This is a genomic window from Methylobacterium sp. J-043 (genome assembly GCF_022829505.1).
Taxonomy (GTDB): Bacteria; Pseudomonadota; Alphaproteobacteria; order Rhizobiales; family Beijerinckiaceae; genus Methylobacterium; species Methylobacterium extorquens_A.
Map to the genome: position 1 here is coordinate 55,280 of NZ_JAKSYB010000026.1, position 111,956 is coordinate 167,235.

At 69.4% G+C, this 111,956-nt stretch carries 102 protein-coding genes and 1 pseudogene (2 of these 103 running past the window's edge); 52 read left to right on the forward strand and 51 right to left on the reverse strand.

The window, feature by feature from the left end:
- Window positions 1-276, reverse strand: partial view of a cell cycle two-component system response regulator CpdR gene (gene cpdR, locus MKK50_RS02695; protein ID WP_003603128.1) — the 5' portion only. The gene continues 81 nt to the left of window position 1, outside the view; 276 of the gene's 357 nt are visible here — the first part of the coding sequence; the start codon lies at window positions 274-276; the stop codon falls past the left edge of the window.
- A gap of 309 nt (window positions 277-585) precedes the next feature.
- On the opposite strand from cpdR, the gene MKK50_RS02700 reads away from it, so the two are divergent.
- Complete coding sequence (locus MKK50_RS02700; protein WP_499020237.1) at window positions 586-1,482, forward strand: N-formylglutamate amidohydrolase; 897 nt, start codon at window positions 586-588, stop codon at window positions 1,480-1,482.
- A 240-nt stretch (window positions 1,483-1,722) separates the two neighbouring features.
- Here the strand turns inward: MKK50_RS02700 and galU are convergent, their stop codons facing one another.
- Window positions 1,723-2,589 (reverse strand): UTP--glucose-1-phosphate uridylyltransferase GalU, encoded by an 867-nt coding sequence (gene galU, locus MKK50_RS02705; protein WP_499020238.1) that lies wholly within the window; start codon window positions 2,587-2,589, stop codon window positions 1,723-1,725.
- 175 nt (window positions 2,590-2,764) lie between these two features.
- Between galU and galE the strand changes: the two genes are divergently transcribed.
- From galE to MKK50_RS02720, 3 genes are all read left to right on the forward strand, one after another.
- Window positions 2,765-3,757, forward strand: coding sequence for a UDP-glucose 4-epimerase GalE (galE, locus tag MKK50_RS02710; RefSeq protein WP_499020240.1), 993 nt, complete (start codon window positions 2,765-2,767; stop codon window positions 3,755-3,757).
- Window positions 3,754-4,935 (forward strand): lytic murein transglycosylase, encoded by a 1,182-nt coding sequence (locus MKK50_RS02715; protein ID WP_499020242.1) that lies wholly within the window; start codon window positions 3,754-3,756, stop codon window positions 4,933-4,935. The genes galE and MKK50_RS02715 overlap by 4 nt, the downstream gene beginning before the upstream one ends.
- An 80-nt stretch (window positions 4,936-5,015) precedes the next feature.
- On the forward strand, window positions 5,016-6,461 hold the full coding sequence (locus tag MKK50_RS02720; RefSeq protein WP_499020243.1) for an SGNH/GDSL hydrolase family protein: 1,446 nt from the start codon (window positions 5,016-5,018) through the stop codon (window positions 6,459-6,461).
- Window positions 6,462-6,484: 23 nt separating this feature from the next.
- Here MKK50_RS02720 and MKK50_RS02725 read toward each other — a convergent pair whose 3' ends face one another.
- Entirely contained in the window at window positions 6,485-7,144 is a 660-nt protein-coding gene (locus MKK50_RS02725) for a response regulator (protein WP_499020244.1), read from the reverse strand.
- 8 nt (window positions 7,145-7,152) lie between these two features.
- On the reverse strand, window positions 7,153-8,493 hold the full coding sequence (locus MKK50_RS02730) for a sensor histidine kinase (protein WP_499020245.1): 1,341 nt from the start codon (window positions 8,491-8,493) through the stop codon (window positions 7,153-7,155).
- A gap of 177 nt (window positions 8,494-8,670) precedes the next feature.
- On the opposite strand from MKK50_RS02730, the gene MKK50_RS02735 reads away from it, so the two are divergent.
- The gene (locus MKK50_RS02735) at window positions 8,671-9,621 is read left to right on the forward strand and encodes an MBL fold metallo-hydrolase (RefSeq protein WP_499020247.1); all 951 of its coding nucleotides are present in this window, start codon (window positions 8,671-8,673) and stop codon (window positions 9,619-9,621) included.
- A 78-nt stretch (window positions 9,622-9,699) separates the two neighbouring features.
- Here the strand turns inward: MKK50_RS02735 and MKK50_RS02740 are convergent, their stop codons facing one another.
- Together MKK50_RS02740 and gltB are read right to left on the reverse strand one after the other, a co-directional pair.
- Window positions 9,700-11,133 (reverse strand): glutamate synthase subunit beta, encoded by a 1,434-nt coding sequence (locus MKK50_RS02740; protein ID WP_253370931.1) that lies wholly within the window; start codon window positions 11,131-11,133, stop codon window positions 9,700-9,702.
- 123 nt (window positions 11,134-11,256) lie between these two features.
- Window positions 11,257-15,975, reverse strand: a complete 4,719-nt coding sequence (gene gltB / locus MKK50_RS02745; RefSeq protein WP_499020249.1) for a glutamate synthase large subunit — start codon at window positions 15,973-15,975, stop codon at window positions 11,257-11,259.
- Between the two features lie 636 nt (window positions 15,976-16,611).
- On the opposite strand from gltB, the gene MKK50_RS02750 reads away from it, so the two are divergent.
- A complete protein-coding gene (locus tag MKK50_RS02750) occupies window positions 16,612-17,628 on the forward strand; it encodes a hypothetical protein (RefSeq protein WP_499020251.1) in 1,017 nt (338 codons plus the stop codon).
- 25 nt (window positions 17,629-17,653) lie between these two features.
- Here the strand turns inward: MKK50_RS02750 and fdhD are convergent, their stop codons facing one another.
- On the reverse strand, window positions 17,654-18,529 hold the full coding sequence (gene fdhD, locus MKK50_RS02755) for a formate dehydrogenase accessory sulfurtransferase FdhD (RefSeq protein ID WP_499020469.1): 876 nt from the start codon (window positions 18,527-18,529) through the stop codon (window positions 17,654-17,656).
- Window positions 18,530-18,784: 255 nt separating this feature from the next.
- On the opposite strand from fdhD, the gene coxB reads away from it, so the two are divergent.
- From coxB to MKK50_RS02815, 12 genes are all read left to right on the forward strand, one after another.
- Window positions 18,785-19,624: a cytochrome c oxidase subunit II gene (gene coxB, locus MKK50_RS02760; protein WP_253370939.1), complete on the forward strand. Its 840-nt coding sequence runs from the start codon at window positions 18,785-18,787 to the stop codon at window positions 19,622-19,624.
- Window positions 19,625-19,701: 77 nt separating this feature from the next.
- Window positions 19,702-21,330, forward strand: a complete 1,629-nt coding sequence (gene ctaD, locus MKK50_RS02765) for a cytochrome c oxidase subunit I (RefSeq protein ID WP_253370941.1) — start codon at window positions 19,702-19,704, stop codon at window positions 21,328-21,330.
- 165 nt (window positions 21,331-21,495) lie between these two features.
- Complete coding sequence (locus tag MKK50_RS02770) at window positions 21,496-22,449, forward strand: heme o synthase (RefSeq protein ID WP_253370943.1); 954 nt, start codon at window positions 21,496-21,498, stop codon at window positions 22,447-22,449.
- A gap of 8 nt (window positions 22,450-22,457) precedes the next feature.
- A complete protein-coding gene (locus MKK50_RS02775) occupies window positions 22,458-22,622 on the forward strand; it encodes a cytochrome c oxidase system small membrane protein (protein ID WP_253370945.1) in 165 nt (54 codons plus the stop codon).
- Window positions 22,623-22,634: 12 nt separating this feature from the next.
- A complete protein-coding gene (locus MKK50_RS02780) occupies window positions 22,635-23,243 on the forward strand; it encodes a cytochrome c oxidase assembly protein (RefSeq protein ID WP_253370947.1) in 609 nt (202 codons plus the stop codon).
- A 145-nt stretch (window positions 23,244-23,388) separates the two neighbouring features.
- Window positions 23,389-24,246, forward strand: coding sequence for a cytochrome c oxidase subunit 3 (locus MKK50_RS02785; protein WP_253370949.1), 858 nt, complete (start codon window positions 23,389-23,391; stop codon window positions 24,244-24,246).
- 126 nt (window positions 24,247-24,372) lie between these two features.
- Window positions 24,373-24,747 (forward strand): DUF983 domain-containing protein, encoded by a 375-nt coding sequence (locus tag MKK50_RS02790; protein WP_499020256.1) that lies wholly within the window; start codon window positions 24,373-24,375, stop codon window positions 24,745-24,747.
- The gene (locus MKK50_RS02795; RefSeq protein ID WP_499020258.1) at window positions 24,748-25,518 is read left to right on the forward strand and encodes an SURF1 family protein; all 771 of its coding nucleotides are present in this window, start codon (window positions 24,748-24,750) and stop codon (window positions 25,516-25,518) included.
- Between the two features lie 83 nt (window positions 25,519-25,601).
- Window positions 25,602-26,030 carry a DUF4864 domain-containing protein gene (locus tag MKK50_RS02800; protein ID WP_499020259.1) on the forward strand — a complete coding sequence of 143 codons (429 nt, stop codon included), beginning with the start codon at window positions 25,602-25,604 and terminating at the stop codon, window positions 26,028-26,030.
- 85 nt (window positions 26,031-26,115) lie between these two features.
- On the forward strand, window positions 26,116-27,528 hold the full coding sequence (gene thrC, locus MKK50_RS02805) for a threonine synthase (protein WP_253370957.1): 1,413 nt from the start codon (window positions 26,116-26,118) through the stop codon (window positions 27,526-27,528).
- Between the two features lie 192 nt (window positions 27,529-27,720).
- Window positions 27,721-29,016, forward strand: a complete 1,296-nt coding sequence (locus MKK50_RS02810; protein ID WP_253370959.1) for a M16 family metallopeptidase — start codon at window positions 27,721-27,723, stop codon at window positions 29,014-29,016.
- A gap of 80 nt (window positions 29,017-29,096) precedes the next feature.
- Window positions 29,097-29,243 carry a hypothetical protein gene (locus MKK50_RS02815; RefSeq protein ID WP_499020261.1) on the forward strand — a complete coding sequence of 49 codons (147 nt, stop codon included), beginning with the start codon at window positions 29,097-29,099 and terminating at the stop codon, window positions 29,241-29,243.
- Between the two features lie 101 nt (window positions 29,244-29,344).
- On the opposite strand, the gene MKK50_RS02820 is transcribed toward MKK50_RS02815, so the two are convergent.
- From MKK50_RS02820 to MKK50_RS02830, 3 genes are read right to left on the reverse strand one after another with little or no spacing between them, the layout of a single operon-like run.
- The gene (locus tag MKK50_RS02820) at window positions 29,345-30,649 is read right to left on the reverse strand and encodes a Gfo/Idh/MocA family protein (protein ID WP_499020262.1); all 1,305 of its coding nucleotides are present in this window, start codon (window positions 30,647-30,649) and stop codon (window positions 29,345-29,347) included.
- Window positions 30,650-30,705: 56 nt separating this feature from the next.
- Entirely contained in the window at window positions 30,706-31,509 is an 804-nt protein-coding gene (locus MKK50_RS02825) for a phosphatase PAP2 family protein (RefSeq protein WP_253370965.1), read from the reverse strand.
- A complete protein-coding gene (locus MKK50_RS02830) occupies window positions 31,506-32,024 on the reverse strand; it encodes a 2'-5' RNA ligase family protein (protein ID WP_499020264.1) in 519 nt (172 codons plus the stop codon). Before MKK50_RS02830 ends, MKK50_RS02825 begins: the two co-directional genes overlap by 4 nt.
- A gap of 136 nt (window positions 32,025-32,160) precedes the next feature.
- Between MKK50_RS02830 and MKK50_RS02835 the strand changes: the two genes are divergently transcribed.
- Window positions 32,161-33,105, forward strand: coding sequence for an alginate O-acetyltransferase AlgX-related protein (locus tag MKK50_RS02835; protein WP_499020265.1), 945 nt, complete (start codon window positions 32,161-32,163; stop codon window positions 33,103-33,105).
- A 118-nt stretch (window positions 33,106-33,223) separates the two neighbouring features.
- On the opposite strand, the gene MKK50_RS02840 is transcribed toward MKK50_RS02835, so the two are convergent.
- Window positions 33,224-33,550 carry a hypothetical protein gene (locus tag MKK50_RS02840; RefSeq protein WP_253370970.1) on the reverse strand — a complete coding sequence of 109 codons (327 nt, stop codon included), beginning with the start codon at window positions 33,548-33,550 and terminating at the stop codon, window positions 33,224-33,226.
- Between the two features lie 554 nt (window positions 33,551-34,104).
- Window positions 34,105-37,443, reverse strand: a complete 3,339-nt coding sequence (locus tag MKK50_RS02845) for a hypothetical protein (RefSeq protein ID WP_499020267.1) — start codon at window positions 37,441-37,443, stop codon at window positions 34,105-34,107.
- A gap of 310 nt (window positions 37,444-37,753) precedes the next feature.
- Here MKK50_RS02845 and MKK50_RS02850 point away from each other — a divergent pair, with 310 nt between their 5' ends.
- From MKK50_RS02850 to MKK50_RS02860, 3 genes are all read left to right on the forward strand, one after another.
- The gene (locus MKK50_RS02850) at window positions 37,754-39,544 is read left to right on the forward strand and encodes an acyl-CoA dehydrogenase C-terminal domain-containing protein (protein ID WP_499020269.1); all 1,791 of its coding nucleotides are present in this window, start codon (window positions 37,754-37,756) and stop codon (window positions 39,542-39,544) included.
- Window positions 39,545-39,616: 72 nt separating this feature from the next.
- Complete coding sequence (locus MKK50_RS02855; RefSeq protein WP_499020270.1) at window positions 39,617-40,825, forward strand: acetyl-CoA C-acetyltransferase; 1,209 nt, start codon at window positions 39,617-39,619, stop codon at window positions 40,823-40,825.
- Window positions 40,826-40,952: 127 nt separating this feature from the next.
- Window positions 40,953-41,450, forward strand: coding sequence for a DUF2059 domain-containing protein (locus MKK50_RS02860; protein ID WP_253370979.1), 498 nt, complete (start codon window positions 40,953-40,955; stop codon window positions 41,448-41,450).
- 66 nt (window positions 41,451-41,516) lie between these two features.
- Here MKK50_RS02860 and MKK50_RS02865 read toward each other — a convergent pair whose 3' ends face one another.
- Window positions 41,517-42,314 (reverse strand): EAL domain-containing protein, encoded by a 798-nt coding sequence (locus tag MKK50_RS02865; RefSeq protein WP_499020272.1) that lies wholly within the window; start codon window positions 42,312-42,314, stop codon window positions 41,517-41,519.
- 121 nt (window positions 42,315-42,435) lie between these two features.
- Between MKK50_RS02865 and MKK50_RS02870 the strand changes: the two genes are divergently transcribed.
- Entirely contained in the window at window positions 42,436-44,637 is a 2,202-nt protein-coding gene (locus tag MKK50_RS02870; protein ID WP_499020274.1) for an FAD-dependent oxidoreductase, read from the forward strand.
- 102 nt (window positions 44,638-44,739) lie between these two features.
- The gene (locus MKK50_RS02875; protein WP_253370984.1) at window positions 44,740-44,904 is read left to right on the forward strand and encodes a YqaE/Pmp3 family membrane protein; all 165 of its coding nucleotides are present in this window, start codon (window positions 44,740-44,742) and stop codon (window positions 44,902-44,904) included.
- Here the strand turns inward: MKK50_RS02875 and MKK50_RS02880 are convergent.
- Window positions 44,880-45,806, reverse strand: a complete 927-nt coding sequence (locus MKK50_RS02880; RefSeq protein ID WP_499020276.1) for a LysR family transcriptional regulator — start codon at window positions 45,804-45,806, stop codon at window positions 44,880-44,882. The genes MKK50_RS02875 and MKK50_RS02880 overlap by 25 nt on opposite strands.
- A 121-nt stretch (window positions 45,807-45,927) precedes the next feature.
- On the opposite strand from MKK50_RS02880, the gene MKK50_RS02885 reads away from it, so the two are divergent.
- Complete coding sequence (locus MKK50_RS02885) at window positions 45,928-46,374, forward strand: DMT family transporter (protein WP_253370988.1); 447 nt, start codon at window positions 45,928-45,930, stop codon at window positions 46,372-46,374.
- Window positions 46,375-46,380: 6 nt separating this feature from the next.
- Here the strand turns inward: MKK50_RS02885 and MKK50_RS02890 are convergent, their stop codons facing one another.
- Genes MKK50_RS02890 through MKK50_RS02900 form a run of 3 tightly spaced genes read right to left on the reverse strand, consistent with a single transcriptional unit; the run spans window position 46,381 to window position 49,699 of the window.
- Window positions 46,381-46,863, reverse strand: coding sequence for a secondary thiamine-phosphate synthase enzyme YjbQ (locus MKK50_RS02890; protein WP_499020278.1), 483 nt, complete (start codon window positions 46,861-46,863; stop codon window positions 46,381-46,383).
- On the reverse strand, window positions 46,860-48,644 hold the full coding sequence (locus MKK50_RS02895) for a cisplatin damage response ATP-dependent DNA ligase (protein WP_499020279.1): 1,785 nt from the start codon (window positions 48,642-48,644) through the stop codon (window positions 46,860-46,862). The genes MKK50_RS02890 and MKK50_RS02895 overlap by 4 nt, the downstream gene beginning before the upstream one ends.
- Window positions 48,641-49,699 carry a ligase-associated DNA damage response exonuclease gene (locus MKK50_RS02900; RefSeq protein ID WP_499020280.1) on the reverse strand — a complete coding sequence of 353 codons (1,059 nt, stop codon included), beginning with the start codon at window positions 49,697-49,699 and terminating at the stop codon, window positions 48,641-48,643. Before MKK50_RS02900 ends, MKK50_RS02895 begins: the two co-directional genes overlap by 4 nt.
- Window positions 49,700-49,744: 45 nt before the next feature.
- Here MKK50_RS02900 and MKK50_RS02905 point away from each other — a divergent pair, with 45 nt between their 5' ends.
- Together MKK50_RS02905 and MKK50_RS02910 are read left to right on the forward strand one after the other, a co-directional pair.
- Window positions 49,745-50,740, forward strand: a complete 996-nt coding sequence (locus tag MKK50_RS02905) for a class I SAM-dependent DNA methyltransferase (RefSeq protein ID WP_499020282.1) — start codon at window positions 49,745-49,747, stop codon at window positions 50,738-50,740.
- Window positions 50,741-50,775: 35 nt separating this feature from the next.
- Entirely contained in the window at window positions 50,776-51,534 is a 759-nt protein-coding gene (locus MKK50_RS02910; RefSeq protein ID WP_253370996.1) for a YoaK family protein, read from the forward strand.
- A gap of 13 nt (window positions 51,535-51,547) precedes the next feature.
- Here MKK50_RS02910 and arfB read toward each other — a convergent pair whose 3' ends face one another.
- Together arfB and MKK50_RS02920 are read right to left on the reverse strand one after the other, a co-directional pair.
- Window positions 51,548-51,970 (reverse strand): alternative ribosome rescue aminoacyl-tRNA hydrolase ArfB, encoded by a 423-nt coding sequence (arfB, locus tag MKK50_RS02915; RefSeq protein ID WP_060770601.1) that lies wholly within the window; start codon window positions 51,968-51,970, stop codon window positions 51,548-51,550.
- A gap of 34 nt (window positions 51,971-52,004) precedes the next feature.
- Complete coding sequence (locus MKK50_RS02920) at window positions 52,005-52,283, reverse strand: BolA family protein (protein WP_499020283.1); 279 nt, start codon at window positions 52,281-52,283, stop codon at window positions 52,005-52,007.
- Between the two features lie 167 nt (window positions 52,284-52,450).
- On the opposite strand from MKK50_RS02920, the gene MKK50_RS02925 reads away from it, so the two are divergent.
- The 3 genes from MKK50_RS02925 to cobT all read left to right on the forward strand — a co-directional run bounded on the left by MKK50_RS02925 (window position 52,451) and on the right by cobT (window position 56,513).
- Window positions 52,451-53,158 (forward strand): J domain-containing protein, encoded by a 708-nt coding sequence (locus MKK50_RS02925; protein WP_499020284.1) that lies wholly within the window; start codon window positions 52,451-52,453, stop codon window positions 53,156-53,158.
- 343 nt (window positions 53,159-53,501) lie between these two features.
- Entirely contained in the window at window positions 53,502-54,485 is a 984-nt protein-coding gene (gene cobS, locus MKK50_RS02930) for a cobaltochelatase subunit CobS (protein WP_253371002.1), read from the forward strand.
- A gap of 120 nt (window positions 54,486-54,605) precedes the next feature.
- On the forward strand, window positions 54,606-56,513 hold the full coding sequence (gene cobT / locus MKK50_RS02935) for a cobaltochelatase subunit CobT (RefSeq protein WP_499020286.1): 1,908 nt from the start codon (window positions 54,606-54,608) through the stop codon (window positions 56,511-56,513).
- A 110-nt stretch (window positions 56,514-56,623) separates the two neighbouring features.
- On the opposite strand, the gene MKK50_RS02940 is transcribed toward cobT, so the two are convergent.
- Window positions 56,624-56,836 carry a hypothetical protein gene (locus MKK50_RS02940; RefSeq protein WP_499020288.1) on the reverse strand — a complete coding sequence of 71 codons (213 nt, stop codon included), beginning with the start codon at window positions 56,834-56,836 and terminating at the stop codon, window positions 56,624-56,626.
- Between the two features lie 95 nt (window positions 56,837-56,931).
- Window positions 56,932-57,861 (reverse strand): transporter substrate-binding domain-containing protein, encoded by a 930-nt coding sequence (locus tag MKK50_RS02945; RefSeq protein ID WP_499020289.1) that lies wholly within the window; start codon window positions 57,859-57,861, stop codon window positions 56,932-56,934.
- A gap of 170 nt (window positions 57,862-58,031) precedes the next feature.
- Between MKK50_RS02945 and MKK50_RS02950 the strand changes: the two genes are divergently transcribed.
- Complete coding sequence (locus tag MKK50_RS02950) at window positions 58,032-59,858, forward strand: glycosyltransferase family 2 protein (RefSeq protein ID WP_499020471.1); 1,827 nt, start codon at window positions 58,032-58,034, stop codon at window positions 59,856-59,858.
- On the opposite strand, the gene MKK50_RS02955 is transcribed toward MKK50_RS02950, so the two are convergent.
- The 3 genes from MKK50_RS02955 to MKK50_RS02965 all read right to left on the reverse strand — a co-directional run bounded on the left by MKK50_RS02955 (window position 59,809) and on the right by MKK50_RS02965 (window position 64,864).
- Complete coding sequence (locus MKK50_RS02955) at window positions 59,809-60,399, reverse strand: SCO family protein (protein WP_499020291.1); 591 nt, start codon at window positions 60,397-60,399, stop codon at window positions 59,809-59,811. The two genes, MKK50_RS02950 and MKK50_RS02955, sit on opposite strands and share 50 nt — an antisense overlap.
- A gap of 202 nt (window positions 60,400-60,601) precedes the next feature.
- Window positions 60,602-62,059 (reverse strand): siroheme synthase CysG, encoded by a 1,458-nt coding sequence (gene cysG, locus MKK50_RS02960; protein ID WP_499020293.1) that lies wholly within the window; start codon window positions 62,057-62,059, stop codon window positions 60,602-60,604.
- A 117-nt stretch (window positions 62,060-62,176) separates the two neighbouring features.
- Window positions 62,177-64,864 (reverse strand): nitrate reductase, encoded by a 2,688-nt coding sequence (locus tag MKK50_RS02965; protein ID WP_499020295.1) that lies wholly within the window; start codon window positions 64,862-64,864, stop codon window positions 62,177-62,179.
- A 223-nt stretch (window positions 64,865-65,087) separates the two neighbouring features.
- Here MKK50_RS02965 and MKK50_RS02970 point away from each other — a divergent pair, with 223 nt between their 5' ends.
- Window positions 65,088-65,528, forward strand: coding sequence for a DUF779 domain-containing protein (locus tag MKK50_RS02970; RefSeq protein WP_253371016.1), 441 nt, complete (start codon window positions 65,088-65,090; stop codon window positions 65,526-65,528).
- Window positions 65,529-65,538: 10 nt separating this feature from the next.
- Here the strand turns inward: MKK50_RS02970 and MKK50_RS02975 are convergent, their stop codons facing one another.
- From MKK50_RS02975 to egtB, 3 genes are all read right to left on the reverse strand, one after another.
- Complete coding sequence (locus MKK50_RS02975) at window positions 65,539-65,940, reverse strand: DUF992 domain-containing protein (protein WP_499020297.1); 402 nt, start codon at window positions 65,938-65,940, stop codon at window positions 65,539-65,541.
- 139 nt (window positions 65,941-66,079) lie between these two features.
- The gene (gene egtD / locus MKK50_RS02980) at window positions 66,080-67,057 is read right to left on the reverse strand and encodes an L-histidine N(alpha)-methyltransferase (RefSeq protein WP_499020298.1); all 978 of its coding nucleotides are present in this window, start codon (window positions 67,055-67,057) and stop codon (window positions 66,080-66,082) included.
- Window positions 67,058-67,102: 45 nt separating this feature from the next.
- On the reverse strand, window positions 67,103-68,365 hold the full coding sequence (gene egtB, locus MKK50_RS02985; protein ID WP_499020299.1) for an ergothioneine biosynthesis protein EgtB: 1,263 nt from the start codon (window positions 68,363-68,365) through the stop codon (window positions 67,103-67,105).
- Between the two features lie 221 nt (window positions 68,366-68,586).
- On the opposite strand from egtB, the gene murI reads away from it, so the two are divergent.
- Complete coding sequence (murI, locus tag MKK50_RS02990; protein ID WP_499020301.1) at window positions 68,587-69,462, forward strand: glutamate racemase; 876 nt, start codon at window positions 68,587-68,589, stop codon at window positions 69,460-69,462.
- A gap of 9 nt (window positions 69,463-69,471) precedes the next feature.
- Here the strand turns inward: murI and MKK50_RS02995 are convergent, their stop codons facing one another.
- Window positions 69,472-70,029, reverse strand: coding sequence for a metallophosphoesterase family protein (locus MKK50_RS02995; protein WP_499020303.1), 558 nt, complete (start codon window positions 70,027-70,029; stop codon window positions 69,472-69,474).
- A gap of 274 nt (window positions 70,030-70,303) precedes the next feature.
- Between MKK50_RS02995 and MKK50_RS03000 the strand changes: the two genes are divergently transcribed.
- Window positions 70,304-70,504: a hypothetical protein gene (locus MKK50_RS03000; protein WP_253371026.1), complete on the forward strand. Its 201-nt coding sequence runs from the start codon at window positions 70,304-70,306 to the stop codon at window positions 70,502-70,504.
- Window positions 70,501-70,698, forward strand: a complete 198-nt coding sequence (locus tag MKK50_RS03005; protein ID WP_499020304.1) for a hypothetical protein — start codon at window positions 70,501-70,503, stop codon at window positions 70,696-70,698. The genes MKK50_RS03000 and MKK50_RS03005 overlap by 4 nt, the downstream gene beginning before the upstream one ends.
- An 86-nt stretch (window positions 70,699-70,784) precedes the next feature.
- On the opposite strand, the gene MKK50_RS03010 is transcribed toward MKK50_RS03005, so the two are convergent.
- The 3 genes from MKK50_RS03010 to MKK50_RS03020 all read right to left on the reverse strand — a co-directional run bounded on the left by MKK50_RS03010 (window position 70,785) and on the right by MKK50_RS03020 (window position 73,273).
- Window positions 70,785-71,129 carry a diacylglycerol kinase gene (locus MKK50_RS03010; protein WP_499020305.1) on the reverse strand — a complete coding sequence of 115 codons (345 nt, stop codon included), beginning with the start codon at window positions 71,127-71,129 and terminating at the stop codon, window positions 70,785-70,787.
- Window positions 71,126-72,181, reverse strand: coding sequence for an AbrB family transcriptional regulator (locus MKK50_RS03015; protein WP_499020307.1), 1,056 nt, complete (start codon window positions 72,179-72,181; stop codon window positions 71,126-71,128). Before MKK50_RS03015 ends, MKK50_RS03010 begins: the two co-directional genes overlap by 4 nt.
- Window positions 72,182-72,301: 120 nt before the next feature.
- Window positions 72,302-73,273, reverse strand: a complete 972-nt coding sequence (locus MKK50_RS03020) for a LysR substrate-binding domain-containing protein (protein WP_499020309.1) — start codon at window positions 73,271-73,273, stop codon at window positions 72,302-72,304.
- A gap of 155 nt (window positions 73,274-73,428) precedes the next feature.
- Here MKK50_RS03020 and MKK50_RS03025 point away from each other — a divergent pair, with 155 nt between their 5' ends.
- The gene (locus tag MKK50_RS03025; RefSeq protein ID WP_499020310.1) at window positions 73,429-75,021 is read left to right on the forward strand and encodes a catalase; all 1,593 of its coding nucleotides are present in this window, start codon (window positions 73,429-73,431) and stop codon (window positions 75,019-75,021) included.
- Between the two features lie 105 nt (window positions 75,022-75,126).
- Here the strand turns inward: MKK50_RS03025 and MKK50_RS03030 are convergent, their stop codons facing one another.
- From MKK50_RS03030 to miaB, 6 genes are all read right to left on the reverse strand, one after another.
- Entirely contained in the window at window positions 75,127-75,810 is a 684-nt protein-coding gene (locus MKK50_RS03030; RefSeq protein ID WP_499020312.1) for a BA14K family protein, read from the reverse strand.
- 182 nt (window positions 75,811-75,992) lie between these two features.
- Window positions 75,993-77,696 carry an apolipoprotein N-acyltransferase gene (lnt, locus tag MKK50_RS03035; RefSeq protein WP_499020313.1) on the reverse strand — a complete coding sequence of 568 codons (1,704 nt, stop codon included), beginning with the start codon at window positions 77,694-77,696 and terminating at the stop codon, window positions 75,993-75,995.
- Window positions 77,697-77,827: 131 nt separating this feature from the next.
- Window positions 77,828-78,970 (reverse strand): hemolysin family protein, encoded by a 1,143-nt coding sequence (locus MKK50_RS03040; RefSeq protein WP_253371041.1) that lies wholly within the window; start codon window positions 78,968-78,970, stop codon window positions 77,828-77,830.
- A 36-nt stretch (window positions 78,971-79,006) separates the two neighbouring features.
- Window positions 79,007-79,492 carry an rRNA maturation RNase YbeY gene (gene ybeY / locus MKK50_RS03045; protein WP_499020314.1) on the reverse strand — a complete coding sequence of 162 codons (486 nt, stop codon included), beginning with the start codon at window positions 79,490-79,492 and terminating at the stop codon, window positions 79,007-79,009.
- A 16-nt stretch (window positions 79,493-79,508) separates the two neighbouring features.
- Window positions 79,509-80,615, reverse strand: coding sequence for a PhoH family protein (locus tag MKK50_RS03050; protein ID WP_499020316.1), 1,107 nt, complete (start codon window positions 80,613-80,615; stop codon window positions 79,509-79,511).
- A 36-nt stretch (window positions 80,616-80,651) separates the two neighbouring features.
- Window positions 80,652-81,992 (reverse strand): tRNA (N6-isopentenyl adenosine(37)-C2)-methylthiotransferase MiaB, encoded by a 1,341-nt coding sequence (miaB, locus tag MKK50_RS03055; RefSeq protein WP_499020318.1) that lies wholly within the window; start codon window positions 81,990-81,992, stop codon window positions 80,652-80,654.
- 116 nt (window positions 81,993-82,108) lie between these two features.
- On the opposite strand from miaB, the gene MKK50_RS03060 reads away from it, so the two are divergent.
- On the forward strand, window positions 82,109-82,549 hold the full coding sequence (locus tag MKK50_RS03060; RefSeq protein ID WP_499020320.1) for an MEKHLA domain-containing protein: 441 nt from the start codon (window positions 82,109-82,111) through the stop codon (window positions 82,547-82,549).
- A 4-nt stretch (window positions 82,550-82,553) separates the two neighbouring features.
- Here MKK50_RS03060 and MKK50_RS03065 read toward each other — a convergent pair whose 3' ends face one another.
- The 4 genes from MKK50_RS03065 to MKK50_RS03080 all read right to left on the reverse strand — a co-directional run bounded on the left by MKK50_RS03065 (window position 82,554) and on the right by MKK50_RS03080 (window position 85,382).
- Window positions 82,554-83,432, reverse strand: coding sequence for a lysophospholipid acyltransferase family protein (locus MKK50_RS03065; protein ID WP_499020322.1), 879 nt, complete (start codon window positions 83,430-83,432; stop codon window positions 82,554-82,556).
- 25 nt (window positions 83,433-83,457) lie between these two features.
- Complete coding sequence (locus tag MKK50_RS03070; RefSeq protein WP_499020323.1) at window positions 83,458-83,979, reverse strand: GNAT family N-acetyltransferase; 522 nt, start codon at window positions 83,977-83,979, stop codon at window positions 83,458-83,460.
- Window positions 83,976-84,656, reverse strand: a complete 681-nt coding sequence (gene tsaB, locus MKK50_RS03075; protein WP_253371053.1) for a tRNA (adenosine(37)-N6)-threonylcarbamoyltransferase complex dimerization subunit type 1 TsaB — start codon at window positions 84,654-84,656, stop codon at window positions 83,976-83,978. Before tsaB ends, MKK50_RS03070 begins: the two co-directional genes overlap by 4 nt.
- Window positions 84,657-84,815: 159 nt before the next feature.
- On the reverse strand, window positions 84,816-85,382 hold the full coding sequence (locus MKK50_RS03080; protein WP_499020324.1) for a NifU family protein: 567 nt from the start codon (window positions 85,380-85,382) through the stop codon (window positions 84,816-84,818).
- Between the two features lie 203 nt (window positions 85,383-85,585).
- Here MKK50_RS03080 and rpoZ point away from each other — a divergent pair, with 203 nt between their 5' ends.
- From rpoZ to MKK50_RS03105, 5 genes are all read left to right on the forward strand, one after another.
- A complete protein-coding gene (rpoZ, locus tag MKK50_RS03085; protein ID WP_003602879.1) occupies window positions 85,586-85,996 on the forward strand; it encodes a DNA-directed RNA polymerase subunit omega in 411 nt (136 codons plus the stop codon).
- 362 nt (window positions 85,997-86,358) lie between these two features.
- A complete protein-coding gene (locus MKK50_RS03090) occupies window positions 86,359-88,590 on the forward strand; it encodes a RelA/SpoT family protein (protein ID WP_499020325.1) in 2,232 nt (743 codons plus the stop codon).
- 113 nt (window positions 88,591-88,703) lie between these two features.
- Window positions 88,704-89,054 carry a hypothetical protein gene (locus MKK50_RS03095; protein ID WP_499020326.1) on the forward strand — a complete coding sequence of 117 codons (351 nt, stop codon included), beginning with the start codon at window positions 88,704-88,706 and terminating at the stop codon, window positions 89,052-89,054.
- A gap of 151 nt (window positions 89,055-89,205) precedes the next feature.
- Window positions 89,206-89,796: an orotate phosphoribosyltransferase gene (gene pyrE, locus MKK50_RS03100; protein WP_499020327.1), complete on the forward strand. Its 591-nt coding sequence runs from the start codon at window positions 89,206-89,208 to the stop codon at window positions 89,794-89,796.
- A 514-nt stretch (window positions 89,797-90,310) separates the two neighbouring features.
- Window positions 90,311-90,967: a LabA-like NYN domain-containing protein gene (locus MKK50_RS03105; RefSeq protein ID WP_253371064.1), complete on the forward strand. Its 657-nt coding sequence runs from the start codon at window positions 90,311-90,313 to the stop codon at window positions 90,965-90,967.
- Between the two features lie 151 nt (window positions 90,968-91,118).
- On the opposite strand, the gene smpB is transcribed toward MKK50_RS03105, so the two are convergent.
- Window positions 91,119-91,592: an SsrA-binding protein SmpB gene (smpB, locus tag MKK50_RS03110; protein ID WP_003602874.1), complete on the reverse strand. Its 474-nt coding sequence runs from the start codon at window positions 91,590-91,592 to the stop codon at window positions 91,119-91,121.
- Between the two features lie 102 nt (window positions 91,593-91,694).
- Window positions 91,695-92,585: a 4-hydroxy-tetrahydrodipicolinate synthase gene (gene dapA / locus MKK50_RS03115; protein ID WP_499020328.1), complete on the reverse strand. Its 891-nt coding sequence runs from the start codon at window positions 92,583-92,585 to the stop codon at window positions 91,695-91,697.
- A gap of 197 nt (window positions 92,586-92,782) precedes the next feature.
- Between dapA and MKK50_RS03120 the strand changes: the two genes are divergently transcribed.
- The gene (locus MKK50_RS03120; protein WP_499020329.1) at window positions 92,783-95,107 is read left to right on the forward strand and encodes a lytic transglycosylase domain-containing protein; all 2,325 of its coding nucleotides are present in this window, start codon (window positions 92,783-92,785) and stop codon (window positions 95,105-95,107) included.
- Here the strand turns inward: MKK50_RS03120 and MKK50_RS03125 are convergent.
- Window positions 95,097-95,690, reverse strand: coding sequence for an HD domain-containing protein (locus MKK50_RS03125; protein WP_499020331.1), 594 nt, complete (start codon window positions 95,688-95,690; stop codon window positions 95,097-95,099). The genes MKK50_RS03120 and MKK50_RS03125 overlap by 11 nt on opposite strands.
- Before the next feature lie 139 nt (window positions 95,691-95,829).
- Between MKK50_RS03125 and MKK50_RS03130 the strand changes: the two are divergent.
- A pseudogene (locus tag MKK50_RS03130) lies at window positions 95,830-97,062 on the forward strand (adenylate/guanylate cyclase domain-containing protein); the annotation flags it as partial.
- Window positions 97,063-97,325: 263 nt separating this feature from the next.
- On the opposite strand, the gene MKK50_RS03135 reads toward MKK50_RS03130, so the two are convergent.
- The 6 genes from MKK50_RS03135 to MKK50_RS03160 form a co-directional block, all read right to left on the reverse strand.
- Entirely contained in the window at window positions 97,326-99,326 is a 2,001-nt protein-coding gene (locus MKK50_RS03135; protein WP_499020332.1) for an OmpA family protein, read from the reverse strand.
- Window positions 99,327-99,540: 214 nt separating this feature from the next.
- The gene (locus MKK50_RS03140; protein ID WP_253371074.1) at window positions 99,541-101,202 is read right to left on the reverse strand and encodes a porin; all 1,662 of its coding nucleotides are present in this window, start codon (window positions 101,200-101,202) and stop codon (window positions 99,541-99,543) included.
- A gap of 330 nt (window positions 101,203-101,532) precedes the next feature.
- Entirely contained in the window at window positions 101,533-103,356 is a 1,824-nt protein-coding gene (locus MKK50_RS03145) for an ABC-F family ATP-binding cassette domain-containing protein (RefSeq protein ID WP_499020333.1), read from the reverse strand.
- 155 nt (window positions 103,357-103,511) lie between these two features.
- Complete coding sequence (locus MKK50_RS03150; RefSeq protein WP_253371078.1) at window positions 103,512-103,733, reverse strand: hypothetical protein; 222 nt, start codon at window positions 103,731-103,733, stop codon at window positions 103,512-103,514.
- Between the two features lie 107 nt (window positions 103,734-103,840).
- Window positions 103,841-104,158 carry a polyhydroxyalkanoic acid system family protein gene (locus MKK50_RS03155; RefSeq protein WP_253371080.1) on the reverse strand — a complete coding sequence of 106 codons (318 nt, stop codon included), beginning with the start codon at window positions 104,156-104,158 and terminating at the stop codon, window positions 103,841-103,843.
- A 127-nt stretch (window positions 104,159-104,285) separates the two neighbouring features.
- Window positions 104,286-104,633, reverse strand: coding sequence for a septal ring lytic transglycosylase RlpA family protein (locus MKK50_RS03160; protein WP_499020335.1), 348 nt, complete (start codon window positions 104,631-104,633; stop codon window positions 104,286-104,288).
- A 429-nt stretch (window positions 104,634-105,062) separates the two neighbouring features.
- On the opposite strand from MKK50_RS03160, the gene MKK50_RS03165 reads away from it, so the two are divergent.
- A complete protein-coding gene (locus MKK50_RS03165) occupies window positions 105,063-106,259 on the forward strand; it encodes a site-specific DNA-methyltransferase (protein ID WP_499020337.1) in 1,197 nt (398 codons plus the stop codon).
- Between the two features lie 58 nt (window positions 106,260-106,317).
- On the opposite strand, the gene mutY is transcribed toward MKK50_RS03165, so the two are convergent.
- A complete protein-coding gene (gene mutY / locus MKK50_RS03170; RefSeq protein ID WP_499020338.1) occupies window positions 106,318-107,532 on the reverse strand; it encodes an A/G-specific adenine glycosylase in 1,215 nt (404 codons plus the stop codon).
- A gap of 170 nt (window positions 107,533-107,702) precedes the next feature.
- Between mutY and MKK50_RS03175 the strand changes: the two genes are divergently transcribed.
- The 7 genes from MKK50_RS03175 to MKK50_RS03205 form a co-directional block, all read left to right on the forward strand.
- Window positions 107,703-108,179 (forward strand): DUF721 domain-containing protein, encoded by a 477-nt coding sequence (locus MKK50_RS03175; RefSeq protein WP_253371085.1) that lies wholly within the window; start codon window positions 107,703-107,705, stop codon window positions 108,177-108,179.
- Window positions 108,180-108,353: 174 nt separating this feature from the next.
- On the forward strand, window positions 108,354-109,007 hold the full coding sequence (locus MKK50_RS03180; RefSeq protein WP_499020339.1) for a DsbA family protein: 654 nt from the start codon (window positions 108,354-108,356) through the stop codon (window positions 109,005-109,007).
- Window positions 109,008-109,170: 163 nt separating this feature from the next.
- Complete coding sequence (locus MKK50_RS03185) at window positions 109,171-109,524, forward strand: AtpZ/AtpI family protein (RefSeq protein WP_253371089.1); 354 nt, start codon at window positions 109,171-109,173, stop codon at window positions 109,522-109,524.
- 136 nt (window positions 109,525-109,660) lie between these two features.
- Window positions 109,661-110,416, forward strand: coding sequence for a F0F1 ATP synthase subunit A (locus MKK50_RS03190; protein WP_003601124.1), 756 nt, complete (start codon window positions 109,661-109,663; stop codon window positions 110,414-110,416).
- A 60-nt stretch (window positions 110,417-110,476) separates the two neighbouring features.
- Window positions 110,477-110,704 (forward strand): F0F1 ATP synthase subunit C, encoded by a 228-nt coding sequence (locus MKK50_RS03195; RefSeq protein ID WP_003601125.1) that lies wholly within the window; start codon window positions 110,477-110,479, stop codon window positions 110,702-110,704.
- Between the two features lie 197 nt (window positions 110,705-110,901).
- Window positions 110,902-111,507 (forward strand): F0F1 ATP synthase subunit B family protein, encoded by a 606-nt coding sequence (locus MKK50_RS03200; RefSeq protein ID WP_253371091.1) that lies wholly within the window; start codon window positions 110,902-110,904, stop codon window positions 111,505-111,507.
- 90 nt (window positions 111,508-111,597) lie between these two features.
- On the forward strand, window positions 111,598-111,956 hold the 5' portion of the coding sequence (locus MKK50_RS03205) for a F0F1 ATP synthase subunit B family protein (RefSeq protein WP_253374032.1). The gene runs 127 nt beyond the window's last position; 359 of the gene's 486 nt are visible here — the first part of the coding sequence; its start codon is at window positions 111,598-111,600; its stop codon lies off the right edge, out of view.

The following is a 111,956-nucleotide window of genomic DNA, read 5'->3' on the forward strand; positions in this document are numbered from 1 at the left end:
CGCTTTGGAATCCGGGTTCAGCGCCACGGCGGCGAAACCCGTGATGAACATCACCTTGATGTCGGGATCGAGTTCGGTGGCGCGGCGCGCCAGCTCGATGCCGTCCATCTCCGGCATGACGATGTCGGTCAGGAGAAGCTCGAACGGCTCCTCGCGCAGGCGATTGTAGGCGGACAGGCCGTTATCGAAGGACAGCACGTCATAGCCGGCGTTCTGGAGCGCCTTGGCCAGAAACCGGCGCATGTCGTTGTCGTCTTCCGCGAGCAGGATCTTCATCGAACGGCGTCCCGGTGCCCATGCGCCTTGGAGTGTCTCAGGATAACGCCCGGTCGCTACCATGCCGCTTGTGGGCATGACAGCGCGGCCGGCGCTTTGCGAGAGATGCTCGGTGGGTGTTCATTTCATAAAGCGTCGGCTTGGTAAACAGAGCGTTAAACGCGACCGGTGTCGCGACGCACCCGACAATCGCAGGACGCTGTTCCGCTCCCCTCCCCGCTCTGTGCGGCGCATGGTGGACAGGGCCGGCGCGTCGCCGCAAAGTGGCGTGATGTCCCTTCCGTGCCACGCTCAGGCCCCCGCGTCTCGATGAGCCCATCACAGCCAAACGGCCCCGAGGCGTTCGATCCACCCTTCGCCGTGGACGAGCCGGCGCAGCACGCGATTCCGTTCGTGTTCAACACGCCCCATTCCGGCGCGCATTACCCCGCCTCCTTCCTTGCCTCCTCCCGGCTCGACGCGCTGGCCCTGCGCCGTTCGGAGGATGCCCACGTCGACCGGCTGTTCGCCGCGGTCGTCGGCCTCGGCGCGCCCCTGATGCGGGCGAACTTCCCCCGCGCTTATCTCGACGTGAACCGCGAGCCCTACGAACTCGACCCCCGGATGTTCGCCGGCCGCCTGCCCTCTTTCGCCAACACCCGCTCGATGCGGGTGGCCGGAGGCCTGGGCACGGTGCCGCGCATCGTCGCCGACGGGCAGGAGATCTACCGGGAGCGGCTGCCGGTGGAGGAGGCGGTGCGGCGCATCGAGTCGCTCTACAAGCCGTATCACCGGACCCTGCGCGGCCTGATCCACCGCACGGCGCGGACCTTCGGCCGATCGTTCCTGATCGATTGCCACTCGATGCCGTCCTCGAGCCTCGGGCGCGACGAGAGCGCCCAGGCCGACTTCGTGCTCGGCGACCGCTTCGGCACGGCCTGCCAGCCCTCGCTGGTCGATGGGTTCGAGAGCCGGCTGCGGGCTCTGGGCTACAAGGTGGTGCGCAACAAGCCCTATGCCGGCGGCTTCATCACCGAGCATTACGGCGAGCCCGGTCTCGGGCGGCACGCGCTCCAGATCGAGATCAACCGGGCGCTCTATATGAATGAGCAGTCGCTGGCGCTGACGGCCGGCTTCGCGACACTGGCGGACCATCTCGCCGAGGTCATTGCCGGGGTCGCCCTCGAGACGGTCGAGCTGCCGTCCCACCGCATCGCGGCCGAGTAAGCCCCGGGCCGGGTTGCTGCATCCGGTCCTTCCGGCTGCACGCTTCAGACAAAAAAAGGCCGCCCCGAAGGACGGCCCGAAGTCTAGGGAGGAAACGCCCAAGAAGGGCTGCGGGACCGCGACGCCATCGCGATCTCGCAATGCACAAATCGCATCGCGCTGCACAAATCGCAAGAGCGACGATAACGTTTTCACATGTGCTCCGCGCATATCTGCCCGACGCGTGCGTATGGAACCGGATCAGGCCTCGCCGAGCAACGTGCGAATTTCCGCTTTCAGCGCATCGGCCAGTTCCGGCCGCTCCAGGCCGTAGGCGAGGTTGGCGGTGAGGAAGCCAATCTTGGACCCGGTGTCGTAGGTGCGCCCGTCGTAGCGCATCCCGTAGAACCTCTGCTGCTCGGCCAGCCGGATCATCGCGTCGGTGAGCTGAATCTCGCCGCCGGCACCGGTCTCGCCCCGCTCCAGGATCGAGAAGATCTCGGGCTGGAGGATGTAGCGGCCGGAGATGATGTAGTTCGAAGGCGCGGTGCCGGGCTTGGGCTTCTCGACCATGCCGGTGATCTCGAAGGTCTGGCCGAAGGTCTCGCCGACGGCGACGATGCCGTACTGATGCGTCTCCTCGGGCTTCACCTCCTCCACGGCGATGACGTTGCCGCCATGCTGCTCGTAGGCCTTGAGCATCTGGCCCATGCAGCCGCGGCTCAGCATGTCGGGCAGCAGCACGGCGAAGGGCTCGTCGCCGACGATCTCGCGAGCGCACCACACGGCATGGCCGAGGCCCAGCGGCGCCTGTTGCCGGGTGAAGCTGGTCTGGCCGGCCTTGGGCAGGTCCTTCTTCAACTCTTCGTAGGCCGCCTCCTTGCCGCGCTCCTGCAGTGTGTGGTCCAATTCGAACGCGATGTCGAAATGGTCTTCGATCACCGCCTTGCCGCGGCCGGTGACGAAGATGAAGTGCTCGATGCCGGCCTCGCGCGCCTCGTCGACGACGTGCTGGACGACCGGGCGGTCGACGACGGTGAGCATCTCCTTCGGCACGGCCTTGGTGGCCGGCAGGAAGCGCGTGCCGAGGCCCGCGACGGGAAGGACGGCCTTGCGAATTCGTTTCATGTGGCGGGACCCGTTTTTTGGCGTTTGTCGGGGCGAGCCCTGATCGACAGGGGATCAAATAGCACGCAGGCGGCCGCTAACAGCCCCGCTTGGGTTAGGATTGGCAGGATTTCGTCATTAAACATGGCGGAAACCTGCGCTGCCGGGTGGCAGAAGACGGATCGGGGGGTAGGCGATGGCGGTTCTGGTCACGGGCGGCGCCGGCTATATCGGCAGCCACATGGTGCTCGCGCTTGTCGATGCCGGGCATGAGGAGGTGGTGGTCCTCGACGATCTCTCGACCGGTTACGACTGGGCCCTGCCTCCGGAAGTGCGTCTCGTCGTCGGCGATGTCGCCGATCAAGCCCTCGTGACCGAGACGATCCTGCGACACCAGATCGATGCGGTCGCGCATTTCGCGGCCAAGATCGTCGTGCCGGAATCGGTCTCCGACCCGCTGGGCTACTACCTCGCCAATACCGTGAAGACCCGCGCGCTGATCGAGACGGCGGCACGCACGAACGTGCGGCACTTCATCTTCTCCTCCACGGCGGCCGTCTACGGCGAGCCCGAGATCGTGCCGGTGCCCGAGTCCCTGGCAACGAACCCGATCAACCCCTACGGCCGCTCGAAGCTGATGAGCGAGTGGATGCTGGCGGACGCCGCCGCCGCGCACGGCTTCACCTACGGGGTGCTGCGCTACTTCAACGTGGCCGGGGCCGATCCGCGCGGGCGTTCCGGGCAATCGATGCCGGCGGCCACCCATCTCATCAAGGTCGCGACGCAGGCGGCCCTCGGCCAGCGCACGCATCTGGAGGTGTTCGGCACCGATTATCCCACCCGCGACGGCTCCTGCCTGCGCGACTACATCCAGGTCTCGGATCTGGCCGAGGCCCACATGGTCGTGCTCGACCACCTGCGCGGCGGCGGCAACAGCCTGACCGTCAATTGCGGCTACGGCCGGGGCTACTCGGTTCTGGAGGTCGTGGAGGTGGTCAAGCGCATCTCCGGCCGCGACTTCGAGGTGCGGCTGTCGCCCCGCCGTGCCGGTGACCCCGCCCAGATCATCGCCGGCGCCGACCGCATCCGCAACGAACTCGGCTGGACCCCGAAGCACGACGACCTCGACGCCATCGTCGCCCAGGCGCTCGCCTGGGAGGACACCCTGGCGAAGCGGAACCGGCGGTGAGAGCGCCCCGCGCCGCCCTCATCCTCGCGCTCGCGCTGTTGGGGGGGGCGGCCCAGGCGCAGGACGGCGACTTCTCCGCCTTCGTCGCGTCCCTGCGCCCCGACGCCACGGCCCGCGGCGTCTCGCAAAAGACCTTCGAGGCGGCGTTTGCCGGCGTGCAAGGGCCGGACCCTGACGTGGTTGCCCGCACCCGCCGCCAGAGCGAGTTCAGCCGGCCGGTCTGGGACTACCTCGTCGGCGCGGTCACGGGCACCCGCATCGCCAGGGGGCAGGCGCAGGGGAAGCGCCTCGCCGCCACCCTCGCCGCCATCGAAGCGAAGACCGGCGTGCCGCGCTCGGTCGTGTTGGCCTTCTGGGGGGTCGAGTCGGATTTCGGCGCCAGCGCCGGCTCCCTGCCGACCATCCGCGCGCTGGCGAGCCTGGCCCACGCCCGCCACCGTGGCAGCCTCTTTCGCGACGAGCTGCTGGCCGCCCTCCAGATCCTCGAGAACGGCGACATCGAGCCGGCGCGGATGGTCGGCTCCTGGGCCGGCGCCATGGGGCAGGTGCAGTTCCTGCCCTCGGTCTACCTGCGGGAGGCGGTCGATTTCGACGGCGACGGGCGGCGCGACATCTGGCGCTCCGAGGCCGATACCCTGGCCTCCATCGCGCATTACCTGCAATCGCTCGGCTGGAAGCCCGGCCTGTCCTGGGGCTACGAGGTCAGCCTGCCGAAGGATTTCGACCTGACCCGCTACCGCGGCCCGCTCGCCGACTTCGCCGCCCGCGGGGTGCGCCGCACCGACGGCAAGCCCCTGCCGACGGGTGGCGAGGCCAGCCTGTTCCTGCCGGGCGGGCTCGGGAGCCCGGTCTTCCTCATCACCGACAATTTCGAGGTGATCCGCGGCTACAACACCAGCGATTCCTACGCGCTGGCGGTCGGCCACCTCGCCGACCGGCTGGCCGGCGGCCCGGCGCTTGCCGCGCCCTGGCCCAACGGCGCCGCCCGCCTCGACGGGCCGGGCCTCAAACGTCTCCAGGCGGGGCTCGCTGCTCAGGGGCTCTATGCCGGCGAGCAGGATGGACGCGCCGGCCCGAAGCTGCGCGGGGCGGTGCGCCAGTACCAGATCCGCGAAGGCCTGCCCGCCGACGGCTACGCCCGGCCCGCGCTTCTGGAGCGCCTGGAGGGACGGCCTTAGACGCGCCGGCTTCCTCGCGTTATCCTGTAGCGACTTCGGGTCGGTCTTCCGGCACCTCCCCTTCGATCGAGGCTTCGCGCATGCAACGCCGCCCGACCGATCGCACCGCGTTCCCGCGGTCCCCTGCGATCCTCGGCCTTCTCCTCGCCGCCCTTTGGCTCACGGCGGCGTGGTCCGCCCTGCCGCAGCCGGCGGCGGCACAATGGGGCGACAGCTACGACGCGCCCGCGGCCGATCCCTACGCCGCGCCGCCGCGCCGCCGGGCCCGTGGCGCCTATGCCGACGAGTACGGCTATGGCCGGGCCCCCGCCCGCCGGGCCGCTCCGCCACAGGAGGCACCGCGCCAGTTCTACTGGCCGTGGGAGGACCAGCCGCGCGCCCAGCCGACCCCGCCGCCGCAGGCGCCGCCGGGCTATGCCCGGCCGTCGCGCCCGCGTGCGCCCGCCGCCGCCCCCGCCACGGCCGGCCGCTCGGACGAGGAGCGGGCCGCCCGGCGCCGCCGGCCGAGCCCCGCCCCCGCGGTGGCGCAGCCCAAGGCCAAGGTGCCGAAGGCGGCGCCGACGACGCAGATCGCCGTGTTCGGCGACTCGCTCGCGGGCTACCTCGCCAAGGGCGTCGATGACGCGTTCTCCGACAATGCCGAGGTCGCCGTGCTCGACCGCTCGAAGGCCGATAGCGGTCTCGTGCGCAAGGATCTGGTGGATTGGGCCAAGGCCGCCGAGGATTTTCTCAAGGCCACGCCCAAAGTCTCCTACGCCCTGATGATGGTCGGCTTGAACGACCGGCAGGCGATCCGCGAGGGCGACCAGAGCGTCGAGGCCCTGTCCGACAAGTGGCGCGAGATCTACGCCGCGCGGGTCGATGAGGTCGCGAAGGTGTTTGCCGAGCACAAGGTGCCGCTGATCTGGGTCGGCCTGCCGCCGGTCCGCAGCGAGAGCCTGAGCCGCGACTTCGCCGCCATCAACGATCTCGTGCGTGAGCGGGTGCAGCGAGCCGGCCAATCCTATGCCGAGGTCTGGCAGGGCTTCGTGGACGACCGCAACCGCTTCACCGCTTCGGGGCCCGACGTGGATGGCCAGGAGGCGCGGCTGCGCACCTCGGACGGTATCCACTTCACCGCCGCCGGCGCGCGCAAGGTCGCCCACTTCGCCGACGTGGAGCTGAAGCGCCTGATGGGGGAGAAGGGCGGCCTGCCCTCCGAGCAGCCCGCCGCCGCGATCGCCGCCACACCCGGCGAGGGCGGTGCCGGATTGGGCGTCGACGACACGGCGGCGATCGATCGCAAGATCACCGCGATGCTGCCGAGCCTGCCCGAGCCGCCGGGTATCCCGAGCCTGCCGGTCAAGCCCGCGGCGGGGCCGGTGGTGCCGCTCGGCCGCACCGAGACCTCGCCGGGCGGGACGCTCCTCACCGCACGTCCGCAGGAGGGGGATGCCACCGGCACCCGCGAGCGCAGCCTGCAGCGCGGCGCCGCCCCCCTGCCCCAGCCGGGCCGAGCGGACGATTTCCGCTGGCCGCCGGGGTGAGGCCTTTCGCCCTCCGCGATGGATCAGCTTTCGGCGGCAGGTGGGCCGTGCGGGGCTGCCACGAGCCCGGCGCCGACGGCGATCCAGATCAGATGGGCGTCCGTGCGGGCGCCTAGCTTGGCCCGGATCAGCGAGAGATTGTTCTGGACCGTCTTGAGGCTGAGGCACAGCGCCTCGGCGATGGTCTGCGCCGTCGCACCCGCCGCCGTCATACCGAGGATCTCGACCTCGCGCGGGCTGAGTTCGTCGAGGCTGCTGCGCCCGCCGGCCACCTCGTCCTGCGCGATCGCCAGGGCGATGTCGGCGCTCATGGCCCGCGCTCCGCGCAGCACGCCCGCGGCCGCTTCCAGCAATTCGCGTGGGGCGCTCGCCTTGCTGACATAGCCGCTGGCCCCCGCCGCGAAGGCTTGGCGCGCGATGGCGGCGCCGGTGCGCATGCTGAAGACGAGGATGCGGGCCGCACCGTCCCATTGCCGAATATGCCGGATCGCCTCGATGCCGCTCGGCCCCTGCAGCGACAGGTCGAGGATCACGAGGTCCGGCCTCTGCGCCTTGTAGAGGCGGTAGGCCTCCGCCGCGGTCGCGGCTTCGGCCACGACCGCGAAGCCCGGCTGCCGTTCGAACAGGCGCCGATAGCCCTCCCGCACGACGGGATGGTCATCGACGAGGAGGATGGTCGTCATCGCCCGCCTCAACCGTGAACCGGAACGGTGACGCGGGCGCGGATGCCGCTGCCGTTCCCGGTAAGCGAGAGTTGGCCGCCGAGGGCGGCGAGCCGGGCGCGGATGCCGGGAAGTCCGCGCCCGGACGCGCTCGTCGCGCGGGCGGCGTCACCCCCGCCGTCGTCGTCCACGGTCAGCGTGACGATCCCGCCCCCGATGCCGGTGCGCTGAAGTCGCAGGAAGATGCGGCTCGGCCGCCCGTGCCGCAGGGCGTTGGTCAGCAGTTCCTGCGTGATCCGATAGAGGCTCGCCGATGCCTCGTCGGATAGGCCCGACCAGTCGCCCTCCGCATCGAGGTGCAAACTCGGCCCTGCCCGTAGCCGCGCCTGCCAGTCGGAGACGAGGCCACGGATGCCGTCGCCCAAACCGATCCCGGCAAAGTCGGGGAGTTCGAGTTGGGCCAGGGCGCCGCGCAGGCTCTCGCGCATGGAGGCGACGACCGCCTCGATGCCCCGCGCATCGGCGCGCAGATCCGCGCGGTCCGTCGGCGCGCCGGCCTCGATCGCGGCTGCGAGCGCCCCGGCGGCGGCGAGGCATTGGCCGAACGCGTCGTGCAGGTCACGGGCGAGGCTCTGCCGCTCGTCTTCCTGCACTTGCACGAGCCGCTGCATCAGCGCGGTCCGCTCGCTTTCGGTTCGGGCAAGCCGCCCGGCGAGCGCGTCGAAGGCGGTGGCGATCCGGTCGAACTCCGCCGCCCTGAAGCGCGGCAGAGGCGGACGGGACGCGCCGGCATCGAAGCCGTCCAGGTGGCGCACGATCCGTCCCGCGGGTGCGACGAGGCCGGCGGCGGCGAGCCAGCCCAGCAGCGCCGTCGCTCCGGCGAGGGAGAGGGCGAGGCCGCTCGCGAACCGCACCTGCCGCCACGCCCGGCCCGCGGCCGCGCCCGGATCGGGCCAAGCCGCGACGGTTCCCAAACGCCGTCCGCGATAGACGATCTCGCGGACGGCCGGATCTCCGAGGGCTCTGGCCGAAAGGGCAGCCGTGACCCAGGCCGGGGCCGTGCCGAGTCCGTCCCAATCGCCGCAGAGCCGCCGTGGCGCCTCACTGCCGAGGCGGATCTCGGCGCAGATGCCCGGCAACAGCATCAGGACTGCCGGCTCGGCCTGGGGCTCGCCGACCGGCAGCGCCGCCGGCCCGACGCTGCCGAGCCCCGGTTGCCGGGCAAGCGCTGCGGCGATCCGCTCCGCCGACACGGCCGCCTCGCCGCGCAGGACGCCGCGCGCGTCCCAAAGGGTCAAGGCGACGGCGCCCGCCAGACAGAACAGGGTCACGATCAGAAGGCGCAGGGCGAGATGCGCGGGCAGGCTCATGGGACGACCGGACCGGGAAGCGTCGGCGGAGTTGGCACCGGCCGCGGTCGAAGGCGCAAGGGGGACGGAGGGATGTCGGGAAAAATGCCCGCGCGGAAGCGGGAGCCATTCCCTGGGCGGCGGTGACGAGGCGGCGCAAGATTTCGATCGCCCTTCCCCTCACCCGGATTGCCGCCGATGCCCTCTTTGCCGACCCGTCGATCCGTCCTCGCCGCGGGCGCTTGCCTCCCGATCCTTCGGTTTCCCGAAGCACGGGCAGCGGCCCCCGCCGTCCCCGCTTATCGCGTCGGCGCCTTCACCGTCACGCCGCTTCGCGACGGCCTCTTTCCGCTCGAGCCCGCCATGATCCCCGGCGCCGACAGCGAGGCCGGACGTGCCCTGCTCGCCCAGGCCGGCTTGCCGCCGAAAGGGCCCACGCCGGAACCAGTCAACGCGTTCCTGATCCGGCGCGGCGCATGGCACGGATTGCTCGATGCCGGCTGCGGAACGGTCTTCGGGCCGGGCTTCGACCGGGTGACGGCGGCTCTCGCGGCGGAAGGGTTGCGGCCCGACCAGATCGAAACCGTATGGCTGACCCACCTCCACGCCGACCATGCGGGCGGCCTGCTGACAGGCGATGGCCGCGCCCGCTTCGCCAACGCCGAGCTGGTGCTTCAGGAGCGCGAGGCCGCCTACTGGTCGGATTCCGGTGCGCGTTCCCGTGCGCCCTCCGCGATGGGCCTGTTCTTCCACACGGCCCAGGCTGTGCTGTCCGCCTATGCCGGCCGGGTGCGCCGCGTCTCCGGCGGGGCCGACCTCGCCTCTGGCGTCTCGTTCCTGCCGCTGCCGGGGCACACCCCCGGCCATGCGGGCGTGCTGATCGAGGACGGACCCGAGCGGCTTCTGATCTGGGGCGACATCCTCCACTCCCGCCTGTTGCAGGTGCCGCATCCGGACTGGACCGTGGTCTGGGATGCCGATCCAGTGGAAGCGATCACCACCCGCAGCCGCATCTTCGACCGAACTGCCAGCGAGGGGCTGGATGTCGCCGGGATGCACCTTGCGAACCGAGGCCGGATCACGCGCGAGGGAGCGGGCTACCGCTGGGAAGTCCGTGAGGGCGGGGGCGCCGACGGTTTATCCCGGTGATCCTTCGGATCAAACGAAAAGGGCCACCGCCAGCGGCGATGGCCTCGATTGTTCGTGTCTCGTCCGATGCGACGCCGCTTACCGCGGCAGGACGGTCGCGCCCATCAGCGCCTCGTCGATCGAGCGGGCGGCCTGACGGCCCTCGCGGATCGCCCAGACCACCAGGGACTGGCCGCGGCGCATATCGCCCGCGACGTAGATCTTCGGGTTCGAGGTCAGGTAGTCCTGATCGTTGGCGGTGATGTTGCCGCGCTTGTCGACGGCCACGCCCGATTCCGCGACCAGACCCTTCTGCACCGAACCGGCAAAGCCGATCGCCATGAAGACGAGGTCGGCCGGCAGCACGAACTCGCTGCCCTCGATCGGCTGGCGCCGCTCATCGACGCGGGCGCAGACCACGCCGGTGAGCTGACCCTTGCGGTTGCCCTCCAGCCGCAGGGTCGCGGCCTGGAACTCGCGCTCGGCGCCCTCCGCCTGGCTCGACGAGGTGCGCATCTTGGTCGGCCAATAGGGCCATACCGTCAGCTTGTCCTCACGCTCCGGCGGGCGCGGGCGGATGTCGAGCTGCGTCACCGAGAGCGCGCCCTGGCGGAACGAGGTGCCGACGCAATCCGAGGCCGTGTCGCCGCCGCCGATGACGACGACGTTCTTGCCGGCGGCCAGGATCGGCAACTCGCCGTTGCCCGGCATCGGCTCGGCGCCGACCCGGCGGTTCGATTGCACGAGGAAGGGCATGGCGTAGTGCACGCCGTCGAGTTCCTGGCCCGGAAGCTGCGGGTTGCGCGGATCCTCGGCGCCGCCGCAAAACAGCACGGCGTCGAACTGGCTCGTCAGGTCCTCCAGGGGCACGTTGACCCCGATATTGGCCTTGTAGTGGAAGACGACGCCCTCGGCCTCCATCTGCTTCACGCGCCGGTCGATGTGGCGCTTCTCCATCTTGAAGTCGGGGATGCCGTAGCGCAGCAGGCCGCCGGCCTTGGGCTCGCGCTCGTAGACGTGGACATCGTGGCCGACGCGGGCGAGCTGCTGGGCGGCCGCCATGCCGGCCGGGCCGGAGCCGATCACCGCCACGCGCTTGCCGGTGCGGTTCGCCGAGGGCTCGGGCTTCACCCAGCCCATGTTCCAGGCACGGTCCGCGATCGCCTGCTCGATCGTCTTGATCGCGACCGGCTGGTTCTCGAGGTTCAGGGTGCAGGCTTCCTCGCAGGGCGCGGGGCAGATGCGGCCGGTGAATTCGGGGAAGTTGTTGGTGGAGTGGAGGTTGCGCGCGGCCTCCTCCCAGTCCGACTGGTAGACGAGGTCGTTCCAGTCCGGGATCTGGTTGTGGACCGGGCAGCCGGTCGGCCCGTGGCAGAACGGGATGCCGCAATCCATGCAGCGCGCGGCCTGTTTGGACAGGTCGTGCTCGTCGAGCGGCAGCGTGAATTCGCGGAAATGCCGCACGCGGTCGGCGGCGAGCTGATACTTCTGCTCCTGCCGGTCGAATTCGAGAAACCCGGTGACCTTGCCCATCGATCAGTCCTTCGCAGGCGCGGATCTCTCGACCACGCGGCCTTGCCGTCTGCCCGGCATCACTGTGAACCGGTCGGCGGCGTCCTGCCGCCGACCGGTATGGCCCGCCTTGATGACGCTTGGTTACTCCGCCGCCACCGGCATGCGCGCCATTTCCATCTCGCGCAGCGCCCGGCGGTACTCGACCGGCATCACCTTGACGAACTTGGTGCGGAACGCCGCCCACTCGTCGAGGATCTGCTTGGCCCTCGGCGAACCCGTATACTTCATGTGGTTGGTGAGGAGTTGCGACAGGCGCTCCTCGTCATGGCCCGACATGTCCGCGAGGATGTCGACCCGGCCCTTGGTTTCCAGATCGCCGTCCTGGTGGAAGCGGCGCATGAGGTCGTCCTCCTCCTCGACCGGCTCCAGATCGACCATCGACAGGTTGCAGCGGTCGCGGAACGAACCGTCCTCGTCGAGCACGTAGGCGATGCCGCCGGACATGCCGGCCGCAAAGTTGCGCCCCGTCACGCCGATGGAGACCACCACGCCGCCGGTCATGTACTCGCAGCCATGGTCGCCCATGCCTTCGACGACCGTGATGGCGCCCGAGTTGCGCACGGCGAAGCGCTCGCCCGCCGCACCGCGGATGTAGCACTCGCCCGCGATCGCGCCGTAGAGCACGGTGTTGCCGGCCATGATCGTGCGGGCGGGGGGCGCCTTCAGTGCCTTGCTCGGACGGATGATCAGCTTGCCGCCCGACAGGCCCTTGCCGACATAGTCGTTGCCGTGGCCGGTGAGATCGAGGGTGACGCCCGCGGCGAGCCACGCGCCGAAGCTCTGCCCGGCGGTGCCGTTGAGCTTGACCACGATGGTGTCGTCGGGAAGCCCTTCATGGCCGTGGCGCTTGGCCACCGCGCCGGAGAGCATGGCGCCCGCCGCGCGATCCGAGTTGCGGATCACATCGGTGAGGATCACCGGCTCGCCGGTCTCGATGGCCCCTTCCGCGCCCGCGATCAGGCGGCGGTCGAGCACCGTATCGATCGGGTGGTGCTGCGTCTCGACGTGACGGATCGCCACCTCCGGCCCGACATTCGGCCGGTGGAACAGCTTCGAGAAATCGAGGCCGCGGGCCTTCCAGTGCTCGATCGCCTCGAGCTTGTCGAGGAGGTCGGAGCGGCCGATCAGGTCCTCCAACTTCGTGAAGCCCATCGCCGCCATCAACTCCCGCAGCTCTTCAGCCACGAAGAAGAAGTAGTTGATGACGTGCTCCGGCGTGCCCTTGAAGCGCTTCCTCAGCACCGGGTCCTGGGTCGCGACACCCACGGGGCAGGTGTTGAGGTGGCACTTGCGCATCATGATGCAGCCGGCCGCGATCAGCGGCGCGGTCGAGAAGCCGATCTGGTCGGCGCCGAGCAGCACCGCGATCATCACGTCCTTGCCGGTGCGGATGCCACCGTCGGCCTGGAGCGCGACACGGCCGCGCAGGCCGTTCATCACCAGCGTCTGCTGCGTCTCGGCCAGACCCGTCTCCCAGGGTCCGCCCGCGTGCTTGATCGAGGTGAGCGGGGCGGCACCCGTTCCGCCGTCGAAGCCCGAGATCGTGATGTGGTCCGCGCGCGCCTTGGCGACGCCCGCCGCGACCGTGCCGACGCCGACCTCGGAGACCAGCTTTACTGAGACGTCGGCAGCCGGGTTCACGTTCTTCAGGTCGAAGATGAGCTGGGCCAGATCCTCGATCGAGTAGATGTCGTGGTGCGGCGGCGGCGAGATCAGGCCGACGCCCGGGGTCGCGTAGCGGACCTTGGCGATCTTGGCATCGACCTTATGGCCGGGCAGCTGTCCGCCCTCGCCGGGCTTGGCGCCCTGCGAGACCTTGATCTGCATCATGTCGGCGTTGACGAGATACTCGGTGGTGACGCCGAAGCGGCCCGAGGCGACCTGCTTGATCGCCGAGCGGCGCGAACGCCCGTCCGGACCGGTGATGAACCGGCGCGGCTCCTCGCCGCCCTCACCCGAGTTCGAGCGACCGCCGAACGAGTTCATGGCGATCGCCAGCGTCTCGTGCGCCTCCTTCGAGATCGACCCGTAGGACATTGCGCCCGTGGCGAAGCGCTTGACGATCTCGGAGGCCGGCTCGACCGCCGCGATGTCGACCGGCTGGCGACCGAGATCGGCGGCGGTCTTGATCCTGAACAGGCCGCGCAGGGTCTTGAGGTGGTTCTCCTGCTCGTTCACCAGCCGAGCGTATTCACGGTAGCGCTCGGCAGCATTGAGGCGCACCGCGTGCTGCAGCGTCGCCACGGTGTCGGGCGTCCAGGTGTGGGTCTCGCCGCGCAGGCGATAGGCATACTCGCCGCCGACATCGAGCGCGTTGCGGTAGATCGGGGCGTCCCCGAAGGCATCCTGGTGGCGAAGCGCCGTCTCCTGGGCGACCTCGGCCATGCCGATGCCCTCGACCGTCGTCGCCGTGCCGAAGAAGTCCTTGGCCACGAAATCCGAGTTCAGGCCGATCGCGTCGAAGATCTGCGCGCCGCAATAGGACTGGTAGGTCGAGATGCCCATCTTGGACATCACCTTGAGCAGGCCCTTATCGATCGACTTGATGTAGCGGTAGACGATCTCGTCGTTGGTCAGGTCCGGCGGGAACTCGCCCTTCATCGCGATCAGCGTCTCGAAGGCGAGATAGGGGTTGATGGCCTCCGCGCCGTAGCCGGCCAGACAGGCGAAGTGATGCACCTCGCGCGGCTCGCCCGACTCGACCACGAGGCCGACCGAGGTGCGAAGCCCCTTGCGGATCAGGTAGTTGTGCACGGCCGCGGTCGCGAGCAAAGCCGGGATCGGGATGCGGTCCGGCCCCACCATGCGGTCCGACAGGATGATGATGTTGTAGCCGCCGCGCACCGCGACCTCGGCTCGGTCGCACAGGCGATCGAGCGCACCCTCCATCGCTCCCGCGCCGGACTCGGCCGCGTAGGTGATGTCGAGGGTGCGGGTGTCGAAGCGGTCCTCGAAGTGGGAGATCGAGCGGATCTTCTCGAGGTCGCCGTTGGTCAGGATCGGCTGGCGCACTTCGAGCCGCTTGCGGCGCGAGGCACCTTCCATATCCAGCAGGTTCGGACGCGGGCCGATGAACGAGACGAGGCTCATCACGGCCTCCTCGCGGATCGGGTCGATCGGCGGGTTCGTGACCTGCGCGAAGTTCTGCTTGAAGTAGGTGTAGAGCAGCTTCGGCTTGTCGGAGAGCGCCGAAAGCGGCGTGTCCGAGCCCATCGAGCCGACGGCCTCCTGGCCGGTCACGGCCATGGGGGCCATGAGCAGCTTGAGGTCTTCCTGGGTGTAGCCGAAAGCCTGCTGGCGATCGAGCAGGGGCACGTCCGTGCGCGAGGCCCGCGGCTGGATCGGGTGCAACTCCTCCAGCACGATCTGGGTGTTCTTCACCCACTCGGCATAGGGGTGCGCGGAAGCCAGCTCGCCCTTGATCTCCTCGTCGGAGACGATGCGGCCCTTCTCCAGATCGATCAGCAGCATCCGGCCCGGCTGCAGGCGCCAGGACTGGACGATCTTCTCGTCGGGGATCGGCAGCACGCCCATCTCGGAGGCGAGCACGACGAGCCCGTCATCGGTGACGATGTAGCGGGCCGGGCGCAGGCCGTTGCGGTCGAGGGTCGCGCCGATCTGGCGCCCGTCGGTGAAGGCGACGGCCGCCGGCCCGTCCCACGGCTCCATCAGGGCGGCGTGATACTCGTAGAAGGCGCGCCGCTCCTCGCTCATCAGCGGGTTGCCGGCCCAGGCCTCCGGGATCAGCATCATCATCGCGTGCGCGAGCGAGTAGCCGCCGGCCACGAGGAATTCGAGGGCGTTGTCGAAGCAGGCGGTGTCGGACTGGCCCTCGTAGGAGATCGGCCAGAGCTTCGAGATGTCGTTGCCGAACAGCTCGGAATCGACGCTGGCCTGGCGCGCGGCCATCCAGTTCACGTTGCCGCGCAGCGTGTTGATCTCGCCGTTATGGGCGACCATCCGATAGGGGTGCGACAGGCGCCAGGTCGGGAAGGTGTTGGTGGCGAAGCGCTGGTGGACGAGCGCCAGCGCCGAGACGAAGCGCGGATCCTTGAGGTCGAGATAGTAGTGGCCGAGCTGGTGCACGAGCACCATGCCCTTGTAGACGATGGTCCGGCTCGACACGGAGACGGGATAGAACGCCTTCACGCGCTCGTCTTCGAGGCCGTAGACCTGGTTCGAGATCACCTTGCGGGCGATGTAGGCGCGCCGCTCGAACGCGTCCTGATCGGTGACGCTGGCCGGGCAGCCGATGAAGACCTGCCGGTGATGCGGCTCGGTCTCCTTGACGGCCTTGCCGAGATCGGCCGAATCGACGGGCACGTCGCGCCAGCCCAGCAGCGGCAGGCCCTCGTCGGCCAGCGTCTTCTCGACGATCGCCTCGATGCTGGCGCGGGCATCCTCCGCCTTCGGCAGGAAGAACTGGCCGATGGCGTACTGGCCGGCAGGGGGCAGCTCGAAGCCGAGGCGCGAGCATTCCTCGGAGAAGAAGCCGTGCGGGATCTGGGTGAGGATGCCGCAGCCGTCGCCCATGGTCGGGTCGGCGCCGACCGCGCCGCGGTGGTCGATGTTCTCCAGGATCTTGAGACCCTGCTGGACGATGGCGTGGCTGCGCCGGTCGTGCATGTCCGCGACGAAGCCGACGCCGCAGGCGTCGCGCTCGTGAGCGGGGTTGTAGGCGCCTTCGGCCGCGGGAAGGGCGGGGTCGCGCAGGATCAGCGGCGCGGCGCCGGCGCGCGACGGCGCGGCTTTCTCGCCGTTCATGACCGACACCGACAGCTCAGACGGGATTTCACGCATCGTCCGCACATCTCCGACCCTGCCCGCATGCGAGCATGTTTCGTGCCCGTACACCGTCGGTGCCCGGGCCGCCGCCTATTTTATACCGAGTCGGGTGGGGTCAGGTTCTTCCTGCCGGAATCGCCCGCCAACCCGCGGGCTGAAGCTCCGGCTTGTTCAGCCGGCGCTCGCCCGGATCGCCTCGACGGTCACCGGTTTCTCAGCTCGTTCGGACGTCACGTCGATCACGTGATGGATCCCCAAAGCCGGCCCGACGGCCAAGCACGACAAATGGGACAGTCTTGCTGTCCTATAAGTGGACGTTGCCAGATTTCATTCATTCCAGCAAGGGGCCGCCGACCACCGCCGCCGGCCTTTTGAACATGCCTCGGATACGCGCAACGCGCCCGTCCCTCGGCTTCGTCCCGGCGGGCGGACGCGTGCCGGGCAGCACTGCGTCACGACAATGGCACTGGCAGGTTCCGGGTCGGTTCGCAATGTCGCCCCAATCAACCGTTTAGAAAACCTTGCCGGCACGGAAGGAATGCGGGGATGCGTCTGCCGTGACGCCGGGGGACCCGCGATCAACAGCGGGCTCCCGGGACTTTCTTGCTTCTTCTGCCTCTTCTTCTGCACAGCTTGGTTCGAGAGGGCCCTATGGCTTCGAGCCGTCACGCCCCCGGTGGGGTCACGAGAGCGGCACTGCGTCGCGGCCTCGGCTTCGGCCTTCTTGCCGCGCTCCTGTCCGGCGCCGGCCTGCAGCCCGCTGCCGCCCAGGGCTTCTACCGTGAGATCTATGGGCCGCCGCGGGCGGTCTACCTCGAGGATGACGGCCTGTTGGCGTCTCGCGAGGTCGTCGATGACCTGCGCGATCGCGGCTTCTCCGAGATCGGACGTCCCCGCTACGACGGGCGGAACTACCGTGTGGAAGCGACGAGCCCGCGCGGCCAGCGCGTGCGGCTCGTGGTCGATGCCCGCGAGGGCGACGTCATTGGGCGCGAACCGCTCGGCGGCGTCTACTATCCGTCCGACCGCGTCCGCCCGGCAGCGCCCGGCTATGGCTGGACCGAGGACGACATGCGCCCGCGCCGTCCGATCCGCGAGGCCGAGCGGATCGTGCCCCCCGCCGACATCCCCTCCGTTCCCGGTCTGCGCGGTGCTCCGCTCGGCAGCGAGCGCAGCGCGGCCCGGTCCGAGCGCGTGCCGCCGGCCGCACGGCCGGACGCCAACCCCCTCGGCGTCAATCCGGATGCGGCAGCCCGCTCCGAGCCGCCCCGGCGCGCGGCGGCCCGGACTGCCCCGACGCCCAAGCTGCCGTCCCAGGCACGCATTGCCCCGACGGCTCCCGAGCCCTCGCTGCGGTCCGGTTCGCCCGCGTCGCCCGCGATGACGCCTGCTGCCAAGACCGAGCGGGACAAGGGGGAGACGAAGGAAGCCAAGGCGGTCGAGCCGAAGGTGGGTGAGCCCCGGCCTGAAACCGGCAAGGCCGAGACGAAGACTGACGCCGCGAAGCCGGAGCCCGTCAAGGACGCCACGAAGACCGCCGAGTCGAAGCCGGCCGCCGGCAAGGGTTGGCAGGATCCGCCAGCCGACGGTCCGCGCAAGAACGTGCGGGTGATCGGCGGGGCGACGGTCGTTCCCGGCGGCGCCGGCGAGGCCGGCGGCACCGAGTAAGGTGATCGATCCGGGGTGGCGCGGCTCAGCCGCCCTCCCCGGCCAGGATCAGCCGCTCGCGCCCCGAGAACACGGTCAGCGTGTCCGAACGGGCGATGGCGCAGAGCGTCATGTCGTGGCAGCGCGCCCGCTCGATCGCGAGCGAGGTCGGCGCTGAGATCGCCACCAGCACGGAGGCGCCGAGGCTCGCGGCCTTCTCCGCCATCTCGAAAGAGCAACGGCTGGTGATGACGAGAAAGCCCTCGTCCGGCCGCACGCCCTGGCGCAGCAGCGCGCCGATGCACTTATCCAAAGCATTGTGGCGGCCGACATCCTCGCGCACCGCCAGCAGCGAACCGTCGAGGTCCGCCCATCCGGCCGCGTGAACCGCGCGCGTCTCCCGGTTGAGCCTCTGACGGTCCGATAGGGCGGTCAGCGCCGTCTGGATCGCCGCCAGCGACACCTGCGGGCCCTTGCGGGAGCGGGGCCGGGCAATCGGCAGGGCGGCGAGATCCTCGATGCCGCAAACGCCGCAGCCGGTGCGTCCGCTGATCGCGCGCTTGCGGGCAAGATGCTCGCGAAGCCGCCCCGGAGCCAGATCGACCAGCAGCCTCAGGCCACCCTCGCCGGGCTCGACGGTGACGCCGCGGATCTCGTCGGGCGCCTCGATCACGCCCTCGGTCAGGCTGAAGCCGTAGGCGAAATCTTCGAGATCGGCCGGCGTCAGCATCATCACGGCGTAGGGCACGGTACCGTAGACGACGTTGACCGGCATCTCCACGGCCAGCGCGCGGGAATCGGGCCGCGCCTCGGGCGCGTCGTAGGCAACGACGAATGTTCCGACCTTGACCGACGTCGCGGGTTCGCCCGCGCCGAAGTCATCCCCGGCTTCTCGTTGAGGTTTTCCGCCGACGTCCTGCATCCGTATCCCCAGAGGCAGCCAAATTGCCCGCTGCGCAACCCTGATCCCGCGTCCAAGCGACGCTTGGGGGCGCTGTTGTGGTTGCGGTTTTTTGATCAGTATGGTTCTACGTCGCAACCGCCCATCCGGCAGCGACACGGTCACGCCGGAACCGGCAAGGCCCGCGAAACGATCGGGCAGTTCTGGGATTTGCGACGCGGGTCGGCAAATTCAAGGGCAAACAAACCATAGGCACCAGGGGAGCCAAGCGGGGACATGCGGACGACGCAGGCGCAACATCGGTTATCGTGGGGGCTCGCCGCGTTCGGCGCTCTCCTCGGTTCGTCCTCCTCCGCTCTCGCGGCCGGCATCGGTCAGCCCGAGCCGTGGCAGATGAGCCGCCAGATACCGGTCACGGCCGAGGCCGCTGACCTCCTCAGCTTCGAGCACGGACTGCACTGGATCGCGTTCGCGATCTCGGTCTTCGTTCTCGGTCTCATTCTCTACTGCATCTTCAAGTTCAACGAGAAGACGAACCCCACGCCGTCGCGCACCACGCACAACACGGCGATCGAGGTGGCCTGGACCATCATCCCGGTCCTGATCCTCGTGGCGGTGGCGATCCCCTCGTTCCGCACCCTGCGCACGCAGCTTTCGGACCCGAAGGCCGACATCGTGGTCAAGGTGGTCGGCCACGCGTGGTACTGGTCCTACGTCTACCCGGCCGAGGGCGACAAGGGCGGCTTCACCTTCGACGCGAACGTCGATGAGGAGCAGCAGCCGAAGCTGCTCGCGACCGACAACGACATGGTCATCCCGGTCGGCAAAGTCGTGAAGGTGCAGGTCACCTCCGACGACGTCATCCACTCCTGGGCGATCCCCTCCTTCGGCGGCAAGATCGACGCGATCCCCGGCCGTCTGAACCAGTGGTGGTTCAAGGCCGACCGCGAGGGCACCTATCACGGCCAGTGCTCCGAGCTGTGCGGCGCCCGTCACGCCTACATGCCGATCACCGTGCGCGTGGTCAGCGAGCAGGCCTATGCCGAATGGCTGACCGAGGCGAAGACCAAGTACGCCGCGATCGACAACGGCGCGCGCCTCGCGGACGCCCGCTGACGCTTCTCCGGGCCGGCACGCGCCGGCCGGATCTCCCTTCGCCAGAGGCGACAGACATCTGATTAAGGCAAGGATCGATGGCCACCGCCACAGCACATGCCGGGCATGACGCCCACCACGACCACAAGCCCTCCTTCTTCTCCCGCTGGTTCCTCTCGACGAACCACAAGGACATCGGCACGCTCTACCTGATCTTCGCCTTCATGGCGGGCATCATCGGCGCGTTCCTGTCCTTCGGCATCCGCATGGAGATGGAGGAGCCGGGGCTCCAGTACTTCTCCAACCCGGCGACCTACAACGTGTTCGTCACCGGCCACGGCCTCATCATGGTGTTCTTCATGGTGATGCCCGCCCTCATCGGCGGCTTCGGCAACTGGTTCGTCCCGCTGATGATCGGCGCGCCGGACATGGCCTTCCCGCGGATGAACAACGTCTCGTTCTGGCTGACGGTGTCGGGCTTCGCCTGCCTGCTCTGCTCGCTGTTCGTCGAGGGCTCTCCCGGCGCCAGCGGCGCGGGCACCGGCTGGACCGTCTACCCGCCGCTCTCCTCCTCGGCCGGCCACCCTGGCCCGGCGGTCGATTTCGCGATCTTCTCGCTCCACCTCGCCGGTGCGGGCTCGATCCTCGGCGCGATCAACTTCATCACCACTATCCTCAACATGCGCGCCCCCGGCATGACGCTGCACAAGATGCCGCTGTTTGCCTGGGCCGAGCTGGTCACCGCCTTCCTGCTGCTCCTGTCGCTCCCGGTTCTGGCCGGCGCGATCACGATGCTGCTCACCGACCGTAACTTCGGCACCACCTTCTTCGATCCGGCCGGCGGCGGTGATCCGGTGCTCTACCAGCACCTGTTCTGGTTCTTCGGTCACCCCGAGGTGTACGTGATGATCCTGCCGGCCTTCGGCATCGTCTCGCACATCATCGCCACCTTCTCGCGCAAGCCCGTCTTCGGCTACCTCGCCATGGCCTACGCCATGGTCGCCATCGGCGTCGTCGGCTTCGTCGTGTGGGCCCACCACATGTACACCGTCGGCCTGTCGCTCCAGACGCAGTCCTACTTCGTCTTCGCGACCATGGTGATCGCGGTGCCGACCGGCGTGAAGATCTTCTCCTGGATCGCGACGATGTGGGGTGGTTCGATCCGCTTCACCGCGGCGATGCACTGGGCGGTGGGCTTCATCTTCCTGTTCACGGTCGGCGGCGTCACCGGCGTCGTCCTCGCGAACTCCTCGGTCGATAAGTACCTGCACGACACCTATTACGTCGTGGCGCACTTCCACTACGTGCTCTCGCTCGGCGCCGTGTTCATCATCTTCGCCGGTATCTACTACTGGTTCCCGAAGATGACTGGCCACGTCATCCCGGAATGGGCGGGCAAGCTGCACTTCTGGCTGGCCTTCATCGGTGCGAACGTCCTGTTCTTCCCGATGCACTTCCTGGGTCTGGCCGGCATGCCGCGTCGCTACGCCGACTATCCGGAGGCCTTCGCCGGCTGGCACAAGGTCGCAACGCTCGGCGGTCACGTCTTCGCCCTGAGCATGATCGTGTTCGTCATCGGCATCGTCCTGGCCTTCCGTTCCAAGACCCGCGCTGCGGACAATCCGTGGGGCGAGGGTGCCACCACCCTGGAATGGACCCTCTCCTCGCCCCCGCCCTTCCACCAGTTCGAGACGCTCCCCAAGATCGTCGACGAGCCGGCCCACTAAGGGCGGAGCAAAAACCGAAGATCGCGAGGACCGCCCCGGCGGTCCTCGCTCTTTCCCGGAGGCCTCTCACCGCTTGAGCGAGGCCTCCCGCAAAGGGCGGCGCCACGAACGGCGCGATCCGAAGACCTTCGAAAACATCAGAACAAGCGTCACAGCACGGTTTCCATGACGAGCCTGTCGAACAGCCTGAGCGCCGACGCCGGCACCGCGTCGTTCTCCCCCGCCGCGGGGGGCGAGGTTTCCGACTTCTTCGCCCTGCTGAAGCCGCGGGTGATGGTGCTCGTCATCTTCACCGCGCTTGTCGGCATGGTGGTCTCGGATGCCACCGTGAACCCGGTGATCGCGGCGATCTCGCTGTTGATGATCGCCGTCGGGGCCGGCGCCTCGGGCTGCCTCAACATGTGGTGGGACGCCGACATCGACGCGCTGATGACCCGCACCGCCAAGCGTCCGATTCCGGATGGGCGCATCCGCCCCGACGAGGCCCTGGCCTTCGGCATCGTCCTGTCGGTCGGCTCGGTGCTGATCCTCGGGCTGGCCTCGAACTGGCTCGCCGCGGGGCTTCTCGCCTTCACCATCGTGTTCTACGCCGTGATCTACTCGATGTGGCTGAAGCGGGCGACCGCGCAGAACATCGTCATCGGCGGTGCCGCCGGCGCCCTCCCCCCGGTGGTGGGGCAGGCGGCGGTAACCGGTCATGTCGGCATCGAGTCGCTGGTGCTGTTCGCGATCATCTTCATCTGGACGCCGCCGCATTTCTGGGCGCTGGCGCTCGTGAAGAGCGGCGAATACGCCCGCGCCGGCATCCCGATGATGCCGAACGTCGCCGGCCCGGACTCCACCCGCCGCCAGATCGTGTGGTACTCCCTGGTCCTCGCGCCGCTGGCCCTCGTGCCGGTCTGGCTCGGCTTCGGCGGCTGGCTCTACGCCGTCGTCGGCGTGCTCGGCGGGATCGGCATGCTGGCGGGCGCGGTGCAGGTCTACCGGCTGCGCGAGGGTGAGCCCGAGCGCAAGGCGGCGATGGGCCTGTTCGCCTTCTCCATCCTCTACCTGTTCCTGCTCTTCTCGGCACTGCTCGCCGAGCAGGGGCTCGGATTGTTCCGCGCGGTCGCAGCGTGAGGCCCGCCATGTCCGATCTCCCCGAAGGAATTCGTCCGCTGACGGCGGAGGAGGCCAAGACCCGCCGGAAGCGCTCGGTCGCCATCGCCCTGACTCTGGGCGCCCTGGTGCTGCTGTTCTTCGTGCTGACGATCGCCAAGCTCGGGCCGCAGATCCTGCAACGGCCTCTCTGAAGGCGTGACCCGATGACGAATGTGGGCGAGAGGCAGAAACAGGCGGTGCGCGGCACGCGCTGGACCGTGCTTGCCTGTGCGGGCGTCGTGCTCGGCATGGGCGGCCTCGCCGCTGTCTCGGCGCCTCTCTACTCCATGTTCTGCAAGGCGACCGGCTTCAACGGCACGCCGCTCGTCGGCGCCGCGCCCTCCGCGCCGACGGGCGAGGCACTCGCCCCGGTGACCGTCCGTTTCGACACCAACGTGTCGAAGAACCTGTCCTGGCGCTTCCAGCCGGAGCAGTCGCGGGTCGAGGCCGTGCCCGGCCAGACGGCGACCGTGTTCTTCAAGGTGACGAATACCGGCCCCGCTGCCTCGACCGGCATCGCCGTGTTCAACGTGCAGCCGGACCTGATGGGCAGCTTCTTCGTCAAGGTGCAGTGCTTCTGCTTCGACGAGCACACGTTGCAGCCGGGCGAATCGGCCGAATTCCCGCTGGTGTTCTACGTCGATCCGGCCCTGCGCAAGGATCCGGACATCGGCGAACTCTCGGAGATGACGCTGTCCTACACCTATTACCCTTCGAAGAACGGTGCGCCGGTGGCCGAGGTGGCCAAACCCGCCGCCACGCGCAACTTTTGAGGGTTCAAGCGGCGGGCCAAGCGTGACAATGGCGCGACCGCCGCAGTAGAGGGTTTTCAACCGAGGTCCGGTCCACCGGACCTCCAAGGCAACAGGGCCCGGCCGTCAGGCGGTGACGGGCAAGGGCTGAGGGAGAACCATTGCGATGGCCGGGGCGCACGCCAAGAACCACGATTACCACATCATCAACCCGAGCCCGTGGCCGCTGCTGGGCGCGTTCTCCGGGTTCCTGATGGCGTTCGGCGCCGTCTTCTGGATGAAGGGTCTCTCCGCGGGCGGCCTCGCCATCGGCCCCTACGTGTTCGGCGCCGGCACGCTCGGCGTGCTCTACACCATGCTCTCGTGGTGGCGCGACGTCACCCACGAGGCGAATTCCGGCGACCACACCCGCGTCGTCCAGCTCCATCACCGCTACGGCATGATCATGTTCATCGCCTCCGAGGTGATGTTCTTCGTGGCGTGGTTCTGGGCCTATTTCGAGGCCGCGATCTACACCGCCGACCCGATCCAGCCGCAGCGCGTCGAGTTCACCGGCGGCATGTGGCCGCCGAAGGGCATCGAAGCCTTCGACCCCTGGCACCTGCCGCTCCTCAACACCCTGATCCTGCTCACCTCGGGCACCACCGTGACCTGGGCCCACCACGCCCTGCTGCACGGCGACCGCAAGGGCCTGAAGTACGGCCTGTGGCTGACCATCATCCTCGGTGTGCTGTTCACCGCCTGCCAGGCCTACGAGTACGCCCACGCCCATTTCGGCTTCTCGGGCTCGATCTACTCGGCGACCTTCTTCATGGCGACGGGCTTCCACGGCGCCCACGTCATCATCGGCACGATCTTCCTGGCCGTCTGCCTGCTGCGCACCTACCAGGGTGACTTCACCCCCAAGCAGCATCTCGGCTTCGAGTTCGCCGCTTGGTACTGGCACTTCGTCGACGTGGTGTGGCTGTTCCTGTTCGCCGCCATCTACGTCTGGGGCGCCGGCGCTGGCGGCGCGGCCCACTGACGGGCCAAGCCGACAGCATCCGCCGCCCTGCTTGGGCGGCAACCCTGAAGGGCGGCGTGAGCCGCCCTTTTTCACGTGCGGCGTGCCGTCCGTTACACCATACGGGCGGACAGCGAGGAGCATCCCTTGAGCCGAACCGCCACGAATCCGCCCCCCTCCCCGATCGCGACCGGCCTGCGCGGGCGCTGCCCCGCCTGCGGCGAGGGCCACCTGTTCAAGGGCTTCCTCGCCGTCAGGCCGGCCTGCGAGGCCTGTGGCCAGGACTTCTCCGCGTTCGACTCCGCGGACGGTCCGGCCTTCTTCGTGATGTCGATCACCGGCTTCGTCGTCGTCGGCATGGCCCTGTGGATGGAGATCACCTACGAGCCGCCGGTCTGGGTCCACGCCCTCGTCGCCGGCAGCCTCGCCATCGGCCTGAGCTTGGCTCTGGTGCGCCCGCTGAAGGGGCTGCTCGCGGCAGTCCAGTTCGCCAACAAGGCCGCGCAGGGGCGCTTCCGCTAGATGGCCGCTGTGTCCTCGACCGAGCGAAGCGCCCGCCTGCGCAGCCTTTGGGGCGTGAGCCTCGCGGTCCTGATCTGCCTCGCGATCCTGCTCGGTCTCGGCACGTGGCAATTGGCCCGCAAGAGCGAGAAGGAGGCGCTGATCGCCCGCATCGTCGAGCGCTCGCACGCCGAGCCACCGGCCGGTCCTCCCCCGTTCGACGAATGGGACGCGAAAGCCGATGAGTTCAGCCGGGTGCAGGCGCGCGGCACCTTCCTGCACGATAAGGAGACTCTGGTGCACGGTCTGGCACCGGGCGAGCCCGGCCGGGCGCTCCAGGGCTTCTACGTCATCACGCCGCTCAAGCGCGACGATGGGACCACCATCCTGATCAACCGCGGCTTCGTGCCGACCGAGTTGAAGCGCCCCGAGGACCGCGCTGCCGGTCAGGTCGTGGGTGCGGCGACGGTGACCGGCATGCTGCGGGCGAGCGAGACCCGCACAATATTCGTGCCGGAATCCGATCCGAAGCGCGATGCGTGGTTCACCCGCGACATCCCCGGCATCAGCGCCGCCCGCAATCTCACGAATGTCGCCCCCTACCTGATCGAGGCGGACGGGACGGCAAACCCCGGTGGCTGGCCCCGCGGCGGACAGCTCCGGGTCGATTTGCCGAACAACCACCTGCAATACGCCTTCACGTGGTTCGGCATCTCCGCCTGCCTGATCGGCGTCTTTTCCGTTTTCGCGTGGCGGCGGTTGCACGATCCGGCGGAGCCGAAGGCCGGCTGACGGCGTTGGCCCGCGTGATGCCGAGGGTCCGGCAGCACGCGCGGGAAGAGCCTCCCGCGGTGAGATCCGCGGAGTGCCCTTCGATGCGCACCGTTTTCAGCTTTCTCTTTCTCGTTTTGACCGGCGCTGCGGCCCAGGCCGACGACGCGGCCCGCAATGCCGCCCGCGCCACCATCGACCGGCAGATCGAGGCCTTCCGCCGCAACGACGCGGCGGGCGCCTATGCCGAAGCCGCACCGCAGATCCGCAACCTGTTTCCCTCGGCCGAGACCTTCATCGCCATGGTGGCGAAGGGCTACGCCCCGGTCCTACGGCCGCGCAGCTACCGCTTCGAAACGATGGGGGAGACGAGCGAGGACGAGATCGCTCAAGGCGAGATTACTCAAGGACTGAGCCTCCAGGACGAGGCCGGCCTCGATTGGGTGGCGCTCTACACGCTGCAGCGTCAGGCCGACGGACAGTGGCGGATCACCGGGTGCCAGTTGAAGAAGGCGCCGGGGGAGAAGGTTTGACGCCGCAGATGTAAGAAACCGATCCGGCCCCGCTTCGACACAGCCGAATCGATCGTGTAGAGGGAGCGCCTTCCCGGAGGCATCCTTGCTGCACGTCTCGACCCGCGGCGCCGCCGCGCCCTTGAGCTTTTCCGATGCGCTGCTCGCCGGCCTCGCCCGCGATGGCGGTCTCTACGTGCCCGAGAGCTGGCCGCAGATCGACCGTGCGGAGATCGCGGGCTTTGCCGGCATGCGCTACGCCGAGGTGGCCAAGCGCGTGCTGCGCCCGCTCATCGACGGCGAGATTCCGGACGATGCGCTCGACGGGATGATCGAGGCGGCCTACGCCACCTTCCGCCATCCGGCGATCTGCCCGCTCACCCAGATCGACGACAACCTGTTCCTGATGGAGCTGTTTCACGGGCCGACGCTCGCGTTCAAGGACGTGGCGATGCAGCTCCTCGGGCGGCTGATGGATTACGTTCTGCGCCAGAAGGGCGGCCGCGCCACCATCGTCGGCGCGACTTCGGGCGATACGGGCAGTGCCGCGGTCGAGGCCTTCAAGGGTCTCGATCAGGTCGACGTGTTCATCCTGTTTCCGCACGGCCGTGTCTCGGAGGTGCAGCGCCGGCAGATGACCACGGTCAACGCGCCGAACGTCCACGCGCTCGCCATCGACGGCAATTTCGACGATTGCCAGAACATCGTGAAGGCCATGTTCCAGCACGGCGACTTCGCCGACCGGGTGAAGCTCTCGGGCGTCAACTCGATCAACTGGGCCCGCGTCGCCGCGCAGACCGTCTACTACTTCACGAGCGCCGTGGCGCTCGGTGCCCCGCATCGAAAGGTGTCGTTCGCCGTGCCGACCGGCAATTTCGGCGATATCCTCGCCGGCTGGGTTGCCAAGCGGATGGGCCTGCCGATCGAGCGCCTGATGATCGGCACCAACGCCAACGACATCCTGGCCCGCACCCTGGAGCACGGGGCCTACGAGCCCCGCGGCGTGCAGCCGACGACCTCGCCCTCCATGGACATCCAGATCTCCTCGAACTTCGAGCGTCTGCTGTTCGAGGCGTTGGGCCGCGATGCTTCCGCGCTCGGCCGCCTGATGGCGGGTCTGAAGCAGTCGGGCGGGTTCTCGCTCAGCCCCGAGGTGCTGGGAACCGTACGCGACGAGTTCGACGCGACCGCCGTGCGCGAGCCCGACGTGGTGGACGAGATCGCCGGCACCTATCGCAAGACCGGCCTCGTGCTCGATCCCCACAGCGCCATCGGCGTGCGCGCCGCCCGCCGGCTCTTGGAGAAGGATCCGGCCACCCCGGTCGTGGCGCTGGCCACCGCGCACCCCGCCAAGTTCCCGGATGCGGTCTCCCAGGCGACCGGTGGCGGGCGCCCCGCTCTGCCGCCCCACCTCGCCGAACTGATGACCCGGCCGGAGACGGTGGCGAATCTCGCGGGCGATCAGGCCGCGATCGAGCGCTACATCACCGAACACGCCCGCATCACGCGCGGCGCTTGAGTGGCCTCACCAAACGTCCAGTCCCCGACCGTCGCCGTTTCGGCTGCGGCGGTGCAACGGGCGTTGCGTGAGAGACATTGATACGGAAACGGGGCCATCCCGGTCCGACAGGGCCGGGGCGATCCCATCGAGCCTGCGCAGTATCCGAGCGGAGACGCGCTCCGCATGACGCAGGGATCGATCGGAGTTTGCATGAACCAGCATTTCTCGACCTTCGGCGCCTCGCCCGGCCTCACCGTGAGCCGGCTCGATAACGGCCTGACCGTTGCCACCGAGACGATCCCCGGCGTTGCCACCGCCACGCTCGGCGTCTGGGTCGGGGCGGGCTCGCGGCACGAGCGGCCTGACGAGCACGGGCTCAGTCACCTGATCGAGCACATGGCCTTCAAGGGCACGGCGACGCGCTCGGCTCGGAAGATCGCCGAGGATATCGAGAATGTCGGCGGCGAGATCAACGCCGCCACCAGCACGGAGAGCACGAGCTACACCGCGCGGGTGCTCGGCGAGGATGCGGGCGTGGCCCTCGACGTGCTCGGCGACATCCTCACCCGCTCGGTCTTCGATGCGGGCGAGTTGGCCCGCGAGAAGGGCGTCATCCTTCAGGAATACGCGGCGGTCGAAGATACGCCCGACGACGTCGTCTACGACGCGTTCATCGAGACGGCCTTCCCCGACCAGCCGATCGGCCGGCCGATCCTGGGCCGGCCCGAGACGATCCAGAGCTTCGACCGCGCCGCGATCGAGGCCTACATCGCCCGCGAATATGTGCCCGAGCGCATGGTGCTCGCCGCCGCCGGCGCGGTGGAGCATGCCGAGATCGTCGAGGCGGCCGAGCGCCATTTCGGCGCCCTGAAGCCCGTCGCGGCACCCCCGGCCGTGCCCGGCCTCTACGGCGGCGGCGAGCGGCGGATGCAGAAACGGCTCGAACAGGCCAATCTCGTCCTCGGCCTGCCCGGCCTCTCCTTCCGAGACGACGGCTACTACGCGCTTCATCTGTTCTCGCAGGTGCTCGGCGGCGGGCTGACCTCGCGGCTCTGGCACGAGGTGCGCGAGACCCGCGGCCTCGCCTACGACATCCAGGCCTTCCACTGGCCCTTCAACGATTGCGGCCTGTTCGGCATCGGCGCCGGCACCTCGGGTGCGGATCTGGCCGAACTCGTCGATGTCACCATCGCCACCACCCGCGAGGCGGCGGAGCGGCTCGACGCGGCCGAACTCGCCCGTGCCAAGGCCCAGCTCAAGGTTTCCCTGCTCACGGCCCTCGAGACGCCGGGCGGTCGCATTGAGCGCAACGCCCGCCAGCTTCTCGCCTGGGGCCGGGTGATCCCGCCGCAGGAATTGATCGCCAAGGTCGATGCGGTCGAGGTCGAGCATGTGCGCGCGGCCGGCCGCGCTCTGCTGCGCGGCGCCCCGACCCTGGCCGCCATCGGCCCGGTGAAGGGCTTGCCGTCGCTGGCGCGTGTCGCGTCGGCCCTTCAGACGGCCTGACGCCGCCCTACCTCAGAGTTGTGAAGTCCGGTGCCCCGGAGGGTGCCGGACCCCGATCCCGTCGATAAAAACCACCCGCCATGAACCCCGTCGCCGTCGCGACCATGCTCGGCATCGCCCTCGGCTTCTTCGGTCTGCTCGCCTATGCGCTGACCGTGGGCGAGGCGTGGCTGCTCGCCGTCCTCGCCATCGTCGCCATTGCGCTGTTCGTGCGCTGGGGAGAATAGGCGTAGCCGCGTGGGCCTCTTCTCGGTTTGAACGCGGGCACCCCCCTTGCCGCGTGCGGTGAGAGGGGTGCGCTGCGCCGAAGCGATACCCGGAAGCGGCGTTACTTTCCCTCCAGCGCCGGTCCCCGCGTCGCATCGGCCCCCTGCCCCGTTCCCGCGAGCGGGCCGACGGTGACGGGCTGGCCGGAGCGGGCCGCCGCGTAGATCGCTTCCATCAGGATCATGTCCTGCAAGCCCTCCTCGCCGGGCGTGCGGGGGCGGCGGTCGGTCAGGATGCACTCGGCCATGTGATCGAGTTCGAGCGCGAACTGGTTCTTGGGCGTCAGCACCGGCTCGTCGCGCTGGACGTGGCTGCCCTCGCGGTGGGCGATGGTGAGACGCTGGCCGCGATAGGCGAAGGCGTTGTGCAGATCGAGCGAGCCGCCCGTCGTGTGGACCCGCAATTCGCGGCTCTCGTGGACGCCGTAGCTCGTGCCGCATTGGGCGATCACGCCGGAGGGAAAGCGGAGCGTGAAGGCGACGCTCTCCTCGACCTCCTTGAACCGCGGATCGTTCTCGGGCGTCACGATCTGCGCCTGGATCGAGACCGGCTCCTCGCCGAGCAGCGCCCGCACGCCGTTGAGGCAGTAGAGGCCGATATCCGGCAGCGCCCCGCCGCCCGCGAGCGCCTTGCGCAGGCGCCACTGCTCGGGCAGCGCCGTGGTCTGTCCGTTGAAGGCCTCGACCATCTTCACCCGCCCGAACTCGCCCGAGCGGGCGAGCCGCGCCACCTCCCGGTTGAACGGCTCGTACTGGCAGCGATAGGCGATCATCAGCTTGACGCCGGCCTTGTGGCAGGCCTCGATCATCTCTTGCGCTTCGGCCGATGTGTTCGCCATCGGCTTCTCGCACAGCACGTGCTTGCCCGCGCCCGCGGCGGCCAGCACGTTGTCCCGGTGCAAGCCGTTCGGCGTGACGATGTAGACCGCCTTGACCGCGGGGTTGGCCTTCAGCCGGTCCCACTGGTCGTAAGCGTAGACCGCGTCCGCGGGGATGCCGTACTGCGCCGCCGTGAGCTTGGCCTTCTCCGGCGAGCCCGACATCAGCGCGACGACCTTCGCTTTTTTCGCTTCACCGAAGGCCGGGAGGATTTCCTCCAGGCTCAGGCGCCCGAGCCCGACGATGGCGAAGCCGACCCGCTCGGACGGAGGCATCGGCGCGGGCGGCGGCGGGGGCGGCGCGTCGCCCGAATCGCGCCAGTTCGGGAAGACGATCCGGTCGCCCTGAACCGCACCGGTATCGGCCGGCACCGAGGGAGCCGGCGCGCCGGCGGCCCGCGCACTCCCACCGAGGCCGAGGGCCGCGCCGGTCAGGCCGGCGCCGCCCGCGAGAAGGAGGCGCCGGGACAGTTGGAGGTCGTCGCTCATGACAGGATTTCCGGCCTTGCTGATCAGGTGCCTTGCGAGCACGAGGCCGGAACGCGTCAGCCCGGCGCGGAGGTCCCTTTGAGCTGGCCGGGACCGGTCGATGCGGGTGTCGGATCGGGATCCTCCACCTCGCCCCGGCGCTGGAGCTGGAGCGCGACGAACCAGCACAGGGCCGCCCAGGCGGCGCCGACGCACCAGCCCGCCACCACATCGCTGGGCCAATGCACGCCGAGATAGACGCGGCTGATGCCGACTAGCACCGTCATCCCGATGCCGAGCGCCAGCATCAACGCTTTCACGCTGCGCCGCCGCTCGACGCGGGCGAGCAAGGTCGCGAGCGTGAGGTAGGCGATCGCCGACATCATCGCGTGGCCCGACGGGAAGCTCGCCGTGAACACCTCCATGCCGTGCGGCACGAGGTCGGGCCGGGGGCGGTGGTAGAACAGCTTGAGCACCGTCGAGACGGCTTCGCCGCCGCCGACGGCGGCCAGCACGAACACCGCGACGCGCCGCCGGCCGGAGAGCGCGAGGTAGATCACCGCCGCCGCCGTGAGGAACACGATGGTGACGACGCTGCCCCATCCGGTGATGTCGCGCATCGCCTCCTCCAGCCAAGCGGGCCCGAGCGGGTCCGAGAGGTCGGCGGGGTTGCGCAACCCGAGCAGGATCTTGCGGTCGAGGGCGGCAGTGGAGCCTTCGCCGACCTCGCGGGCGAGCGCGAAGAAGCCGTAGCCGAGGGTGCTGACGAGAAGCAGCGACACCAGCGGCCCGACCTCGTTGAGGTGAAGCCGCAGCCAGACGGCGGACGAGCCGCGCCAGAGGGCGCCGCCGCCGGTGCGTGCGATACCGGGCAGTCTCATGCCGCATCCCCGAATGCGATCGTGGCGATCCGCTCCCACGGGCCGCCGAGATAACGCCATAGCAGCACGCCCGGTGCCCGGAAGTGCGAAGGTTCGAAGTCCTGGGCCAGCGCGGCATGCAGCGCGCGGGCGGTCTCGGGGGCGACCTTGTTCTGCACGGTGACGTGCGGACGCCAGCCCTGCCGATCCTGCGCCGTGAGACGATCGCGGAACGCTGCCGCGACCCGCTGGCGGAACGCGGACAACGCGTCCGATTCCAGCGCGTAGGCAACGCCGCGCCCGGTGAAACGCACCCCCGTCACCGCGACCTCCGGTGCGGCCTGGGCGCGGGCCAGTGCTGTCACCGTCTCGGTCATGCCCGCCGCATCCTCGCCCGGCAGGTGGTGGAACAGCGTCGCGTGGGCGGGGATGTGGTTCAGCGCCTCGGGGAAATGCCGCCGCCGCAAACCGTCGAAGGTGGCGAAGGCCGCCTCGTCCATCTGCAGGGTCAGGATCAGCGGGGCGGGCTCGGGCAACGCTTGAACTCTCGGTCGAGGCCGGGGCGCCCGGCGCGGGTCCGAGCAAGATGGCGCGGCGCAGGGAAGGTTCCAGCCGGCGACGTGTGATGCGCCTGCGCTGTTCAGCCGGCCTAGCTGCGTCTAGGACACTGCCATGGCCCGCAGGAAGAGAGAGATCGTCCACCGGGGACGCGACGGATGGCTGTTCCTGATCGGGGGCACCAACGGGGTGCTCCTCCAATACCGGCGCTCGCTCGCCGTATGGTGGCACCTGCGCCGCTGGGCGCGACTGATCGAGGCGCGGTCCGCTCGCGCCCAGGCGCTCGGCATCCGCTACATCCACACCATCGTGCCGGAAAAGCTCTCGGTCTACGACGACCGCACGCTCGACCTCGACTACGACGCGCGCCTGTCGCCGGCCCGGCGGCTCGCCCGCCGTCTCGACCGGATGGGCGGCTTCGTCGATCTCGTCGCGCCCCTGCGTGCCGCCCGTGACGGGGCGGAACCGCTCTACCGCCTCACCGATTCGCACTGGACCTACGAGGGATGCCTGATCGCGTGCCGGGCGCTGCTGCGGGCCTGCGGTGCCGTGGCGCCGCCCGATATCGCCGAGCGCCCGCGCTTTCCCCATGACGGGCTGTGGGATCTCGGCGACAAACTGCCCGACCGGCCGCGGGAGACGGTGGTGAACTGGGCGGTGCACCGCGACGCGTCACGCGCCTATGCGAGTCCCCTCGTCGAGTCCTACGAGGCGGAGGGCCGGGCGGGCGACCTCCATGTCGGCGCCCACGTCATCTACCGGAACCCCTCCCCCCAGGCCGACCCGCGCACCCTGGTGCTGTTCGGGGATTCCTACGCGCATTTCGCGCCGATCATGCTGACCAGCTTCCTCGCCGAGACCTTCCGCGAGATGCACTTCATCTGGTCGTCCAGCATCGACTGGGGCTACGTCGAGCGGGTGCGCCCCGACATCCTGATGTTCGAGATGGCCGAGCGCTTCCTCGTCCGCATCCCGAGCGACGATTTCGACGTCGCGGCCTACGAGAAGCCGGGGATGGAGAAGCCGGCGCGTCAGGCGGAGATGGCGCCGCTGGTCTGACGCAGAACGGCGCCCCTCGAGCTGAGGAGCGCCGAATGATGGCTCAAACGATGCTCTAGGCTATTGTTTTTGCATCATCTTTTTCCGAAAGCGGGAAGCCACCTTTCGGGATGATGCTCTAGCGCGAGCACACCCGCTGGCGGGCAGGGCCGCCGCCGCCGGCTTGGTAGCTCTTCGCGTGGCCGATCGAGCCGGTCATGTCCTGGGTCGGATTACCGCCGCCCCGCTTCACGACGATGTCGCAGTAGCCGGATGGGCCGCCCACCGCGAGCGGAAGCGCGCCGAAGCCGCCATTGGCGATGCGGGCTGGTTCCGGCGGGACGATTTGCGACGGCAGCGCGGTCCAAGTTCCCTTCTTGGCGCGGGCCGACTGCGCCGCGACCGGTGCCACCGTGGTCGCGAACGCAAGAAGGAGGACGGATGCGTATGATGCAAAGCGCAGCATGTTCTGCTCCTCTCGTGTTCAATTGCCGATTAATTTCGAAGCAAGAGCACAAGTAACATGCAAATCGCCCAAGGAAAGTGTGTTTGAGCACAATATTGTGATATATTTTAATCCGAGGAAATATAATTATATTAGAACGGATTAAAACGGATACTCGGCCGTACAATAGAGATACGAGTAGGCTTGGCGGGGTCCCGGCGTACGGCTGATGGCATGAGCCTCACCGTCGGGCCGCTCACGGAGGTTGGCGCTCTCAGGCGCTCACCGGTGAACTGGACATCGAGCCTGCGCGTGTACGGTTTCGCGCCGATCCGCCGGCTCGTTTTTTGGTCTGCGCAGGCTGGGACTTGTCGGACAGCGAAGACAAGAAAGGCCGCGTTCCCGTCGGGAACGCGGCCTTTCTTGCAGAGCCGTAACGCTGTGCCTGCCGGCGTCGGCTCGGCGTCTTTCATACCGAATCCGGTTGATCCCGTCGGGATAGCGGATTTGGGCTTCGCTCAGGCGCCGCGCGGGCTTGCCGATACGGTCCCCGCTTGAATCAAGCGGAAACCGTATCAGACCCCGAAGCGCTTCTGCGCCGATTGTGACGCGGCGGTCGGCATGCCGGGTGACGGCGCGCCCATCAGGGACATCCCCGCTGCGGCGGTGGCCTTCTGGGACGGCGCCTCGTTCGCGGCCGGATCGACGGGTTTCGCCTTGAAGCCCGAGGCGAGGCTCTTGGCCTCGGCGAGATCCTTCTGCGAGAGCTTGGCGGCGACCTCGTCCCGCTTGCGGCCCGCTTCCTGGTCCCCCTGGATGGCGGCGGCCGAGAACCAGAGATAGGATTGGACGAGATCCTGCCCGACGCCGAGGCCACGGGCGTAGAGCACGGCCAGGTTGTACTGGCTGTCGCGCACCCCGTGTTCCGCGGCCCGGCGGAAGGCGTTCGCGGCGGTCACGAAGTCCGCCTTGCCGTTGGCCGCCGGGTTCTCGGCATGCATCACGGCGAGGTTGTGCATCGCGCGGATGTTGCCCTGATCCGCGGCGCGGCCGTACCAGCCCTTCGCCTTCTCGATGTCCCGGACCACGCCCGAGCCCTTCTCGTAGGCGTTGCCGACCTTGAACTGAGCCGGCGCGTAGCCGGCATTGGCGAGCCGCTCGTAGAGCTTGGCGGCGATCGCGAGGTCGCGCGTCACGCCCCGGCCCTCGGCCTCGCGGGAGGCGAGTTCCCAGACCGCGGCGCCGTCGCCGTCGAGCGCGTCCTGCTTGAGCTTGGACAGGGCCGGCGGTAGGCCGGTGAGGTCGGGGCCGAGCACGCTCATGCCTGCGACCTGGGGCAAGCCGCGCTTGGCCGTCGCGGCTTTCGGCTCGGCGAGGGATTGGGTCGTCGCCGGATCGGGCGTCGTCTGGGTTCCGCCTTGGGCCGATGTCCCGATCTGGGGGGCGGTCGCGGGCGCAGCCTGGGCCTGTGAAGACGCCGCCTGAGCGGGCTCGGCCGTGGTCTCGGTGCGGCTCACGGTGGCGTCGGCGGAGGCCGCCGGCGCGGTGCTCGCCACCGGACGGGCCTCCGGTGCCGCCGGGTCGACGGTCGGAGCGCCCTTGCCCGCGTGGAAGGCTTGGTAGGCGCCGAGCGCCAGCACCACGGCGGCGAGGCCGAGCAGGAGCGTGCGGCGGCGGCCGTCGAGGGCACCGCGGATCCGCGAAAGCGGCGTCGTCTCCGCGCCCGGCACGCGGGCCGGGGCGACCTTGTCGCGCAGGCGCGCCGTCAGCGGGGCCTCGGAGGCCGCTTCGGTCTGCGCCGCCTGTGCGGCACGGCGTGCGGCGGCGATGAAGCTCGTCTTGATGTCGGCGCCGCCGGTGGCAGCGGGGCTCGCTTCCGGCGTGGCCGGGCGGCCGGGTCCGGGCCGGCCGGCACCGGGCTCCAGAAGCTCTTCGGACAGGCGGCTCGCATCCGCCCCGCCGACCTCGTCGGACGGCGCAGTCCGGTTCGGGCGGGGGAGGTTCTGGGAAGACTGCTGAGAAGACGGCTGGGCGGCTGGCTTCGGGGCGGCGGGGCGCTCGTGCGCGACGCGCTCCTGATCGACGCGCTCGGCCGAGGTCAACGCGACGGGCGTGCGCTCCTGCGGGGCGGCGGCGGTGAGTGCCGCGGACGAGGTCAGGGTACGGTCGAGCTGCTCGCTCAGCCGCATCAGCACCGTTTGGACGCCCTCCATCGTCGATTGGAGGCGTTGGTCCGCGCCCTTCTGGCTCGCCCGCATCTCGGCGAGATCGGCCCGCAACAGCTCGAAACCGCCGCCGGCCGCAGGCGGGGCAGCCGAGCCGGCCACGGCCTCGCGGACCGCATGCGCGACGGTGGCCTCCAGATCGGTTCCGTTGCGCAGGGCCGTGACCTGGGCGAGCAGGTCGCCCATGGAGCGCTCGAGGCGCGCCACGGCCGGATCGGTGTCGCGCGGCGCTTCGAGGCGGCTCGCCAGGGCGAGGACGTGGCTTTCGAGGGCATCGAGCCCGTTGCCGCCCGCGCTGACGCGATCGACCTTTTCGGCCACCCCTTCGAGCCGCTCGATCAGCTCGCCGACGGAGCCGGTCTCGGCCCCGTCGAGCCGCTCGGCGAGCGCCTCGAAGCGTCCGAGAAGCGCGCCGGGAATCTCGCGGGATGAATCGGGCGCCTTCAGCTCGCCGCGGATCTCCTCCAGCAGCGGCTTGAGGGTGGCGATGCCCGCATCCTCGTCCCGCTGGAGCTGCGCGATCTGGGCGCTGATCGCCTGCACGCCCTGGGCGAGGCTCTGGATCCGCTCCGGCCCCGCCAGGGACGCCACGAGGCGGCGGATCTCGTCGAGTTCGCGGAAAACGGCGTCGAGGGCGCTCTGGTCGGCCGGGCCGGACAGGGCCCCGGAGAGGACGGCATCGACCTTGCCGGCCAAGCGCTCCACCTCACCCGCGATGCGGGCGTGGACGTTGTCCGCCACGTCTTCGGCGATCCGCTCCACCTGGAGGCGCATCAGCTCGACCGGTGCGGCGATGGCGGCGAGTTCCTGCGGCGCACGCGCCCGCTGGAGGTCGCTGGCGACGGCCTGCATGGTCTGCTCCAGCTCGCTCACGTCGCGGCCGGTGGCGAGGCCGCCGAGCGCGTCGCGCAGCCGGTTCGTCTCGCGCTGCAGTTCGGCGACGGCCGGGGACGGCTCCTGGCCGGACCTTTCCTCGGCCTGCGTCACCGAAAGCGGCGCGGGGCCGTCCTTCGGTTCTCCCGCGCTGGCGGCGTTCCATTCGGCGATGCCCTCTTCCAGCTCGCGCTGGCGGCGGCGCACCTCGGCGACGGCATCGCGGACCTCGCTGGCGAGCGGGCGCCCGCGCCGGCCGAGCGGCCGGGGCGTGTCGAGCTGGCCGGCGATCTCGCCCATCTTGCGTTCGATGTCGGCGATGCGTCCGGCGATCATTTCCGGCGCCGCCGGCTGGCGGGCCGTGGTCAGCCGCGCCTCGATCTCGCCGATCATCCGGGCGGCGTCGGCCTTGGACGCCTCGCGCTCCTGGCTGATCGAACGGTCGAGGGCATCGAGCCGCCGCATCATCGCGCCGAGCGAGGCTTCGAGCGACGTCGTTTCCGCCGCTTCAGCCGCCGAAGCGCTCTGAGCGGCCTCGCGGCGCTTGTGCTGCGGCCCGTCCTTCCGTGGGGTGGGTGCGGGCGCCTTCTCCGTCGCCCGGCCTCCGACCTGCCGGGCCGTCTCGGCGCCGGCCTCCCTGGCCTGGGGCACAGCATCCGCGCGCCGCCGCCTCGGGCCCGGCTTCGACGGGTCGGGCGTCGCCACCGAGGCGATCCAGCTCTCCAGCGGCACCCCCGCTCGCCGGGCGACCTCGCGGGCAGCCGCGAGTACCTCCGGGTCGAAGCTGTCGAGGCTGATCGGGGCAGTCTGTTTCATCTCGCGGAGATCCGAAGTCGGCGGCTTCCGGTGCCCGGCGGACCAACGTTTCGCGCGAGGCGTGAAGCGGCGGACTGCGGTTCGGACTGCGACGACCTTTTCCATTCTTGGTAAATGCCTGGTTAAGGGTGTGAGCGAAGGGCCGCGCTTTTCCGGGACGGGCCTGCATGGTGGCGCGCGGGTCGCACCGGGGACCGGCCCGGCCGGCTCTTGCGAAGCCGCCGCAGGATAGTTTACATATGAACTATCGAGGATCGGAGCCCGCCGAATCGGTGCGGCTCGCCTTAAAAAGATGCGGGAGGCTGACGCGATGCCGAGCTACCGGGCCCCGGTCGAGGACACCCTGTTCCTCCTCAACGACGTTTTCGCGATCCATCGCTACGACAATCTCCCCGGCTTCGCCGACGCCTCCGCCGACCTGGCCCAGGCGGTGCTGAGCGAGGGCGGCCGGCTCGCGGGGGAGGTGTTCGCGCCGCTGAACCTGTCCGGCGACCGGGAGGGGTGCACCCGCCGGGAGGATGGCAGCGTCGCGACGCCGAAGGGCTTCAAGGCGGCCTACGACGCCTACGCCGCCGGCGGCTGGATGGGCCTGTCGATCCCCGAGGAGTTCGGCGGCCAGGGCCTGCCGCACGTGCTCAACACGGCGATGCAGGAGTTCGTCTCCGGCGCCAACCTCGCGCTCAGCATGTATCCCGGCCTGACGCAGGGAGCGATCGCCGCGCTGCTCGTCCACGGCTCGCAGGAGCAGAAGACGACCTACCTGCCCAAGATGGTCGAGGGCGCCTGGACTGGCACCATGAACCTCACCGAGCCGCATTGCGGCACGGATCTGGGCCTGCTGAAGACCAAGGCGGTTCCCAACGGCGACGGTTCCTACAGCCTCACTGGCACCAAGATCTTCATCTCGGCGGGCGAGCACGACCTGTCGGAGAACATCGTCCACCTCGTCATCGCCCGCATCGAGGGCGCGCCGTCGGGCACCAAGGGCATCTCGCTGTTCGTGGTGCCGAAGTTCCTCGTCGACACGGACGGCTCCGTGGGCGAGCGCAACGCGGTCGCCTGCGGCTCGATCGAGCACAAGATGGGCATTCACGCGAACTCCACCTGCGTGATGAACTACGACGGGGCGAAGGGCTGGCTCGTCGGTGAGGCGAACCGCGGTCTGGCCGCGATGTTCGTGATGATGAACGAGGCGCGGCTGGCCGTCGGCGTCCAGGGGCTCGGCCAGTCTGAGGCCGCCTACCAGAACGCGGTCGCCTACGCGCAGGAGCGTCTCCAGGGCCGCTCGCTCACCGGAGCCAAGGCACCGGACAAGGCCGCCGACCCGATCATCGTCCACCCGGACGTGCGCCGCACGCTGATGCAGATCCGCGCCTTCAACGAGGCGGCGCGCGCGCTGATGCTCTGGACCGCCCTCAACTCCGACATCGCCCACCGCTCGCAGGATGCGGCCGAGCGGCAGGCGGCCGAGGACATGCTGGGCCTGATGACGCCGGTGGTGAAGGGCGTGCTGACCGACCGGGGCTTTGCCAACGCGGTCGAGGCGCAGCAGATGTTCGGCGGCCACGGCTATGTCGAGGAATGGGGTATGTCGCAGTTTGTGCGCGATGCCCGCATCGCCATGATCTACGAGGGCGCCAACGGCATCCAGGCGATGGACCTGATCGGCCGCAAGCTGCCCAAGGACGGCGGCCGGGCGATGATGGCCTTCCTCACCGAGGTGCAGACCTTCATCAAGGACCACGGCGAGGACGAGGCGATGAAGCCCTTCGTCGCGCCGCTCCAGCCCGCACTGAACGACCTCCAGGCCGCGGTGATGTGGCTGATGCAGAACGCCTTCTCGAAGCCCGACAACGCGGGCGCCGCCGCCACCGACCTGATGCACCTGTTGGGTCAGGTCGTGCTGGGTTACATGTGGGCCAAGATCGCGAGGGCGGCACTCGCCAAGAAGGCGGAGGGCGCCGACGCCGAGCGGATGGACGCCAAGCTCGTGCTCGGCCGTTTCTTCATGGAGCGGATGCTGCCGGAGACGGGCCTTCGCCTCGCACGGATCAAGGCCGGCGCCGAGACCACCATGGCGCTGCCGGCCGAGGCGTTTTAAACGCTGCCGAAAACCCTCTCCCCTCCGTGGGAGAGGGAGATGCTGGCGACCGGGGATACGAGGAAGCGCACGATGACCGAGGCCTACATCTACGATCACGTCCGCACCCCCCGCGGGCGTGGCAAGCCGGACGGCTCGCTACACGAGGTGACGGCGCTCCGCCTGGCGGAAACGGCTTTGCGCGCCCTCAAGGACCGAAACGGGCTCGACACGCGGCAGGTCGACGACGTGGTGCTCGGCTGCGTCGATCCGGTCGGCGAGGCCGGCGGCGACATCGCTCGCGCCGCGGCGCTGGTGGCCGATTACGGCACCCACGTACCCGGCGTGCAGATCAACCGCTTCTGCGCCTCCGGCCTCGACGCCATCAACTTCGCCGCCGCGCAGGTCATGGCCGGCCAGCACGACCTCACCGTGGGGGGCGGCGTCGAGTCGATGAGCCGCATCGGCCTCGGCGCCTCGGGCGGCGCCTGGCCGGTCGATCCGGCGATCGCAGTCAAATCCTACTTCATGCCGCAAGGCGTCTCGGCCGACCTGATCGCCACCAAGTACGGCTTCACCCGCGACGATTGCGACGCCTACGCCGTCGAGTCTCAGAAGCGCTCGGCCCGGTCCTGGAACGAGGGCCTGTTCAAGAACTCGGTCGTGCCGGTGCGGGACATCAACGGCATCACCCTGCTCGACCGCGACGAGCACATGCGGCCGACCACCGACATGCAATCGCTGGCGAGCCTGAAGGCCTCCTTCGTGCAGATGGGCCAGATGGGCGGCTTCGACGCCGTCGCCGTCGATGCCCATCCGGATGTCGAGGCCGTGGAGCACGTCCACCATGCCGGCAACTCTTCGGGCATCGTGGACGGGGCGGCGGCTGTGCTGATCGGTTCGCGCGAGGCCGGCGACGCGGCGGGCCTGCGGCCGCGTGCCCGCATCCGGGCGTTCGCCAATATCGGCTCCGATCCGGCGCTGATGCTGACGGGCCCGGTCGATGTCACGCGGAAGGTGCTGGCGCGGGCCGGCATGAACCTGTCCGACATCGACCTTTTTGAGATCAACGAGGCTTTCGCCTCGGTGGTGCTCCGCTTCCAGCAAGCCTTCGACCTCGACCCGGCGCGGGTCAACGTCAACGGCGGCGCCATCGCCATGGGCCATCCGCTCGGGGCCACCGGGGCGATGATCCTCGGCACCGTGCTCGACGAGCTGGAGCGCACCGGCAAAGAGCGGGCGCTCGTCACCCTGTGCATCGGCGCCGGCATGGGCACCGCGACGATCATCGAGCGGGTGTGATCGGACCGGGCGGCGTCACGCCGCCGCCCTGACCCTGCCATCGGCGCGCAAACGCTGCTAAGGGCCTCTCACGCCGCGCCCTTTTCGACCGGGGCGGCCCCAGAACGCCAATGGGAGAAACGCCACGATGAAGATGACGAAAGCCGCCCTCTGCCTCGCCGCCGTGCTGGTCCTGCCGCTCGCGGCGCAGGCCGACGACAACGCGGACAAGCTCGCTGTGGCCACCAAGCTCACCGAGAAGACGGTGCTGAAGAACCTCGACACCGGCTTCGGCGGCGCGCTCGAGAAGACCGTCTCCACCATGCCCGAGGACAAGGCCGAGAAGGTGCGAAAGGAGGCCAAGGCCGAGTTCGACAAGCAGCGCAAGGAGCTGCTCGACGGCCTGTCCAAGCAGTATGCCGACAAGTTCAGCCTCGACGAGCTGAAGGAGCTCGACAAGATCTACGAGGACAAGACCTACCAGAAGTTCCAGGCCGTCAACGCCGACCCGAAGTCGGAGGTGAACCTGCTCTCGCAGGCGGTGGTGACGCGGCTCTTGAACATGCTGACGCTCGCCGCCGCCAGCGACCAGACCGGCGGCGCTCCCGGCGGCCTGCCCGGCGGCATGCCGACGCCGGCCAAGTAGGCGCGCAAGTCGGCGAGTGAGGGCTTGAGGATGAGCGGCGCGGCGGGCAGCTTCGGGGAAAGGGCGTCAGGCGACGCGCTTCACCCCTGCGCCGTCGGCCGCGAAACCCGCCACCGGCGGCAGGGCCTCCAGCGCCGGACGGGCGAAGTGGTAGCCCTGCAGCAGGTCGATGCCGAGGCCGTGCAGCGCCTCGGCCTCGGCCGCGGTCTCGATGCCCTCGGCGATCACCGCGACGCCGAGCGCCCGCGCGATCTGGGTGATGCCGCCGACGATGGTGCGGCGCCCGGCATCCGCATCGATGCCGCGCACGAGATCCATGTCGATCTTGATGAGGTCCGGGCGGAAATTGGCCAGCAGGCCGAGGCCGGCATAGCCCGCGCCGAAATCGTCGAGCGCCGTGAGGAAGCCCTGCCGCCGGTACTCCGTGACGATGCGCTGGACATGGGTGATGTCTTGGAAGCGCTCGTTCTCGGTGAACTCGAAGTTGAGGCGCCCGTTGTCGAAGCCGACCCGGCGGGCGGCCTCCAGCGAGGCGCGGATGCAGGCCGCGGGCTCGTAGACCGCGTTCGGCATGAAGTTGATCGACAACTTGGTGTCGCCGCCCGGCGGGAACAGGCGGCCGGCCAGTTCGATCGCCTTGACCCGCGCCGCCTGATCGAACCGGTAGAGCGTCTCCTCGGTCACCCGAGACAGGATCGAGCCGGCGGACTCGCCGGCCGGTCCGCGCACCAGCGCCTCGTAGCCCCAGACGCGCGCGTTGGCGACGTCGACGATGGGCTGGAAGGCCATGGTGAAGGTAAAGTCGAGATCCGCCCCGTCGCGGCAGGCTCGGCAAGCGGTTCGCGGTCCGGCGTCCGTCTTCATGATCCGTCTGGAGTTTGGTGTGGAGAGCCGGGGCTGATCGCGCACCCGTTGCATCCGCCATGACGAGCCCTCCTTGTTAAAATTCCGATACGGCCAGGCTCTTTTCCTTCGAGGCTCCGCGATGACCGCAACCGAGAATTTCCGCTTCGAGACCGATGCCGACGGCATCGCGCTCGCGACCTGGGACATGCCGGGCCGTTCGATGAACGTCATCACCATGGAGGTGATGGCGGAGCTGGAACGGATCGTCGACGCGGTCGTCGCCGACGAGGCGATCAAGGGCTGCGTCATCGTCTCGGGAAAGAACAACTTCTCCGGCGGCGCCGACCTCACCATGCTCCAGGGCCTCGGGGTCGAGTACGAGCGGTTGAAGGCGAGCGAGGGCGAGGAAATCGCCATGCGCCACTTCTTCGAGGAGTCGCGCCGTCTCAGCCTCGTGTTCCGCAAGCTGGAGACCTGCGGCAAGCCGTTCGCGGCGGCGGTGCACGGCCTCTGCCTCGGCGGCGCGTTCGAGCTGGCGTTGGCCTGTCATCACCGGGTGCTCGCCGACGACGACAAGACCCGTGTCGGCCTGCCCGAGATCAAGGTCGGCCTGTTCCCCGGCGGCGGCGGCACCCAGCGCGTGTCCCGTCTGATGCAGACCGGCGACGCGTTGCAGATGCTGTTCAAGGGCGAGCAGATCCGTTCGCTCATGGCCAAGAACATGGGGCTGGCCCACGCCGTCGCCCCGGCCGCGGAGATCGTCGAGCGGGCCAAGGCCTGGATCCGCGAGGGCGGCTCGGCGGTGGCCCCCTGGGACGTGCCGAAGTTCAAGGCGCCCTCCGGCAAGGTCTACTCGCCCGCCGGCATGATGATCTGGCCGCCGGCCAACGCGATCTACCGCCGCGAGACCCACGACAACTACCCCGCCGCCAAGGCGATCCTGGCTTCGGTCTACGAGGGCCTGCAACTGCCGATGGATCTCGGCCTCCGGGTCGAGAGTCGCTACTTCGCCCACATCCTGCGCACCAAGGAGGCGCAGGCGATGATCCGCACCCTGTTCATCTCCATGGGCGAGATCAACAAGGGCGCCCGCCGCCCGAAGGACGTGGAGGCGACGAAGGTCGGCAAGGTCGGCGTCATCGGTGCCGGTTTCATGGGCGCGGGCATCGCCTACGTCACGGCGCAGGCCGGGATGGAGGTCGTGCTGATCGACCGCGATCAAGAGGCGGCCGATTCCGGCAAGGCGCATTGCCACAAGCTCATCACCGGCCAGATCAACCGCGGCAAGGCCAAGACCGCCGACCGCGACGCCCTTCTCGCCCGCATCACCGCGACGCCCGATTACGGCGCCCTGTCCGATTGCGACCTCGTGATCGAGGCGGTGTTCGAGGACCCGAGGGTCAAGGCCGAGGTGATCGCGAAGGTTGAGGCCGCGTTGCCGGAGCACGCGATCTTCGCCTCCAACACCTCGACCCTGCCGATCTCAGGGCTCGCCCAGACCTCGAAGCGGCCGCAGCAATTCGTCGGCATCCACTTCTTCTCGCCGGTCGAGAAGATGCTGCTCGTGGAGATCATCCGCGGCAACCAGACCGGCGACCGCGCGGTGGCCACCGCCCTCGACTACGTCCGCGCGATCAAGAAGACCGGCATCGTCGTCAACGATTCCCGCGGCTTCTTCGCCAACCGCTGCGTGCTCGCCTACATCCAGGAGGGCCACAAGATGCTCGCCGAGGGCGTGCCCCCGGCGATGATCGAGAACGTAGCGCGGATGGCCGGCATGCCGGTCGGCCCGCTCTCGCTCAACGACGAGGTGGCGCTCGATCTCGGCCTCAAGATCATGCGGGCGACCGAGGCGCAGCTCGGCGAGGGCGCCGTCGATCCGGATCAGAAGCGGCTCCTCGTCGCGATGGTCGAGACGCATGGCCGGCTCGGGCGCAAGAACAAGCGCGGCTTCTACGATTATCCCGAGGGCGGCCAGAAGAAGCTCTGGCCGGGGCTTGCCGAGATCCAGCCGAACCAGCTCGACCCGGAGGGGATCGACGTGGAGGAGCTGAAGCACCGCTTCCTCGTGGTGCAGGCGCTGGAGGCGGCCCGCACGATGCAGGAGGGGGTGGTGACCGATCCGCGCGAGGCGGATGTCGGCTCGATCCTCGGCTTCGGCTTCGCCCCGTTCACCGGCGGCGCGCTCTCCTACATCGACTTCATGGGCGCGGGGGCGTTCGTGGAACTGGCCCGTGGGCTCGAAGCCCGGCACGGCGCCCGCTTCACCCCGCCGGACAACCTCCTGGCGATGGCCGAGTCCGGGGGGCGCTTCTACGACGCCTTGAGGCAGGCGGCGTAACGATCCGGCCGGCCCTCCCTTATGGGGAGGGCCGGCATGCGGAACCGAACGGCTCCGCTTTCGTTCACCGCCCGACCGCAGTGAGCGAACCGGAGTGTCCCTTTGTCGAGCCTCATCAAGATCCTGATCGCGTTCTTCCTGCCGCCGATCTCGGTGCTGATGACGCATGGATTCGGGATTCAATTCCTCTTCAACATCCTGCTCTGCCTGCTGTTCTACCTACCGGGCTCGCTCCACGCGCTCTACCTGCTGCTGAGCGACCGCTGACCGGATCCCATCCCCAGCCCGAGGGCGTCGCGCTGCGCCCTCAGGTGATCCATCAGGCGTGCGGCGATCCGGCCCGGCGGGCGACCTGCCGGGTGGATCATCACGGTCTCGATGGACAGACGTGGTCGGAACGGCCGCAGCACGATCGGCAGGCCGGCGAGATTGCGCGCCGGTAGCGGATCGACGATGGCCACGCCCAGGCCTTCGGCCACGAGGCCGCACCGCGCCGCCGTGTATTGCGCGGTGAAGCTGATGGCCGGCGCGATGCCGGCCTCCGCAAACGCCGCCTCGACCCTTTCCTGAAACACACTCGGTGCGCCCGCGATCAACGGTTCGCTCGCGAGGTCCGCGACCGTGATGGTCGTCTTGCGCGCCAAGGCATGCCCGCGGGGCAGCGCGCACACCGCATCGGCGGCGAGGAAGGGTTCGCTGGCCACCCCTTCATGGCCCGGACGCCACCGCGCGAGGCCGACATCGCATTGCCCCGATGCCACCCAGGACCAGATCGTTTCGGGGCTCGGCACCAGCACCGCGACGTGGATGCCGGGATGTTCCCCGTTCAGATCGCGGATGGCACGGGGCAGCAGGCGCGCCGCGAGCGAGGGCTGGCAGGCAGCGCGGAGCGGACCAGTGCCGAGATCACGAATCCGGCCCGCGGCCTCGCGCAGGGCATCGAGCCCGGCATAGGTCCGCTCGACCTCGCGGGCGAAGGCTTCACCCTCTTGCGTCGGCAGGGCGGCGCCGTGGCCGCGCACGAACAGCGCAAATCCGAGATCGGTCTCAAGCTGCGCGATGGCGCGGCTGACATGCGGCTGGCCGATGCCGAGCGCCGCAGCGGCCCGCGTCATGCCGCCGTGGCGCAGCACCGCACGAAACAGATCGAGATGGGCCGGGTTCATCATGCCTCATCTGCATGGACTGCGCCGTTCGAGGCATTTGACGTCATGGAGCTTCGCGGTCGTCAATGCACCGGCCGCGTTGTGCCAGGCGCCTGCCTGCACCCATCAATGAGGCCGAGGGCCGATGTTCCGTCTCCTGCTTCCCTCCCTCCTCGCGCTCGGCGCGGGCATCAGCATCGTCGTGCAGCAGGTGCTGAACACGCGCCTGCGGGCGGAACTCGGGTCGGCGGCCTGGGCCGGCTTCGCGAGCTACGCCGTCGGCCTCGCCTGCATGGCGCTGCTGGTTCTGGCCCTGCGCGATCCCGTTCCCGCGGCAGGCGTGGCGGCGCGGGTGCCGGGGTGGGCCTGGAGCGGCGGCCTGTTCGGCGCGCTCTTCATCGGGTTGGCCATCGTTCTCGTGCCGCAACTCGGCGCGGCGGCCTTCATCGCACTGCTCGTCGCCGGGCAGATGCTCGCCTCGGTCACCTTCGACCATTTCGGCTGGATGGGCCTCGCCCAGCGCTCCCTCGACGGGCCGCGCCTGATCGGCGTCGCCTTGCTCGTCGGCGGCGTGATCCTGATCCGCCGCTGACGGGCGTCACGCGCCGACGGCGTGCAGCACGATCTCCCGCCGGTGGCCGCGGTCGCGGTGCTCGATCAGGTAGATCCCCTGCCACGTCCCCAGCGCGAGGCGGCCGTCGCGCACGGGGATGGTGAGGCCCGAATCGGTCACCATCGTGCGGATATGGGCGGGCATGTCGTCCGGCCCCTCCAGGCCGTGGACGTACTGACCGTGGCGGGGCGCGAACCCGTCGAGCGCGGTCATCAGATCGACGCGCACATCGGGGTCGGCGTTCTCCTGGATCGTCAGCGAGGCCGAGGTGTGCCGGCAGAACACGCTGGCGAGGCCGGCGCGGAGGCCGCTCTGCGCGACGAAATCCGCCACCGCTTCGGTGATATCGGTGAAGCCGGGGCCGGGCGTCGCGACCGTGATCCGCGCACTCGCCTGCCGGGTCACGTCCCAGGCCGAGAAACCGTCGAGCGGCCCGATCTTTCCAGCACTTCTGCCAGACTGCCTCATTCCGACGTCTCCATACTTGCGCCCGGCGCGACCTCGCGCTCGCCGCGCGCCAGAATCCGTTCCAGCACCTCGATCCGGTCGGCCTCCGCGGCCGGCTTGTCCCAGCGGATGCGGCTGACGCGGGGGAAGCGCATCGCCACGCCCGACTTGTGCCGGGTCGAGCGCTGCACGCCCTCGAACGCGATCTCCAGCACGAGCCCGGCCTCGCGGCCGTAGGCGACCTCGCGCACCGGGCCGAAGCGCTTGGTGGTGTGGTTGCGGACGTAGCGGTCGAGCTTTTGCAACTCGGCATCGGTGAAGCCGTGATAGGCCTTGCCGACCGGCACCAGCTCCTCGCCCTCGGCCCCCTCGCGCCAGCAGCCGAAGGTGTAGTCCGAGTAGAAGGACGAGCGCTTCCCGTGGCCGCGCTGGGCGTACATCATCACCGCGTCGACCACGTAGGGCTCGCGCTTCCACTTCCACCACGGGCCCTTGGGGCGGCCGGGCAGGTAGGGGCTGTTGCGCCGCTTGAGCATCACGCCCTCGATGGCGTCGGCATCCGCTCCCGCACCTGCGGAGGCCGGGTCGGCGCGGGCGGCGGCGACTTCGTCCCAGGTCGCGAAGTCCACGAGCGGCGACAGGTCGATGCGAGCATGGTCGAGCCGCCGCACCAGGGCCTCCAGCCGGGGCCGGCGCTCGCCGAAGGGCAGGCCCCGCAGATCCTCGCCCTCGGCCGACAGCACGTCGTAGGCGCGGACATGGGCGGGGAACTCGTCGAGCAGCTTGCCCGTCACCGCCTTCCGATTAAGCCGTTGCTGGAGCACGTTGAAGCTCTGGACGCGGCCTTCCCGCAGGATCAGCAGCTCGCCGTCGAGGGCGCCCTCGAAGGTGATCGCCTCGGCGAGATCGGGGAAGGCCTCGGAGATGTCCTCGCCGGTGCGCGAGTAGACCTTCTGCACCTGCCGGCCTTGGGCATCGCGTCCACCCGCGAGCTGGACGCGGATGCCGTCCCATTTCCACTCCGCCGAGAACGCCTCCGGTTCGAGCTTGTCGAGGTCTTCGAACTCCTCAACCGGGTGCGAGAGCATCGGCGGGCGGAACGGGGCCGGGTTGCGGCTCTCCGGCCGCTCGCCCCGTCCCTCCACCCAGGCGAACAGCTCGGTATAGGGCGCCTTAAGCCCGTGCCAGACCTCCTCGACCGCATCGGCCTCGTGGCCGCCGAGCGCGCCGACCGCCGTCTTGGCAAGACGGGCCGAGACGCCAACGCGCAGGTTGCCGGTGACGAGTTTCAGGAGCGCCCAGCGCCCGGTCTCGTCGAGCGCGTCGAGCCAGCCTGCCAGATGCTGCGGCAGTTCGCGCTTCGGGGTGGTGGCGAGGGTTTCGACGACTTCGGCGAGGGTGGGAACGGAGGGCGGCGGGTTGTTGTGGCCGATGGCCGGCGCATCCCCTCTCCCCGCGTGCGGGGAAAGGGCTCCGGCGACCCTGTCGTCGCGACCCTCCCCCCGCGTGCGGGGAGAGGCGGTCTCCTCCGGCCCCGGCCAAATCAGTGCGGTGGTCTCGGCGAGATCGCCCACGTAGTTGTGCGAGAGCGCGAACAGCACCGGATCGATGCGCTCTTCCACCAGCCCGCGGATCAGTGCCGGCTTGGCCTCGCGGAAGGTGAGGCCGCCGGTCATGGCGGCGAGCGCCCAGCCACGCTCCGGGTCGGGGGTGCCGGCGAAGAAATCCTGGAGCAGGCGCAGCTTGGCGTTGCGGCGCGGCTCGTAGGCAAGGCGGTCGAGGAGATGGGCGAAATCGTTCACGCCGAAGCCTCCTCCATCCGCGGGTCGTGTCCCGGATCGGGCTCGGCCTCGCCGTCGTCGCCATACCCTAAGAGGTGCAGCGGCTTGGCGCGGATGCCGCGCGTGCCGCACCAATGCACCAGCGCATCTTCCTGGCCATGCGTCACCCAGACCTCCTCGGCCCCCGTGTCGAGGATCGTCCGGCAGAGGTCCGGCCAGTCGGAATGGTCGGAGATGACGAGCGGCAGCTCGACGCCCTTCTGTCGGGCGCGGGCGCGCACCCGCATCCAGCCCGAGGCGAAGGCGGTGACCGGATCGGGGAACTTTCGCGACCACACATCCTGGATCGAGGAGGGCGGGCAGAGCACGATGGCGCCGTGCAGGGTCTTCCGGTCGGCGGCGGCCACTTTCGGCGTCTCGCCGAGCGGTACGCCCTCCCGCTTGTAGAGTTCGGTCAGCTTCTCCATCGCCCCGTGCAGGTGGATCGGCCGGTCCCAGCCCTCTTCGCGCAGCAGCGCCATCACCCGCTGCGCCTTGCCCAGCGCGTAGGCGCCGACGATGTGGGCGCGCTCGGGAAACAGCGTCACCGAGTCGATCAGCTTGCGCACCTCGCCCCGCGTATCAGGATGGCGGAAGACCGGCAGGCCGAAGGTGGCCTCGGTGATGAACACGTCGCAGGGCACCACTTCGAACGGCAGGCAGGTCGGATCGGGGGCGCGCTTGTAGTCGCCGGAGACGACGATGCGTTTGCCCTCGCGCTCGATGGCGATCTGCGCCGAGCCGAGCACATGCCCGGCGGGGGCGAAGAACACGGTCACATCGCCGATCCGCATGCGGTCGCCGAGCCGCGCCTCCTGGCGGGCGGTACAAAAGTCCTCGCCGTAGCGTACGGCCATGATCCGCAGGGTCTCGGGCGTGGCCAGCACCGTGCCGTGGCCGGCGCGGGCGTGGTCGGCATGGCCGTGGGTGATCAGCGCCCGCTCGACGGGATGCGTCGGATCGACGTGAAAGCGCCCGAGCGGACAGTAGAGGCCCTCGCGGGTCAGGGTGAGGAGATCGGAGGCGCGCTGCGACATCGTCCGGGATATAGGGCAAAGGTTTCTCACCGCCGCAAACGCACGATGTCCCGACAGCGCTCCTCCGGTGATCTCCTCGCCGACCGCCGCTACGCCTATGCCGAGGCCTGTCTCATCGAGGACGACCCCGCCGGGGCGGCGGAGATGGCGGAGCAGGCGCTGGAACGCGCTCCCGGCTACGCACCCGCATGGTTTCTGCTCGGGCGCGCCCGCGAGACCGTGTTCGGGCAGAGCCGCGACGCGACCGACCGGCGGGCGGCGCTCGCGGCCTTCGGGCGGGCGCTCGAGCTCGATCCGGAGGATGCGCTCGGAAGCCGCCTGCATCTCGCCGCGCTGGGAGGGGGCGACGCGCTCGCGGCGATCTCGCCGGCCTATGTCCGCGCCCTGTTCGACGGCTACGCCCCGCGCTTCGAACGGCATCTCGTGGACGAACTCGGCTATCGCGGGCCGGCGTTGATGGTCGCGGCTCTCGACGCGCTGGCGCCGTCTGACCCGACCGGTGCGCCGCAACACTTCCCGAACGGGCTCGATCTCGGCTGCGGCACCGGTCTGATGGGGCGGGCGCTCGCGGGCCGGGTGGGACGTCTGGCCGGTTGCGACCTCTCCCCCGCCATGCTGGCGCTGGCCGGCCGCACCGGGCTCTACGAGCGCCTCGCCGAAGCCGACCTCGTCACATTCCTATCGAGCGAACCGGAGGCCTCCGCCGACCTGATCGTGGCCGCGGACGTCTTCATCTATCTGGGGGATTTGACGTCGGCCCTGTCCGGGATGGCCCGCGTGCTGCGGCCCGGAGGGCTGGCCGCCTTCACCGTTCAATCGCCGCAACCGGAGGAAACGGGCGTCGCGCTCGGTGCCGACGGGCGCTACGCCCATGCCGACACCTACCTGCGAGAGGCGGCCGAGCAGGCTCGTCTGGCCATTGCCGAGATGCGCCCGGCGGCCATTCGGCGCCAAAGGAAGGCGGACGTGCCGGGGCGCATCTTAATCCTACACAAACACTTGATCCCAGGCGGTGCAATGGACGCAACCGGACAGCCGTAATACCGTTGTGCTGCGCAGCAACATTAGAGGAACCGATGGCTGACGAGTCGAACAAGGCCTTTCCGGCAAGTCCCGTGACACGTGTACCCATCGCACTGATGCTCGCAGGCACCGCGGGGGCCGCCGACTCGATCGGCTTCCTCGAATTCTCCCAGCTCTTCATGTCGTTCATGAGCGGCAACACCACGCGGTTCGGCGTGGCCGTCGCCGGCTTCGACTGGGACGGCACCACCCGGTTCGCCAGCGTGATCGCCCTGTTCTGCTTCGGTGCCTGCATCGGCACGCTGATCGCGGCCTGGTCCGGCCGGTTCCGGCTGTCGGTCCTGCTCATCATCCAGGCGGTGCTGTTCGCCATCGGCCTGTTCGTCCCGTTCGGCACCACGGCCTTCCCGCTCCACGCCTACCCGATCGTGCTGGCGCTCGGCATCCAGAACGCGACGCTTCAGGATGAAGCGGGCCGCAGCCTCGCCATCACCTACGTCACGGGAACGGTGGTGCGCTTCGGTGCGGGCATCGCCAACCTGATCCTGCACAAGCCTAACCCCTCGTTCTGGCTGCAGGCGCCGCTCTGGGGCGCGCTCAGCACGGGCGCCGTGATCGGCGGCTTCCTGCACGGCTGGTACGGCGAGCGGGCCTTCCTGTTCCCGGCCAGCCTCGCGGCGCTGCTGGCTGTGGTCTCGCTGGTGCTGACGGTCCTGCTCAAGGACACGCCCTACGTTTCCGGCGTGGCAGCTCCGCAGCCCGACGCGCATCCGGAGGCGAAGCCGACGGCAACCGTTCCCGCCGCGAGCTGATACGCGGCGACCGTCAATCGTCCCCAGGGCCGCCGCGCAGCCGCTTGACGCTGCTGCGGCGGCTTTTTTCATCGAGGCGCCGCTTCTTCGAGGCCAGCGTCGGCCGGGTGGCGCGGCGCGGCGTCGGCGGCACCGCCGCTTCCGCCACCAGCGCCGCGAGCCGTTCGCGGGCATCGGCCCGGTTGCGCTCCTGCGTGCGGAAGCGCTGGGCGTTGATGACGAGCACGCCCTCCCCCGTCAGCCGCCGGCCGGCGAGCCGCATCAGCCGCACCGCCACGGCATCGGGCAGGCTGCGGGAACGGCGCACGTCGAAGCGGAGCTGCACCGCGGTGGACAGCTTGTTGACGTTCTGCCCGCCCGGACCCGAGGCGCGCACGAACGTCTCCTCGAGTTCGGCCTCGTCGATCTCGATCAGCGGCGTGCACTGGAGCGCCACGGCGGCTTCCCTTCCATGATCGGGCCGTTCGGCCTCAACCGGCCTCGCCCGGCGTTCGGGCGCGCAGGGCCAGGGCGTGCAGCCCGCGCTTGAAGGCCTCGTCGAGAAGGCCGTTGACGATCCGGTGGCGTTCGACCCGGCTTTTTCCCTCGAAGGCTGCCGAGACGACATCGAGCCGGAAATGGGTCTCGCCCTCCGGCCGGGCGCCGGAATGGCCGGCATGGAGGTGCGACTCGTCGGTCACATCGAGCGCTGTCGGTGCCAACTCGGCCTCCAGGCGCCCGGCGATCCAGTCCTTCAGGGTCCCGGTCATGGTGTCCTCGCTGCGAACGGTAGCGCTTGGGCCGTGCTTCGGCCCTGTGTCGGAGGCGTTTGCCCGGCGCGGTCCCGGCACAAAAGCGTCAACCCCGGATCGATGCATGCGGCATCAGGCCCGACGGCCTTTTCGTTGGCGCGTCCGCCCCTCATAATCGGCCCGTCATGGATCTCAACTCGCCGCTGTTCGACCGCATCCGTATCAAGCCGACCTGTGACGATCCCAAGCCGGGAGCGAAGACGGGGGCGAAGGCCGGCGCACGCGCGAAGGCCAGTGCGGCCACGGCCGAGGCGGGCTGCGAGGCGGAGGGCTGCACCCATCCCGGCCTCTACCGCGCGCCCAAGGGACGCAAGCAGGAGGGGCAGTACTGGCGCTTCTGCATCGACCACGTGCGCGCCTACAACGCCTCATACAACTACTTCGACGGCATGAACGACGCCGCGGTCGAAGCCTACCAGAAGGATGCGATCATCGGCCATCGGCCGACATGGTCGATGGGTATGAACGCGGCCGCCGCCACGGCCGAGGGTAAGGCCAAAGGGGCAAAAGGCGGCCAGCCCGAGGCCGAGCGGGATTGGGCCTATGCCGATCCGCTGGGCATCCTGCGGGCGAACGGGGTCGGCGGCGGGGCGGCGGGCCGGCGTCAGGCCGAGCCGGAGCCGCAGCGTCCGCGCCACTCGGCGGCGGTGCGCAAGGCGCTCGACGTGATGGGGCTCGACGAGAACGCCGACACCGCGGCGATCAAGGCGCAGTACAAGACACTGGTGAAGCGCTTCCACCCCGACGCCAACGGCGGCGATCGCTCCTTCGAGGAGCGTTTGCGCGACATCATCCGCGCCCACGACATCCTGCGCGGCGCCGGGCTGTGCTGACCCGCGCTGCCCTCCCTTGCTGTCACTGAGCCGGGTGCAAAGCCGGCGATCCGAACGGGCAATGCACCGAATGCCGGTCCGTCCGGCAGCGGGTGGGGCAGCAAATGTCCGCGCGCGCCCTATATTTCCCGGATACCGCTTCCTCGTGAAGCCGGCTTCCCCGGATGAACCCTTCTCCTCGCCGAGCCTTCTTTCTGGCTGAGCCCCCTTGGCGATGCCGAGGGGCGGCGATTAAGGAAGACATCCACCCGCTTGCCCGCGGGCCGACCGGCAGGTGAGTGACGATTGAAAGCGTGGTCGTGTGGGCGTCTTGCCCGTCCCGGCCGCCCCGATGAGGTTCCGTATGCTGTCTGACGAAACGCCCGCCTCCCTGCCCGACCGCCAGGTTTCCGTCCGCGAGGTGTTCGGCATCGACCTCGACCTGAAGGTGCCGGCCTATTCCGAGCCCGAGGAGCACGTGCCGGATCTCGATCCGGACTATATCTTCGACCGGGAGACGACGCTGTCGATCCTGGCGGGCTTTGCCCGGAACCGTCGCGTGATGGTCACCGGCTATCACGGCACCGGCAAGTCGACGCATATCGAGCAGGTCGCGGCACGGCTGAACTGGCCCTGCATCCGGATCAACCTCGACAGCCACGTCTCGCGCATCGACCTCGTCGGCAAGGACGCCATCGTCCTGAAGGAAGGCAAGCAGGTCACCGCCTTCCAGGACGGCATCCTGCCCTGGGCGCTGCAGAACAACGTCGCGCTCGTCTTCGACGAGTACGATGCCGGCCGCCCCGACGTGATGTTCGTGATCCAGCGCGTGCTGGAACTTTCCGGCCGCCTGACTCTGCTCGACCAGAAGCGGGTCATCCGCCCGCATCCGGGCTTCCGCCTGTTCGCCACCGCCAACACGGTCGGCCTCGGCGACACGTCCGGCCTCTATCACGGCACCCAGCAGATCAACCAGGGCCAGATGGATCGCTGGTCGATCGTGACGACGCTGAACTACCTGCCGCACGACCGCGAGGTCGACATCGTGCTCTCGAAGTCGCCGCACTACCAGAACGAGGGCGGGCGCGACACGGTGAGCCGGATGGTGCGCGTGGCCGACCTGACCCGCAACGCGTTCATGAACGGCGACCTCTCGACCGTGATGAGCCCGCGCACGGTCATCACCTGGGCCGAGAACGCCGACATCTTCCGCGATATCGGCTTCGCCTTCCGGGTGACGTTCCTCAACAAGTGCGACGAGCTGGAGCGGCCGCTCGTGGCCGAGTTCTACCAGCGCGCCTTCGGCAAGGAGCTGCCCGAGAGCGCGCTCAACGTCGCCTTGAGCTGACCTGACGGTGGCGTCCCCGCCCGCGCTCGGCGTGCGGCGGGGACGGCGCCTCTCTCCCCGTGACCGGGGGCGATCCCCCGGCCGGGCCTCCGAACTCGATCCGGTGGCGTCCGCGAAGATATGGCCCTGACCAACCGCCCCAAGACCGGCGACCGCAAGGAGCCCGGCGCCGAGCCGCTGAAGCGCTCGGTGGCCGGCTGCCTGCGCGCCATCGCCAAGCGGCCCGACATCGAGGTCACCTATGCCAGCGATCGGCCGGCGCTGATCGGGGACAAGGCGCGCCTGCCGGAGCCGACCCGGCGGATCACGTCCGAGGACGCGGCGATCCTGCGCGGCCACTCCGATTCGATGGCGCTCCGCCTCGGCTGCCACGACACGAGCGTCCACCGCCGCCTCGCCCCCGACAACGCCGCGGCGCGTGCGGTCTACGACGCGGTCGAGCAGGCGCGCGTCGAGGCGATCGGTTCGCGCCGCCTGGACGGCGTGGCCGCCAACATCACCGCGATGCTGGAAGACCGCTACCACCGCGGCGGCAAGTACGAGAACATCACCGACCGCGCCGACGCGCCGATGGAGGATGCCGTGGCGCTGATGGTGCGCGAGCGCCTTACCGGACAGAAGCCACCGCCGGCCGCCGCCCGGATCGTCGAGCTGTGGCGCGAGCATATCGAGGCCCGCGCCGGCAAGAACCTCGACGGATTGCTCGGCTCGCTCGAGAACCAGCGCAGCTTTGCCCGCTCGGTGCGCGATCTCCTCTCCTCCCTCGATATGGCCGACGAGACGCCCCTCGATCAGGACGACGAGAGCGACGAGGACGAGAACCAAGCCCAGGACGACGAGCAGCAGCCGAGCGAGGGCGAGGCGGAGGAGCAGAGCCAGGGCGACCGCGCCGAGATCGAGGTGACCGACGAGGCCACCGACGAACTCGACGAGGGCGCCACCGAATCCGCCGACGCCCCCTCCGGCGAGCTGCCGGAGGAGGCCGAGGATGCGGAGTCCGAGGAGGCCTCCGAATCCTGGCGGCCGCCGAGCCAGCGCGGCAACGAGCGCACCGGCCCGGACTACAAGGTCTACAACCCGCGCTTCGACGAGACCGTCGAGGCCGAGGATCTGTGTGACGCCGAGGAACTCGCGCGCCTGCGCAGCTATCTCGACAAGCAGCTCGCCCACCTTCAGGGCGTCGTCGGCCGCCTTGCCAACCGTCTCCAGCGCCGCCTGCTGGCGCAGCAGAGCCGTGCCTGGGACTTCGACCTCGAAGAGGGCCAGCTCGATCCGGCCCGGCTCGTGCGCGTCGTCACCGATCCGTTCCAGCCGCTCTCCTTCAAACAGGAGAAGGATACCGACTTCCGCGACACCGTGGTCACGCTACTGCTCGACAATTCCGGTTCGATGCGCGGGCGCCCGATCACCGTGGCTGCGACCTGCGCCGACATTCTGGCTCGCACGCTGGAGCGCTGCGGCGTCAAGGTCGAGATTCTCGGCTTCACCACCCGCGCCTGGAAGGGCGGCCAGTCCCGCGAGGCGTGGCTCGCCGGCGGCAAGCCGCCCGCCCCCGGCCGCCTCAACGACCTGCGCCATATCATCTACAAGAGCGCCGACGCCCCCTGGCGCCGTGCGCGGAAAAACCTCGGGCTGATGATGCGCGAGGGGCTCCTGAAGGAGAACATCGACGGCGAGGCGCTGGATTGGGCCCACAAGCGCCTGCTGGCGCGGCCGGAGCAGCGCCGCATTCTGATGGTGATCTCCGACGGGGCGCCGGTCGATGACTCGACGCTGTCGGTCAACCCCGGCAACTATCTCGAACGCCACCTGCGCTACATGATCGAAGAGATCGAGACCCGCTCGCCGGTCGAACTGCTCGCCATCGGCATCGGCCATGACGTGACGCGCTACTACCGCCGCGCCGTGACGATCATCGACGCCGAGGAACTCGGCGGCGCGATGACGGAAAAGCTCGCCGAGCTGTTCGAGGAGAACACCGGCGCGTTACGCGGCGGCGGGATGAAACGGGTGGCCGGGCGGCGCTGAACGGGCGGTTCCGAAGGGCGCTGCTCGCCTGTCGGAGCCGACCCGTCCGTCTTTGTCCTAAGGGGCTGTCAATCAGGGTCCGGCGCCCGCGGCGGCCGGAATGAGAAGCGTCAGCGGGAGCCGTCCGGGCAGCCGCTCCGCCGCGTCTCGGGTTTCAGGATCATCCGTCCTTCGAAGCCGTCGTAGCCGCCGCTGTAGGAGAAGCGGCTCAGCGCGATCTTGCTTTTCCGTTCCGAGGTGAGGTCGCCATCCGGCCGCGTCTTGCTGGCGTCTCCGACGCGGTGGCGCGCCTTCCCGGATGAGGTGCTGTACGGCTTGCGCATTCTCGATGTTCCATTCGGGCCTTGTACGGGCCGGGATCTGCAGTTCTCCGTGGGGGTCTTCGCCCTTCCCGACAGGTAGGGCGATCCGCGGCGGGTCAGAACGGACTGACCGGAAAAAATCGCAGATACAGCTCGGCGTACTTCCCGTCGTCCCACACCCGCTGCAAGGCGTCGTCGAGGGCGCGGGCCAGTGCCGCGTCCTCGGTGCGGGTGACGAAGCCGATGCCCTCGCCGAAATAGCGGTTCTCGAGGTAGTCGCCGCCGGACGTGGCGCAGCAGCCTTCCGCCTCCTGGCCGTTCAGCCAGAGCGCGAGGCTCAGGCCGTCGGCGAACAGATACTCGACCTCGCCGCGCTTAAGCGCGCTCTGGGCTGCCGAGAGATCGGTGAAGGTCTTTCGCGTGGCGTTGGGGAAGACGGCCTTGAGAAAGGCTTCGTGGGCGCTGCCTTCGACGATTCCGATGCTCCGCCCGGCGAGTGCGGTCGCCGAGGGGGCGGGCAGGTTGCGGTCCTTGCGGGCGATGAAGCGGGCGGGCCAGCGGAAGTAGGGCCGCGTCGCCAGGAAGCGCGCGCGCAGGGCCGGCGTCAGGGGAATGGCGGCGGCCACCACGTCGCCCTGCTTGTCCGCCAGCGCATCGAGCAGCGTGTCGAAGCGGCGCGCCTGCACCGTGCACATCACCGTCAGCCGCTCGCAGACCGCGCGGGCGAGTTCCACGGCAAAGCCGGTCGGCGTCCCGTCGGGCCCTGCGAAATGCAGCGGCGGAAACTCGTCGTCGGTCATGAATCGCACCGCCCGCCCGGTCTGGGGCGCCTCGACCCGCTCGCCGCGGGCTCGGGGATTCCAAAAATTCGGAATGACCACGGAGGGAGGCTCGCCGGCGGGGGGAGCAGGCTGTTGTGCCTGTGCAACGCCTGCGAGCAGGCTCAGCAGAATACCCGCGATCGCGGCGGGCAAGGCCCGCCACCGTCTTGACGCAGGGGTTGAGGCGGCGGAGCGATACACGTCCGTGGAAAGGTCGAGGCCCATACCTTTCCCTAGCACGGCGTGGGGCTGCGGGGAGCCGCCCCCTGTTCGACCTTGCCGATGGAAGTCACGCGCAAGCACCCGCTGTCCCCGTGAAAGCGGGCACGGGCGCGGCCGATACGTCGGATTCCGGCCGGTGGCCGGCCGAGATCGCCTTCCTCGCTGGCGAAGGCGTGTCGCCACGGGTACTGGACCGGGGATGCGCCGTCGCCCGCCGCTGCGGGACGGATGCAGCGACCGCCCTGCTGAACGAGGGTCTGGTCTCCGAGGACGCGTTCTACCGGGCCCTGGCCCGGCGGCTCGGGACGGTGTTTCTCGATGCCCCCATCCGGCTCGGCGACGGCCTGCGCTATCCGCACTGCCTCGTCGTCGGCGCCGCACCGCTCGCGCCCGGTTCGGCCGCCCTGGTCGTCACCGCGCCTCATGGCCCGGCCATCGCTCGTCTGATCCGGGCCGTGGAGCGCTTGGAGTCGCGGCCGGCCGTGACGACGCCGACGCGCCTCAGGCTGGCGGTGTTCGCTCAGCACGGTGCCGGCATCGCCTCGGAGGCGTCCGATGCCCTGGGCCGTCTGCGACCCGAATGGTCCTGCCGACCGGGCCCTCATGCCCTCGACCTTGCGCTCGGAGGCACCGCGCTCGCGCTCTTCGTCGGGCTCGTCCGTCTGCCCAGCGTCATTGGCTTCGTTCTGCTGGCGCTGGTCCAGGCCCTGATGCTGGCGCTGCTGACCTTCCGCCTCGCTGCGGTGGGTACCGGAGCGGCCAGACCCTTCGGGATGCGGCCCGTGCTCCTCACCGATGCCGCGCTTCCGACCTACACGGTGCTCGTCGCCCTCTACCGGGAGGCGGCGGTGGTGCCGCGTCTCGTGCGGACGCTGGCGCGGCTCGATTATCCGGCGGCCAAGCTCGACATCAAGTTCCTGCTGGAGGCCGACGATGCGGAGACCGCCGCAGCGCTCCGCGCCATTCCGCTGCCGACCCGGTTCGAGATCGTGACGGTGCCCGACGGCCAACCGCGCACCAAGCCGCGGGCCCTGAACGCGGCGCTGCCGCTGGCCCGCGGCACGTATCTCGTCGTGTTCGACGCGGAGGACGTGATCGAGCCCGACCAGCTCCGGCGCGCGGCCACGCTGTTTGCATGGTCATCCCCCTCGATCGCCTGCCTCCAGGGCCGCCTCGTCATCGACAACGAGGGGGACGGACTATTGCCCCGACTGTTCGCGATCGAGTACGCCGCCTTGTTCGACGTGCTGGCTCCGGCGCTGGCGGCGTGGCGGATGCCGATCCCGCTCGGCGGAACCTCGACGCATTTCCGCACGCGGGTGCTCCGGTCGCTGCACGGATGGGATGCCTGGAACGTGACCGAGGATGCCGATCTCGGCTTGCGCCTCGCCTTGGCGGGTTACCGGGTCGGCGATCTGCCGAGTTCCACCTACGAGGAGGCGCCGAGGCGGCTGAAGGCTTGGCTGCGCCAGCGCACCCGGTGGATGAAGGGTTTTTTGCAGACCAGCTTTACCCACGGCCGGCGCCCGCGCGCGGTCTATCGCCGTCTCGGGGCGGCGGAGACCCTGTGCGCCCTGGCCTTCGTACCCGGCACGGTCGCCTCGGCATTGTTCTACCCGTTCCTGATGGCGGGCAGCCTCGGGGAGCTGTTCCTCGTACCGGCCGACGACACCGTGCTGGCGCATCTCACCCGGGCCGGGGCCTGGACCATCTTCTTCGCCGGCCTTGCGGCGATGTGGCTGCCCGGCTTCATCGGCTGCCTGCGGCGGGGCTGGGGCGATCTCCTGCCCTTCGTCCTGCTGCTGCCGCTCTACCATCTGCTGGTCAGCCTCGCGGCGTGGATGGCGATGGTCGAGTGGCTGCGCGATCCGCACCGCTGGGACAAAACCGAGCACGGGCTGGCCCGCACCTCCCGCACGGGAGCGCTGGGGCGGCGCCCGCTGGGTGATGTCAGATCCGCTTCGACAATTCCGCCGCCGTCTCCGCCGCCGGCCGGCTGAGGTTGACCGCGCCGACGAAGCCGTTGCGGGCGTCCATCAGGTAGACGAGCGCGGTGTGCTCCATCGTGTAGTCGCCGCTCGAACTCGGCACCTTCTTGGCGTAGGCGCGGAACGTCTTGACCGTCGCCGCGACCTGCTCCGAGCTGCCGGTGAGGCCGGTGATGCGCGGGTCGAAGCTCGACAGGTAGGTCTTCAGCGATGCGGGCGTGTCGCGCTCGGGGTCGACGCTGACGAAGGCGACCTTCATCGCATCCGCCTTGGGGCCGAGCGCCGCCAGCACGTCGCTGATCTGCTGGAGCGTCGTCGGGCAGACGTCGGGGCAATGGGTGAAGCCGAAGAACATCAGGTAGGGCTTGCCGGCGAAATCGCGCTCGCTGACCGTCGCGCCGTCCTGGTTCACCAGGGTGAAGGGACCGCCGATGCCGCTCGGGCCGTTCTGCGGATGCTGCGGCACCAGCGTCATCACCAGCGCGACGGAGATCGCCACGAGGCCGGCCACGAATGCGGCGAGTGGCAGGAGAACGCTGCGGGACGGACGCATGGGGCCCTCGAAGGCAGGTCTGTGGAGGCGGCGCGACGGGCGAGGCGGCCGCATGAAAATGGCCCGACCCACGGCATCGCCGATAAGGGAAGCGGCGGTCCGAGCGTGTCGGGCAACGCCCCTCACATCACAGAGCCGGGGCGGGCCGCAAGCCCGCGCGACGCCGCAAGGCCTGCAGTCGCGCGGGGCCTGTACAGGAGGTTCAGGAAGCTTCCGCCCGGATCTCGACGTCCCGATCCACGCTGCGTGCGTTGTGCCGGCGCAGGGCCTCGCCGACCATCAGGAGCGCCGGCCCTTCGAGCCCGGAGGCCTCGACCCGCTCGGCGAGGTCGGCGGCGGTGCCGGCCACCGTTGCCTGCTTGGCTCGGGTCGCGTTGAACACGACGAGGGCCGGCGTCTCGGGGGCGAGCCCCTCGGCGATGGCCCGCTCCAGCAGCACGCGCAGCGTGCGCTTGGGCATGTAGACGATGGTGGTGACGCTCCGGTCGGCGAGCGCGCCCCAGTTCAGATCCTCGGGCAGCGCCCCGCGCCGGTCGTGACCGGTGACGAATTGCAGGCGACGGGCCGCATCGCGATGGGTCAGCGATACGCCGAGCGCCGCCGCCGCCCCCTGCGCCGCGCTGACGCCGGGAACGATGGTGCAGGGGATGCCCGCGGCCTCGCAGGCCTCGATCTCCTCGCCGGCCCGGCCGAAGACGAGCGGGTCACCGGATTTCAGCCGCACCACCTGCTTTCCGGATTTGGCCAGCGACACCATCAGCGCGTTGATGTCGTCCTGGCGGCAGGACGGGCCGTGGCCGGTCTTGCCGACCAGCATGGTGCGTGCCTCGCGGCGGGCATAGTCGAGGATCTCGGGGGCGACGAGGTCGTCGTACAGGATCACGTCGGCGTTGCGTAAGCTTCGCAGGGCCTTGAGGGTGAGGAGTTCGGCGTCACCCGGCCCGGCGCCGACAAGCGTCACCGCGCCGCCGAGGGGCAGCGCCTCGGCCTGACCCATCAGGTCGGCAAGGTCGGCCTCGGTCGGCGTGCGGTCCGGTTCGGCGAAGGCGCGGTCGGTGAAGCGCTCCCAGAAGCCGCGCCGCTCGGCAAAACCGTGGAAGCGGGCCGAGACCGCCTCGCGCCAGTCGCGGGCGGCGCCGACCCAGTGCTTGAAGCCGCGCGGCAGCATCGCCTCGATGCGCGCCCGCACCGTCTGCCCGAAGACAGGGGCGGCGCCCTCGGTCGAGATGCCGACGACGAGCGGCGAGCGGTTGACGATGGCGCCGAACTTCACGTCGCAAAGATGCGGCCGGTCGACCGCATTGACGATGGCGCCGGCCGCGCGCGCCGCCGCGACGAAGGCGACGCAGTCAGCTTCGTCCTCCATGGCGCCGATGGCGAAGGCCGCGCCCTGCAGGTCTTCCAGGGTCCAGCGGCGCTCGTGCAGGGTCACCGAGCCGGCGGCGATCTCGGCCGGCACACCGCGCAACTCCTCGCTCGGTTCTTCGGCATAGACATCGACCCGCGCGCCGGCGGCGGCCAGCAGCTTCACCTTCCAGGGGGCGCCGCCATTGGAGCCAGCGAGCACGGCGCGCTTGTCCTGAAGCGGCACGAACACGGGGAGCACCGCCAGCGGCTCGAGGCCGGCGCGGGTTTCGCGGGGTTGGCGGGGCGTGCTCATGGTCTGTGTGTACGACTCGACTCAGGGGTCCGGTCCGCCTCGCTCATCCGCGCCGAGGCTGCTTTGCAGCACCTCAGGAAGAGGGCGAGAGTGGGACGTAGAGCCTGAAAACTGCGCCTACGCAGCGCTGCGCGCAAGCGCCGGTGCGAGAAGCTTGCGGATCTCAGGGATGCATGAGCCGCAATTCGTTCCCGCCTTGCAGGCCGCGCCCACCGCCTCGACCGAGCCGGCCCCGGCGGCGATAGTCGTGGTGATGACGTCGAGCCCGACGCCGTGGCAGGCGCAGACCACCGGACCGGCCGAGGCCGTCGCCGCCCGGCCCGAGAGCAGGGTGCGCCGGTCGATGGCGTCGATGTCGGGGGCGGCGAATACCGCCTTGGCGAGTTCCCAATCCGGCCGCCGATCCCCCGGCGCCACACTGAGCGCGGCCACGAGGCGGTCGCCGCGCGTGACGACGCAGCGGTAGAGTCCGCGGGCGTGATCGACGTACTCGGCCAGTTCGTGGCCGGGGAACATCCCGCGCACGGATAAAGCCATCTCCCGCGAGCCCTCCCCTGTCGCGAAGAGGAGACCGAAGCCGCCGGAGACGGTCGCCCGTGCCCACCACCAGCCGGCGGGGGCCGCCTGGGCGTCGCGCGTCAGCAGGTAGCCGCGGGATCGGTAAGCCACCGCCTCGACGGAGGCCGGCGTCGCCTTCAGTTCGGGCTGGCCCGAGACCGGATCGGGGATGCCGCGGGCCAGCGCAGCCGCGCGCCCGTGAGAGGCGGTCATGTCAGACCAGTGCATCGGCGCGAAGATCGAGCCCGGCAGAACGGCGTCCGTCACCGTCACTTCGAGGATCGCGCTGCCGAGATCGGTGGTGATGCGCGCAAATCCCCCGTCATTCAGGCGGTAGCGGGCGGCGTCGTCGGGGTGGATCTCGACGAAGGGCACGGCGCGGTGCCCCGAGAGGCGCTGGCTTTTGCCCGTGCGGGTCATGGTGTGCCAGTGGTCGCGGATGCGGCCGGTGTTGAGCACGAGCGGGCGCTCGGCGGTCACCGGCTGCGCCAGGGCGGGCGGCTGCACGGCAACGAAGCGTGCGCGCTGATCGAAGGTGTAGAAGCGCCCGTCGGCGAAGAGCCGGGCGCGGCCCTTCTTCCCGTCCGCTCCGCGCTTCGGCACCGGCCACTGTATCGGCCGGTGGGCATCGTAGCCGCGCTCACTCATCTCGGCGAGGCCGCCGAGGTCGAAATCGCGGGTGCCCTCGTTCTCGAAGGCCGAGAGCGCGGCGTGCTCGCGGAAGATGTCGGCGGCGGACTTGTAGGCGAAGGCTTCGCCGTGGCCGAGGCGGCGGGCGACGTCGCACAGTATCGCCCAATCGGCCCGCGCCTGCCCCGGCGCCTTCAGGAAGGCGCGCTGGCGCGAGATGCGCCGCTCGGAATTCGTCACCGTGCCGTCCTTCTCGCCCCAGGCGAGCGCCGGCAACAGCACGGTCTTCTTGCCCGTCGCGCGGGCGCTGTCGCTGGTCGCGACGGCCTCCGAGACGACGTAGAGGTCGAGCCCCTGGATCGCTTCGCGGATCCGGTCGGCCCGCGGCATCGAGACGAGCGGATTGGTGCCGATCACCCACAGCGCCTTGATCTTGCCCCGCTCGATCGCCTCGAATAGGGCCACCGCCTTCATCCCCTCGCCGGTGATGATGTTGGGCGCCTTCCAGAAGCGGCGCACCCGGTCCACCTCCTCGGGGGCGAAGTGCATGTGAGCGGCCAGCATGTTGGCCAAGCCCCCGACCTCGCGCCCACCCATGGCGTTGGGCTGGCCGGTGAGCGAGAGCGGCCCCATGCCGGGCTGTCCGATCCGCCCGGTCGCGAGATGGCAGTTGATGATGGCGTTGCCCTTGTCGGTGCCCTGGGCCGACTGGTTCGCCCCCTGGCTGAAGGCGGTGACGACCCGCTTCGTCTTCGCGAACAGTTCGAAGAAGGCCTGCACGTCGGCTTCCGCCAGCCCCGTGGCGCTGGCGGTGGCGGCGACATCCGGCGCGATCTGCCGGGCGCGCTCCAGAGCGCCCTCGAAGCCGGCGGTGTGCGCCTCGATGAAGCGTCCGTCGAGCTTCGCCTGTCCGGCCAGATAGGCAAGCAGGCCGGAGAACAGCGCGGAATCGGTGCCGGGCTGGAGGCCGAGATGGAGGTCGGCCTCCTCCCCGGTCTGCGTGCGGCGGGGATCGACGGTGACGATCCGGGTGCCGCGGCTGTTGCGCGCATCGACCATGCGGCGAAACAGGATCGGGTGGCACCACGCGGTATTGGAGCCGACGAGCACGATCAGGTCGGCCTCGTCGAGATCCTCGTAGCAGCCGGGTACGGTGTCGGAGCCGAAGGCGCGGCGGTGGGCGGCGACGGCGCTCGACATGCACAGCCGCGAATTGGTGTCGACATGCGGCGTGCCGAGGAAACCCTTCGCCAGCTTGTTGGCGACGTAATAGTCCTCCGTCAGGATCTGGCCCGACAGGTAGAAGGCGATCGCGTCCGGCCCGTGCTGCTCGGCGATCCGCCTCAAGCCCCCGGCGACCGTGCCGAGCGCGCCCTCCCAGGTCGCGGTCTGGCCATCGACGGTCGGGGCGAGCAGCCGGTCGCCGAGATCGACGGTCTCGCCGAGCGCCGAGCCCTTGGAGCAGAGGCGGCCGAAATTCGCGGGATGCTCGGGATCGCCCGCGATCGCCACCCCGCCCTGGCCGTCCGGCGTCGCGAGCACGCCGCAGCCGACGCCGCAATAGGGGCAGGTCGTCTTCACTGCGGGCGCGGCGAGATCGAGGGCGGGCTGAGACATCGCGAATCCTCGGCGGATCTTTTCGCCACACGGACGTTTCGCCCGAGATCGCAAAAGTCGGGCCGCTCGCTCGCACACCGCCGAAGGTGGCCGAAAGTCCAAGCCGTTTCAGATGGTTCGGGCCGATCCTCGCCTGCTATCCTCGGTGGCGCTTCCGGCCTCATGGATATCCGCCGGCCCGGCCTCAGATAACCATGAGAGAACGATCAGGGAGACGAACACCATGAGCGAGTCCGCGAGCCCCCAGCCCGAGCGGATCGATCCCGTCACCGCCGAACAGGCGGACAATGCCGGCACGCCCCTGCGGGTGACCGCGACGCCCGCGGCGCTCGAACTGATCGAGGAACTCAAGTCGGAGTACGGCCCGGTGATGTTCCACCAGTCCGGCGGTTGCTGCGACGGTTCCTCGCCGATGTGCTACCCCGTGGGCGACTTCATCACGAGCGACGGCGACGTTCATCTCGGCCGCGTCGGCGGTGCGGACTTCTTCATCTCACGCTCGCAGTTCGAAGTCTGGAAGCACACCCACATCATGCTCGATGTGGTGCCCGGCCGCGGCGGCATGTTCTCGCTCGAGAACGGCCGCGAAAAGCGCTTCCACGTCCGCTCGCGGCTGTTCACGCAGGCGGAGAACGAGGCATTGTCCGGCGCCTGCCGATTGTAGGCGCAGGCCGTCAGCGCAGGCCGATCTCCGTGCGGCTCTCCGCGGCGAGGCGGAGGTCCGTCTCCGCCGCCGCGTCGAGCGGGGAGAGGCGTGCCGCGGTGCCATGCAGGGCGCCCGCGGCGTCACCGTTGAAGCTGCCATCGAGGAGGCCGGGGCGGCTCGTCCCGTCGGCGGTGACCACCCGCCACGCCAGGATGCGCGGACCCGCCTCGCCCTCGCGCGGCGGAAGCAGCGCGGCGTAGGGCCGGCGCTGGCCATCCTCGGCGACGAAGGTGCAGGCAGCGACCCGCGCCGTGCCGAAGACGAGCCCGAGATCGGTGTGGGTCTCGCAGGTCAGCGTTCCCGCCACCCTGCCCTCTCCGGTGGCATCGGTCGTGCGCGCGTCGGCGGCAGTGGCGAGGGTCGTGCGCATGGAAACGACTCCGCATGGAAGAGTCGCCTCCACGAGGAAGTGTTGCCGTTGATCATGATCGGCCCGCATTGCCGGCCGATGTTGTGGCGATGCCCGATTGTTTCGTCGGGCATCGCGATCACGCAATCACAGGCCCAGCTTACGCCTCGCGCCGCAGGGCGTGGACCGAGAACAGCCCGTCCGGGTCGGTCCAGGCCTCGAGCGAGGCCCAGCCGGCACGGGCGGCGAGCGCCCGGAACCCGTCGAGGGTGTACTTGTAGCTGTTCTCGGTGTGGATCGATTCGCCCTCCGCGAAGGCGAAGCTGCGGCTGGCCACGCGCACGGTCTGCGCCCGGCGGCTGACGAGATGCATCTCGATGCGCGAGGCCGCCTCGTTGAAGAAGGCCCGGTGCGTGAAGTCTTCGAGGCTGATCTCGCCGTCGAGTTCGCGATTGATGCGGTGGAGAAGATTGAGGTTGAACGCGGCCGTGACCCCGGCCGCGTCATCGTAGGCCGCCTCCAGCACGGCCCGGTCCTTCACGAGATCCACGCCGAGCACCAGCGTCGCGCCCGGTCCCAGGATGCGGCCGAACACATCGAGGAGGCGGGTCGCCTCGCCGGGCTCGAAATTGCCGATGGTCGAGCCGGGGAAGAAGCCTGCCAGAGGCCGCTCGCCGAAGCCGTCGGGCAGGGCGAAGGCGCGGGTGAAGTCGGCGACCACCGGCTCGACAGTGAGATCGGGAAAGTCGCCGCGCAGGGTTTCGGCCTGTTCGCGCAGGAACTCGCCCGAGACATCGACGGGGAGATAGGCCGAGAGGCTCGGCAGGTGCCGCAGCAGACGCCGCAGCTTGGCGGTCGAGCCGCTGCCGAACTCGACCAGCGCCGCACCCTCCGGCACCAGGGCGGCGATCTCGGGGCCGCGCGCGTCGAGGATGCCGAGCTCCGTCCGGGTCGGGTAGTATTCCGGCAGGACGGTGATCTGCTCGAACAGGGCGGAGCCGGCGGCGTCGTAGAAATACTTTGCCGGCAGCGCCTTCGGGCTCGTGCCGAGCCCGTCCCAGACATCGGCCAGGAACAGGCCGTTCTCGGAGATGGGGGCGGCGGGGCTCGATGCCGTCAGGCGGGGGTCGATCGTCAAAGGCTTACTCCGGGACCGCGGGAGGGTTGGGGGCGAGGCGGGGGATCAGCCCTGCGCGTCGGCGAGCCGCAGGCCGGTGAACTGCCAGCGCTGGTGCGGGTAGAAGAAGTTGCGGTAGCCGGCCCGCGCATGCCCGTCCGGCGTCGCGACCGAGGCGCCGCGCAGCACGTACTGGCTCGACATGAACTTGCCGTTGTACTCGCCAAGCGCACCGGAGACCGGGCGGTAGCCCGGATAGGGGCCGTAGGCGCTCCGGGTCCATTGCCAGACGAGGCCGAAGGCGTCGTCGATCAGGCCGTCGCGGGCGGCGACCTCCCACTCGGCTTCCGTCGGCAGATCGCGGCCGGCCCAGCGGGCATAGGCGTCGGCCTCGAAGTAGCTGACATGGGTGACGGGCGCGGCCGGATCGACGGCCTTGCGGCCGGCGAGCGACATCATCGACCAGTTCTTGTCATCCCGGAGCCAGTAGCCCGGCGCCTCCCAGCCCTCGCGCTGGACGCAGAGCCAGCCCTCGTTGAGCCACAGCTCGGGCCGCGCGTAGCCGCCGTCTTCGATGAAGGCGAGCCAGTCGCGGTTCGTCACGAGGCCGCGGTCGATGGTGGCGCCGAGCATCAGCACGTCGTGGCGCGGACTCTCGTTGTCGAAGGCAAAGCCGTGCCCGTCATGGCCGATCCGGGTGATGCCTCTTTCAAGAGCAGCCTTACCGGCGCTTGCCTGCGCGTTGGGCATCGCCCAGCCCGTATCGTAGACGGGATCGAGCGGGTTCTGCGCGAAGGCGTGCAGGATGTCGGTAAGCATCAACTCCTGATGCTGCTGCTCGTGGTAGAGGCCGATCTCCAGGATCGGCAGGGCGCGCTCCAATGCCTCGTCCGAGGTTTCGCGCAGCCACACCGTCACCGCGCGGTCGACATGGGTGCGGTAGGCGGCGGTCTCCGCCATGGTCGGCCGGGTGATCATCCCGCGCAGGAAGCGCGGCTGCCGCGGGCCCGCCTGCACGTAGTAGGAGTTGAACAGGTAGTGCAGGCGCTCGTCGTAGATGGCGTAGCCCGGCAGGTGCTCGCGCAGCAGGAATTGCTCGAAGAACCACGTCGTGTGCGCCCGGTGCCACTTGGTCGGGCTCGCATCCTCCATCGACTGGATCTGCTGATCCTCGGGCGAGAGCGGCGCGGCGCGCCTCTCGGTCTCGTCGCGCACGGTGCGGAACGCGGCGATCCATGCGTCGCGGTCGATCGGTCGGGCGTCGAGCGGGGGCGGCGGGAAGGCCGCGCCGCGCTCAGGGTGGGTGAGACGTGCTGCACCGGCTGCCATTGTTGGAATCTCTTCCTCCGTTGCGCGCCGGAAATAGACGCCGAATGTCGTCTGACAACGTGGAGGCCCGCCAAGCTGTTCGTCGCACCCCTTGTCGCACCTGCAGCCGCCATCGCCCGAAGCGCAGCCTTTTTGCAGCCGCAGTGAGGTGTCCTTAACCGTCGTGGACGGACACTCGACGCCCCACGGTTTCTAGGGATGCGCGAGCCCGGGCGGCGGTGATGCGGATCGATCTGATGGCAGGGGCGACCCTTTCGGCGGCGTTGCCGGCGCAGAATTCTCAGCCGGTCATCCTCGTCTTCGATTCCGGCCTCGGCGGTCTCACCGTGCTGGATCAGGTGCGCCGCGCCCGGCCGGATGCGTCCTACGTCTACGCCGCGGACGACGCGGCCTTCCCCTACGGTGCCCTGACCGAGGAACGGCTGGTGGCGCGGGTGATCGCGGTGATGGAGCGACTGCTCCTGCGTCACGCCCCCGACCTCGTGGTGATCGCCTGTAACACCGCCTCGACCCTGGTGCTGCCGGCGCTGCGCCAGCGCTTCGTCACGCCCTTCGTCGGCGTGGTGCCGCCGATCAAGCCGGCCGCCGCGCTGACGCGGACCCGTCTCATCTCCCTGCTCGCCACCCCCGGCACCGTGGCGCGGGCCTATACCCACGATCTCGTCGCGAACTTCGCGGGCGATTGTGCCGTGACGCTGGTGGGCTCGAAGAACCTCGCGGGCTACGCCGAGGCCGAGATGGCCGGCGAGCCGGTCTCGGACGCAGCGATCCTGGCTGAGATCAGGCCCTGCTTCGTGGAAGGGGCGGATGGACGACGCACCGACGTGGTCTGCCTCTCCTGCACCCACTACCCGCTGCTGCTGCCCCGCTTCGAGCGCCTCGCCCCCTGGCCGGTCACTTGGATCGACCCGGCTCCCGCCATCGCCCGTCGGGTGATCCAGCTTCTCGGCGAGATGCCCGCGCACGCGCTCGACGCGCCGCCCGCCTGCGCCGTGTTCACCGGCGGGGCCGGGCTCAATCCGGCGCTTGGCCGCTCGCTGGAGCGGCGGGGCCTGTCCGAGACGGTGATCGAGGCGATGCCGCTGACGCTGTGCTGAGACGGGACGTCAGCGCATCGCCCACGCTGCCAGTTCCTCCGGCACCAGCGTCGCCGCATCCTGCCGGGCGATGATCTCCGCGAGACCGACCGGCGAAAAATCCCAGGCATCGACGCCGACATCGCAGGAGCGGGTGGTGTCGGGTAACGTCGCGTGGGTGTGTCCGTAGAGGTGGCGGGTCTCGCGCCACAGGCCGGGCCAGGCGCGGTGGGCGTAGTGCGCCAGGAACAGCCGCCAGGACTGGCCGGTCTCGTCGGTCACCGAAATCCGGACGCTTTCCACCGGCGACTCGGCCCAGGGTAGGTCGAGCACGCGGTTGCTATCGTGGTTGCCCCGCACCAGCCGCTTGATGCCGTTGAGCCGGGCGAAAACGCTGGCGCAATGGTTGCGGCTCGCATGGGCAGCGAAGTCGCCGAGATGCCAGACCTCGTCCGCCGCCCCGACCCGCGCGTTCCAGCGGGCGATCAGCGCCTCGTCATGCGCCTCCACCGAAGCGAAGCCGGTTCGCCGACGCTCGACGAGCCGGGCGTCGCCGAAATGGGTGTCGGCGATGAAGAGGGTTGCCATTCGTTCTTCACGAAGATGTGAGAGGCGTCGTTGGGCTCGGAGGGGAGGAGCCGGCTTCGCGTGCACCACGATCCCAACTCGCTCGACGCCGCCGGGTCTCCGTCGCAAACAACAACAAAAGGCACAATTCTGCCGATCTGCTGTCCGGAGCCACATGAATGGGGCAGGTTCCCCGGCGGATGTGTCGAAATGCGCAGGATTTTTCAGAGGACTTGTGGCGAAGTGTCACCTGTGTCGCTCGGCTCACCTGCACAAACGTGCTAGCGCGGCTGCCATGCCGGTCTGGACAAAAATCCTCATTGTCGTCGCCATTGCCGTGATCCTGACGGCGTGGGGATGGATGCTGGACGTGAGCCTGTCCGCCGTCCATGCGTGGCTTCTCGACCGGATCGGCCATACCGGGATGCGCCTTCTGATCGGGACGATGGTGTTCGCGGGGGCCTGGGCCCTCTGGAAGGAGACGGAGGATCGATGAGCCGGCCTTTCGCCGTCGCGCTACTGGCGCTGTCTCTCTATCTCGGCGTGCTGGATTGCGCCGTGAATCTCGGCTTCTCGGCGGTCCATGCGTGGCTGCTCGATCTGGTCGGCAGGGCCGGCCTGTGGATCGTCATCGCGGCCACCCTGTTCGGCGGTACCTGGGCTGTCTGGAGCGAGCAGGAAGACGGCTGACGGCCGGCTTCGAAAATGATGCTCTGGGCTTTTGTTATTGCATCGTCCTTTTCCGAAAGCCGGTAGCCACCTTTCGGGACGATGCTCTAAAACCTGTCGATCACCGCGGCAGCCCAGATCAGGGCGGCGATGACCTGCGTCAGGAACGCGCCGGCCGAGGCCAGATCCTTCACGATGCCGATCCGCTCGTGCCGGCCGGGATGGAGGTGGTCGCACAGCTTCTCGATCGCGGTGTTCAGGAGTTCCGCCCCGAGCATCAGCAGCAGGCTGGCGATGAGCGCCACCCGCACCCACAGGCTGCCGCCGAGAACGAGCGCCACGGGCAGGCCGAGCGCCAGCAGGACGAGTTCGAGCCGGACCGCCCGTTCGGTACGACCGCCATGGACGAGGCCGCGCCAGGAATTTAGGAAGGCGAGGTAGAGCGCGGTCACGGCCTCTCCCCTGGAACCGCCCGGGCGATCCACTTGGCGAGGATCGGGCCGGTCGCCAGCACCACGAACAGGCGCAGGGTCTGCACCGCCAGCACGAACGACACATCGACCCGCGAGCCGACGGCGATGATCGCCACCGAATCGAGCCCGCCCGGACTGGTGGCCAGGAAGGCGGTGAGGAAATCGATCGGGAGCCAGTGGGTGAGGATCCAGGCCCAGACGCCGCAGAGCAGGATGATCCCGATGGTCGCCGCCAGCACCCCCGGCAGCGCGTGGAGCGTCTCTTCCAGGGTGCGCCGGTTGAAGCGCAGCCCGACATACCAGCCGACCGCCGCGTAGGCCGCATCGAGCACCGGCGCGGGCAGGGCGATGTCGAGAAGGCCGGCAGCGTGCAGGCCCGCACCGAGCAGCATCGGCCCGATCAGGGGGGCGGAGGGCAGCCGCAGCAGCGACGCAAGGCCGAACCCGGCGGCGGCGACCGCGATCGTCGCCGCGAGGCCGGGCCAGCTCCACGTCTCGCCGGGAGCGCCCGCGCCGGACGGGCCGGCGACGTCGGCGAGAAGGCGCGCGGCGAGCGAGGCCGAGAGCACCACGGCGGCGACGCGCACGTACTGCATGAACGCGACCAAGCGCGGGTCGGCGCCGTAATCCTCCGCCATCGCCACCATGGCGGCGGCTCCGCCCGGCGACGAGCCCCAGGCCGCCGTCGTGCCGGGCAGGACGCGCAGCCGCGTGAGCGCCAGCCCGGTGAGCGCGCCGGCCGCGACCGTCACACCGACGACCGCGAGGATGATGAGCCCGTCCTCGCGCAGGGTCGCGGCGATCTCGGTGGTTGCGGAGCGGGCGACGAGGCAGCCGATCGCCGCCTGGGCTGCCAGGAAGAGCGGCCGGCCGAGCGAGAGTCCGGCGCCGCGAACCCCGAAGGCGATCGCGGCAAGCATCGGCCCGAGGAGGAAGGCGGCGGGGAAATGCGCGCGGCTCAAGCCGTAGGCGAGAGCGGCCGAGACGGCGACGAGCGCCGCCCAGCGCAGGAGGATGCGGGTCTCGGGCACGGGCCTGGATGCTGGATCGCGCGGGGGAAGAGCGGGAGAGGAATTGCGCGTGGCCCGCGCTACACGCTCTTCCCCGAACTGTCACGGCACGGGGCCGGGGCGCCGACTTCGGCGGCGGGCTCAGGCGGTCCACCGCTCCCGCTCGCCGGGCGGTGGGACACCGTAGGCCTCATCCTCCCGGCAGGCGGCGGTGCCGGGCGGCGCGTGCGCCCGGAAGAAGGCCGCGAGATGCGCGAGGCCCGCCGCCCGCGGATCGCTGGAACGCCATGCCAGAGCCAGGGTGCGGCCGGGGCCCTCTCCCTCGAAGTGGCGCACCACCGTCAGCCCGGTCGGATCGGGGCCGGAGGGAATCGCCAAGGCCGGAATCAGGGTATAGCCGGCGCCCGCCGCCACCATCGAGCGCAGGGTTTCGAGGCTCGTGGCGTGCCGGCCCGCGCCGCGCAGGGTACCGCAGGCGGCGATGGTCTGGTCGCGCAGGCAATTGCCCTCGTCGAGCAGCAGCAGGTCCGGCCCGCTCAGGTTTTCCGCCCGCGGCGCCGCACCCTGGGCGAAGGCGTGGTCCACCGGGCAGGCGAGCCGGAATGGCTCGACGAAGAGCGGCGAGAGGGTGAGCCCCGAAGCCGCGACCGGCAGGGACACCAGGGCCGCGTCGATGCGCCCATCACGCAAGCCATCAAGGATCTCGGCGGTGCGCGCCTCGCTGAGCGCCAGCGTCAGAAGGGGAAATTCCTGGCGCAGCAGGCGCAAAACCAGGGGGAAGTAGTAGGGCCCCAGCGTCTGGATCGCGGCCAGCACCAGCCGGCCGGTGAGCGGCGAGCCGCGCCCCTCGACGGCGAGCGCCAGCAGGCGCTGCGCCTCGCCGAGCACCACGCGGGCCTGCCGCACGATCCTCTGCCCCGCAACCGTCAGCAACACGCGACGGTTGGACCGCTCGAACAAGGTCAGCCCGAGCGCATTCTCGAGTTTGCGCACCTGTACGGACAGCGTCGGCTGGCTCACGTTGCAGCGTTCGGCGGCCCGGCCGAAATGCCCCTCGTCGGCGACGGCGACGACATATTCGAGATCGCGCAGGGAGAGTCCGGATAGGTTCATAGGCTGCATCTATCACGTCGTTTGTAATGATGCATTTGCCAATGGGTCATGCCTGGGTCATACCTGCGAGCGAGAATGGTTCCAGGTTTCGGCCCGCTGGCTCTCGCCTGCGCTGGCCGACCGAACCATCCGATGTTTCAAAGAGAGAGTGACGCATGAGCGAGAACCGCCCGATTCTGACGACCCGCCAGGGCCATCCGGTCCGCGACAACCAGAGCACGCGCACGGTCGGAGAGCGGGGACCGGCGACGCTCGAGAATTACCAGTTCATCGAGAAGATCACTCATTTCGACCGCGAGCGGATTCCCGAGCGTGTGGTGCATGCCCGCGGCGCTGGCGCGCACGGCTACTTCGAGGCCTACGGCAAGATCGGCAACGAGCCGGCTTCCAAGTACACCCGCGCCCGCGTGCTGAACGAGACCGGTGTGAAGACGCCGATGTTCGTGCGCTTCTCCACCGTGGCCGGTGCCAAGGAATCGCCCGAGACCGAGCGCGACCCGCGCGGCTTTGCGGTGAAGTTCAAGACTGTCGAGGGCAACTGGGACCTCGTGGGCAACAACCTCAAGGTCTTCTTCATCCGCGACGCGATCAAGTTCCCCGACATGATCCACGCGTTCAAGCCGGATCCGGTGACGAACCGCCAGGAGGCATGGCGCTTCTTCGACTTCGTGGCGCAGCACCCCGAAGCGATCCACATGGTGACTCACCTGAAGTCGCCGTGGGGCATTCCGGCCAACTATCGCGAGATGGAAGGCTCGGGCGTCAACACCTACAAGCTGGTCAACGACCAGGGCGAGGCCGTGCTCTGCAAGTTCCACTGGGAGCCCAAGCAGGGCGTCCGCAACCTGACCTCGGCCCAGGCGGCGGAGATTCAGGGCAAGGACGTCGGCCACGCGACGCGTGACCTCTACGACAACATCAGCGCCGGCAACTTCCCCGAGTGGGAATTCTGCGTGCAGATCATGCCCGACGGCCCGAACGACCACCTGTCGTTCGATCCGCTCGACGACACCAAGCTGTGGCCGGTCGAAGACTTCCCGCTGCTGCCGGTCGGCCGCATGGTTCTCGACCGCGTGCCGGACAACTTCTTCGCGGAAGTCGAGCAGTCGGCCTTCGGCACGGGCGTGCTCGTGGACGGCATCGACTTCTCGGACGACAAGATGCTGCAGGGCCGGACGCTGTCCTACTCGGACACGCAGCGCTACCGCGTCGGCGCCAACTACCTGCAGCTGCCGATCAACGCGCCGCAGCCCGGTGTGAAGGTCTATTCGAACCAGCGCGATGGCCAGATGACCTACGGCGTCGATGGGACGGGCCAGAACCGGCACATCAACTACGAGCCGTCGACCCTCGGCGAAGGGCTGCGCGAGGCGCCCAAGCCGGCACGCGACTACCACCAGCCGGTGAGCGGTAATCTCGGCCGCTACCAGACCTCGCGCACCGAGGACGACTACACCCAGGCCGGTGTGCGCTACCGTTCGTTCCAGGATTGGGAGCGCGAGGATCTGATCGCCAATCTCGTCGGCGACATGAAGCAGTGCCCGGAAGCCATCCAGCTTCGGATGGTCTGGCACTTCTGGCACGCTGATGAGGATTACGGCCGCCGCGTCGCGGAAGGAGCCGGGATCGATCTGGAGAAGGCCAAGGCCCTGCCGCCCCTCCCCGGCCGTGCCGCCCCGCACAAGCGCCTCCAGGCAGAGACCTACACCGACGGCAGCACCGCCTCGCACAAGGTTGCCGCCGAGTAAGGCCGAGAACCCAAAGACGTAAAAAACCCCGCTCGACCATCACGTCGGGCGGGGTTTTTCTTGAGAAGAAGATGGGAGCATCAATGCTCCCATCGTCTCAGAACGTTACGGACAGGAGCGACGCACGCCGCGACGAACGGCGTAGGTCTGCGTCTGCGGATCGTAGGTCTTGAAGCGGCGGGCGCACTCCGCGACCAAGTCGTCGTCACCGCCGGGCGCGACACCGGTCGTCACTGTTTCGGTGCCGTAATAGCCGGCCGGCGCGTAGTAACCCTCGTCGTAGCCGCCGTAGCCATAACCCGGATATCCGTAGCCGCCGCCGTAGAGGCCGCCTGCCGCGAGGCCGAGACCGGCGCCGACTCCCAGGCCGAGCCCGAGACCGCCGTAGCCGTAACCCCGGCGATAGAAGCCGGCATTGCGCCAGCGATTGCCGCCGTAGTAGCCGCGATTGCCGAAGCCGGGCCGCACGCCCGCGACGCCGTTGCCGAAGCCGGGACGACCAACGCCGAACCCAGGGCGACCGGCAAAGCCGCCGCCGGCCAGGCCGGCGCCGCCCCGGAACCCACCGCCGGCCAGACCGGCTCCACCGCCGCGGAAGCCGCCCCCGGCAAAGCCGCCGCCGCCGCCGCGGCCGAACCCGCTCACGCCGCCTGCGCCGAGAGCGCTGCGGAAGTTGCCGCCGCCGAGGCCGCCGGAACCGCCGACACCGATCGGGCGCGCGTCAGCGCTCGCCGGAAGATAGGCCAGGGCGCCCGCAAGGACGGCCGAGGCCAGGAAGATCTGTTTCATCGTCATTCCCTTGGAATTCGAGAGAATGGCCTGCACCGGTTTCCACCGGCGAAAAATGGGCCGTTGTCTTAAGAACGCCGGGCGATGACGGATGATCCTACGGCCAAGATTGCTCGAATGTCGCGCATGCGTCGCCATTCGCGCGCGGGTGTCTTGAAAGCTCTCCGATCTAACCTTGGCCGTTAAGTCCGGCGGCGGCGCGCGGCGAGTGCGAGCAGGAGGCAGCCGATGAGGCCGGCCCCGAACGGCAGATCGCCGAAGGCGGCGTAGAGAGTTCGTCCGGGCAGCCTTGCCGGCAAACTCGCATCGAGTACGCCCTCGATGCCGAGCGGAAGGCTCGCGACGATCCGGCCATGGGCATCGACCACCGCTGAGATGCCGGAATTGGCATCGCGCACCAGCGGCAACCCCTCCTCCACCGCCCGCAGCCGGCTCTGCGCGAAGTGCTGGCGCGGGCCCGGCGTGTCGCCGAACCACGCATCGTTGGTGAGGTTGAGGATCAGCCCCGGCACGGCGGGCGCACCCTCGGCCGGATCGGGCGGCAGGATCGCGCCGGGAAAGATCGCCTCGTAACAGATCGTCGCCGCCACCGGCGGCAGGCCCGGCACGTTGAGGATGCGCTGGCCGGCGCGATCGCCTGCGGTGAAGCCACCGGGGATGGAGACGAACTGGCGCAGACCCACAGCCCGCAGCAGCGCATCGAGCGGCCCCGGCAGGTATTCGCCGAAGGGGACGAGGTGGACCTTGTCGTAGAGGTCGCCGAAGTGCCCGCCCGCGCCGATCGTCAGGATCGAATTGAAGAAGACGGCGTTCTCGCGGGTCAGCCGCTCGCCGTCGGGCAGCTCGCGCACCCGCGCGGCGCCGGCGATGAGCTGCTTGCCCTCGGGCAAAGCCGCGCCGATCCGCCCGAGCGCCTGCGGGTCGCGCTGGATCAGGAACGGGAAGGCCGATTCCGGCCAGATCAGGTGGGTGACGTCGGCGATGCCGGTGCGGTCGGGCGAGAGGGCGCGGTCGCTGAGTTCGAGATACTTGCCGACGATCCGCTCGCGGTTCTCCGAGCCGAACTTGTCGTCCTGCGGGATGTTGGGCTGGATCAGCCGCAGGCGCACGCCCGCCACGGTCGGATCGGGCGCGGCGGGCACGCGCCCGGCGCCGTAGGCGGCAAGCCCCGCGAGCGCTGCGAGGCCTGCCAGAGCCGGCCCGAACCGGCCCCGCGGTGTCGCGCCGGTGGCGAGCGTCGCGGGCGCGGCGGCGATCAGCACCGCGAGCAGGGTCAGGCCGTAGAGGCCGACGAGCGAGGCGGCCTGCATCGTCCAGAGGTTGCCCCCGAGCGCCATGCCCAGCGTGTTCCAGGGAAAGCCCGTCAGGATGTGCCCGCGCAGCCACTCGGCGGCCGTGAGCCCGAAGGCGAGCGCCGCGATGCGGGCGGCCCCCCGCGACCAGACGAGGCGTGCGAGGGCAAAGCCCGCGGCGAAGAACAGGGCGAGCACCGCCGGCAGGCCGACGACGCCGAGCGGCAGCGCCCAGGCGAACTGGTCCGCTTCCACGAGGAAGGCGGCGCCGAGCCACCACAGTCCGGCGGTGAAGTAGCCAAAGCCCCAGGCCCAGCCGATCCCGGCGCAAACCCATACCGTGCGCCGCCCGGAGCCATCGATCGCCGCGCCGTCGATCAGCCAGACGGCAATCGAGAGCGAGACGAGGAGCGCGGGGAACAGGCCATAGGGTGGCATCGCCAGCGCGCCGCAGGCGCCCGCCGCGACGGCGATCGCCGCCCGCGTCCAGCCGTGGCTCAGGATGATCCGGTGCGCGATGGCCTCGAAGAGGCCGATCCGTGCCGCGGCCGAGCCTATTCCGGCACCGGGCGAGCGGCCGAGCGGAGCGGTCATGCCGTATCGCTTTGTCTCGTGATCGTTAGCATGAGGTGCATTCCTTGCGATGAACACGTCGTCGGAATGCGCCAGCCTTGCTCGCGCCGTCTCGTTCCCGAAAGCCGGAGGCCGCCTTTCGGGACGATGCTTTACCGGCCGGATTCAGCGACCTGCGCCGTGTCGGTGTCGGGTGCGTGCGGTGCCGGGCGGGGCGGCGGCAGGGCGAGCGGCACCACGGTGCCGATCTTGGCCTGCGCGCGCTGGAGCTTGATCCGCTTGACCCGCCGGGGGTCGGCGTCGAGCACCTCGAATTCGAGGTCGTCGGGGCCGGGAATTCGCTCACCGCGCTTCGGAACCCGGCCAGCCAGCGTGACGATCAGGCCGCCGATCGTGTCGATTTCTTCCGCGAGTTCTCCGAAGGCGGCGGCGAGGTCGAGTCCGGTGGCCGCCGACACCTCCGCAAGGCCGGCGCGGGCGTCGGCGATGTATGCCTCCGTCTCGCCTTCCATGCGGTTGACGAGCTGGCCCTCGGCCACGTCGTGCTCATCCTCGATGTCGCCGACGACCATCTCGATCAGATCCTCGATCGAGATCAGCCCATCGGTGCCGCCATACTCGTCGATGACCAGCGCCATGTGGGTGCGCGTGGCCTGCATCCGCACCAGCAGGTCGATGGCCGGCATGGAGGGCGGCACGAACAGCACCGGACGCTGGATGCGGGTGGAGGCAAGGGTTGCGGTGAGATCGACCTTGCCGAGATCGAGGCTGCGCAGCGCGCCGCGGGCGGAAGCCGTGCGGCGCGGGCGCGGCGTCGGCTTGGCCTCGGCGCCGGTGACCACGGGCTGCGGCGCGGCCCGGCGCGGGGCGGCTTCCGCCTGGGTGGCGAGGTATTCCACGAAGTCGCGGATGTGGACCATGCCGCGGGGATCGTCGAGGGTTTCGCCGTAGACCGGCAGGCGCGAATGGCCGGCGGTGCGGAACAGCTTCAGAAGATCGCCGAGGCTGGTGTCGCTGGCCACTGCCACGATGTCGGCGCGGGGCAGCATCACATCGTCGACGCGCACCTTGTGCAGGCCGAGCACGTTCTTGAGCATGGCGCGCTCGAGGGGAGAAAAGGCGTCCTCACCCGTGCCGGGCTCGGCCAGGGCCTCCTCGATGTCGGTGCGCAGGGAGTCGCGCGGACGCATTTGGAAGACGTTCAGCAGACGATCGTACCACGCCTCGCGTGGGGGCGGTTCGGCGTCCGCGGCTGGCGCGGCCAGGGCCGCGCCGCGACTTCGGTCGTTGGTCATGGGTCTCTAGGCTGGATACGGCGGGAGTGCCGGAGTTCAGTCGTCGTAAGGATTCGGAATGCCGAGCGCGCGGAGCGCGGCGACCTCGAGCGCCTCCATGGCGTCGGCCTCGGCCTCGCCGGTCTCATGGTCCTGTCCGAGAAGGTGAAGGGTGCCATGAACGAGGAGGTGGGCGAAATGGTGCTCGAAGGGCTTCGACTGCTCCGCACTCTCGCGCACGAGCGTGTCATACGCAAGAACCACATCGCCGAGGGGCCGCGCCAGACCCGGCTGGAACGGTTGCTCCGCGGCCGGAAACGATAACACGTTGGTGGGTTTATCCTTGTTCCGCCATGTGCGGTTCAGGTCCTGGACGGTGGCGTCGTCGGCGAGCAGGACGCTCACTTCGACGGGGCCGGCGGCCGAATCGGGCAGGATTGCCAATCCCGCCTCGACGGCCCGCAGCGTGAACGCCTCCAGTTCGGGGATCGCCTGTTCCCAACGCGCATCCTCGACGGCGATGTCGATCTCGTTGTCGCTCATGTCGGTCGGTGCAGGCTCACGCCAGCGGCCGGCGCCGCGGGTTCGGGTTGCGGTCGGCCTCGCCCTCGCCGTGGGCGGCGGACTCGTAGGCCGTGACGATGCGGCGCACGAGGTCGTGGCGCACCACGTCCACGTCGCGGAAGCGCACGCGGCCGATGCCCTCGACGCCGTCGAGGACGTTGACCGCCTCGACGAGGCCGGATTTCTGGCCCGGCGGCAGGTCGATCTGGCTCGGATCGCCGGTGATGATCATGCGCGAGTTCTCGCCCAATCGGGTCAGGAACATCTTCATCTGCATCGAGGTCGTGTTCTGCGCCTCATCGAGCAGCACCACGGCATTGGTCAGCGTGCGCCCGCGCATGAAGGCGAGCGGGGCGATCTCGATGATGCCGGTCTGAAGGCCGCGATCGACGTGGCGCGCCTCCATGAAGTCGTAGAGCGCATCGTAGATCGGGCGAAGATACGGATCGACCTTCTCACGCATGTCGCCGGGCAGGAAGCCGAGCCGCTCGCCGGCCTCGACGGCCGGGCGCGACAGGATCAGCCGCTCGGCATGGCCCTGCTCCAGCAGCGAGACGGCGTGGCCGACCGCGAGCCAGGTCTTTCCGGTGCCGGCGGGGCCTTCGGCGAAGACGAGTTCGTTGGCACGCAGGAGCTTGATGTAGTCGCTCTGCGCCGCGTTGCGCGCACGCACGGCACCGCGCTTGCGGGTGGCGATCTGCTCAAACTGCTCGCGGCCATTATCGGCGACGATCTCGGCGGAGGGGAACAGGTTGCCCTGGACGGTGACCTCCTGGATCACCCCGTCCACGTCGCCCAGCGTCAGGGTCGTGCCGGCCTTCTGCACCCGCGTGTAGAGCCGCTCGAACACGCGGCGTGCCTTCTCGGCGGCCTCGGGCGTGCCCTTGACCACGAGGTGGTTGCCGAGCGCCGTGCCGGTGATGCCGAGCCGTCGCTCGATATGGGCGACGTTCTGGTCGTACTGGCCGAAGACGAGGCTGGCGAGGCGGTTGTCGTCGAAGGTGAGCGAGACCTCCACGGCCTCGGCGAGACCCGGACGCCCCGGTGAGGGGCGGTTGTTGCGGCCGGCAGGGCCACGGGCGGACGCAACGTCAATCGGCACGCGAGAGATCCGGCATGGTGATGGGCCTCATATAGGTCACGCGGCCGCCGCCGCACCCTCCAGCGCTTCGCCGAACAGACTGTTGGAGCCCGCCCGCGTGATGCGCACCGGCACCACCGTGCCGATGGTGGAGGCGGGCGCATCGAACTGAACCGCCTGGAGATGCGGCGTCTTGCCCGCGACCTGGCCCGGATGCCGGCCGGTCTTCTCGACCAGGATCTCGGTGAGCGTGCCCACGCTCGCCGCGTTGTAGGCGTGGCGCTGACGGTCGAGGAGGTCTTGAAGGGCGGCGAGCCGCTCGGTCTTCACCGCCTCGGGCACCGCATCCTCGCGCTCCGCCGCGGGCGTGCCGGCCCGCGGGCTGTACTTGAACGAGAACGCCGCCGAAAAGCCGACGTCGGAGACGAGCCGTAGGGTCTCGGCGAAGTCGGCATCGGTCTCGCCGGGGAAGCCGACGACGAAGTCCGAGGACAAGGCGATGTCGGGCCGCGCATTCCGGATGCGCTCGATCAGCCGCCGGTAGGCGTCACCCGTATGGCGCCGGTTCATCGCGTGGAGGATGCGGTCCGAGCCCGACTGCACCGGCAGGTGCAGGTAGGGCATCACCAGCGGGTTTGTTTCGTGCGCGGCGATGAGATCATCCGCGAAGTCGTTGGGGTGGCTCGTCGTGTAGCGCAGGCGCAGGAGGCCCGGCACCGCGGAGAGCGCGTCCATCAGGTGGCCGAGCGTCGCGGGGGCGCCGTCCGGCCCGTCGCCGTGATAGGCGTTGACGTTCTGGCCGATGAGGGTGATCTCGCGCACCCCGCCCTCGACGAGGCGGCGCGCTTCGTCCACCACCGCCGCCACCGAGCGCGAGACCTCCGCACCGCGGGTATAGGGCACGACGCAGAAGGCGCAGAACTTGTCGCAGCCCTCCTGCACGGTCAGGAAGCCGGTGACGCCGCGGTTGCGCCGGGCCGGCAGGTGGTCGAACTTGTCCTCGGCCGGAAATTCGGTGTCGACGACGCGGGTCTCGCGTGACTGGCGCAGCAGGTCCGGCAGGCGGTGATAGCTCTGCGGGCCCACCACCACGTCCACGGCAGGCGCGCGGGACAAAATCTCGCGGCCTTCCGCCTGCGCGACGCAGCCCGCCACCACGATGCGCGTATCCTGCCCGCTCTCAGCGCGCTCGCCCTTGAGCACACGCAGGCGCCCGAGTTCGGAATAGACCTTCTCGGCGGCCTTCTCGCGGATGTGGCAGGTGTTGAGGACGACGACGTCGGCCTCCTCGACCGAGTCCGTCGCGCTGTAGCCCTCGGCCGCCAGCACGTCGGCCATGCGGCCGGCGTCGTAGGCGTTCATCTGGCAGCCGTAGGACTTGACGTAGGCTTTCTTCAAGATCGCAACCCTGCCGCCGGTGGGCGGTGAATTTTTGAGGACTTTCTGCTCGACAGGCCCTCTATCACGGTTCGAACGCCGACACGATTCTCTTGCTTCTTCGAAAAGGTCCGCCCGTGAGGCTCGCCGAAGATCCCGCCTTCTTCGCCCTGCTGACCGGCAGCTTCCTGCGCCTCGTCGGCCGCCCGCTCATCCTTGAGCCGGATCTCGGGCCGGACTGGCTCTACGCGCAGGCGCCCTTCGCGGTGCTGGCCCACGACACGAGCGCCGACCCGCTCTTCGTCTATGCCAACCGGGCGGCGCAGCGGGCCTTCGGCTACGGCTGGGATGACATCGTCGGCATGCCCTCGCGGCTCTCGGCGGAAGCGCCCGAGCGGGCCGAGCGGCAGCGCCTGCTCGACGCGGTCGCCCGCGACGGGTTCGTCTCGGATTATGCGGGCGTTCGCGTTGCCAAGGACAGGCGGCGCTTCCCGGTCACCGACGGCATCGTCTGGCAACTCGTGGATGAGGGCGGGATCGTTCGCGGCCAAGCGGCGACTTTCTCGATGCCGGCCTGAACGGTCACACCGCGGCGATGCCCGGCGCCGAGACGTCGGCGCCCTCCCCGATCGTTTCCGGCGCCGCCGGCACCGGGCGGGGGGCGGCCCCGCCGAGGTGGATCTGGCGCAGACCCTGCCGCACGGCGGCCTCGGCCTGGGCGGTGGCGACTTTGCGGTCGGTGGCGGCCTCGAAGGCGATCGGCGCGCCCCAGTTCACGTGTACGTCGATGGGCCCGCGAGCCGCGAACAGAGCGAGATGCGGCGCGAGTTCCATGTCGCCGTACCACGCGATCTCCGGCCGCTCGACACGGGTCACCGGCAGGCCGTTGCGGCGCGGGTAGCCCAGCGCCAAGGGCTGGAGCCGGATGCGCGCGAGCCCGCCGGTTTCCGCCGTCAGCGCCGTCCGGGCGGCGCCGACCAGCGAGGAGCGAAACGGCAGCAGGCGCAGGCCATCGCCGGTGGTGCCCTCGGCGAACAGCACGATCAGGTCGCCGTCCGCGAGCCGTTGCCCGACCGTGGCGTTGACGTGGGCGGTCGCCGTGCGCTTGGCCCGCTCGATGAAGACCGTGCGTTGGAGCTTGGCCAGCACACCGATCAGCGGCCAGCCCGCGATTTCCGACTTGGCCACGAAGGAGAGCGGGCGCAGCGAGCCGAGCGCGACGATGTCGAGCCAGGAGACGTGGTTCGAGAGCACGAGCGCCGGCTCGCCCGGCGGCGGCGGCGTGCCGCTCTGGATCACCCGAACGGAGAACAGGCGCAGGAACAGGCGGTGGAACAGCACGGCGATGCGCGCCGCGAGCCGTCCCCGGCCGAAGCGCAGGCTGAGCCAGTGCGGCCCGATCACGATCAGGAAGGCCAGCGCCTGGACGAAGAGGCGGAGGCCGATGCCGAAGCGGGTCATCGGGCGGATGCGCTCCCGCGAAACCTCACGACAGCGTCGCGCTCATGGTCAGCGCCGTGGCCCGGCTGCCGTCGGGCAGCGGGTAGTAGCCCTTGCGCTCGCCGACCTTGAGGAAGCCGTGGCGGGTGTAGAGCTTCAGGGCCGGCGTGTTGCCCTCGTCGACTTCGAGATGGACGGTGCGGATGCCGGCATAGGCCAAAGCGGTCAGGTGCTCGCGCAGGAGCCGGTGGCTGTGGCCGCCGCCGCGGGCGGAGGGCGCCAGAACGATGGTGAGGATCTCCGCCTCGTCCACGGCCTTGCGCGACAGCACGAAGCCCAGCAGCGCGTTGCCTCGGCGCAGGGCATGCGCCTCGGTCGAGCGCTCGCACAGCATCCGCTCGAATTCGTGGGCCGCCCAGGGGCGGGCGAAGGCGGTGGCGTGCAGCTTTTCGAGGTCCGATGCCTGTCCGGCATCCCGCAGCGGCGCGACGTAGGGCACGGAGCCCCAGGCGTCCCACCATGCGGACCACCAATCGAGCGGCCAGAACGGGGAGACGGTCCGCGTCATGCCCTTGCGAGCCTCGCATGATGCTGCGGCTGGGCGTCGGGCCCGCGCAGGTAGAGGGGGCGCGGCAGCGCCTGGTCCGGATCAGCCACGAGTCCGAGCGAGGCGACCCAGGCGATTTGCGGCGCACCGGTCTCGGCGACCTCGACGGTAATGCCGGCGGCCGCAGCCGCCGCCGCGAGCGCGGGAGCGCCGGAGCCGGTGAGGATCGCCCGCCGTCCGCCGAGCAGGCTCACAGCCTCGTCGAGAGCGATGTGACGGGGTGGGATCACCGTGCCTTCCGTCACGCTCATGGCCTGGAGGTAGACGGCACCGTGGCGCGCGTCGATCGCGGCGACCACCGTGTCGTCGCCGTTGAGGGCGAGCTGCGGCGCGAGCAGGGCGGACAGGGTGGTCACGCCCACCACCGGAATGCCGGTGGCGAGCCCGATGGCGCGGGCAGCGGAGATGCCGACGCGCAAGCCCGTATAGCTCCCGGGCCCGACCGTGACTGCGACCCGGTCGAGACCCTCGAAGCCGCCCTCGACCCGGGCCATGACCCGCTCGATCAGCGGCAGCAATGCCTCGGCATGGCCGCGCACGAGCGGCATCGACTCCTCGGCGAGCAGGTCGTCGCTGTCGTCCGTGGCCACGCAGGCCGCGCAGGCTTCGAGCGCCGTATCGATGGCAAGGATGCGCAAACGTCGATTCCATCCGGCGGCGGGCCGCAAGCACCCGCCTTCCGGCTAATCATAGGACAAAACCGCCCTCCCCGTCAGCGCATCCGCGACCGACCTCCCCAAGGAAGCGGTGCGGTGTTGCGCCGATGCCAGGGGAAAACCGGGCGGCCGGGCCGTCGATCAGATCGCCTGCACTTCCCGCACGGAGGGGAGGAAGTGGCGGAACAGGTTCTGCACGCCCTGGCGCAGGGTCGCGGTGGAGGACGGGCAGCCCGAGCAGGCGCCCTTCATCTCGAGGTAGACGATGCCGTCGCGGTAGCCGCGGAAGGTGATGTCACCGCCGTCACCGGCCACCGCCGGGCGCACGCGGGTCTCCAGCAGGTCCTTGATGGTGGCCACGGTGTCGTGGTCGGCCTCGTCGTAGAACTCTTCCGTTTCTTCTTCCGCAAGCGCCGTGCCCTCGGCCAGCACCGGGCGGCCGGACTGGAAGTGGTCCATGATCGCGCCGAGCACGGCGGGCTTCACCTGCGGCCACTCGTTCACGCCGTCGGCCTTGGTGACGGAGATGAAGTCGTGCCCGAAATAGACGCCCGAGACGCCGGGCACCGCGAACAGGGCGGTGGCGAGCGGCGAGCGCTCGGCGCTGGCGGTGTCGCGGGCCTCGAAGGTCCCGTCGGTCAGCACGACGCGACCGGGCAGGAACTTGAGCGTGGCGGGGTTCGGCGTGGCTTCGGTCTGAATGAACATGTGGAGAATCCTCGGGTCCGCTGGCGCCGGTTCAAGGCCGGCCGGGATCGGTGCCGGGTTGGACCGGCGCCGCTTTCCATGTGGACCGACAGGGACGGATTCTCAACCGCTCCCGCGACTTGTTGGACAGCGATAACCGGTGTAGGAAGCCCGTTCATCACGCATATCGTTCGTATCCGCGCCTGAGGAAGGAGCCGCCTCGCATGGCTCGCGTCACCGTCGAAGACTGCATCGAGAAGGTCGAGAACCGCTTCGAGCTGGTCCTGCTCGCCAGCCACCGGGCCCGCCTGCTTGCCGCCGGCGCCCCGCTGACCGTGGAGCGCGACCGCGACAAGAACCCCGTCGTGGCCCTTCGCGAGATCGGCGACGAGACCATCACGGCGGAGGATCTGAAGGAGCAGCTCATCCACTCGATGCAGAAATACGTCGAGGTGGACGAGCCCGAGGCCGAGACCGTGCCGCTCCTGTCGAGCTCGCCCGCCGCCGCGGCGGTGGCGCCCCAGTCTTCCTCGGACGACAAGAACGTGCAGTTCGATTTCATGAGCGAGGAGGATCTCCTCCGCGGTCTCGAGAACCTCGCGCCCCCGACCGAGACCGACGACGAGGGCGAGTAAGCTCTCTTCGCGCTCCGCGTCACGATTCACGCCCGCCCTCGGTCCCCGAGCGGCGGGCGTTCTCGTGTTTCGCTCCGTCTCCGACGTGTTGCGCCGCTGGCCGGCTTTCGGGGTAAAGCCCCGTCCTGGCGTCCATGCGGGAGAGGCGGAGCCGTCGCGCTTTGCCCGCGACGCCATGGGTCTGGGCAAACGCGTGCCGATGCAGGAAGGTGTCGGGCGAGCGACCGCGTCCGTCCGGGCCGGGCCCCCTTGAGAGTGCCGCACGAAACGCCCGATCGCCGCTCGTCGCCCCTCGGGCACGGCGGCGCAGCGGGCGTGTCGTGAACGACACCGAGTAGATCGAGAGCAGGATCCTTCGGCGGATGATGCGCCAGTATGAACTCGTCGAGCGGGTCAAGCGCTACAACCCGACCGCGAACGAGGCGCTTCTCAACCGCGCCTACGTCTATGCCATGCGGGCGCACGGCACGCAGAAACGCGCCTCGGGCGGTCCGTTCTTCGCCCATCCCCTCGAAGTCGCCGCGATCCTCACCGATCTGCGCCTCGACGACGCGACCATCGTCGCGGCCGTCCTGCACGACACCGTCGAGGACACCGCCGCGACCCTCGACGAGATCCGCGAGATCTTCGGTTCCGAGATCGGCGCGCTGGTCGACGGGCTGACCAAGCTCAAGCGACTCGACCTCGTCTCGAAGCGGGCGGTGCAGGGCGAGAACTTCCGCAAGCTGCTGCTCGCGGTGGCCGAAGACGTGCGGGTGCTTCTGGTCAAGCTCGCCGACCGCCTGCACAACATGCGCACGCTCCACTTCATGCGCGACGACAAGCGGGCGCGGATCGCCGAGGAGACCCTCGACATCTACGCGCCGCTCGCCGGCCGCATGGGTATGCAGGAGTTGCGCGACGAACTGGAAGACCTCTCGTTTCGCACGCTGAAGCCGGAGGTCTACGCCACCATCACCAAGCGACTCGAAGACCTCTCGACGAAATCCGGCAGCGTCATCGAGAGCATCGAGCACGACCTCACCGCCCGGCTCGCCGCGCGGGGTATCGCCGCTCAGGTGAAAGGGCGGCTGAAGAAGCCGTTCTCGATCTGGTCGAAGATGGAGCGCAAGTCGGTCGCCTTCGAGCAGCTCTCCGACATCGTCGGCTTCCGCGTGATCGTCGGCACCCTGGCCGAGTGCTACGCCGCGCTCGGCGTGGTGCATACAAGCTGGCCGATGGTGCCGGGCCGCTACAAGGACTACGTCTCGACGCCCAAGCAGAACGATTACCGCTCGATCCACACCACGGTGATCGGGCCGAAGCGCCAGCGCGTCGAGTTGCAGATCCGCACCGCCGAGATGGACGAGATCGCCGAATACGGTATCGCCGCCCACGCCCATTACAAGGAGGCCGGCAAGGAGGGCGTGGAGGGCGAGGTCCATCCCCGGCTCGCCACCGAGAGCGGCGCCTACCAATGGCTACGCCGCACCATCGAGCTTCTGGCCGAGGGCGATTCGCCGGAGGAGTTTCTGGAGCACACCAAGCTGGAGCTGTTCCAGGATCAGGTGTTCTGCTTCACGCCCAAGGGCCGCCTCATCGCCCTGCCGCGGGGCGCCACGCCGATCGACTTCGCCTACGCGGTGCACACCGATGTCGGCAACACGGCGGTGGGCGCCAAGATCAACGGACGGCTCGCGCCCCTGCTGCACGAACTCGCCAACGGCGACGAGGTCGAGATCGCCCGCTCCGATGGCGCTTCGCCGCCGGCCGCCTGGGAATCCCTCGTCGTCACCGGCAAGGCCCGCGCCGCGATCCGCCGGGCGACCCGCGCCGCCGTGCGGCGGCAATATGCCGGGCTCGGCCGCCAGATCCTCGACCGGGCCTTCGAGCGGGCAGGCAAGAGCTTCTCCGAGGAGAAGCTGCGCGGCGCCCTGCCCCGGCTCGCCCGCGCGAGCACCGAGGACGTGTTCGCCGCCGTCGGGCGCGGCGAGATGTTCTCCGGCGACGTGGTGAAGGCCGTTTATCCCGACTTCAAGGAGGAGCGGCGCGCGGGGGCGAGCGGCGGTCCGGCGGCCAACGGGGCGGCGGGGCGCCTCACTCGTTCCAAGGATCAGACCATGCGGCTGACCTTCTCCGGCGAGGCCGACGGCGCCTCGGCCTCGGCCAGCATCCCGATCCGCGGGCTGGCCGGCGACCTGCCGGTGAGCTTTGCCCCCAACGGCGGTGCCCTGCCGGGGGATCGCATCGTCGGCATCCTCACGCCCGGCGTCGGCGTGACGATCTATCCGATCCAGTCCGCCGCGCTCGCCGCCTTCGACAACGAGCCCGAACGCTGGCTCGACGTGCGCTGGGACGTGGAAGGCTCGCAGGAGCGCTTCCCCGCCAAGCTCGCGCTCGAATCGATCAACGAGCCCGGCACGCTTGCACAGATCGCCCAAGTGATCGCCGAGCATGACGGCAACATCGACAATGTTTCGATGAAACGCCGCACGCAGGACTTCACCGACATCTCCATCGACCTCTCGGTGCCGGACCTGAAGCACCTCACCGCCATCGTCGCGGACCTGCGCGGCAAGCGCTCGGTGAGCCGCGTCGAGCGGGTGAACGGCTGACGGTCGCTCCTGCGGGCGTCGCTTGCCGGAACCGATGCCGGGACACGTCATTCCGTCATCGGACCGGCCTATGGACGGCAGGGCCTACGCCGCGCTTTTCCGGAGCGACCGTCATGAAGCTTTCCCTGGTCACCGCCGTCATCCTCGCGCTTGGGATCCCGCTCGCTGAAGAGGCCGGCGCGCAGAGCCTGCAACCCGGCATGCGGACGATGCTCCAGCGGGGCGGCGCGGAGGGTCTGCCGCTCGTCCCCGCCCATCCCGACGATCTGGATGATGACAAGCTGCAGCCGGGCATGCGCACGATGATCCAGCGCGGTGGAAGCGAGGGCGTGCAGCTCGGCGCGCTCCTGCCCCGGTCCTACGATCCCTACTATGACGGGCCGGTCTACGACGCGTCCTATCCTCCGCCCGCCTACGAGACCCGTCCCGATCGGCGCCGGGACCCTCTGCGCGTCCGGAACTAGGGTTCGGCGACGCGGACCCGATCCTGCCCGTCGGATCGTCATCGTCCGCAGATCGGCAGCCGTCGTCCTGGACGATGGCTCGGCCTTCGGCTTGCGCCCCGCTTGCGCCGCTGCAAGAAGCAGCGGAACACGGTTTGGCGAGCAGGTGACCATGACGCCGGAAGAAGTCCTCGAAGAGTTCCGTTCCGCAGGGGCCCTGCTGCAGGGGCACTTCATCCTCAGCTCCGGCCTGCGCTCGCCCACTTTCCTGCAGAAGATGACGATCTTCTCCGATCCCGCGCGCACCGAGCGGCTGTGCCGGGCATTGGCCGAAATCATCACCTCCCGCTTCGGCCGGATCGATATCGTGGTCTCTCCGGCCATCGGCGGCATCATCCCCGGCTACGAGACCGCCCGCCATCTCGGCGCCAAGGCGATCTTCGTCGAGCGCGACCCCGGTGGTCCCTTCACCCTGCGCCGAGGCTTCTCGATTCCCGCTGGCACCCGCGCCGTCATCGTCGAGGACATCGTGACGACGGGCCTCTCCGCCCGGGAATGCCTGGCTTCGCTGAAGGACGAGGAGGGCGAGGTGGTCGGCGCTGCCTGCCTGATCGACCGTTCGGGCGGCCGGGGCGAGATCGGGTTGCCGCTTCTGTCCCTAGTCACGCTAGACATCCCGGCCTATGCGCCGGACGCCCTCCCCCCGGAACTTGCCGCCATCCCTCCGGTCAAGCCGGGTAGTCGGGCGCTGCCGAAGCCCTGAGACGGGGCATGAAGGTTCGCGGCATGAGACGGTTTGGTGGGGGCTGGGAAGTTTCCGTGCGGACAGCTCATGTCAATTGGGCTCGTGCAGCAACTTCAAGTATGTAAACTCGACGGTGCGCCCCTAAAGACGCTGTGTCGCAACCGTTAGTGCAAAAATGAATTCGTAGAATACGCTCTCGGTTGCGGACAATCATCTTCGGTTAAATTTGACGCTGGCGGCCTTAACTCTTTCTGGCGCTTGACAGGGATTGCCTGCTCGGTCACCAAAGGGGCGGCTCGGGCCGGTGTCTGCTACGCTGTTCCGAGCTCTGCAACTCTCCGACGCCGCGAGCCCGCTGGCCGGATCACGCTCTTTCGGACGAAAGCGTGTTTCGGAACACGAAGGCTGCTATCCGTCGAGAGTGCAGGGATGCCGGACTTCGGCAGCGCATTGAATCTACGATTTCATGTACTGCATTCATGTCTGAATTTCCAGAAATAATTGCTGCCATCTCAAGCACACGGATCAGTCGATGAGCGATAAGCAACGGACCGCAGTCTTTATCGACGGCGCGAATTTGTACGCGACCACGAAGGCGCTTGGTTTCGATATTGATTACAAGCGTCTTCTCAAGGATTTTCAGGCCCGCGACAACCTTATTCGGGCTTTTTATTACACAGCAATGATCGAGGATCAGGAATATTCCTCGATCCGCCCGCTGATCGATTGGCTCGACTATAACGGTTACCGGGTCGTCACCAAGCCTGTGAAGGAATTCACCGACTCCGCCGGGCGCCGCAAGATCAAGGGCAACATGGATATCGAGCTCGCCATCGACGCGCTCGAACTCGCCCCCCACATCGACCACATGGTGCTGTTCTCCGGGGACGGTGATTTCCGCTCGCTCGTGGAGGCGATCCAGCGCCGTGGCGTTCGCGTCTCCGTCGTCTCGACGATCCAGACCCAGCCGGCGATGATCGCCGACGACCTGCGCCGCCAAGCGGACGAGTTCATCGATCTCGCACATCTCGCGAGCCGGATCGGCCGCGACCCGAGCGAGCGCACCACCCGCGCTCCCGGCGACGGCCCCCGCCGCGAGTTCGCCGAGCGCACGCCTCGCCCCAACCCCGGTCTCGAGAGCCGCTACGGCATCCGCCCCGGCGCGTCCGACGAGGAAGCGGAAGGCTGAGCGGCACTTCGGGGCTCTTATCGCGGTGACGGGCGAGTGCCCCTCGCCGTCAGCAGCGATTAGCGACCTGCCCGATCCGGACAGGTCGCTTCCGCTCCGCCTCGCGATGACGCGAGCGGGCTGAGCCCGAAGCGATCAATGGGAAACCGGATCAGCCCTTGTCACGCATCAGGCGGGCCTTGTCGCGATCCCAGTCGCGCTGCTTGACGCTCTCGCGCTTGTCGTGGAGCTGCTTGCCCTTGCCGAGGCCCAGCTCGACCTTCGCCCGGCCCTTGTCGTTGAAGTAGATCTTCAACGGAATCACCGTGTAGCCCTGGCGCTGGGTGGCGCCGATCAGCTTGTTGATCTGGCGGCGGTGCAGCAGCAGGCGGCGGGGCCGCTTGGTGTCGTGGTTGAAGCGGTTCGCCTCCAGATATTCCGGGATATAGGCGTTGAACAGCATCAGGTCGTTGCCGGACGGCCCGGCATAGGACTCACCGATCGTCGCCTTGCCGCCGCGCAGCGATTTCACCTCGGTGCCGGTCAGCGCGATGCCGGCCTCGAGCGTGTCCTCGATCGCGTAGTGGTAGCGGGCGGAGCGGTTGTCGGCGACGACGCGCCGGCCGGGATCGGGTTTGGGTGCCATTCGTCTTCAGGTTCGTGATCGGGCGGCGGTCCACCGATATGGGGACCGCCACGTTCTCCGGCGAGGCTTCGCGCCGGATCTTCTCGGATCAATCCGACGGCGTCAGATCAGGCCGGCATGCTCGAGCGCGGCATCGACCGCCCGGCGGCAGCCCTCCGTCGCCGGCACCAGCGGCAGGCGCACCTCCTCCGACATCAGCCCGAGGCGCGAGAGCGCGTATTTCGCCGGCACTGGGTTCGATTCGTAGAACATCTGCACGTGCAGCGGCATCAGCCGATCCTGGATCTTCAGGGCCTTGGCGTAATCGCCCGCCAGTGTCGCTTCCTGCAGATCGGCACAGAGCCGGGGTGCGACATTCGAGACCACGGAGATGCAGCCGACCCCGCCATGGGCATTGAAGCCGAGCGCCGTCGCATCTTCGCCAGAAAGCTGGATGAAGTCTTCTCCCAAAGCCTGTCGCTGGAGGCTGACACGGTCGATCTTGGCCGTGGCATCCTTCACGCCGGCAATGTTCTTCAATTCGAACAGCCGCTTCATGGTGTCGACGCTCATGTCGACCACGGACCGGCCGGGGATATTGTAGATGATGATCGGGATGCCGACGGCGTCGTTCACCGCCTTGAAGTGGGCGTACATCCCCTCCTGCGTCGGCTTGTTGTAGTAGGGCGTGACGGTGAGCACCGCATCCGCGCCGACGCTCTCGGCATGACGCGCCCGCGCGACGGCCTCCCGCGTCGAGTTCGAGCCGGCGCCCGCGATCACCGGCACCCGGCCGGCGGCCTCAGCGACGCAGACCTCGACCACGCGGTCGTGCTCGGTGTGGCTCAGTGTCGGGCTCTCGCCGGTGGTGCCGGTCGGAACCAGGGCGTGGGTGCCCTGCTCGATCTGCCAGTTCACGAATTTCCGGAAGGCCGATTCGTCGAACTCGCCGTCGCGGAAGGGGGTCGCGAGCGCGGTCATCGAGCCGCGAAGGCGGGCGTGGGTATCGGTCATCCTGGCGTTCCCGGCCGTTCTTCTTGCCTGTCTTCCGGCGTGCCCCGGCGGCTGCCGCCGCGCGGGCCGCGCTTGGGACGCGCGAGACATAGGCCCTCCCCCGTCCGCGCGCAAACGCTTCGCTTGCGCAGTTAATGCCATCTTAACGGACCGGGGCCCAGCTTAAGGCTTGGCCTCCGGTCGGGGTGTCTCAGATCATGGCGTTGCCCACACGCTCCCTGCCCCTGCTCCTCGGCCTGCTGCTGTCCGGCACGGCCGTGCTGCCACAGCGCGGCGGGGCCATCGAACTCCGCAACCCGCAACCGGCCTCCGCCCCCGCCGCCCCCGCGAGTGACGCCACCGCGCCCGCCGGGCAGCCGAGCGACGGCCAGGGTCCTGCCTCGGATCCCGTCGCGGCGGATGCGCTGCGCCTCGATCCGAGCTCCGGCGAGGCGGCGTCCGACAAGCCGCTGCCCGCCGCGGCGTCGTCCTATGCCTCCACCGAAGCGGACGGCCCGGTCGCCTTCCCGCTGCCCGATGCCGCCGTGTCCCCGGCCGCCCCCTCCCCCGAGGTGCCGGACCCGGCCCGGCCGGTCGCCTTCGGCGAGACCGATCTCGGCCAACTCCGCGAGACGATCGACCTCTATCGCAAGGGCAAGGTCTCCGACGGCGACCGGCTCGCCGCCGGATTCTCCGATCCGGCGGCGCGGGCGCTGCTCGAATGGGTCGCGATCCGCGCGGGCGCCGGCGTCAGCTTCGAGCGGGTCGTCGCCTTCTCGCGCGCCAACCCCGATTGGCCGGCGGGCCCCCTGCTGCGGCGTCGGGCCGAGGAGCGGCTGCTCACGGAGAAGAAGAGCTCAGGCTTGGTGCGCGCCTATTTCGCCGCCGCCAAGCCGACCAGCGCGCCGGGCAAGTTCGCCCTGGCGCTGGCCTTGCGTGCCGACGGGCTCGATGCGGACGCCGCCGAACTCGTGCACGATCTCTGGCGCGAGGAGAGTTTCGGGCGCAGCCTGGAAGCGAAGGTCATCGACGCCTTCCCCGGCGTGCTCACCGTCATCGACCACCGCTACCGGATGGAGCGCGCCCTCCTGAAGGAGGATTGGGTCACTGCTGCCCGCGCCGCCGACTATGCCGGCGGATCCTATGCGAGCCTCGTGCGCGCCCGCCGGGCGGTGCAGGGCAAGGCCGGGGCGGCGGCCGCCCTCGCGGCGGTGCCGCCGTCGCTGCGCAACGATTCGTCCTATCTGCTCTCGCGCGCCCAGTATTTCCGCCGCGCCGACAAGGCACCCGAGGCGGCCAAGGTGCTGCTCTCCGCGCCCACCAACCCCGAGGTGCTCGCCGACGGTGACACGTGGTGGGTCGAGCGCCGCATCGTCGCCCGCAAGCTGATGGATGCGGGTGAGTCCAAGACTGCCTACGCGGTGGCCGCCGCGCATTCTGCCCGCACCTCCGAGAAGCGGATCGAGGCCGAGTTCCACGCCGGCTGGATCGCGTTGCGCTTCATGGCCGATCCGGCCGCGGCCGAGCGGCACTTCGCGCAAGCCGCGAGCGTCGCCGAGACGCCGATCTCGCTGGCGCGCGCCGCCTATTGGCAGGGCCGCGCGGCGGAGGCTGCGGGCAAGACCATCGAATCGAAGGGTTTCTACGAGCGCGCCGCGCTTCAGCCGATCGCCTATTACGGGCAGCTCGCCCGCGCCCGGCTCGGCCAGCACAGCCTGCCCCTGCGCCGGGCCGCCGAGCTGAGCCCGACGGCCCGCGCCGCCTTCGACGATCGGCTCTTCATGCGCGGCCTGAAGCTTCTGGCCGCCGCCCAGATGAAGGAACTGGCGCTGCCGCTCTACATCGACGCCGCCCGCTCGCTCACCGAGGAGGCGCAGGTCAACGCGCTTGGTGAGACCGCGGTGGCGATGCGCGACGCGCGGGCGCTGGTCTCCATCGGCAAGCTCGCCACGCAGCGCGGCCTGGCGCTGGACACCCACGCCTACCCGACCATCGGCATCCCCGATTACGAGACCTTCACCGCGGTGCCGCAGGTCGAGCGGGCCATGGTCTTCGCCATCGCCCGGCAGGAGAGCCAATTCGATCCCCGCGCCCAGTCCGGTGTCGGCGCGCGCGGCCTGATGCAGATGATGCCGGCCACCGCCCAGCGCACGGCCAAGCGCGTCTCGACGTCTTACGAAACGGACCGGCTCACCAGCGATCCCGCCTACAATGCGCGGCTGGGCCAGGCCCATCTCGGCGAGCTGATGGAGGATTGGAAGGGCTCCTACGTCCTCGCCTTCGCCTCTTACAACGCGGGCGGCGGCAACGTGAAGAAGTGGGTCGATGCCTACGGCGATCCGCGCCGCCCCGATGTCGATCCGATCGATTGGGTCGAGCGCATCCCCTTCACCGAGACGCGCAACTACGTGCAGCGGGTGATGGAGAACCTGCAGGTCTACCGCAACCGCCTCGATGGCAAGAGCGCGCTCCTGATCGAGCGCGACCTCGCCCGCGGCGCCCGCACCGCCGTCAGCGCTGAGGCCCAGCCGGTCACGCCGTAGTGTCGTGACCCTGGTAGTGGCGGCGGACCAGCGCTTCCACGAAGGGCCAGAGGCCGGGGATGCCGCGCTCGATCACCGGCCGGTAGCGCGCCATCACTTGCGCCTCGGTCAGGCCGTTCTCGGCCCAGGTACCGCCCTCGGTCAGCGTGTTGAGCAGCAGCGGCTGGAGCCGGTCGAGCGCCTTGGCGAACCGGGCCTCCACCGTCTCCACCGCCTCGAATTCCTGCCAAAGCGCCAGGAAGCGATCCCGCTGCGGTTCCGGCAGGAGCCCGAAGATCCGCTCCGCCGCGACCGCCTCGACCCGCGCCAGGGCAACGGAATCGTAGGCGCTGTGGATCGGCACGTCGCCGGCATCGACCTCGACGATGTCGTGCACGAGCAGCATCGCGACGACGCGGTTCAGGTCGAGACCGGGTGCGAGATCCCCGAGAACGAGCGCGAACATCGCCAGATGCCACGAATGCTCGGCCGAGTTCTCGCGTCGGCGCTCGCTGATGGTCCGGTTCTGGCGCAGCACCGCCTTGAGACCGTCGATTTCGCTGAGGAACGCAAATCGGCTCGCGATATCGGTAGCGTCGTCCATGTCGTTGTTCCCGGCATCGTGCGGAACGGTTGAAGGGTTCGGAGCGTCCGGGCAAGGCGGCTGTGCGGTCGATTTCCCACAGGGCATCGATCCCGATGCTTTTGGATCGCCGCATGGGCGCCGATAGAGTGGGGTCGCCATGGCCGTCACGGACTCGATCTCAGCCCCCGCCCTCCGCGGCATCGAAGCTCGCCTGATCGCGCGGGCGACGGAGTCCGACGAGGCGGAGGCCATCATCGCGGAGTTCTGCGAGGCTCTGGTCACGGCCGGTCTCCCACTCTGGCGCCTCAGCCTCGCGGTGCCGGTGATCGATCCCCTGTTCCGCGGGGTGAGCCTCGCGTGGCGGCGTGGGCAGGGCATGGCGGTGTTCCCGACCGTGCACGGCCCGGAGGGCGAGGATACCTTCTTCCGAAGCCCCGTCGGCTGGCTGCAGGCGAACGACCTCGCCTTCGTGCGCTGGCGGCTCGAGCGCTCGAACGGCAGCCCCGACCTTCCGTTGCTGAACGAACTCAGGCAGGCGGGCGCCACCGATTACCTGCTCCATGCCGCCGCCTTCGCGCCCGGCAGCGCCATGGCGGGCGTCGGCATCTCGTTTGCGACCGACCGGCCCGGCGGCTTCACCGAGGTGGAGCAGGCGGCCGTGGCCGGGCTCGTGCCGGTGATCGCCCTGGTCACGGCCAAGCTCAGCCTGTCGCACGCGATGCGCGAGATGCTCGACACCTACCTCGGACCGGCGACGGGCGCGCGTGTGCTCGCCGGCGAGATGCGGCGCGGCCAGGGCACGGTGGTCCACGCCGCGATCCTGCTCGCGGACCTGCGCGGCTTCACGGCGGTGGCGGACCGCGACGATCCCCTGAAGGTCGTGGGCTGGCTCAACGAGCATTTCGATGCGCTGGGCGAGCCGGTGCAGCGCCACGGCGGCGAGATCTCGAAGTTCCTCGGCGACGGCTTTCTCGCCGTCTTCCCCGTAGCCGAGCCGGATGCCCTCGCTTGCCCGGCCTGCACCGGCGCGCTCGATGCGGCGCGCGAGGCGCTCGCCCGCAACGCCCGGCTGAACGTGTCCCGCCGCCGGGACGGGCTGCCGCCCCTGGAGGCGGACATCGTGCTGCATTACGGGCGCGTCGTCTCCGGCAATGTCGGCACCGACCGGCGCCTCGACTTCACGGTGATCGGCCGGGCGGTCAACGAGGCGAGCCGGATCGAGCGGCTCTGCGACGGGTTGGAGCGCTCGCTGCTCCTCTCGGATGCCTTCGCCCGGCGTTGCGGAGCCTCGCTCGTTCCTGTCGGCGAATTCGCCCTGCGCGGCGTCGGGCGCAAGCAGCGGATCTGGGGGCTGGCGGCGGAGGAGGCCGACGCATCAGAGCCGGCGGCCGGAGACGGAGCGCCCGAGCCCGCCCAGGGCGCAGCCCACGAGATAGGCTCCCAGCAGCAGCGCACCCGTCTCGATCCACAGGCCGGGCGCGCCGGGCACGGTTCGGAGCGCCGCCAGGGCGGCCAGGATGGCGAGGCCGACGAGGAGAAGGCCGGCCGCAGCCAGGGTGAAGCTGCTCCGCGGCAGGCCGGTGAGCGTGCCGACGGCGAGGCCGAGCAGCAGCGCCGCCGCCAGCGCGGGCCAGAGCGAGGAGACGAGCCCGATCACGAGCGCAGGCTGAGGCCGATTCCCTGACGGTCGGAGAGCGGTGCGACGCCCGTCGGCGCGGCGGTGCGCTCCAGCGGCACGCCGGCTTTCTGGAGGTAATCCACCACCGCGAGCGCCCGTGCCCGCGCAAGGTCGGCGCCGGCATCCGCCCGCTCGGCCTCGGTCTTCTCGGGCTTCGGCTCAGGTTTCGGTGCGGGCTTGGCCGCCTCCTTCGTCTCCGCCTTGCCCTTGATGGCCTTGCCGGATTTCGTGTCCGTCTTCGCCTCTACCTTGGCGGGTTTGGGTGCCGTTTCCTTCGCGGCCTCCTCGGCGACCGGATCGGCCGGCGCGTCCGGCTTCGCCCCGGCCGGATCGAGATGGCCTACGACCTCGATCCGCTCGGCCGGGCAGGCGCGTGCCAGCGCCGCCACCGCATCGAGCACCGGGTAGAATTCGGGCGCGAGCGCCGTGCTGCCCGGAGCAAAGCGCAACGGATGCCCGGCGGTGCGCTCGGCAAGGCGCTGTCCGCACGGGCCCATCTCAGTCGTCGCCGCGGGGGCCGCGTCCGAAGCAACGGACACCGTGGCGTTCCAGCCCGCCGGCATCGCCTTCGGCAGGGATTGAGCGAGGCGGGCGGAGCTCTCCGGATAGAGGCTGGTGCCGGTCAGGCGCAAGCTGGTGCCGGTGATCGTCAGTTCCCCGCTCGCCAGCGTCGAGAACGGATCGACCGCCGCGGCGAGCGCTGCGGCCAGACCGGCCGGGGCACCGTCGGCCAGGCGGGTACGGTCCTGGATCGATTCGCGGAAGAAGCGCGGATTGAGCCGGGCCAGCAGCGCCTCGCGCGTCGCCCGATCCGGCAGATGGCCGCTCACCGTGACGCTGTCGCTGCCGCGGCGGATCCGCAGGACGTAAGGGACGATGGGCTGAGCGGTGAGCGTCACCCGACCCGCGGCGATGCCGGAGGGCCGGGCGTCGCGCATCAGCGTCTGCGCCTCGGTGACCGCTCCGGCATCGAGCGCATTGCCCTCGACCGAAACCGCCGCCCCCTCGAAGCTGACGCGTCCCTCGTGCAGCAGGCCCGAGAGCTGGAATACGAAGCGCATCAGCGCCGGGCCGTCGATGCCCTGCGGCAGGCCTCGGGCGTCGCGCAGGCGATCATCGATGGCGGCCCCCTCCGCGGCGTCCGCGGCGGCGGCACGGATTTCCTCACGGGAGCTTTCCGAGGCGACGTGGCCGTTCAGTTCGAGGCTGCCGTCCGGCCGGCGGGAGACGCCGAACCGGAAGTCTCCGACGACCGGCGGCGTGATCTCGATCGTGCCGAGAGTGTAGCCCTGCGGTGGGGTCGCCAGCGCCGTGCGCAGGGCGTCGTAGGCGGCCAGGCTCGCCGCTTCGCCGCGGATCGAGATCACGGTGTCGTTGAGCGTGGCGACGGCGCCGGTTGTGAGATCCTGAAGCCGCTCCACGGCAAAGGCCGCGGCGTCGGGGAAGTCGCGCGGGGCGCCCCGCGCCGCTCGGGCATGGTCGGTCAAGGTGGCGTCACGCGGCAGGGCCGGCTTCAGGCGCTGCGCCAACTCGAAGGCGCCGACCTCGGCCGGGCGGCTGCCGGTGGCCTCGACGCGACCGGTGGCGGGGCGCTCCACCGACCAGACGAAGGGGGACACGTCCTCGATCACGCCGGTCCGGTCGGTGAGGCGGCGAATGCCGTCGATGGCGGCCAGCCGACCGACGAACGCCTCGCGCTGGGAGGCCTCCGGTGCTTCGCCCGTCGCTGTCAGGTCGCGGCCCGTCACCGAGACGCGCAGCCAGGGCTCGGGCTGTCCCTCGCCGGTCGCGGCGGCGATCGCCGCGGCCTCCCGCTCGAGGCGTTCCGTGACCCGCAGCATGCCGAAATAAGCCGCTGCGGCGATCAGGGCCAGGAGCGGAAGGCCGGCGATCCAGCCGGCCCGAATCAGTCGAGACCGGGGCGAGCGGCCGGGCGGCGGTATCGGCGAAGGCGGCATTTCCGAAAGCTTGGACATGGGCTCGACCTCCTCGGCGGCCGGCGATGGTGGCCAGAAGACAGGCCCATCGGGGCGCTTTGAAGGCCGCGCCCGTCTCGCGCCGACGGGCGCTGATTCGTGCCTGCCCGCGTTGCGATCGGTTGTCGATCAACAAAAAACCCCGGCCGCGAGGCCGGGGTCTGGAAGGTGTCCGTCGTGTCCGGCCCCCGCGCGAGCGGGGTGCCGGTTCGGCTTAGAAGTCGCGCTGCACCCGGAAGCGGGCCTGGAACACGTCCTCGCTGCTGACCGTGCGGGTCGGGATGTTGTTCACGAAGCCACCCTTGTCGCTGTCGGAGACGCGACCGTTCTTGACGCCGGTTTTGATGTACTGGCCCTCGACGCCGATATCGAGATCCTTGACCGGCGACCAGATCAGGCTCGCGCCGGTGACGACCTGATAGGTGTCACGCAGGGCGGGGCTGAGGCTGTAGCCGACGGCGTTGGTGAGGTAGGAAGGCGGAGCCACGGTCGAGGCCGCGCCGACCACCGAGTTCGCCTGGCTGATGGCCTGACGGGCGCCCTGGGAGAACCAGATCTCGCCGTAGCTGGCGTAGAAGGCCGAACGCCACTCGGGCGACCAGTAGTGGAGGTAGGACGCCACCGCCGTGAAGCTGTTGGACAGCTCGATGCGGCCGGTCAGCGGGTTGACCACGGCGTCGGAGAGGTACTGGTTGAACGGGTTGCCCGCGTAGACCGAGGCGTTGCTCAGGTAGCCGGCGGTGAAGCGGTTGATGCCGGTGTAGAACGAGGCACCCTCGCCGTAGGCACCCTGGAGGTAGAGGCCGTCGCCGGGAGCGATGAAGGGCAGGTTGAACTTCATGCCACCCTGGACCGCCCAGCCGTATTCGGTCTGCGCGCCGGCGTTGATGCCGCGTGCCGCCAGGGCCGCCGCGGTGTTGGTGGCCAGCACGCCGCCGGTGCCGGGGACGCCGACCGAGGACCCGGCGATGAAGCCGCCGGTGTTGATGTCCTTGACGGCGGCCGAGAACTGGGCCGAGCCCCAGGCGGCGTCGTAGCGCAGCGAGCCGACGAAGTCGGGCAGGCGCGAGCGCTGCACGGCGTCGACGAAGGCCACGGCGGTGGCGTTGCCCGCGGCGTTGGTGCCGAGGATGATCGGCGTCGGCGCCGTGGTGAACACGTTGTTCAGACCGGCCTGGCCGGGGACGAGGCCCGTCGCGCCGGCCGCGTCGGAGTAGAGCGGGTTCTTGCGGTAGTTCGGGTCTTCCATCGACAGCGTCACGGACCAGCCCTCACCGAACTTCTGGGTGTAGGCGAGCAGGTTGGTGGACGGCAGATCGGAGCCCAGCGACGAGCCGATGATCTCGAAGTCGTGGGCGTAGAAGTCGAAGAACGAGGAGGCGCGACCGGCAGTCAGGCCGGCGAACTGCACGAACGCCTTGTCGACGTTGATGAAGTTCTGAACGCGGCCGAGCTGGTCCTGGCCGGTGCCGGAGAAGGCGTAGGCGCCGCGCAGGTTCGTGCCGGAGGAGTACTTCGTGTTGCCGGTACGGCTCGCGGCGTCGAGGCGCAGGAAGGCGCGCAGGGTGCCGTAGCCGGTCTGGGTGCGGGCATCGAAGTTGAAGCGGGCAAGGCCCGTGAAGCCCGAGATGTCGCCGCCGCCGGGGATGTCGCGGTTGTCGCTGCCGATATAGCCGTACTCGGCGCGGGCGCGGCCGGAGACACGCAGGCAGGTATCGGTACCGGGAATATAGAAGAAGCCCGCGCCGTAGGCCGTGCAGACGCGGACGTACTCGATCGGAACGGCCTTCTTCACCGGCAGGTCGGCGGCCTGAGCCCCACCCACGACGGCCAGCCCCGCTGCCGATCCAAGGAGAAGGCTCTTCACGAGCTTCATGGTATACCCTCCAGAAGTTTCGAGACCCACGGGATCGGACTTCTGTTTTGGCCGGGCGCCCACGATGTCCGTGGTCGTTCCGGCCCGTCCTTGTTTCCCTTGGAGCTTGGCCCTTCCCAACCGGGTTGTCGGCCAAGCCGCAGCGGGGTTGTCCCGTCCGCAGCGGCACCATGAGCGAGCGTGGCCGTACGGGCAACAGAGATGACTGTCTTGGAGCTGACACAGAGTAGCTTCCCTGCACTCTGTTGCAGCCTCGCAACTTAATCCCGGCTCACACGCAAAAGTTTTCCACGGATCCGGGTGTGACGAGCCGGATCATTTCGGGCTCGATCAGCCGTTCTGGGCCTCGCGCTGCATCTCCAGGGTCAGCCAGCGCTCTTCGGCGGCGGCGAGTTCGGCTTCCGCCGCGCCCAGCATTGCGGTCGCCTTCTGGAAGCGGCCGGGATCGCGGGCATACAGGCCGGAATCGGACAGGACCTCGCGCAGTTTGGCGATCCCGGTCTCCAACTCGGCCATGCGCACCGGCAAGGTCTTCAGCTCGTGCTGCTCCTTGAAGTTGAGCTTGGTCCGGGCCGGAGCCGCTTCGGCACGTGTCGCCTTCTCCCGCGGCTCCGCCCGCTCGCGCGCGGGCTTCTCCCGCCCGTCGCTGCGTGCCTCGACGCCGCGCCCGCGCTGGGACAGCATGTCGGAATAGCCGCCGGCATATTCGACCCAGCGCCCCTCCCCCTCGCTGACCAGCACGGTGCCGGCCACCCGGTCGAGGAAGTCGCGGTCGTGGCTCACTAGAATTAAAGTGCCCGCATAGTCGCCGAGCATCTCTTGGAGCAGGTCGAGGGTTTCGAGGTCGAGGTCGTTGGTGGGCTCGTCGAGCACGAGGAGGTTCGAGGGCTGGGCGAGCGCCCGGGCGATCAACAGCCGGTTGCGCTCGCCGCCCGAGAGCACGCTCACGGGCGTGCGCGCCTGTTCGGGCGCGAACAGGAAGTCCTTGAGGTAGCCGATGACGTGGCGGCTGCGCCCGCCCACCGTGACGCTGTCGCCGCTGCCACCGGTCAGCACCTCCGTGACGGTCGCGCTCCCCTCCAGCACGGCACGGGCCTGATCGAGATGGACCATGTTCAGACTGGTGCCGAGGCGCATCTCGCCCGAGTCGGGCGCGAGCGCGCCAGTCAGCAGGTTGATCAGCGTGGTCTTGCCCGCCCCGTTCGGACCGACGATGCCAAGCCGGTCGCCGCGCAGCACGCGCAGGGACAGGTCGTGGACGATCCGGCGCTCGCCGTAGGATTTTGAGACGTGCCGGGCTTCCGCGATCAGCGTGCCGGACGCCTCGCCCTCGCTGGCCGTCAGCACCGCCTGCCCCACCGGGCGGCGGTGGTCGCGGCTCTGCTTGCGCAGGCTCTGCAGGTCGGAGAGGCGGCGCACGTTGCGCTTGCGCCGGGCGGTGACGCCGTAGCGCAGCCAGTGCTCCTCGTCGGCGATCTTGCGGTCGAGCTTGTGCTTGTCGCGCTCCTCCTCCTCGAAGAAGGCGTCGCGCCACGCCTCGAAGCTCGAGAAACCCTGCTCGATCCGGCGCGTCACGCCGCGGTCGAGCCAGACGGTGGATCGCGACAGGCCCGAAAGAAAGCGGCGGTCGTGGCTGATGAGGACGAGGGCCGAGCGCGTGCGCTTCAACTCGGATTCCAGCCACTCGATGGCGGGGAGGTCGAGATGGTTGGTCGGCTCGTCCAGCAGCAGGATATCGGGCTCCGGCGCGAGCGCCTGGGCAAGCGCGGCTCGGCGCGCCTCGCCGCCCGACAGGCGCTGGGGGTTCTCCGTGCCGTCGAGACCCAGGCTCTCCAGGAGATAGCGGGCGCGGTGCGCGTCGTCGCCCGGCGCGAGGCCTGCTTCCGCGAAGGCCAGCGTCGTCTCGAAGCCGGAAAAGTCCGGCTCCTGCGCGAGGTAGCGGATGGTGGTGCCGGGCTGCACGAACCGCACGGCCCGGTCCGGCTCGACCAAGCCGGCGGCGATGCGCATCAGGGTCGATTTGCCCGAGCCGTTGCGGCCGACGAGGCAGGCGCGTTCGCCGGGCGTGATCGTCAGCTCGGCGCGCTCGATCAGCGGGGTTCCGCCGAAGGTGAGCGCGACGTCTTGAAGGGTGAGAAGCGGGGGAGCGGCCATGCCGGGCTTATGGCAGCAGCCGCAGCCCGTAACAACGCAAGTGGACCGCGCCTTCTGGACGATCGCCGGAAAGCGACGGCCCCAGTTGTCGGCGCCGCCTCCGCGGATTCAGGCTTCCGCGATGCGCGGAGCCGTCGCTGCTTCGGCTGACGCGCTCAGGCGGTCGGGTTGGCAGGGCCGGTCGGCGTCGAATCCGGCAGGCCGGGGCTCTCGACGGGAATCTCGGCCGGCGTGGTGCCGGGTGCCTCGACGGGCGTTCCGCCGGGGATTTCCGGGCCGGGACCGGGCTCGGGAATCTGGGGAGAGTCGGGCGTCGCCGGTCCAGGCGTCTCGGGGCCGGGCACGGGAGTCTCCGGGATCGATCCGGGATTGGCCATAGGGGTCGAAGCCTCGCTGGCGGCGGGCACTGTGCCGCCGTGTCACGCCAACGAGGCGTTGCCGAGCCGGTTCCCGCCGCCCGGTCCCCGCACTGTCCCGGCCCGGGCTATTTCTTGGTCAGGAGGAGCTTGTTGCCCTCCTTGCCGACGATCTTCTGGATCTTCTGGGCGAACATCGCGAGCAGCAGCGGCATGCGCACCTCGACGCGCACCACGTCCTGGCCGACATCGATCTGGCCGTCCACGGTCTGGGTCATGGCCGTGACCGAGTAGTCGAGCCGGTCACCGGTCCAGGCCAGGGTGTTGATGGCGATGCCGCTCTTGCCGAGCGCCTCGCGCACGCGAACGGTGCCCTCGTCGATGCGCCGCCGGGCCTCGTCGCGGCCGAGTTCATGCGGAATCTCGACCACCATCGGCTTCGCCATCTCGTCTCCTCATCCCTTTGCAGCCCGGATCGAAAAGCGTTCCGGGCCTGCATGTCATCGGTTGAGACGAAGATGGGAAGGGGGCGGTTCCCCGGCAACGCCGGATGGAACGGATGCGGTGCCCGCTTCAGCGCACCACGTTGAGCGAGACGTAGCTGACGCCCGACATGCCGATGGCGCGGGCCGAGCCGCGGGCCAGATCGATCACCCGGCCGCCGACGAACGGGCCGCGATCGTTGATGCGCACCACGACCGAGCGGCCGTTGGACTTGTTCGTGACGCGAACACGGGTGCCGAAGGGCAGGCTACGATGGGCGGCGGTGTAACCGTTGGGGTTGAACCGCTCGCCATTGGCCGTCTTCTTGCCGCTTCCGTACCAGGAAGCCCGGCCACCCTGGGCCTGGGCGGGCAGCGCCGCGAGGGCGCCGATGACGGTGGCGAGGCAGACGGCAGCGGTCCGGTTGGAAACCTTCATCGAGGATCGCATTCCCTTGCTTTTGCGACGTGTTGTGAGCGCCGCGGAAAATGAGCCCGATCCCGGCTAAAATAAGACGGGGATTTTGCGCTGCAGCATGTGACCGGAGTCAGACTATCGACCGCGGTTTCGGGGTTTCCTGTCGCGGTAAGAATTGATTACTTGGCGCGACGCTGACGCTCGGCCATTCGATATTCACAAAACTTGTCGCGGAAGAATTCGGCGTGGCTCCGCGCGCCGTTTTGAAAGCCTTGACAAAGCTTCGCGCGCGCTTGCCCGAGTGGCACTGCAGCCGTGCATTCAATGCATGGCGAAGCCCGGCAAAAACTGCCGCCCCATATCGAGACGCAACCATACGGCGACGGCAAACGCGACCTTTACCGTGATCGGGGCATGGTCCGGTTGTCAGTCGCGTAACCGGTGTTTGCCATGGCTTCCCCGCGTACCGCGGTCGTCGGCGCCACCGCCCGGAATCAAGTCTCGCGTACCGGGCGGATCGCGTCGGCGCCGCGGATGGGTCTTGCACCCTCCGTTCAGCGTCTTCCCAGCACCTTACCCCTCGACGAAATCCTGATCGGCGACTGTATCGCCGCCATGGACCGTCTTCCGGCGGAAAGCGTCGACTGTGTCTTCGCCGACCCGCCCTACAACCTCCAACTCGGCGACGCGGGACTGACCCGTCCCGACCAGAGCGTGGTCGATGCCGTCGACGACGACTGGGACAAGTTCTCCAGCTTTTCCGCCTATGACGACTTCACCCGCGCTTGGCTGAAGGCCGCGCGCCGCGTGATGAAGCCGAACGCCACGCTGTGGGTGATCGGTTCTTATCACAACATCTTCCGGGTCGGCAGCGCGTTGCAGGATCTCGGTTACTGGATCCTGAATGACATCGTCTGGCGCAAGGCCAACCCGATGCCGAACTTCCGCGGCAAGCGCTTCACCAACGCGCACGAGACCCTGATCTGGGCCTCGCGCTCGCCGCAGGCGAAGTACACTTTCCATTACGATGCCCTGAAGGCCGGCAACGAAGACCTTCAGATGCGCTCGGACTGGTTCATCCCGCTCTGCACGGGCGAGGAAAGGCTGAAGGACGAGGCGGGCCGCAAGGTCCACCCGACCCAGAAGCCGGAAGCGCTCCTGGCCCGCACCCTCATGGCGGCGACCAATCCCGGTGACGTGGTGCTCGACCCGTTCTTCGGCACCGGCACGACCGGCGCGGTGGCCAAGCGTCTCGGGCGCCACTTCATCGGCTGCGAGCGCGACCCGACCTACGCCGCTGCGGCGCGGGCGCGGATCGCTGGCATCGAGACGCTGTCCGCCGCCTCGCTGGCGCTCGCCACCCCGAAACGGGCCGAGCCGCGCATCCCGTTCCTCAGCGTGGTCGAGGCGGGGCATGTGCGCCCCGGCGAGACGCTGACCGACGAGCGCCGTCGCTTCCGGGCGACGGTGCGGCCAGACGGCCAACTCAGCGTCGGACCGGCGATGGGCTCGATCCACAAGGTCGGCGCCCTGGTGCAGGGCCTGCCCGCCTGCAACGGTTGGACCTTCTGGCACGCCGAGCGCGGCGGAAAACTCGTCTGCATCGACGATTACCGCAGCGAGATGCGGGCCCGGACCGGAGCATAGCGATCGTCGAGGTTTCGAAGGGACACGTCCTTTCGCGGGTGCAGGGCGGAGCCCTGCATCATCGCGTCCGAACGGGTTTGGGCGCCTTCTTGACGATCCGCGCCAGATCCGAGGGCCGGGACGAGGCGGGTTTCGGGATCGGCCCGCGCCGTGGCGGCGGCTCGGGTTCCGGAATCGTGGCCAGATCGGGTTCGCGGACCGGCGCTGGCTTCGGCGCGGCCACGGGCACCGGGCCGGTGAACGCGTGGACGAGCACCTTCTTCATCGCACCGGGCAGCGGCTCGGTCTCGAGCGCGTCGCGGGGGGTGAAGCGCATTCCCTCCGGCGGCTTCGTGTCCGCCGCGACGCGGGCGAGAAACACCGTGAGTTCGAGCGGGAAATGGGTGAAGCCGTGCTTCACCACGCCAGGCAGGCGCTTCCAGCGGGCATCGAGAGGCGCGTCGAGCAGGCCCTTGGCGGGATCGTAATCGGGCAGCCAATCGCTCGTCGGCGGTTCGGCCATGGCGCCGAGCAGGCCCTCCGGCGGCCGGGTGCGCAGCAGGACCGCCTCGTCGCCGGCCCGCAGCGCGACGAAGGCCGCGCCCTTGCGCAAGATCCCCTTCTCCTTCTTCACTTTGCGCGGAAACGACTCCTGCAAACCCTCGGCGCGGGCGCGGCAGGGCTGCATCCAGGGGCACAGGGCACAGGCTGGGCGCTTCGGAGTGCACAGCGTCGCGCCGAGATCCATCAGCGCCTGCGCGAAATCGCCCGGCCGCCGGTCCGGCACCAGGGCCTGCGTGAATAGGCGGATCTGCGCGCGGGCCGCGGGGAGCGGCGTCTCGATGGCGTGCAGCCGGCTCATCACCCGCTCGACATTTCCATCGACCGCCGCCGCCGGCCGGTCGAAGGCGATGGCGGCGATGGCACCGGCCGTGTAGGCGCCGATGCCGGGCAGCTTACGCAGGCCGTCCTCGGTGTCGGGAAACCCGCCCGCGGCCGTCACCGCCTTGGCGCAGGCATGCAGGTTGCGGGCGCGGGAATAGTAGCCGAGCCCGGCCCAGGCCGACATCACCGCCTCCTCCGGCGCGGCCGCGAGCGCCGTCACGCTCGGAAACAGCGTCAGGAATTTTTCGAAGTACGGTTTGACCGCCGTCACCGTGGTCTGTTGCAGCATCACCTCGGAGAGCCAGACCCGATAGGGATTCGCCTCCTCGCCCGGCAGCGCCCGCCAGGGCAGTGCCCGGCGGTGGCGGTCGTACCAAGCGAGGAGGTCGGCGGCCGAGGCGGCGGGCATGAAGCGTCCATAGCGGGAGCGCGACCGCGAAAACAGCGTCTTGCCGAAATGTGACGCGGCTGTGCCGTCGCTCCCCCACATGCCGCTCCCGACTCCCGTGCGAACCGCAATTCGGGTAGGTTCGCGACAGGGGCGCGCCTGCCGCACGACCCTGGTGTTCCGGAGTGCCGATGGCGCGCGTCAAACCGCTGAGCGAATTGATCGAGGGCTGCATCGGTCCGGCGTTTGCCGCGCAGGGCTTCGCCTCCTCCGACATCCTTGCCGCGTGGCCGGACATCGTGGGCGCGCGGCTCTCCGAGGCCTGCCAGCCGGTCAAGCTCGAATGGCCGCGCCGCGCCCGCCGCGACGCGGAGGGGCGGCCGGAGCCCGGCACGCTGGTGGTGCGGGTGGAGGGCGCCTTCGCCCTCGAACTCCAGCATCTCGCGCCGATCGTGATCCAGCGCGTCAACGCGCATTACGGCTGGGCCTGCATCGGCAAGATCGTCATGCGCCAGGACCGTGTGCATCGGGCGACACGCCGCGCCCCGCAAAAAGCTCTCGACCCGGCGCGGCGCGGCGAGGTGGCGCTGGCGGTGGCGCGAATCGAGGAGGAGCGCCTGCGCGACGCCCTCGACCGGCTCGGCATCGCCGTGGTCGCGCGGCGATAGCGGCGCGGATCACGCGAAGCGCAAATCGAAGAACGTGCGGGCGGCGGCGCAGCGTGATAAGCGGCTCGTGAAAGGCCGTGCGGCGACGCGTCCCCCGGCCGGACGGAGCCGTTCCGTCCTATCCTCGCGCGGTATCGGGCCGGTTGCGGCCCGCGAACGGAGCCCGCCCCTGCCATGATCACCCGGCGCGACGCCCTGAAACTGACCGGCCTTGCCCTCGGCACCGCCGCCCTGCTCCCCCGCCTGACCCTTGAGGCGCTGGCGCAATCGGCCGACACGGCCGCGCTGATGCAGCCCGGCCCCCTCGGCGATGTCTGGCTCGGGCCGGCGGACGCCAAGGTGACGATCATCGAATACGCTTCGATGACCTGCTCGCACTGCGCCCACTTCCACGCGACGACGTGGCCGGTGCTGAAGGAGCGCTATATCGACACCGGCAAGGTGCGCTTCACCCTGCGCGAGTTCCCGCTCGATCCGCTCGCCACCGCCGCCTTCATGCTGGCCCGCTGCGACGGCGAGGCGAAATACTACCCGATCACCGATCTGCTGTTCGACCAGCAGCAGAACTGGGCCTTCGTGCGCAAGCCGCAATCGCCCGTCGATGCCCTGGAGCAGCTTCTGCGTCAGGCTGGGTTCTCGAAGGAGAAGTTCGAGGCCTGCCTCAAGGACCAGAAGACCTACGCCGCCATCAACGCGGTCAAGACCCGCGGCCTCGACACCCTCAAGGTCGAATCGACGCCGACCTTCTTCATCAACGGCGAGAAGCGCCCCGGCGCCCTCTCGATCGAGGAAATGGAGAAGATCATCAAGCCGATCCTGGGGGCCTGATCCGGCTTCCGAAAGCCGTGGAAAAATCAAAAATTATGTTTTTCCATCAACAGCTTAGTGGGCATTTTGGCCGCCTTGACACTCAAGGTTGGCGAAACTATGGTGCGCCGCGCCGAGGGGGTGAAACCTTTCCCTCCGCTCCCCACGACGTGTGGGGTCGCCCGTGAGCGGCGGCCCGGCAGGTGACGGGAGCGGGCCGGAAAAGGCTCCCGCCGATGGCGATCTCTCCGCGAGGCTCAAGCGTCTCGAGACGCAGCTCGAAGGCAGGCGGCCCAACGCCGCGCCCGACAAGCTTGCGCGCACCGGCACGTCCGGCGGGCCAGCCCCGCTCGGTCAGGCCATGCGGCTCTCGACCGAGTTCATCGCCGGGGTGATCGCCGGGGGAATCCTCGGCTACATCGTCGATCATCTCTTCGGCACCAAGCCGTGGGGCATGATCGTGCTGCTGATGCTGGGCTTCGTGACGGGGATCTACAACGTCATGCGGGTCAGCGGCTTCAGCGCCAAGAAAAACTGAGAAAGAACGCCGGTCAGGGTCTCCAAGTCGCCTCAAGGGTCTTGAGACTCGCCCGGCATCGTGTAAGGGCGACGCGCGACAGACGGGAGCCGCACAGGCTCCCTCGCGCGGCACACAAAGGGGCGGAAGCGGGCACATGGCGGTCAGTATCGACCCGATCCACCAGTTCGAGCTGCAGCCGCTCGTTTCGCTGGGTCACATCGGCAACCAGCAGCTCGCGTTCACGCAATCGGCTCTCTACATGTTCGCCGCGGTGGGCATCATCGCGCTGCTGACCATCGTGGCGACCTCCGGGCGCTCCGTGGTTCCGGGTCGTCTCCAGGCGCTGGCCGAGACGCTCTACGAATTCATCGCCGATACGGTGCACCAGGCGACCGGCGAGGACGGCAAGCGCTTCCTGCCGCTCGTGTTCTCCCTGTTCATGTTCGTGCTCATCCTGAACCTGCTCGGGATGATCCCCTACGCCTTCGCGGTGACCAGCCACCTCATCGTCACCTTCGGCCTCGCGCTGGTCGTGATCCTGACCGTGGTGATCTACGGCGTCGCCAAGCACGGCACCCACTTCCTCGGCGTGTTCGTGCCGTCGGGCGTGCCGAAGCCGCTGCTGCTCATCATGGTGCCGATCGAGATCGTGTCGTTCCTGTCGCGGCCGATCAGCCTCTCGGTTCGTCTCTTCGCCAACATCCTGGCCGGCCACATCGCGCTGAAGATCTTCGCCTTCTTCGTGGTCCAGCTCTTGGTTGCCGGTGCCTGGGGCGTGCTCTCGCCCTTGCCGCTCGCGCTCACCATCGCGCTGACGGCTCTCGAGTTCCTCGTCGCGGCCCTTCAGGCTTACGTCTTCGCGACGCTGACGGCGGTCTATCTCGCCGACGCCCTCCACCCCGGCCACTGATCCGTCCCGGCCGGACCCTTCCGCCCTCAACGAACCCCGTTCGAACTTCAGGAGTGTTTCATGGATCCCGTCGCTGCGAAGTACATCGGCGCCGGTCTCGCCTGCCTCGGCATGGCGGGCGCCAGCATCGGCCTCGGCAACCTGTTCGGCCAGTTCTACGCGGGCGCCCTGCGCAACCCGTCGGCCGCCGATAGCCAGCGCACCAACCTCCTCCTGGGCTTCGCGCTCACCGAGGCGCTCGGCATCTTCTCGCTGCTCGTCGCGCTGCTGCTCCTCTTCGCCGTCTGACGCGTCGTTCTCCGGGGGAGCGCGGGCCGGCCACAGGGCCTGCCCCGCGCTCCCCCGCTCGTTGAGAGTGTCTCGCGAAACCTCCTCTGCTCGGTCTTCCGTCCTTCGACACGGCGGCGCAGCGGAGGTTTCTTGAGAGACTCCGATCCGGCCGCTCCGCCCGCGGAGCCGGCCTTCCGACGTCACCGGACAGGGCCATGGCCGAGCAGAAGAATCCCCTCACGACCCCCTCCCCGAACGCGGACACGACGATCGTCCCGGCGGGAAGCCCGCACACCCATACCGAGCAGCCCTCCGGCGGCCATGGCAGCGCCTTTCCGCCCTTCGAGAGCCACACCTTTCTCTCGCAGTTGATCTGGCTCGCGCTCGCCTTTGGCCTGCTCTACTACCTGATGTCCAAGGTCGCGCTGCCGCGCATCGAGGCGATCCTCGGCGACCGCGCCGGCCGGCTCTCGTCCGACCTGACCGAGGCGCAGCGGATGAAGACCGAGGCCGACGCCGCCGGCGCCGCCTACGAGAAGTCTCTGCGCGAGGCCCAGGCGAAGGCGCAGGCCATCGCGCAGGAGACCCGCAACACCCTCTCGGCCGAGGCCGACGCCAAGCGCAAGTTGCTCGAGGCCGAGCTGAACCAGCGGCTCGCCGCCTCCGAGGCGACCATCCGCACGCGCACGACGGAAGCCATGGGCAACGTCCGCGCGATCGCCGGCGAGACCGCCTCGGCGATCGTCGAGCGGCTGACCGGCCAGGCCCCCGACCAAGCGAGCCTGAACCGCGCCCTCGACGCGACGCCCGCCGTACACTGATCCGAGGGCCGGCCCGTTGCCGGCCCCTCCCATCCGACCCCGCCCCGGCCCGCCGGGCCGAGGGCCGATCAAGGGTTTGAGACCGACATGTTGTTGACCGCGGAATTCTGGGTCGCCGTCGCCTTCGTGGCGTTCCTGGTCATCGTCTGGCGGGTCGGCGGCTTCTCGATGATGACCAACGGGCTCGACAGCCGCGCCAAGCGCGTGCGCCACGAGCTCGACGAAGCCCGCCGCCTGCGTGAAGAAGCCGCGGCCGTGCTCGCCGACTACAAGCGCCGCCGCACGGAGGCCGAGCGCGAGGCCGAGGCCATCATCGCCGGTGCCCGCGAGGACGCCGAGCGCATCGCCGCCGAGGGCCATGCCCGCCTCAACGATTTCGTGGCACGCCGCACCAAGGGCGCCGAGGCCAAGATCGCCCAAGCCGAGGCGCAGGCCTCCGCCCAGGTTCG

What these genes read in the sequence shown, in the direction of transcription:
- rpoZ (WP_003602879.1), top strand. Translation starts at nt 85,586, where the DNA reads ATGGCTCGCGTCACCGTCGAAGACTGCATCGAGAAGGTCGAGAACCGC.
- MKK50_RS02795 (WP_499020258.1), top strand. Translation starts at nt 24,748, where the DNA reads ATGGCCGCTGTGTCCTCGACCGAGCGAAGCGCCCGCCTGCGCAGCCTT.
- MKK50_RS02785 (WP_253370949.1), top strand. Translation starts at nt 23,389, where the DNA reads ATGGCCGGGGCGCACGCCAAGAACCACGATTACCACATCATCAACCCG.
- MKK50_RS02970 (WP_253371016.1), top strand. Translation starts at nt 65,088, where the DNA reads ATGAGCGAGTCCGCGAGCCCCCAGCCCGAGCGGATCGATCCCGTCACC.
- ybeY (WP_499020314.1), bottom strand. Translation starts at nt 79,492, where the DNA reads ATGAGCGACAACGAGATCGACATCGCCGTCGAGGATGCGCGTTGGGAA.
- MKK50_RS03180 (WP_499020339.1), top strand. Translation starts at nt 108,354, where the DNA reads ATGATCACCCGGCGCGACGCCCTGAAACTGACCGGCCTTGCCCTCGGC.
- MKK50_RS02730 (WP_499020245.1), bottom strand. Translation starts at nt 8,493, where the DNA reads ATGAGCCTGCCCGCGCATCTCGCCCTGCGCCTTCTGATCGTGACCCTG.
- MKK50_RS02825 (WP_253370965.1), bottom strand. Translation starts at nt 31,509, where the DNA reads ATGAGACTGCCCGGTATCGCACGCACCGGCGGCGGCGCCCTCTGGCGC.
- MKK50_RS03200 (WP_253371091.1), top strand. Translation starts at nt 110,902, where the DNA reads ATGGCCGAGCAGAAGAATCCCCTCACGACCCCCTCCCCGAACGCGGAC.
- MKK50_RS02870 (WP_499020274.1), top strand. Translation starts at nt 42,436, where the DNA reads ATGACCGCAACCGAGAATTTCCGCTTCGAGACCGATGCCGACGGCATC.
- MKK50_RS03040 (WP_253371041.1), bottom strand. Translation starts at nt 78,970, where the DNA reads ATGACCAACGACCGAAGTCGCGGCGCGGCCCTGGCCGCGCCAGCCGCG.
- MKK50_RS03195 (WP_003601125.1), top strand. Translation starts at nt 110,477, where the DNA reads ATGGATCCCGTCGCTGCGAAGTACATCGGCGCCGGTCTCGCCTGCCTC.
- MKK50_RS03145 (WP_499020333.1), bottom strand. Translation starts at nt 103,356, where the DNA reads ATGGCCGCTCCCCCGCTTCTCACCCTTCAAGACGTCGCGCTCACCTTC.
- MKK50_RS02975 (WP_499020297.1), bottom strand. Translation starts at nt 65,940, where the DNA reads ATGCGCACGACCCTCGCCACTGCCGCCGACGCGCGCACGACCGATGCC.
- MKK50_RS02925 (WP_499020284.1), top strand. Translation starts at nt 52,451, where the DNA reads ATGGATCTCAACTCGCCGCTGTTCGACCGCATCCGTATCAAGCCGACC.
- MKK50_RS02945 (WP_499020289.1), bottom strand. Translation starts at nt 57,861, where the DNA reads ATGGGCCTCGACCTTTCCACGGACGTGTATCGCTCCGCCGCCTCAACC.
- MKK50_RS02720 (WP_499020243.1), top strand. Translation starts at nt 5,016, where the DNA reads ATGCAACGCCGCCCGACCGATCGCACCGCGTTCCCGCGGTCCCCTGCG.
- ctaD (WP_253370941.1), top strand. Translation starts at nt 19,702, where the DNA reads ATGGCCACCGCCACAGCACATGCCGGGCATGACGCCCACCACGACCAC.
- galU (WP_499020238.1), bottom strand. Translation starts at nt 2,589, where the DNA reads ATGAAACGAATTCGCAAGGCCGTCCTTCCCGTCGCGGGCCTCGGCACG.
- mutY (WP_499020338.1), bottom strand. Translation starts at nt 107,532, where the DNA reads ATGCCCGCCGCCTCGGCCGCCGACCTCCTCGCTTGGTACGACCGCCAC.
- MKK50_RS03155 (WP_253371080.1), bottom strand. Translation starts at nt 104,158, where the DNA reads ATGGCGAAGCCGATGGTGGTCGAGATTCCGCATGAACTCGGCCGCGAC.
- cobS (WP_253371002.1), top strand. Translation starts at nt 53,502, where the DNA reads ATGCTGTCTGACGAAACGCCCGCCTCCCTGCCCGACCGCCAGGTTTCC.
- MKK50_RS02700 (WP_499020237.1), top strand. Translation starts at nt 586, where the DNA reads ATGAGCCCATCACAGCCAAACGGCCCCGAGGCGTTCGATCCACCCTTC.
- MKK50_RS02810 (WP_253370959.1), top strand. Translation starts at nt 27,721, where the DNA reads ATGAACCAGCATTTCTCGACCTTCGGCGCCTCGCCCGGCCTCACCGTG.
- MKK50_RS02845 (WP_499020267.1), bottom strand. Translation starts at nt 37,443, where the DNA reads ATGAAACAGACTGCCCCGATCAGCCTCGACAGCTTCGACCCGGAGGTA.
- MKK50_RS03140 (WP_253371074.1), bottom strand. Translation starts at nt 101,202, where the DNA reads ATGAAGCTCGTGAAGAGCCTTCTCCTTGGATCGGCAGCGGGGCTGGCC.
- MKK50_RS02885 (WP_253370988.1), top strand. Translation starts at nt 45,928, where the DNA reads ATGTTCCGTCTCCTGCTTCCCTCCCTCCTCGCGCTCGGCGCGGGCATC.
- MKK50_RS02855 (WP_499020270.1), top strand. Translation starts at nt 39,617, where the DNA reads ATGACCGAGGCCTACATCTACGATCACGTCCGCACCCCCCGCGGGCGT.
- MKK50_RS02820 (WP_499020262.1), bottom strand. Translation starts at nt 30,649, where the DNA reads ATGAGCGACGACCTCCAACTGTCCCGGCGCCTCCTTCTCGCGGGCGGC.
- MKK50_RS02905 (WP_499020282.1), top strand. Translation starts at nt 49,745, where the DNA reads ATGTCCCGACAGCGCTCCTCCGGTGATCTCCTCGCCGACCGCCGCTAC.
- MKK50_RS02750 (WP_499020251.1), top strand. Translation starts at nt 16,612, where the DNA reads ATGGCTTCGAGCCGTCACGCCCCCGGTGGGGTCACGAGAGCGGCACTG.
- MKK50_RS02835 (WP_499020265.1), top strand. Translation starts at nt 32,161, where the DNA reads ATGGCCCGCAGGAAGAGAGAGATCGTCCACCGGGGACGCGACGGATGG.
- gltB (WP_499020249.1), bottom strand. Translation starts at nt 15,975, where the DNA reads ATGCGTGAAATCCCGTCTGAGCTGTCGGTGTCGGTCATGAACGGCGAG.
- MKK50_RS02910 (WP_253370996.1), top strand. Translation starts at nt 50,776, where the DNA reads ATGGCTGACGAGTCGAACAAGGCCTTTCCGGCAAGTCCCGTGACACGT.
- murI (WP_499020301.1), top strand. Translation starts at nt 68,587, where the DNA reads ATGCGGATCGATCTGATGGCAGGGGCGACCCTTTCGGCGGCGTTGCCG.
- MKK50_RS02840 (WP_253370970.1), bottom strand. Translation starts at nt 33,550, where the DNA reads ATGCTGCGCTTTGCATCATACGCATCCGTCCTCCTTCTTGCGTTCGCG.
- egtB (WP_499020299.1), bottom strand. Translation starts at nt 68,365, where the DNA reads ATGGCAGCCGGTGCAGCACGTCTCACCCACCCTGAGCGCGGCGCGGCC.
- lnt (WP_499020313.1), bottom strand. Translation starts at nt 77,696, where the DNA reads ATGACCGCTCCGCTCGGCCGCTCGCCCGGTGCCGGAATAGGCTCGGCC.
- MKK50_RS03120 (WP_499020329.1), top strand. Translation starts at nt 92,783, where the DNA reads ATGGCGTTGCCCACACGCTCCCTGCCCCTGCTCCTCGGCCTGCTGCTG.
- cysG (WP_499020293.1), bottom strand. Translation starts at nt 62,059, where the DNA reads ATGAGCACGCCCCGCCAACCCCGCGAAACCCGCGCCGGCCTCGAGCCG.
- pyrE (WP_499020327.1), top strand. Translation starts at nt 89,206, where the DNA reads ATGACGCCGGAAGAAGTCCTCGAAGAGTTCCGTTCCGCAGGGGCCCTG.
- MKK50_RS03160 (WP_499020335.1), bottom strand. Translation starts at nt 104,633, where the DNA reads ATGAAGGTTTCCAACCGGACCGCTGCCGTCTGCCTCGCCACCGTCATC.
- smpB (WP_003602874.1), bottom strand. Translation starts at nt 91,592, where the DNA reads ATGGCACCCAAACCCGATCCCGGCCGGCGCGTCGTCGCCGACAACCGC.
- MKK50_RS02780 (WP_253370947.1), top strand. Translation starts at nt 22,635, where the DNA reads ATGACGAATGTGGGCGAGAGGCAGAAACAGGCGGTGCGCGGCACGCGC.
- MKK50_RS02900 (WP_499020280.1), bottom strand. Translation starts at nt 49,699, where the DNA reads ATGTCGCAGCGCGCCTCCGATCTCCTCACCCTGACCCGCGAGGGCCTC.
- galE (WP_499020240.1), top strand. Translation starts at nt 2,765, where the DNA reads ATGGCGGTTCTGGTCACGGGCGGCGCCGGCTATATCGGCAGCCACATG.
- MKK50_RS03135 (WP_499020332.1), bottom strand. Translation starts at nt 99,326, where the DNA reads ATGTCCAAGCTTTCGGAAATGCCGCCTTCGCCGATACCGCCGCCCGGC.
- MKK50_RS02775 (WP_253370945.1), top strand. Translation starts at nt 22,458, where the DNA reads ATGTCCGATCTCCCCGAAGGAATTCGTCCGCTGACGGCGGAGGAGGCC.
- MKK50_RS02850 (WP_499020269.1), top strand. Translation starts at nt 37,754, where the DNA reads ATGCCGAGCTACCGGGCCCCGGTCGAGGACACCCTGTTCCTCCTCAAC.
- MKK50_RS03105 (WP_253371064.1), top strand. Translation starts at nt 90,311, where the DNA reads ATGAGCGATAAGCAACGGACCGCAGTCTTTATCGACGGCGCGAATTTG.
- MKK50_RS02800 (WP_499020259.1), top strand. Translation starts at nt 25,602, where the DNA reads ATGCGCACCGTTTTCAGCTTTCTCTTTCTCGTTTTGACCGGCGCTGCG.
- MKK50_RS03005 (WP_499020304.1), top strand. Translation starts at nt 70,501, where the DNA reads ATGAGCCGGCCTTTCGCCGTCGCGCTACTGGCGCTGTCTCTCTATCTC.
- MKK50_RS02770 (WP_253370943.1), top strand. Translation starts at nt 21,496, where the DNA reads ATGACGAGCCTGTCGAACAGCCTGAGCGCCGACGCCGGCACCGCGTCG.
- MKK50_RS03025 (WP_499020310.1), top strand. Translation starts at nt 73,429, where the DNA reads ATGAGCGAGAACCGCCCGATTCTGACGACCCGCCAGGGCCATCCGGTC.
- MKK50_RS02735 (WP_499020247.1), top strand. Translation starts at nt 8,671, where the DNA reads ATGCCCTCTTTGCCGACCCGTCGATCCGTCCTCGCCGCGGGCGCTTGC.
- MKK50_RS03175 (WP_253371085.1), top strand. Translation starts at nt 107,703, where the DNA reads ATGGCGCGCGTCAAACCGCTGAGCGAATTGATCGAGGGCTGCATCGGT.
- MKK50_RS02995 (WP_499020303.1), bottom strand. Translation starts at nt 70,029, where the DNA reads ATGGCAACCCTCTTCATCGCCGACACCCATTTCGGCGACGCCCGGCTC.
- MKK50_RS03065 (WP_499020322.1), bottom strand. Translation starts at nt 83,432, where the DNA reads ATGACCCGCTTCGGCATCGGCCTCCGCCTCTTCGTCCAGGCGCTGGCC.
- MKK50_RS03000 (WP_253371026.1), top strand. Translation starts at nt 70,304, where the DNA reads ATGCCGGTCTGGACAAAAATCCTCATTGTCGTCGCCATTGCCGTGATC.
- MKK50_RS02940 (WP_499020288.1), bottom strand. Translation starts at nt 56,836, where the DNA reads ATGCGCAAGCCGTACAGCACCTCATCCGGGAAGGCGCGCCACCGCGTC.
- MKK50_RS03165 (WP_499020337.1), top strand. Translation starts at nt 105,063, where the DNA reads ATGGCTTCCCCGCGTACCGCGGTCGTCGGCGCCACCGCCCGGAATCAA.
- MKK50_RS02860 (WP_253370979.1), top strand. Translation starts at nt 40,953, where the DNA reads ATGAAGATGACGAAAGCCGCCCTCTGCCTCGCCGCCGTGCTGGTCCTG.
- cobT (WP_499020286.1), top strand. Translation starts at nt 54,606, where the DNA reads ATGGCCCTGACCAACCGCCCCAAGACCGGCGACCGCAAGGAGCCCGGC.
- MKK50_RS02865 (WP_499020272.1), bottom strand. Translation starts at nt 42,314, where the DNA reads ATGAAGACGGACGCCGGACCGCGAACCGCTTGCCGAGCCTGCCGCGAC.
- MKK50_RS02815 (WP_499020261.1), top strand. Translation starts at nt 29,097, where the DNA reads ATGAACCCCGTCGCCGTCGCGACCATGCTCGGCATCGCCCTCGGCTTC.
- MKK50_RS02890 (WP_499020278.1), bottom strand. Translation starts at nt 46,863, where the DNA reads ATGAGGCAGTCTGGCAGAAGTGCTGGAAAGATCGGGCCGCTCGACGGT.
- MKK50_RS02965 (WP_499020295.1), bottom strand. Translation starts at nt 64,864, where the DNA reads ATGTCTCAGCCCGCCCTCGATCTCGCCGCGCCCGCAGTGAAGACGACC.
- MKK50_RS02955 (WP_499020291.1), bottom strand. Translation starts at nt 60,399, where the DNA reads ATGCGTCCGTCCCGCAGCGTTCTCCTGCCACTCGCCGCATTCGTGGCC.
- dapA (WP_499020328.1), bottom strand. Translation starts at nt 92,585, where the DNA reads ATGACCGATACCCACGCCCGCCTTCGCGGCTCGATGACCGCGCTCGCG.
- fdhD (WP_499020469.1), bottom strand. Translation starts at nt 18,529, where the DNA reads ATGCAGGACGTCGGCGGAAAACCTCAACGAGAAGCCGGGGATGACTTC.
- MKK50_RS02920 (WP_499020283.1), bottom strand. Translation starts at nt 52,283, where the DNA reads ATGACCGGGACCCTGAAGGACTGGATCGCCGGGCGCCTGGAGGCCGAG.
- MKK50_RS03190 (WP_003601124.1), top strand. Translation starts at nt 109,661, where the DNA reads ATGGCGGTCAGTATCGACCCGATCCACCAGTTCGAGCTGCAGCCGCTC.
- MKK50_RS03090 (WP_499020325.1), top strand. Translation starts at nt 86,359, where the DNA reads ATGATGCGCCAGTATGAACTCGTCGAGCGGGTCAAGCGCTACAACCCG.
- MKK50_RS03020 (WP_499020309.1), bottom strand. Translation starts at nt 73,273, where the DNA reads ATGAACCTATCCGGACTCTCCCTGCGCGATCTCGAATATGTCGTCGCC.
- MKK50_RS02725 (WP_499020244.1), bottom strand. Translation starts at nt 7,144, where the DNA reads ATGACGACCATCCTCCTCGTCGATGACCATCCCGTCGTGCGGGAGGGC.
- MKK50_RS03080 (WP_499020324.1), bottom strand. Translation starts at nt 85,382, where the DNA reads ATGTTCATTCAGACCGAAGCCACGCCGAACCCCGCCACGCTCAAGTTC.
- MKK50_RS03030 (WP_499020312.1), bottom strand. Translation starts at nt 75,810, where the DNA reads ATGAAACAGATCTTCCTGGCCTCGGCCGTCCTTGCGGGCGCCCTGGCC.
- MKK50_RS03125 (WP_499020331.1), bottom strand. Translation starts at nt 95,690, where the DNA reads ATGGACGACGCTACCGATATCGCGAGCCGATTTGCGTTCCTCAGCGAA.
- MKK50_RS02740 (WP_253370931.1), bottom strand. Translation starts at nt 11,133, where the DNA reads ATGGGCAAGGTCACCGGGTTTCTCGAATTCGACCGGCAGGAGCAGAAG.
- MKK50_RS03150 (WP_253371078.1), bottom strand. Translation starts at nt 103,733, where the DNA reads ATGGCCAATCCCGGATCGATCCCGGAGACTCCCGTGCCCGGCCCCGAG.
- MKK50_RS03095 (WP_499020326.1), top strand. Translation starts at nt 88,704, where the DNA reads ATGAAGCTTTCCCTGGTCACCGCCGTCATCCTCGCGCTTGGGATCCCG.
- MKK50_RS02880 (WP_499020276.1), bottom strand. Translation starts at nt 45,806, where the DNA reads ATGATGAACCCGGCCCATCTCGATCTGTTTCGTGCGGTGCTGCGCCAC.
- coxB (WP_253370939.1), top strand. Translation starts at nt 18,785, where the DNA reads ATGCGGACGACGCAGGCGCAACATCGGTTATCGTGGGGGCTCGCCGCG.
- MKK50_RS03070 (WP_499020323.1), bottom strand. Translation starts at nt 83,979, where the DNA reads ATGACGCGGACCGTCTCCCCGTTCTGGCCGCTCGATTGGTGGTCCGCA.